Source organism: Micromonospora sp. NPDC048930 (assembly GCF_043197935.1).
In the GTDB taxonomy this organism is placed as follows: Bacteria; Actinomycetota; Actinomycetes; order Mycobacteriales; family Micromonosporaceae; genus Micromonospora.
On sequence record NZ_JBICUB010000003.1, the window covers coordinates 1 to 115,343 of the forward strand.

Sequence of the window (115,343 nt, forward strand, 5' to 3'; positions counted from 1 at the left end):
ACTTGGTCGTCTCGAAGGATCACGCGATGGCCGCCTCCTATCTACGCAACACGCCCATCACGGGCAAGTCGTACACCACTCCAGTGGACGCAACCGGGGTGGTTCGAGGGCCAGATGCCCTGGGTGGCCTTCGGGCCACTGGTCTTCGCGCTGTTCGTCGGGCTTCTAACCCTGAGGTGGCAGGGTAGGGATCCGCGTCGGCGTGGGTCTGTACTTGGCCTACTCGTGCTTGGGGCGGTGTTGAGCGGCGGAGCCGGATGCTCGGCCACCTCCGGCTATCGATCCGGTGACGGGCCGGCGACGGTGGTGGCCTTTGATGTGGGGACCGGCCGGCCGGTGTGGACCGCCGAGCTCGAGGCGGCGAACGGGGCGAGCACGCCGGCTTTCGGAGCCGGTCTGGTGTTCATCCAGACCGGTCGGTCGTACAAGTCGCCGGCGGGGAGGTTGGTGGCCCTCGACCCCCGCAGCGGCCGGCAATTGTGGTACGTGGTGACCGAGGGTGGGGTCTGCGGCGGCGCGGACGCCTTGGGCGACCCACCGGTGATCGCTGACGGAGTGGCCGTCGTACCAGCCCCAGATGGCTACATCCAGGGGATAGGCGCCCGCGACGGCAGCGAGCGGTGGCGTACACGGTTGGCTGGGGCGCCGGCCGCCATCGCCGACGGCGTGGTGCTCGTCGGGACGCAAACCGCCTATACCGGCCTGGATCTGGCGACCGGCCGGCAGCGGTGGAGCCGCTCGGTCCCAGAGGCAGCTTGGAGTGATTGGCGGCCGGGCGGGCGGGCGTTCGTCCTCGGCGTGGGATCAACGTTTGTTGTCGAGCTTGCGACCGCGGACGGCTTCAGCGTCGCGGCGCTGGATGCCGGCAGTGGGCGGGAGTTGTGGCGCGATGCGGTCGGATCGGTGGATTCGACCGCGCGGCGGTATGTCACCGCCGGTGTGAGCACACTCGCCGCGCTGCAGGGCGGACCAATGGACAGCCCACATGGCCAGGCAACACGTCTGGTCGGGCGGGACCTCCGTAGCGGAAAGCCGCTGTGGACGACAGAAGACCTGCCGCCAAACCAAGACGGTCTGCCGCAGACCGGGATCGCCGCAGACGGCGGCGAAGTGTTCTATGCGTCCGCCACTGGCCGCCTCGTGGCCCTCGACGCACGCTCCGGTGCCGAACGTTGGACGGCGTCGTACGGCAGTGGAAAGGACCTCTTCGTGCCCCGCCTGACGGTCGGCGAGGATGCGGTGGTGGTACGGCGAGGTACTCAGCTGTCGATGTTTGAGGCGGCGACTGGCGCTCAGCGCTGGAGCACCCGGCTGGACTCTAGCGACCCCGAAACCACGGCCGCCACCGGCGAAGGGCTTGTGTTGGTGCCACGGTCCAGCCGGCCCTGTATGCCCCCGGTCGTTGGCGGGATGGGTCCGGGCTGAACGGCCTGCTGCAATATCGCGTGGATCGCCTGATCTGCCCGCTCGAGTCGGCATCGGCTACCTGGCGAGCCGATGGCGGACGGTGGCACCCGTCGTAGCACCCCGCTCTCGACACCCCAGCGGCCGGCATGCGGTGGTGGCCGCGATCCCGCCGGCCGCGAAGGACGCCATCTGAGACCACCTCGTTAGCCGAGTAGTGTACGGGCGCTGGCTCGGCTTCAGGGTCGTGACCTTGAAGGGACAGTTCTTGTCCGTCAGCAGGGTGTATGCATGGCGGCTGAACGCCAACGCCTCTTCGAACGCAGCTCCGCCCAGACCTGATCTTTCGCTCGGGCAGCCCCACCGCGTGCAGCATCCCTCGTAGGCAGTCTCGCTTTGCGCCTGAAGACTACTGCACGTTACGCCGCTCGTATTCAGTCCTCGAGGCGTAATGGGCGGTGTGGCTCTGCGTCCGCTCAACCAGGCCGTACTTGTGCAACGCCCCGAGCGTGTAGTCCAACGAGCTGTCGTCGACCGGTCCGTACCGGCCGACGTGGGGCGGTCCGGCGAGGATCGTCGAAGGTCAGCGCGACGACCAGCCGCTCGTGGGCGTCACCGAAGACCTGGATGACCGCGGTGTGCAGGTCGGCTCGGTCGGTGGTGGTGAAGGGAACATGTCCGCCGGGATCTGCGGGAACGCCAGCCGCGAGCGCGATCGTGTATCGCGTGCCCCTCTGCTGATGCTCGCGCCTCCGGACGTATCACCGTACGGGCCGGCACCGACACGGCGGATCGCCGGTCGGGCACGGCGTGAGCCGGTCGGCCTGGCCTACAGCAGGAGGTGGTGTGTACCTGAGGTGCTGCTGACACAACGGCCGTGGTTATCGTGCGTGGCGAGGTGACGTGGCCAGAGGTGTCCGCGCTTGCCACCGTTTTGCCCGACGCACAGGTCGGCGGTGAGTTGCAGTGCCGGCGGCAATGGATGGGTGCCGTGGTGGGGAGCGAGCATCAGCGCGTAGTGGGCTGCGTGAAGCTCGGTGTTCGCCAGCCAGGACAGGATTGGGGTGCCGGCGTCACCGAACACGATGAGCCGGCCCGGTTCGGCGTCTTCGAAGACCAGTGACATGTCGTTGTTGGCGCGGCGCATCGCATTCCACACGCCGCGAAAATTCTCATGCAGGTCATCCGGGACGTTCAGCCGGGTTACGTCCAGGGCGCTGCCCGCGTCGTCGTCGTTTTCGTAGATGTTCTCACCGAGATACTCGCCGTCAACCAGCCGCGCCTTGCTCATCTCCCCCGTCTGCAAATTGTCTTGTCCAGGCTGCAGCCAGCCGCCCTTTCGGGCTGCCTCGAAGTTGTCCCGCAGTGCGCTGTTGCCCCGAGCTGCAAGCTTTTCAGCGAGTTCTTCGAACGCGAGCACAGCTTTCCGCACCTGGCGGGCGACGTGGTCGGGCAGCGTGGCAGGGGGCCACAACACGTCGTAGCCACGTTCCCCGGCGAGGAAGCCGTTGCCTCGAGCCAGGGGCGTGTACCGAAAGCGACCTTCCTTGGTTACTTGCCTCAGGTCGAGCGAGAGGTCGAGGCTGCGGAATCCGGTTACCGTGAGGTCCATGGCCAGGTAGGCGGCGGTGAACGGCGGTGCTACGTCCGGCGGTCGTGGTGAGATCAGACGGAGGGACGCGAAGCGCTGCCCGCGGGCCCGCATACGCTCCGCCAGGCGCATGAAACCGCGGTAGTGGTCTGCGTCGAAGTGACTTACCACGATTGTGTCGATGACCTCCGGTCGCCCGTCGAGTGCGTCCAGCAAACGGTTACACGCGTCGTCGGCGGAGATGCTGTCGCTGCCGCAGTCGATCACTGTCACGGACTCACGGCCGTCGTGTTGCGTTTTGATGATCGAGCAGGCCCCGTCACCGACGTCGACCACGCTCACCCGGTCGCGGATGCGCGGTGACATCGCGAATGTCTTCCTCGGGGGGTTCGGTCCAGGGTCTTTCTCTCTACGCGCCAGTTCGGCGAGGCGTCGCCCACCCGGGTCGGCATGCAGGTGAGAGACCTTCGTGGTCGGTGGCAGGTGGCGGTTATATAGGTCAGCCCGTGCGGCGGCACGCGGCACGGACTTGTTGATCCATTCCACTGCGCGTGTGTGCCGCCAGCCAGGTGGCGCCTCTGGGGCGGTATCGGTAGCGACCGGCGATGCGACCAACGGCCATGTACTTGGGTCGACTTGTCAAGGGCATGACGATGTAGTCGCCTGGGCTCATCTCCGCCAGGAAGCGCCACAGCTGCCCCGCGTAGTTGCCGAGCCCTTTTATGGACTTCGTTGGGTAGACGCCGGCGAGGCTCTCTCTTACCTCGATCCGGCTGCGGCAGCCCGAGATATCCCCCACCTCGGACCACTGCGCGACGACGATGCCTTGGCGCAGTGCATCCTCATCCGCTCCAAGCGGATCGGGTACGCGTACCATCCAGGTACCTGCCATCGAGCCCTCCCGGCAGTCGACCAATGCCCTGCCGAAGCGCGGTCGCGCCAGCTCACCGTCCGCCGGCCGCCCGCTTGCAGCCACCTAAGGTGTTCAGGCATACGCAGCGGTATGCGTCGAAGCAATATTCATGTCTGAATACCGACAGATCGCGGCCAGGATGGGGACTGACAGCGCGACGGCGGCTCCGCGACAGCCGACCTGCCCTCTTTCTGCCGAACGGCTCACCTGTACTGGCGATGCTGGGCGGCCAGAATCTCGGACCTCACCTCGGGTGCCAACTCGACCACTTCGACCTCCACCTCGAACGCGCGCAGCGCTGCGGCGGCCCAGGAACGCGCGGTCGTGAAATGGTGAGCTGCCTCGGGGTCGGAGAGGCAGAGCACGAGGCGCGGCGGGCTGGGCAGGGTCGACGCCACGAACATCAGGCGGCATGCGTCGGCAAGCACCTTGTGCTTCTGCGCAGGCTTCGGCGGGCCCTGGTGCGCCCAAACCTCAACGAGGACGGTCAGGTCTTCGTCCGCTCCATCGACCTCGACCCTGACGCCATCCTCGAGCACGAATCGCCGCGGGCTGAGCCCAAGGCCCAGCCGGTCGGCCAGCCGCTCGAGCATGACGCCCTCGGCGTACCGTTGCACCGCGCTGTCGCCAGCGGCCAGGGCGGGCAGCCTCTCCTGCTGCACGATCGGTGTCGACGTCTCGCCGTTTCCCGGGAGCTCGTTCACGATCTTTCCGTCAGGACCGATGTACCGCCGGAGGCGACGGCTCTGTTCCAACCGGCGGCACACCTGATTGATCGTTTGTCGGGGCTGCACATCGAGCAGGCGGGCGAGTTCGTCATCGTCGAGTGGCGTTTTGCTGCGCAGCAACTCCTGCACGACGCGCTCCGCGATCGTGAGGCCTCTCATCGACCTCTGGCTCCCTTCGGGACAATCGGATCAGCTGCCGGGGGTGAGACTCCGAAACGCCTCGTCCGGCCCGGATGCCGTCCAGCGCCGATCCGGTGGGCGCAACGGTGTGCCACGCGAGTAGGTCGCGATGCCGGTCATGAGGTGCGACCAGACCTCGGCCCGCCAGGTGGCACCGAACCGGGTCACCAGCAGCAGGCGCCGCCCGTTCCACCAGCCGTGCACAGCAGGCTCGCCGTCGGACGTCACGTGCACGTCGGAGAAGTCACGGAGGGCGTCCAGGGCGGCGATGACGGCCTGCCGGGTGCTGCGGCCGCCCTTCACGTGGACAACGGAGCCGCTGTCGAGCCGGGCGTTGGTGAGCCGGTCCACCGCGTCGTGCAGCGCCGTGCGTCCGAGGATCCAGCCGAGTTCGGCCACGAAGTTGGTCTGCTCGAACAGTATGCCGAACACGTGCCCGTTCAGGCCGGCGGCGTACCGCCGGACCGTGTCCGTCGGCACGGCGGCCAGCCAGCCGGTTCGTCCCGCGTACGCCTGCCGCAGCTCCTCGAACTGCTCGACGAGGTTGCCGGCCGGCTCAGGCTGGCGGTCGAGACCGTTTCGCAGCGCCACGAGCCCGATGGTGGCGAGCGCGGCGTGTTCGTCGTCCAGGGTCTCCTCATGTTCGGCGATCCAGAGGTGCACCATCACCCAGTAGAGGACCTCGGACCAGTCGGTCGCATCGGTCCACAGTCCGCCGGCCACGAGGGTCAGGATCAGACGGCTGACGGCGAGCTTCGCCGGTAGCGGCCACTCCTCGGCGGCGTCCACCAGTGCTTCGACCTCGCGTCGCATTCTGGTGCGCTGGCCTGGCGTGAGCGCGTCGAGGACTGTCCCAACCGTTTCCGTCCGAGTCGTCGAAGCATTCCGGGGCGCTCTTTCCTCACGCCGCTCCGCTGGCGATGCCTCACCGGTCTCCTCGTCCGGGCCGTCGAAGATCTCCTCGTCGGTCGGTGTCGCGCGGCTCTCGACGTCCACCCCGAGCGCGAAACGAAGCAACGCCGGCCCGACGGCCGCAGCGACCCGACCTTCCACCTGGCGCCGGCGGTTCGTTCCGGGTGGGGTGACCATGCGATCCGGGCGGACCGAGGCCAGGTGGGCGAGCGCTTCGAAGAGCGCGGCCAGGTGCGCCTGGTCGGCAATGACGAGCGGCAGGGGCGTGTGCTCCAACGGGGACGGGCGGTCGATGCGCGACAGCGCCGCCGGCACGTCGGTCACCACCACATCCCGGATCTCGGCTCCGGTGTCGGTCACCACGTGCACGGTGGCCGCCCCGCGGGACACGAGGGACCAATCGGGCGCCGGGATGCCGGCGTACACGTACAGTCGGCCGTCGTTCCGATCGTGGTCGAGTCGAAGCCCGTCGACCAGCAGCCACATCGGGGCCTGGTTTCCGTCGGCCAGAACGGTGGCCTCGACCCGCTCGGCACTGACCCGGATGCCGAGGACGCGCAGGATCGGGTCAGAGTCGCGCCGCTCGCCCGGCACGCGCACGTGCAGGCGGGCCGGATGCGCCAGGTCCACCTCCTCAGACGGCACAGCGTCGATCAACAGGCCCGGTGTTCCGGTCACCAGGCCGAGCTCGCAGTTCCCGCCCGTGGCCATGGTTCTGACGAGGGCGGCGACGCTGCAGTTGGCACTACCGGTCAGCGCCCAACTCTGATCGGCCGTCCGCCACTCTACGATCTTCGCGTGGTGGTAGCGGCTGCCCTTCGGGGTTGCCACCAGGCCCGTCTGGGCACGCTTGACCACGCCGGCGAGGGCGTCGGGATCGCACTGGACGTCCCGGGTGAGCAGGAGTCGCAGCTCGGCGGGGTCGAACCGGCCGGTGAGCCGGCGCAGCGCCTCGGCCTCCGCGTCGAAGAACGGGGCGGCGACGGCGAGTGCGGTGACCGGCGCCTTCGGCACTGGAAGCTGCTCGATGATCGGACGCGCGGCCGTCGTCACCAGTACCGGCTGGCCGGGCGCCGGGTCCGCGGGACGCGCGATGAGCAGTTCGGCGACCCGGTCGAGGCGTTCCCGGCCGAGGCTGTCCATCCACACGGCAGCGGGAAGTCGGCGCAGCCAGGCCGCCAGATCGTGGAACAGGTGCGGCACTGTCGGGCCGGTGCCGCGCAACAGGGTCCAGACCTCGGCGTTGTGGTGCCACCCGGACGGGGTGGCGTTGCCGGATCCGATGGCCACCACGGCGTCCGTCTCGGAGGCGATCACCACGAGCTTCGGATGGAAGGCGCCACCCGCCTTGCAGACGACCGGCACGGCCAGGTAGTCGGTCCGGCGGGGTCCCTGAGTGAGCTGGCCCGCGTCGTAGAGGACGGTGGTGCGGGCCCGGACGGCCTGTGCCTCACGCAGGCAGACGTCCTCGAAGAAGGACAGGTCACAGGTGTAGGTGAGGACGAGAACCTCCTCGGCGTCGGCCAGCGGCCGGCCGCGCAGCAGCGCCGGCGGCGCGGCTCCCCGGAGTTCCTCCCATGGCGTCACGACGTCACCTCCGCGGCGTGAGGGCCCGGGCGCCAGGTGTCGCCGTCGTGTGCCACCACACCGAGTTGCTGCATGACGTTGGTGAACGTCGGGAGCCGGAGAGACACGGCGCCCCTGCCCTCCCGGCCCTCCAGCCGCCACTGGTCACCGACGCGGCGCAGCCGGGTGGGCATTCGCAAGCCGTGGCGGGTCCACTGCATCTTCTGCCGGCTCACCGACTCGGCACGATGGAACAACGCGGTCGCGAGGTCGGACACGGCTTCGGTCAGGGGACGTTCGGCGTCGCGGGCCAGCCACGCGGCGACGTGGCCCGGTCCCAGGTCGTCGGAGAACGCGCCGACGAACGCCTCCCGGGTGACCGGGTCGAGGTGTTCCAGACGTCGGGCTCCGACGGCGAGCAGCCGGAGCATGCCAAGCACGGTCCAGTCGTCCGCGGCGAGCCGCTCGTCGTTCAGGTCGTGCTCGACGGGCAGCGGGGTGCCGGCGTCGTCGACGAGCGGGGGCAAATCGTCGACGAGCGCCTGTCGGACCGTCGCGTCCGGCAGGTCACGGACGAACTCGGCGGTCGCCTGCTCGAGGGTGCCCGTGCTGGACAGTGGTGACACCAGGCGGGCCCAGATCAGCCGCCACGCCCAGACCGACCAGTTGCGCAGCAGCGCACCGCGCCAGACGAGAGCGTGGGTGTGCAGGTCCGCGCCGACCGACTCGCGCAGCCCGGGGCGGAAACAGCACCACCGATCCATGGACATGTCAATCGACCCGCCGACCTGCTCGCCCGCCAGCGCCCCGACGAGCAGCGCTGCGCTGCGTCGATGGGTTTCGGTGTGGCCCGGCTGGCCGCGTTCGCCAAAGTAGGCGCGCCGCACGCACGTACCGTCGGGAGCGTCGGCGATGGCGCATACGCACAGGTGGCGAAGGGCGTCGAGGTCCGCCGTGGAGAGGGGCTTCTCCCGCTCCGCCACACCCAGCACCTCGTCGAGGGCGGACAGGTCGTGTGCATCGGCCGCCGGCCCCGGCCGGGGAAGCCGGCCCCCGTCGGTGAGGCCGAGGATCTCCTCGATCCCCGCGTACGTCTGCAGATAGCCGCCCGGCACCCGGCTGTACCGGTCAGCTATCCGGCCGACGTCGACCGCGTCATGCCGGTCCAACTCCGGGCCGATCGTGTTGACGCCATGCACCCCGAAGTTGCCGGCCCGCAGGTGGTGATCCTCGTCCGCCGCGCCGTGCGCCACGGACACCGCCCCCATGACGGCCTCGGCACGGCGGACCAGCGCGCGGAACGCCGTCAGGTCCGTCTCGTCGGTCCACCCGCGCCGCTGTGCCTCCATCGCGAGACGGGCGTGCAGCGAGAGGTAGCGGGCATGAGGGGTGGTGGTGATGACGCCGGGGATCAGCGCCGCCGCGTGGGTGCCGATCACCGTCTCGACCGCGAGCGGCTGCCGGCCCGTGTCCTCAGGGGTATCATCCGTCGTTGTCCAGGCCGGACCCAGCATCATGGTCACCAGCAATCCCCCACGTTCGTCGGCTGGTCGACTTGATCCACGGCGTTACCGAAGCAGACCCGCCGGGCGCCGCCAGCAAAGTGACGGAAAGTCGACAGCGCCGGGTCAGCGACGCAGCCGGCGGGCGCAGGGGCCGTCGTGGTCGGTGCGAAGCAGGCACCGAAGGCCGCCGGGCACCAGCGCCTCACGGAAGACCGCAGTGGCGTACGTTCTGGTCGTCCTCGGCGGAGCGGGTGGTTGCGCCCGGCTCGGCCTGTGGCAGGACCAGCAGCCAGCGACCCACTACCCGGGCCAGGCGCTGCGCGGCGAGCCAATCTTTGGCGACGGTCGGCAAGTGAATGACGAACCGCTGGTGCCCCCGCCCGAGCCGGGCCTGGTCGGACTGTCAGCGGCGCAGCGTGTCGCTGGCCGGTCTTGAAAGTCATCCCTGCCCATCGTCTGACTGGCCGCAAGAATGATCAAAACAACCTGGGGATGCGACTCTCGTCTGAGACAGTGAGCTTCGCGGGCCCGCGCACCGGCAGGACACCGCTAGCGGTCAGCTCCTCGACCGAGACCAACGGACCGGTGCAGATGCGGTCAAGCAAGGCTGACTGCCGGGGTTCGAGAGCCACGCACCCGCCGAGGACTGCCAGGATCTCGAGCAACTCGTCAGTGAAGTCGCTGCTCCATTGGAGCGGTTCCACGTCGTCAAGCGGAGAGGATCGACGCCGGTGGCGCTGGTTCGCGCAACGATAGTTGAACCAGTGGCGGATTACTTTCATCCCACCAACGTTGTACTCCCAGACCCGACGGTCGACAGGCCCAATCCGCCCCGTCCCGACCAGCAACGTTCGGCTTTCCTCATCCCAACCGATGTCGTCCGGCAGTGCGTCCGGCTCGTCCGGGATCGTCGCGAGGACCTTCGGCCCCGTCCGGTCGAGGAAGTCGCGGAAGCGCTGCTCGCCAGCATCAACCTGGCCGAACGTGTGTAGCCACAACACCTCTCGGCCAATCGACACGGCGGTCGCCCAGTGGTCGGCGTCGGCGGTCAGCGGAACGCGAATGCCGGGGTGTTGAAGCTCCTCCCGGAACCGCTTGGTGTAGTGGGGATGAGCCGCGACTCCGGCGACGTAGGCCATGAGGTCGGCGGCGGTCACTTCTCGTCCAAGGATTTCCCTGAGCTTGCTGCAGAGCCGGGGCGTGACGTTGGGTCGGCCTGTCGAGGTGTCGCAATAGAGCGGGAACACCCGACCGCTTCGCCCGTTGTAGTGGTGAAGGTCAGGAATGAGGTGGGTGAAAGTGATCCCTGGCCCGCTGCCGATGGGGTGGTTGTTCTGCTCTGTCAGATAGATCTGGTGCGGCGAGCGAACAGCCCACAGCGGCGGCCGCGGCATCACCATCAGCCGACTGTCCGGCAACACCCACTGCCGGTCGAAGGATCGATAGGCGACCCTCACCGGCGCTGGTGCCGGACCTGTTTCGGCGGCGAGTGGCCCATCTGGCGCCGCAAAGCCGGGCAACGGACGGACGATGCTGTCAACCGTGCGGTCCCGCGACTCCGGGAGCATCCGCCGGCGACCGGCCTTGTCGGCCCGTAGAAATCTGCGCCAACGACGCTGAAGGGTGCCGACATCGGGGGCATATACCCATGTACGCCCTGCCGTCACGCCGCGTGATGACTCCGGGAAGAGTTGCTTGAGGTCGGGGTAGCGAGACCAGTCGCTGTCGAAGTCGGGCAGGAACGCTGCCCGCCAGTCCTTGCGGCAGCGCCTCCACGCAGGGTCAGTATGGCGGAGATCCTGCAGCCGCCGAAGCTTCTCCCCGCTGGATCCGGTCACGGCGAGGGTCCAGACGGTAGCCGGAATCGCTGCCTCGCCTCGGCCATAGCGTGCGAACACCGCGATGCAGAGCTGCCGGCCGACATCAGGGCCAAAAAGGCGGGTCTGCTGCTGTGGCCGATTCCCCTCAGGGGACAGGTCGATGATCCAACCTTCGTCACAGGTACGCCGCAGAAATTCCCGCATGCCCTCGAACGACTTGCCCTTGACGAAGCTGGCCGGCGTAACGAAGGCGACGATTCCTTGCGGCTCGTCCGGATGCGCCTCGAACGCCTTCCACAGAGCCCAGCGCCAAAAGCACCACGGGAGGCCGTACAGGTCCGACTCGTAGCGTCCTCCTCCCGGGACACGGAACTCGTCCAGGGATGGCCGATCGGGACGACTGCCGGCCAACAAGGGCGTTTTGCGCCGCTCCTCGATCCAGGGCGCGCGGCCCATGGTGTTCTCGACGTGCGGCGGGTTGCCCAGTACAACCATGACAGGCACTTCCCGCTTGATGCGGTTTGCCTCGGAACGTGAGCGTTCAATCACCCGGTAGGCCGCGCGAAGCCGCCCTTGCTGAATGACGGGGTCCTCCAATGCGTCGGTGAGGAATCGAACCTCAGAGGGAGGAAGCTCGGTATTGAACTGGGTCTTCATTGCCTGATGGAGCCGCAACTCGGCCACGGCATAGGGCGCAGCCTGGATTTCGAAGCCGACCAGCCGCTGCTGAAAGAACTGCCGCAACCGTGGACCGCGCGCCCCTGCTCCCTGCTTGGCGTCGATCGTGGCCGACACCGCCCGCAGCACCTCAACGAGGAAGGTGCCAGTCCCCATTGCCGGATCAACGACCGTGACGTCATGGGCTGCCAGGCCCCAAGATCGTTCGAAGCGGTCACGAAGGATGGCGTCCACGAAGTCGACCACGGCGCCAGCCAACCTCTGGGGCGTGTAGAAGGAACCGCTGCGCCGACGCAGCGCAGGGTCATATGCGCTCAAGAAGCGTTCGTACAGGTCGGCGTGGGGATCGCCGCTGCCGGTGTCGATGGCGCCCCAGTCGACGCACCCAATGACCCTCGAGAGAGTGTCGATCATCCGGAGCTCGTAGGCGGCGTCGTTGTCGGTGAGGACCGCCAAGGCCCGCCCCATGAGGGAGTGCTTCTTGCCGAGCAGTCGGGCGATTTCGTGCAGTGGCGTCTCCTCGAAGACAATGCCGTCGACCCGCGCCAACAGTAGCGCGAAGGTAACCGTTTGCGCGTAGGCGTCCGCGAAGCCGGCGTCGTCCAGGCCGGGGAACAGCATGTCCCGCCAGTCCGCAGCGAGCAGCGACAATTCCTCGTGGGTCACGTCACGTGCGGGATCCGCGAGGATCGCGGCTACCTCGTCACGCAGCAAGCGGCAGAGTCCGGCGACAATCCGGATGAGCTGGGCAAGCGTCCGTGGCTGCTCGGGCTGCCACAGCAGGAAGTCGTGGATCAGGGTCTCAAACTCCGGACCAGCGGGACGCGGTGGGCGCCGATGGCTGGAGAAGTCACCGTCCAGATAAACGACCGCGCCCGCGAGTTCCCCGTAGCTGTACCTCGCCCACATGACGCCGTCCGAGTAGAGGACATTGGGCAACGCCTTGAGCTTCTCCCACTGCAGGCGCTCTCGTTTGGTCGGTCGACGCCAGGTCGAGGGAACGCCATGCCCTGGTGCTTTCAGCTCAACGTAACCGACACGGGCGCCCCCGACATCGACGGCGAAGTCAGGGCGCGCACGGACGGAACTGAGCCGGACTTCTCCATATGGGATCGCGTCAACGCCAGCATGCTGGCCGAGCCTGCGAAGCAACTCCTCCAACGGGCCTCGTAGTTGGTCCTCCGGATCACCACCGCGATCAATCTTTTCCCCGACTCGGGCGGTGAAGGCCGCGACCGCCTCGGCCACCGGGTCCGGCACTAGACGCAGATGTCGAGGGCTCGAGGACCGATTACGGCGGGGTTCGGGACTACCCATGGATCCCCCTGCAGCCGCGGGCTGGTCCTTCAGGATTACGGAACGGGGACCTGAACACATCCTGCGATCGATCGATAGCCATGTGTAGTACTGGCACCTAGAATCGGAGCTTGCGTGCCCAACCGCATGGCGCATGGAACCGCTCGCTCCCGAAACGACAGGGATCCGCCAGTCAGCGGCGCAGCCGGCGGGCGCAGGGACCGTCGTGGTCGGCGCGGAGCAGGCAGCGTCGACCACTTGGCATCAGCGCGTCGCAAAAGACCCAGTGGCGTACGTTCTGGTCGTCCTCGGCGGAGACGGTGGTTCCGCCCGGCTCGGTCTGCGGCAGGACGAGCAGCCAGCGACCGACCACCCGGGCCAGGCGCTGCGCGGCGGGCAGGTCGTTGGCGACGACCGGCAGGTGGATGACGTACCGCTGGGTCACCGCTCGTGTCCCCGGGCGTCGCGGGCGCGGGCCTGGTCGGACTGCCAGCGGCGCAGCGCGTCCTTGATGACGGCGGTCTCCCGCCGGCTGGCGGCCAGGGCGGCGTAGACGGCGGCCAGATCGCCGGCGACCCGGTCGAGGAAGGCGTACACGTCGTCGGGGTCGAGGCCGCGGCGTCCGAGCCCGACCGGCTTGAAGCGACGCTCCCGCACCTGCCACGGCAGCAAACTGGTGTACGCGCCGGAGCGGTAGGTCGCTCCGCTCCCCCGGGCCGGTCGCTGGTTGCGGACAATCACGCCGCTGGCCTCCTCTGCGTCGAAGGTGGATGGGTGGGGCCACCCGCCCTCCCCGCACGAGCGGACCCACCCGGCCCTGCCGCCGCAGCTCCCATCAGCGGTACGGCAGCACGGCTCTTGTAGCCAGCTTGTGGCAGCGAGCGGCGCGACGCAACGTTCCACTGCGGATTTCTCGCCAGATGTATTGACTTTCTTTACTGCAACCTGCAAAGGTTGCAAGGCGGCGTCACGCAGTGTTGCAGGACGGAATCAGGAGTGCTCGGATGGCGGAAGACATCGGATCGACCGTGCCGCGCCGGCAGCTCGGCCGGCTACTGCGCCAATACCGCACCGAGGCCGGCGTGACCCTCGACGCCGCCGCCGAGGCCCTCGAATACAGCCGGCAGAAAATCTGGCGCATCGAGAGCGGCCTGGGGGCGGTTCGGGTGCTCGACGTCAAGGCGATGTGCGAGCTGTACGGGGTCTCGGCGGAGCTGACCGAGGCATTGAAAGGGCTGGCCGCGGAGACCAAGTCGAAGGGCTGGTGGCACGCCTACGGGGACGCGGTGCCGAACTGGTTCGAACTGTACGTCGGCCTGGAATCCGCGGCCGCCAAGCTTCGCCAGTACCAGGAGACGGTCATCCCGGGCCTATTGCAGACCCGCGAGTACATCCAGGCACTGGCACGGATCGACCAGCCCGCAGCGACCGACGAGGACCGTGACCACGCCATCCAGGTACGCCTGCAACGGCAGAACCTGCTGAGCCGACGGTTGCCCCAGCCGCCTCGGTTGGACGCGGTCATCTCGGAGGCCGTGCTGCGGCGCCGAGTCGGCGGACGGACCGTCATGATCGGACAGCTCACCGGCCTCCTCGAAGCTTCCGAAAGGCCCAATGTGTCGGTACGGGTGGTGCCACTCGCGGCCGGGCCGCACCTTGGTGCGGTCGCGGGCTCCTTCGTCATCCTGGACTTCCCCGCCACCAAAGGCGGCCGAGCGGCACCGGAGCCGTCGGTCGTCTACAGCGAATCTCTCACCGGCGCGCTCTACCTCGACAAGCCCACGGAGCTGCGGGCCTATGAAGAGGCGTTTGCGAGCGTCGCTCAGCTCGCGCAAAGTGAGGCAGAATCGAGGGACGCGATCAAGGGGATCATCGGGGAGCTGCGGCATGACTGACCTGACCGGCGCCATCTGGCGCAAGAGCACCCGCAGCGGCGGCAACGGCGGAGAGTGCGTCGAGGTCGCCACCAACCTCCCCGGCATCGTCGCCGTACGCGATTCCAAGGACCCCGGCGGACCCGTCCTCACCTTCACTCCTGGCAGTTGGGCTGCCTTCGTCAGCACGGCCAGGGGCGGTCAGTCCACCTGCTGATCGCCATGCGTCCGGGTCGGCGGGGTTCGGTGATCATCACGCCGAGGTCAGCCGCTGGACCCGCTCGCGCCAGCGCGCGATGGTCCGCTTGTACGGCTGCGGCATGTGCAGTTGAGGCACCTCGTCGTACGTGAAGACGCCGAGTTCCTTGTGCTCGGCGGAGTACACGAGTTCCTCATTGTTCGTGTACACGGCACCGTAGCTGACAATGAACACATGCCGATGAGGCGTGATCTCGTAAACCCACGAGTCGATGATGTCGACGTCGGTGATGGTCAGACCGAGCTCTTCGGCGACCTCCCGGCACACCCCGTCCTCGGGTGTCTCGCCGACTTCGAGCTTGCCGCCGGGCAGCTCCCACTCGTTGCGCTCGTTCTTCAGCAGTGGCACCCGGCCATGGTGGTCGACGACCAGCTTGACCGAGACCGGCAGCTGATATTCGAAGTATCCGGGGTTCCGTTCGACGAGGTACGGCGGTCGATCGGTCATATGCTCAGCCCTCCGCGTTGGAATCAGTCTCGGGTGATCAGCACAGCGGCAACGTCATCGGCCCGCTTGAACCGGCCGCTCACATTACGGGCATCGGCCTCGACGTCGCGGATCAGCTTCTCCAGATAGTGCAGCCCTCGATCACGCGCGTCGGCGATGACCTCCGCCCACCCCCGGTAGAGCCCGTAGTCGGTGACCAACCGGGCGAAGCCGTCGGTGCACAGCAGAATGTGATCGGTGTCCGCCCACGAGCCCACCACACTGTGCGGCCGCAACACCCGCTGCGGGTGCCCTGAGAAGATCGACTCGGTGTCGCCGGAGGTCATGGTGTACAGCCGCCGCTCATGCATCGCCGCCGCGATCCGCTGAGCGTCCACCTCGCCGGACCCGACCGCCGCGGCCTCCCGCCGGTCGAAGAAGCCGGTGGCCAGCACGGACTGCTCCCGCCCGCTGACCACCGCGGTGGCGTCACCGACCCGGCTGATCGCAAAGCCGGCGCCCTGGTCGACACAGACCGCGACCGAGCATGCCGGCGGCACCCGATCAGACGGGAATTCGTACGCTGCCTGTTGTTGGGCCACCTCTGCGGCAACCGTTTCGAGCAAGACGGCCGGGTCACCACGGTAACCATCCGCGCCGGCTTTCGTCAGTCGATCCCCGATGGTGTCGACGAGCCACTGCACATCGCTGTCGGCGGGAAGCGCCGCCGTGTCGTACAGGTCGGTGGCACCGTCGATCACCCAGCCGAGCGTGCCGCAATGGCCGACGCGGTCCTCATTGGCCCGCGTACCACCGGCTGTGCTGATCATCTCCTGCACCTTCATCGGCTGGTCCTTCTCATGACATCCACGAGGTCGGCACGAACATCCCCGCCCCGATCAGCGCGCATCCGAAAATGATGGCGGCAGTCACCCGCCGGATGCTGCTGTTGTTGACCAGTGAAAAGGTACCGAACACAATGCCGATCGCGCCCGAGGCCACCAACATCAGACGGATGGCGTCGGTTCCCTTGCTCTGGCTCGCGATGTTGCTCGCAGTGGCAATGAACGCCACCACCGCCGCCAACAGCCCAAGAAGTTGCAGCTGCTGCGCCTTGAACTCGGTCAACTCCGTGCGGAACCGGCCGTGAGCCCGGGCCCAGCGGCTCCGTTCCTGCATGAGATCGATGCGTACCCGGGTGGCTTGGTACTGAGTCAGCCGGCGTAGGTAGTCGCGGGAAGCGCGCGGCTCCAGCTCGATCGCCTGCGCGACGGCGGCGCGCGCGGCTTCGAACTCACCGCGCAGGGCCAGCACTCGACCTTTGGTCTCGTAGTAGTGGGCGACACGGCCATGGGTGAGGGTGATCGCACGATCGACGTGTCGCTCGACCTCGTCAAGGTCCGCAGCTGATCCAGCCTCTTCCAACCGTTCGAGGTATTCCACCCAGAAGGCGGCCAGTTGATGGACCACCGCCGGCACGTCCGGCATCGCTTCGACGGCCTGCCGCGAGTACTCGACGGAGCTGCGAAGGGAGGCGAGGTCGCCGCGCATCCGGGCCACGATGGCGCGGAAGGTGTGGAAGTACGGCTCGGTGCCGAACTCGCCCTCATGTTCACGCACGATCGCGCCGTACTCGGCGTGCCGCTCCTCGCGCCGCAACCGCAGCAGCAACGCGTAGAGGGCCGCGAACCGGGCTCGGGACCGGAGAGTACGGTCATCGATGATCGCCCGCAGCGTCGACTCCGGGTCAGGGTGGTCTTCGATGATCTCTCGAATCGCCTGCGGGAAGGCCAGGTCGCGGGCCGAGGGCGCCGAGGACAGGGCGCTGATCAGGCGGGACCGGTCCACGGCCCGGGTCCCGCCCGACCTCGATCTAGGAATTCGCAACCGAAAACCCCCTGTTGAGCCAGGCGTACGGATGATCGGGGTTGACCCTGGCAAGGAACCGCACCAGGCGTCGACTGCCGGCGAAGGCTGCCCGGCCATGGAGGAGACGGTGGTTGTGTACGAGATACCCCTCGCCGGCGGCGAGTGACAGGGAAATTGCCGTCCCGGAGATCAGGCGACGTAGTTCCGCGAGGACATCGGCGCTCCCGGCGCCACCGTGCGGGGCAGCGACCTGATCGTCGCGGTATCGGAAGCGGGCAAGACCCTCTGCCATCTCGATCACGGGACGGCCTGCAGATCCATCTGCCGGAACCAGTCGCACGCCGGCTATCGCGGCATCGTCGAAGGTGTGGCGCAGCAGCGCCAGTACGCGGGCACCGTCGACCAGGGCCGCGGCTCCGCCGGATCGGGCCGGCGCGACCATCAGCGCGGCGAGCACGCTGGGAGGGTGCGCCTGCAGACTGCGGTCGGTGTGCGGGTGCAGCGCCGCACAGGTGAAGCCGGCCTCAGTCTCGATGTCCTCCGACCGGCTACGTGGCGTAATGACCGTCAACCCTTCGGCCGACTGGTGTGGGTGGCTGACCGGTTCTGTCCACCGGGATAGCAGGGCTTCGACCTCGCCGACACTCCCCTGACGAATCAGAACCGCGCCGTCGCGGGCGAGGGTGGCGGGCAGATGGTCGCTGTCCACTTCGGCAAGGTTCTTCACCTCCAGCAACTGCATGGTTCCTCCTGTGCCGCCCGGGCCTCCTCATGCCTCGCGATATGCCACGCCAATCACCGTATCCATCGGGGATCGGCATCACCTCTACCGTTCGTCCACTTCGGACGGGCAGGTCAATCGGCGATCCTGCCGCGCGCCCTCGTCGAGGCGGACGAGGTGGTCGAGCAGCCCTTCGATCTCTGCCACATCTGGTGAGGCCGCCCCGCGCATGCGCCGAACGTGGACGAGCAGGCCCTGCAGCTCCTGGCGGGCCAGCGCTGTGTCGCCCACGCCGGCGGCGAGGAGCGCGATCTGATGACGAATGCCGAAGAGCTCCGGCGCATCGGCGCCGAGGACGGCCTGCTGATCCGCCAACAGAGCACGCAGCGCCCGCAACGCCTCCGGGGCCTCGCCCAGCTCGGCCTGGCAGGTGGCCGCCTGCTGCCGACAGTGCCAGATCAGCTCCTGGTCGGGTACCGGACGTTCAGCGAGGTCGGAGACGAGACGCTGGAATTCGGGCAGGGCCTGCCGGAACGCGCCGGCGAGGACGTACAGATTGGCCAGGTTGAGCCGCAGCTCCAGGATCCTGGGCTGCTTGGCCCCATGCCCGCCCCGGACCGGCCGCAAGGCCGATTCCAGCAGCTCCGCCGCCTGCGTGAACCGCTCCTCCTCGGCAAGCTCCCAGGCCCGCTCCTCCACCTCGGCCAGCTCGTCGAGAGACGGCGGTGCGACGATCTCCGCCGCGGCTCGTGGCCGGACGACATCGACGCGCGTCGGCGGCAGTGGCGCCTGGGGCGGCAGCGGACCGAACGGATACCGGTACGGCATGGTCGGGTCGACCCGCTGCCCGTCGGCGACGGTCACCGCAAGATCGTCAGCCAGGTCCGGCTCCACCGCGCCGAACGGGGCAAGGATCTCGTACACCTCGGCGGCCGATCCGGGACGGTGCTGCGGGTCCTTGGCAAGCAACCGGACGACAAGCTGCACCAGGACGTCAGGCACGCCGGCGCGATGGTCCGCGATCGACGGGACCGGATCGTTCATGTGCCGGTGCAGCATGCCGAGCGGGTTGTCGGCCCGGAACGGCGGATCGCCGGTCAGCAGCTCGAACAGCACACACCCGAGGGCGTACAGGTCCGCGCGCGGCCCGACCGCGCTGTTGAGCGCCTGCTCCGGCGCCATGTAGGTGGGCGTACCGAGGGTGTGGCTGGTGGCGGTCAGCCGAGGTACGTCCGCGCCAAGCAGCGCCGCGACACCGAAATCGAGCACCTTCACCGCACCCGCCGGGGTGACCATCACGTTCTGCGGTTTCAGGTCACGGTGCACCAGGGAAGCGGCGTGCGCGGCCGCGAGCACCGAGCAGATCTGCGCGCCGATCGCGGCAGCCCACGGTACGGCGAGCCAGCCGCGCTCGGCGATCAGCTCCGACAGGAGCACGCCCGGCACGAGCTGCATGACGAGGTACAGGTCCTCGCCGTGGTGACCGACGTCGTGAACGCTCGGCACGCCCGGATGGTCGAGCCGGGCGGTGACCCGCGCCTCCCGCATGAACCGCTCGATCGCGTTCTCCCGCTCGCTCTCGGGGACGGTGAGCTTGCGGAGGAACTTGATGGCTACCGGCCGGTCGAGCTTCTCGTCGAAGCCGGCCCACACCTCCCCCATGCCGCCGTGGCCGAGCGCATACGTCAGCTCGTACCGCTCGGCCACACGTTCCTGTGCCTGCACTGCCGTCGCCTCCCCGACGCGATCCAGCAGGTGCCAGCCTGGGCTGGCCCCTGAGGTTAAGCGATCCCCTTGCGGCGGCGGATCATCTGGTACGCCTGGCGGCGCGCGAACTGGTTGAGCTGCGAGCGCAGGTTCTCGTCGTCGAGGTAGCGCTGCATCAACTTGCCGTTGTCGTCGTGTCGGGACAGGATCACGTCCTCGATCCGCTTGTCGCAGACCACGCCGAAGTTGCTCTCGTCGTTGACCATCGCGGCGGCTTCGAGGGTGCCGTCCTCGGCCAGGGCGACGATCTGCTGCTCGACCCATACCTTGTCGGCCTCGCCCAGCCCGATGCCGAACCTGTCGTTGAACGCGTCGATCAGCTCGGACAGCGCGACCTTCTCCGGATCGTGCTGGCGGCCCGCTCCCCCGCCGACGAAACCGGGCAACATCTGCTCCCCCTCCGGGGACAGCGACGCATCGTGCTCGCCGGTCTTGCTGACCCGCAGGTGGGTCAGCTGCACCTCGCCGATGTCCACGGACGGGTCCTGCCGGCGCGGCAGCCGGTTGAGCAGCGCCCGCCCGTACAGGTAGAGCCGTTCCAGGTCCGGGTCCTGGTAGGGCACGATCTGGCTGAGGAACGCGTACATCCGGGTGTAGTCGCGCAGCGCGGACCGGAAGCCGTCCGCGGCCTCCTGGTCGTCGGCAGCCAGGGCCTTGAAGCGGTCGACCGCCGGGTCGGTGAAGCGGTAGAGGGAGGCGTGGGCCCGCTGGAGCGCCGTGTCGCTGGTCGCCTTCTGCTCCGCCGCGAGCAACGCCTCGGCGTACGCCTGCATCTCGGAGTCAACCAGAATCGGATAGCCGGTCACCGCGTTCTGGGCGGTGTAGAGAAGGTTCGGATCGGTGGGGGTGGTGGCGGCGGTTTCAAAGTACGGCTTGAACTGCTCGGCGATGTCGCCGGCCTCGTTGACGAAGTCGAGGACGAAGACATCACCCTGGGCCTTGAGCGGGTGGGTGCGGTTGAGCCGGGACAGGGTCTGCACCGCGGCGACACTCTTGAGCAGCTTGTCGACGTACATCGTGGTGAGCAGGGGCTGGTCGAAGCCGGTCTGGTACTTCTCGGCGACGACCAGGATCTTGTACTCGGTGTCCTGCTTCGCCCTCGGCGTGCCGGCGTACTTGTCGTCGGCGGCGGTGTAGGCGAACTTCTCGGGCAGCTCACCCTCGCTGAACCCGTTGATCCGCGCCTCGGTGTGCTCGACGCCGTCGACCTCCAGGTCGCCGGAGAAGGCGACCAGGGAGTCGCAGCCGACGTAGCCCTGCATCTCGACGTACTTCTTGATGGCGGTGTGCAGGCGAACGGCGGCCTCGCGGGAGCCGGTGACCACCATGGCCTTGGCGCGACCGCCGAGGCGCGGCGCGGTGTGCTTGCGGAAGTGCTCGACGATGATCTCGGCTTTCTGCGCCTGCATAGTGGGATGCAGGCTGGCGAAGCGGGCGAGCTGCGCGCCGGCCTTCTTCGGGTCGACCTCCGGGTCGTCGGGGTTGGCGTTGGCCAGCTTCCAGTACGCCTTGTAGGTCAGGTAGTTGCGCAGCACGTCGAGGATGAAGCCCTCCTCGATGGCTTGCCGCATCGAGTACGTGTGGAACGGCTGCGGGTTGCCGGTGACCGGGTGCGGCGTGCCGAAGAGCTCGAGGGTCTTCGGCTTCGGCGTGGCGGTGAACGCGAAGTACGACAGCGTCTCGTGCCGGCCGCGGGCCAGCGCCGACGCGGTGAGCAGGTCACCCGACTCGTCCACGTCGTCACTGCCGAGCTTGAGCAGCACCTTCTTCAACGCGGCGGCCGAGTCGCCGGACTGCGACGAGTGCGCCTCGTCGACGATGACCGCGAAGCGCTTGCCCTTGAGCCCCTGCACCTTGTCGAGGATGAAGGGAAACTTCTGCATGGTGGTGATGATGATCTTCGCGGTCTCGCCCTGGAGGGCGGCGGCGAGCTGGGCGGAGTCCTTGTCGATCCGCTGCACCACGCCGGGCACGTGCTCGAACTGGAAGACCGTGTCCTGCAACTGCCGGTCGAGCACCACCCGGTCGGTGATGATGATGACCTTGTCGAAGACCGGCTCGTTGGGGCGCAGGCCCTTGACGCGGGCCTCCTCGCAGATAATGGGTGCGGTGTGCAGGCTGGAGAGCCGGTGCGCCAGCCAGGCGATGGTGTTCGACTTGCCCGACCCGGCCGAGTGCATGACCAGGTAGTTGTGGCCGGAGCCGTTGCGGGCGGCGTGGTCGGTGAGCTGCCTGACCGCGTGCCACTGGTGGTAGCGCGGGAAGATCAGGGCCCGCGACTCCTTGTCGGTGTGCAGGAACCGCCGGACCAGGTCCATCCAGGTGTCCGGGTGCCAGATCTGCTCCCAGAGGTAGGAGCTGCGGTAACCGGAGGCGCCCGCCGGCGGGTTGCCGGCGCCACCGGAGACGCCCGGCCCCTCGGAGCCGGTGTTGAAGGGCAGGAACCGGGTCTTGTCGCCGGCCAGCTTCGTCGTGACGAAGACCAGGTCGGGATCCACGGCGAAGTGCACGAGGGTACGCCGCGCGAAGAGCAGTTCCTTCGGGTCGCGGGTCTTGCGGTACTGCTCCTTGGCTTCCTCGACCGTCTGGCCGGTGAGCGGGTTCTTCAGCTCAGCCGTGGCAAGCGGGATGCCGTTGACGAAGAGGACCAGGTCGAGGGTGTTGTTGTTGCTCGTCGAGTAGGCGAGCTGGCGGGTGACGGTGAGGCGGTTGGCGCGGTAGAGCTTGAGCGCGTCATCGGTGATCGCGTGGGCGGGCTTGAAGTAGGCGAGCCGGATGAGGACGCCCTTGTCCTTGACGCCAAGGCGGAGGACGTCGAGAGGGCCACGCTCGTCGATCTGCTTGGCGAGGTACTGGGCGAAATGCCGCTGCGCCTCGTCGGGGTTGTTCCCGTGGTAGGCAAGCAGCTTCACCCACGCATCAGGCTGGGAGGCCCTGATGAACGCGAGCAGCTCGGCGCTGTCCAGGCCGAGTTGTCGGTCATAGTTACACGGCAAGCCCTGTCGCCACATCGAAGCAACCAACGCCGCCTCTACTGAGCTCTCGAACACGGCTTCATTCCTCGCGCGCATACCAACCTCAGTTTCTTCGCTGGCGACATGCTCGGCTATCCGAGCCAACGAACCCACTCAGCCCTGTGGCCCTTCGGATGGCTCCGATTAGGGTTGAAGGCGACAGGGGTACCCTCGCTGATGTACTCCCATTCAGCGGGTTCCACCAAGTCCCTCAGGTGGTAGAAATAATCCCTGTTACCGTAGGTTAGGAATCCGTAGTATTTGTCCGACACTATGTTCTTCACAACACCAATCCGACGGTCAAGCCAACTCGGTTCGACAGTTCTAACCCGTTCCTGAAGCTCGGCCTGAAACTCGCGGGCCTTGCGGACCACGAAGTTCTCATCCGACGCATTGGAAAGATCGCTGGCCGCCAGCGCAAGCTGCATAATGCGGTCTCTCGATTCCTCCATCAAGAGCTCAACAGGAGCCGCCTTTGCCACGTCCTTCCCCGCCTCCACGGCATGCAATGACCCCTCTAGATCGCCTCGATCGCGGTCGGTAGTGGCCCAATAGACGGCTGCTCTGAGTGCGGTAGTTACGGCGGGAGCAAGCTCGGGCTGATACGGGGAGGCGGTCTCCAGCGCATGCATCGTCACTTCAAGCGCTGAATGGTAATCTTCAACGCGCAAGAGGGCCCAAGCCAGCGGCGGCATCACCACAGCGTTCGGCGCGCCAAAACGGGCAGCCGATTGGAGAAATTCAAGGCCGCGAGCCGGATCGTCTCCCTCGTCGAGCAGAAAGCTGCCGTAGAAATAGTTCAGGGTTGGCGAACCAGGTGCCAATTCGTGGGCCCGCTCGTATGCTGCGCGGGCAGCGCCGTAGTCACTACGAATCACCTGTATGTGGGCTTCCACGCGCCACGCCTCGTGATACGTAGGCGCAAGAGTCTGGGCTTCGCGGCAGTTCGATAGCCCTTCGTCACTGTCGCCACGATTCGCAGCAAGTAGGGCATCACGGAGCAAGCGAGCAACGTTGAAATCGCCAGTTCCGCGGACATCTACAGTTTCCGGAGAATACGGGCTGGCCGAACTTTCTGCTCGAAGATCCGCGCCTACGCTGTGCAATCGCTGGTGTCGCCGCACCAACTCACTACGGTCTTTGGAAGAAACTGGGTGCCTTTTGTCTAGATATTGCTTACCGAAATCGGTTAGCTGATATGTCGTATCAACAATTTCAGAGGCACTGGTACTTTGGCTTCTCATTTGGACAAAGTTCGTCGTAATGAGTTCGAGGAGTGCCGCCTGTATGCGACTTGCGGTAAAGTCGTTCAGGAATGCAAGTTCCGCCTGATTCCTGGCGCCCGGTAACACCTGCATGCATCGGAGAACATCTTGGGCATCCGTACTCAGATACCCGTATACGTTGGACATGCAGAAGTCGAGAAGCAGCGCATTGTCAGAAACGAGCTCTTCAGGTCTCCTGCCTGCCTGCACGCCAGCTACGAACCACTTGATATACGCAGGATGGCCACCCATCTTCTGGACGTAGGCCCGAATTATGTCGTTCGACATCTGCTTCAATACACCGGCGCCTCGGATCCCTGCCACGGCCCGAAGGAGGCGCATTCCGTCGTCCTCCGACAGCGGCTCAAGACTGACCGGATTCTCAATGCCGAGTCCGATTCGACTGGTAATGATTACTTTACTGCCGAGCGGAAGCTCCAACAGAAAGTTGCGGAGCCGCTGGTCCAGCACAGTCTCAAGGTTGTCAAGAATGAGCAAGACTTTAAAATTCGCAAGGTAGCTTAATACCTCTTCGACGGGATCGGCGCCGGCGTCCGGTACCCCCAGCTCAGCCGCAGCCTTCGTAAAAAGCCCCAGTGAATCCTTGATCGCGCCGCTGATTCTCTGAATCTCGTTTGGAGTTAGCACAGTCGCCTTGGCACTAACCCAGACAAAAGCGTCGAAGCCAATTCCCGGCTCATCGAGGAGGTCGTAGGCGGCCTTCAGTGCGATGGAGGTCTTGCCGATGCCACCTTCTCCAAGAACAGAGACAACCGGGTAGGCTCCTTTTATGGCACGCTTAATCCTTGTCAACTGCTGCTGCCTACCAAAGAATCCCGTCTCATCGAAATCAGGGACGGGCAGATTGTGTTGAGGGCTACGTGTAGGATCCGTAGGCAGGTTGATCTTCAGGCCGAGAACGTACGCAGGGTTTGAATCCAACTTTCTGCGAGTTTCGGCAATATTTCTCCAATGCTTTCCGCCTCTATCGGCCAGTTGCCCGACAAAATCCAGGAGCTCGGATAGATCGTCAATCTCCATCGGGCGCGTGTGTGCAACTCTATTTCTGATTGCACTAATTCGCCCCAACCGCGGGCCCAAGAGTGACAGTTGTTCCGAGACCAACGGGGGCAGGTGGGCCTTGTGTGATAGCAGAACCTCGTAGCTATCGGCGAAGTCTAAGTACGGAAGGAGCGCAACCTCCGACCGAGGCGGCTTTGACCCATGGTCCTTCGCCCTCCTCTCCTGCGCTTTCGAGGCAGTCGCTTCAGGCAGAAGTGCCCTGATTGCTCCAAGACCATGGAGTGCCTCGATCTCTAGGCGCAGGTCCTCCTCAAGCGCAGAGATAAGCGCAAAGCAAGTCAGTCGAGTGGCGCTGAAACTCACGGCTTCCTCCCCCACTAGGAACGTGTCCACTGTCAAAGTAGCGACCGATTACGCTGCATCTGTTGTTGCTGGCTGCAGCGATGACACGTCGTGCGACGGCTAAGATCCATAGCGCGAAATGTTCGGACTCGATGGCAGTCACGCCCATCCGCCTTGTCGCCAGCGCCCTAGACGGGGCGCACGAAGTTCCTAGGTCATACCTCCGATCCGCGAGTCGTCGTCACGTCAATCTGCCCGGTCACCGCTGCGGTAATCAATGAGTGTCGCCGCTCCGCCAAAAGGCCTTCTTGACGCGAAACTGCCCTGGCAACTTTACGCTGCAACTCGTCAGCTTTATACATCGCCATGGCGATGTTGACCTGGTCATTAAGGTCCGGCAGCGGCACAATTGCCGATTTCACTACTTCTAGATTAATCATCGCCCTCGTTGAACCACGGCTATCCATCGCCTGTTCTCCGATCGGCGAGGACAGAAGCAGCGACAAAAATTTGGGGTCGGCCACTCGCTTACTAACTCGCGCACAGAAGCATTTCCCCTTTACAATGGCGGGTCCTAGATCCGGCGCGACGCAGGCTCTCCCGGCATGGTTGCGCGCGTCTCCCAGTCCCGCTATAAGCAGGTCCCCTGATATCACTTTGTGGCGAATAAGCCTTCGATACAGGTCAAGTGGGATGAAGGCCTGCTCGTGGCTTCGGTACTCGCCGAAGCCGATGTTGCCGAGCCTTACAACAGCGGCACCGGTCTCAGAATAGTTCGAGCTACTAAAAGCGCTACCAAACGGACCGTCAGTAATGAACTCGAGGACGCGCCTTAAGGGAGTTGGCGATGCCTCCACGTTCCGTAGGAGGCGCTGAAAGAGAGACCATCGCCTACTGACGAGGGCTTCGTGCAGACGTACGTGGGCGGCGACAATCCTCGCAGACCGCTTCGTCTCGGCGTCGAGGAAATCGGCGATGCGCCGCTGCTCGTCTAGCGGAGGTAGTGGCAATTCGAGATTGCCGACCTGCTCAGCATTCAGGTTCTGTTGGGTGTTACTTCGTGCAAGTGATGGCAACTCCTTTCGCAGAGACAAAAGGCAGTACTCCAGGAAGCGGGAATCAACACGACTTGTCGGGATTATGCCCAAGATGGCCTGGTTCCACACTCCATCGCGACCCAGTCGCGCCGTGTGGCCAAGACTTGCATACATGCTAAACAAGATCGTTCCAGGCGGCGACGGCCGCAAGCGCGCGGCACGCAGGCCGCCTGTTGTGAGAGCCCTGCTCGTAGCCTGCACGACAGGCTGACTGGACATATCTCCGATAGTCACCCATGGCACACCCTCGGTAGGGGGAGCCCAGTAGCTGCTATTACCGACGTCCGGCGTCCCTCCGGCATTGAGATACGCAATGTGCTTAAGGCGGGTCACCGTCCAGCCGTGGGGCTGTGGAGTCATTGCGTTACCTCGCTCAGCAGCATCTGAATCTCTACCGCAAGCGCCTTGATGTCGGAATCAATCTCGGCCAGCGGCCTCGGCGGTTGGTAAACGTAGAATTGGCGAGTGAACGGGATTTCATAACCAATCTTGGTCTTGGATTCGTCGATCCAGGCGTCTGGGACGTGCGTCAACACCTCGCGCTTGAAGTAGTCGTGGATGTCCTCGTCCAGCGGCACGTTCTCGTTGTCGCGCAGGTCAGCGTCAGGCAGCGGCTTGCCCTTGCGGTCGGTCTGCACCTCCCCCTCTGGGTCGCTCACCGAGAACGCCTCCCACACCGCCTTCTCCACCGCCGCCGGCAGCTTCCCCAGCCCGTTGAGCTTGATCGAGAAGTCAGCCCGCCTCGTGGACCTCGTACCGATCAGCGACTTCGCCGCCGCCAGCAGTGACTCCCTCTCGGCGTACTTGAGCACCGCCCGTGCCTCAGCGAGCAGCGCGACCGTCTCCTCGGTGACCTCGAAGCGCAGCCGAAGCGGGCGCTCGACGGTGATCCGCTGGTAGCCGAAGTCGGTGGTCTTGAAGACCTTCACCTTGGCGTGCTGCGGGTGCTCCGGATCATCCGCGATGGACAGGGCCTGAACATAGGCGCGAGTCAGCTCGGCGATGTGCTCGTCGGTAAGCATCTTGCGCTTGTCGCCGAGGCTCTTGCGCATCTTGGTCCAGTAGTCGCGCCCGTCGAGCAGCACGACCTTGCGCCGGCGAGCCGGCTCCTTGCGGTTGGTGAGGATCCAGAAGTAGGTGGAGATACCGGTGTTGTAGAAGAGCTGGTCGGGCAGCGCGACGATGCCTTCGAGCAGGTCGTTCTCCAGGATCCAGCGGCGGATCTCCGACTCGCCCGACCCGGCCGCACCGGTGAACAGCGGCGAGCCGTTGAAGACGATCGCCAGCCGGCTGCCGCCGTCCTCGGGGCGCTTCATCTTCGAGATCATGTGCTGGAGGAAGAGCAGCGACCCGTCGTTGATCCGGGGCAGGCCGGCGCCGAACCGGCCGGCGTGCCCGCGGGCCGCCTCGTCCTTGATGAACTTCTCGACCTTCTTCCACTCCACGCCGAACGGCGGGTTGGCGAGCATGTAGTCGAAGCGCTCGCCCTCGTGGCCGTCCTGACTGAACGAGTTACCGAAGGCGATTTTGGTCGGGTCGCCGCCCTTGAGCATCATGTCGGAGCGGCAGATCGCGTACGTCTCGCCGTTGAGCTCCTGCCCGTAGACCTCGACGGTGGCGTGCGGGTTGTGCGCCTGGATGTGCTCCTGGGCCTCGGTGAGCATGCCGCCGGTGCCGCAGGCGGGGTCATACACCTTCCGGACGATGCCCGGGGTGACCAGGTCGTCCTCGTCTGGGGCGAGCAGCAGGTTCACCATCAGCTTGATGACCTCGCGCGGGGTGAAGTGCTCACCGGCGGTCTCGTTGCTGATTTCGGAGAAGCGGCGGATCAACTCCTCGAAGACGTAGCCCATCTGATGGTTGGAGACCACGTCCGGGTGCAGGTCGATGTCGGCGAACTTGGCGACCACCTGGTAGAGCAGTCCGGCCTCGGCGAGCCGGCTGATCTGGGTGTCGAAGCCGTACTTGTCGAGCACGTCGACCGCGCCGGGTGAGAAGCCGCCGATGTAGGCGCGCAGGTTGAGCGCGACGTGGTCCTGGTCGCCGAGCAGCTTGCGGAAGGACATCTCGCTGGTGTTGTAGAAGGAAAGCCCGGCGGTCTTGCGCAGCACCGGGTCCATGTTCTGCACGCCCATGTCCTTGAGCTGCTTGTGCCGGGCGAGCACAGCGTCCTTCGTCGGTTCGAGCACGCAGTCGAGGCGGCGCAGCACGGTCAACGGGAGGATCACCCGGCCGTACTCGGACTGCTTGTAGTCGCCGCGCAGCAGGTCGGCCACCGACCAGATGAAGTTCGCCAGCTCTTGGTGCTTGGTGCTCACCAGGTTCCTTTCGATTGCCTTAAGTCAAGCAGTATGGCTGCTGTCCTGCATCGTTGTAGTCCCCCACCCGGGGCGGATCGTCGTCCGATCCGTCAGCGGGGAAGGCTTCTGTGGTCCTTACCTGGCTGATCGCTTGCGGGCTGACCGCTGATCAGGGCGAAGCGCCCCGCGTGCGAGGCCGTCGGCGGTGAGGCGAACCAGATCAGCACCGAGCGATGCGGCCTGTCGGATTGCCGACTCAAACGCCTCCAGCCGCTGGAACGCCTCGCCATGCGCCCGCTGCTCCTCCAGCGGCAGCCGCCGCACCTGCGCCCGCCGGATGTCGAAGCGCAGCGTCCCCGACAGGCTCGACGCCTGCTTCTCGTTCGTCGACGTGCGTAGCTGCCCGGCGAGGAACCACGGGTCGAGCACCGCCAGGTTCGACCGGAGCAGGTAGAGGTTGCGTCCGAGTAACCAGCCGTCGGAGGTCACCACCCGCGCGGTGAGCTGCCGCGCGATCATCGGCACCACGACATCGCCGATCGCCAGCTGGACTTCCTGACCGAGCCGGCCGTCATCCCGGCCGGAGGGGTGTGCGCCGTTCAGCACGTCCTGCACGGTCAGCACGGGTCGGCCGTCACCGGGCGGTTCGCCAGCCTCGGCGGAGGCTGCCCGGATCGGGCCGATGAGCTGCAGTGCACCGGCCCGAACCAGCTCCCCCACCGACAGGAACTCCCCGTCCGGTGCCTCTGGCGCCGACGTGACCTGCGGCATCAGCCCCGGCAAGTCGCTGACGATGGCGGCCAGCCGCTCTCTGGTGCGTACCAGATGCTCTCCGGTGGCCTTGCCCTCGACGGCGGGTTGGCGGCGCGCGGGGGTGAGGTCGACCTCCTCGTCGAGCAGCTCGATCACCGGGACCGCGCGGGCGAAGCCGGCCTCCTGGACCTCGGCGTCGGGGGCGGCGGTGAAGGCCCGCCACGCGGCGAGGATGCGCGGGCCGTTCTCGGTCAGGTCGCCGCCGGCGGCGTCGACCAGCAGCGTCCGCGCCGGTGGCGGCGCGTCGGGCGCGGGCCGCCGCAGCACCCACAGGTGCAGTGGTACGCCGTGCGGCGCGGCCGCCCCGGGCGGGAGGGCGATGACGGCGCGCAGGGCGCCGCGGCGCAGCAGCTCGGCGCGGATTCGCCGGCCGGCGCGGCGGCTGGCCACGGTGGGTGGCATCAGCAGTACGGCGTGCCCGCCGATGCGCAGGTGGGCCAGGGCGTGCTGCGCCCAGGCCAGCTCCGGCTCGGTACGCGGTGTGGTGCCGACGATCCAGCGTGGGTCGTGGCCGAGCTCCTCGTCACCCCAGTTGGTGGCCCCGAACGGCGGGTGGCAGACGACGGTGTCGAACGAGCGGCCGGCGAAGGCGTCGGCGCGCAGTGAATCGCCGGTGTTGACCTCCCCTGGCACGTCGCGTAGGGCCAGCCACAGTCCGGCGAGCCGGGCGAGGTCCTCGTCGAGTTCCTGCCCGTAGGCGGAGGTGCAGCCGGCGCGGACGGCGGCGCGCAGGATGGCGCCGGAGCCGGCGGCCGGGTCGAGGACAGACCCGCCGCCGACGCCGGCGAGCTCGACCATGAGGTCAGCGAGGTCGTCGGGGGTAGCGAACGGGCGGCCCGGTCCAGGTGCGGAGAAGCGCTGCCACAGCTCGTCGAAGGCGCCCTGCGGGCCGAGTTCGTCGACGAGCGCGTCGACGTCGGGTAGCAGCGGTTTCAGGTGCGGATCCCCTGGTCGGTGGGGGCGCTGGCCGCGTTGCCGGGCGAGCAGCAGTGCGCCGACGGCGGCGAGGCCGGCGGCCGGGGATTCGCTGGCGGCAGCGAGGTGCCGCCACAGGCGTTCGGCGGTGGCGAGCTCGGGGAGCTTCCCCTGGGCGCGCAGCCACTGTTCGACCTGCGTCAGGTCGAACTCGGGACTGGCCGCCGTGCCGGCCACCGGGGTGGGGAAGTCGGCGTAGCGCTTGCGCCAGTTGCTGACCGCGGCACGGCCGACCCCGGCGAGCCGGGCGATCTCCGCCGCCGTGATGGTCGGTGTCTCCTGCACCTCCGCAGTGTGTCACACCTGTCAAGCATCATGTCTGTTGACAGCGTTCACGGATGATGCTCTCATTGACGCCGCAACGTTCACAGCAGGAGGAAAACGATGCGAAAGATCACCACTCTCGCTCTGCTCGCCACCGGCCTCGTCGCCCTGGGCTGCGGCGCCGGCTCCACCGACGACACCACCAGCAAGGCCGACGCCGGCGGCGCCAAGGGCGACGACAAGCCGAAGACCGCGAAGATCGGCCAGCCGGCCCGGGACGGGAAGTTCGAGTTCACGGTGAAGTCCGCCAAGTGCGGCGTCGCCAAGCTCGGCTCCAGCCTGGTCGGCGCCAAGGCGCAGGGCCAGTTCTGCCTGGTCACCATCAACGTCAAGAACATCGGCAAGGAGTCGCAGATGTTCGACGGCAGCAGCCAGAAGGCGTACGCCGCCAACGGCACCGAGTACTCCTCGGACAGCGGCGCCGCGATCTACGCCAACCAGAACGCCGAGACGTTCCTGAACGACATCAACCCCGGCAACCAGGTCACCGGCGTGGTCGTCTTCGACATCCCGAAGAACGTCAAGCTCGCCAAGCTCGAGCTGCACGACTCGCCGTTCTCCGGCGGCGTAACCGTCGCCCTGAGCTGACCCTCGTTCCCCGCCGGGGGCGGGTCCCGCGAAGCCCTCCCCCGGCGCAGTCCGCACCGCACCTCCGCCAGCACGAAGCTCTACGCGAGGAGATCGACATGCGCAGTGCGACGAACCGTGCCAGCACCACCCGCAAGGGCCGCCGGCGGCGCACGTCCCAGCAGCCCGCCCTCTTCGAGTGCCCGCTGCCGCCGGCTCCCCCGGGCACCCACCCGACCACCGTCTACCGACTCAACGTGCCCCCTACCGCTGAAGGGCTCGCGGGTGCGCTTAACGAGGATTACCTGCGGGAGAACGGCTTCGAGGCGGCACCTCGTCGAGTCGCCGACGCACCGGCGTTCCTGGTGTACGGCACCGTGCCGTGCCTCCGCGCCGAGTGGTGCGACGTGCTGGCCGGGCTCACCGGCGAGGACGTGGACTTGGGCTACACCAGCGGCGGCGGTGCTCTGCTCCTGGCCGTCGACGAGGAGACGTACGCCCTGGCTTACGGCACGCTGGGCCGATTCATGATCGAGAGGGAGAAGATCGACCTGACCTTCGGCGTGTCCTTCGCCGTCCGGGCCCTGCTGCCGAGCCAGATCCGTCAGGTCCGCCGCCGGGTGGTCGGCGCGAGCGGCCGGGTGGACCGGAGTCTCGTGCCCGGGGGCCAGCCCATCTGGAAGTACAGCATCGACAAGTGGGGCGAAATCGTCGGCCAAGTGTGCGGCCGCACGGACAACCCGAACCTGACGGCCTGCCGCCGTACCGGCAAGCCGGTGAAGGTCGACGGCGGCGAAGCGCTGCACATCCCTCTCTGCGTCGAGCCCGAAGGACTCCTCGCCGACCTGCGCGAGATCAACCGGGTGTGCCAGCAGGAGTCTCCCCTGGCCGACCTGGAGTTCATCACCCAGATCCGTCCCGTGCCGGCGTCCGACCCTCGGATCCGGGAACTCGACGACACCCTGGACCAACGGCTGGCGCTGCCCGAGCCGCCCGACCTCGGCGTCGCCGTGCCAGGCGAGCTGGTCAGCGACATTGAGCACGTTGGGTCGTACCGGATTTACGTTCCGAAGTCCGGAAGTGCGGCAACCCATACCGCAGACCTGGACCTGCCCGCGATCCTCGCCCATACCAACGGCGCGCTGGACGGGGACCGGTGGGCGGGCCTTTGCACTGGCAAGCTCACCCTCTTCGCTGATGGGAGCGGCAGGGAACCGATGACGTCGACGCCGATCTCCCGCTGGATCACCGCGGAGGTGGCCGTCGGCACCAGCCACCTGCTGCTGCATGAGGACAGGTGGTACGAGATCGGTGACCGGCACCGCGAGTTCCTGCACCAGGAGATCGCTCAGATCCTGGACCGGCCCTCCGGGATCGTCCTGCCGCCTTGGACTGGCAACCTGTCGCGGGAGGACGCCTACAACCGTTCGGCCGCCGAGCGGGACCAACGGCTGGTCCTGCTTGACAAGAAGCTTCTCTACACGGCGCAGCATCCGCGGGGAATCGAGGCCTGTGACCTGCTGGGCCCTGCCGGCGAGCTGATCCACGTCAAGCGAGCCTCCGGTAGTTCCCCGCTGAGCCATCTCTTCACGCAGGGCGTCACCTCCTTCTACGCGCTCCGCTACGACGCCGAGGCTCGGGCCAGGTTCCTCGAACTGGTCCGCCAGCAGCCCAACGCGCCCGACCTTACCGAAGACTTCCGGCCGCGCAAGGTCGTCTACGCCATCGCCCTCAAGTCAGGCCGGACGGTCACCGTCGACACCCTCTTCACCTTCGCCCAGGTCGCGCTCTATCAGGCGATGAAGACGCTGCGCACCGAAGGCGTCGAGGTCGAGGTCATTGCCATCCCGTCCGCCTGATCGGACCCGGACTCCGCCGCCCAACCGCCCGCACGTTTGAACCCCACTCGCCCGGCTGGACCGCTGACAGCCGAGCCGATCACCCCTGCCCACTCACAGGAGAGACCAATGACCCAGCCCGAGTTCCAGCCGCCGTCCGACGCCCAGTCCGGCACGGCGGAGACCACGAACCCGCAGCCCGTCGCCCCTCGCAAGAAGCCGCTCATCGGATGGATCGTCGCCGGGGTGGTCCTGGTGCTGCTGCTCTGCTTCGGCGGCTGCGGCGCGCTGCTGGCCACGGCCAACAGCGGCGACAAGCCTGAGAAGGGGGCGGCCGCCACCTCGACTGCTCCGACCCCGCCGGCCACGACCTCCGCCCCGACCACCGCCGTCGCCGCGCCGGCGACCACCGAACCTCCGCTCAGCTACGACGCGCCGACGAAGAACGACTTCAAGCTCAGGGTCAAGATCCTGAGCAAGGAGTGCTTCGGCAGCGCCGGCTGCAACGTCACCTACCGGATCAACGTGACGTACACCGGCACCGGTCTCGACCCGTCCAAGACGTACGAGGTGACCTACCAGGTCAAGGGCGCCGAGGACCCGATCATCAACACCTTCGAGGTGACCGGTGACTCCGCCTCCGTGCAGGAGGAGGAGATGGCCAGCACCAGGCGCTCCGGCGACAAGCTGACTGCCGTCGTCACCGAAGTCTCCGAGTTCTGAGGGGGCGTCGTGCGTCCCGATGAGTTCCTCCGCGCCCTGCACCTGCTTCCCGCGCCCCTGCACGCCCGCGCCCTGCCGCTGCGCCGCTACGTCCGGCACACGACCTGCGCGGACTGTCAGCGGATCGGCGACGCGGTGACGCTCGCGCTCACCGCCGTCCACTACGACGAGCTCGGCTCGGCCGAGCAACTCCTCGACACCGCCGAGCGGCTCGCCACCACGCACGGCACGGCCTGCCGGCCGAAGCCCGACCAGCAGCGCGGTCGCGGCCGGGTCGGGCGTTGGGCGGCGGCGTCCGCGCCGGTCGTCGCCGCGACCGACGCCAGCTGGAAGGGCCGCGCCGGCGGCATCGCGTACGTGGTCAGCGACGGCCACTACGGCCTGCGCGGCCGGGGCACCGGCCGGCTCGACCCGACCGGGGCGTCCCGGGTGCTAATCAACGAGCTACGTGCGGTCGACTTCCTGCTGACGGTGTACGAGGAGCCGCCGGCGGGGATGACAGTGCTGCTGGACAGCATGGTCGCCTTGCGGTGGCTACGCCGCTGGCAGGCCGGTGATGTGACCACGATGCCGGCCGGTTACAGCCTGCGCGAGCGCCGGTGGGCCGACCAGCCGACGCTGGGCCGGCTCGCCGACGCGGTGAGCCACCGGCCGGACCTGTCCTTCCAGCACGTCAAGGGGCACAGCGGGCACGCCCTCAACGAGGCTGCCGACGGCCTGTCCCACATGGCCCGCCGCCGTCTCGATGAGACCTTCGACGTACGCCCGCGGGCGCACTCCCTGGTCGACGCGTTCCTGCGGGACTGGCACGGCAGCCTCGCCCGCTGACCTGATGCCGTCGTCGGCTGATCGATCGCCGGCACCAACTCGAGGGCGAACCGAGGGTCGCCCCGCGGATTCCAGCGCCGAACAGCGGATCGACGGGTCGTCGACCCGCGGACGGCACACGCCTGGAGACGCCGATGACCTTCCCGCATTCCGCCCGGAACCGGTGGGCCGGCCCCGGGCTGCGCCCACGGCGAGCCACCTGCCCGCAGCCCTCCGCCACGCAGGCGGATCCGCACGCTCCTTTCAGTACGGAGGTAGCTTCATGAGCCAGACCGCACCGCTGGTCGAGCTGATCTTCGATCGGCTCGCCGCCGACCGCGTACCCGATGACACCGCCGACCTCGTCCTCGCCGCGCTCGGTGACGAGACCGACCTGGACGCGGCGCTCACCGGCCGGCCGACCACCCTTGAGCCGCAGCGTCCGACGGCGAACGAGCCGCCGGAGCGGATCTGGCTCTCGTCCGTCACCGTTGCCGGCTTCCGAGGCGTCGGTCCGGAGCGCACCCTCGACATCGAGCCCGGCCCGGGGCTGACCGTGGTGGTCGGCCGCAACGGCTCCGGCAAGTCCAGCTTCGCCGAGGCGGTGGAACTGGCACTGACCGGGGACAGCGCCCGCTGGGCGGACCGCAACAGCGTGTGGCGTACCGGGTGGCGCAACCTGCACACCGGCGACGCCTGCCGGATCGTGGTCGAGCTTCGGATCGACGGCGTCGCCACGCCCACCACGGTGACCCGTTCCTGGGCGCCGGACGCGGACCTGACCGCGGCGCAGGTGCGGGTGGCCAGCGCCCGCGGCAGCCACCACGGGCTCGACGAACTCGGGCTGGACCGGCCGCTGGCGCTCTACCGGCCGTTCCTCACCGCCGCCGAGCTGGGCCGGCTCACCGCCGGCACGCAGAGCCAGCTGTTCGACGCGCTGTCCGCGATCCTCGGCCTGGAAGCGATCACCGACGCCGACCGCCGGCTGATGAACGCCGCCCGGCCCGTCGAGGGCACGGTCAAGGAGGTACGCGCCCGGCGGGCAGCCCTCGCCGCCACGCTCGCCGAACTGCCGCACGACCGGGCGGCCCGAGCGGCGAAGCTGCTCCATGCCAGCCGACCGGACCTGGACGCGCTGGCCGCCATCCTCGACGAACCCGACGAGCCGACCGCAGACGAACAGGTGCTGCTGTGCCGCCGCCTCGCGGCGATGCAGCTGCCCGACGTCGACGGGGTGACCCGGCTCGCCGAGCAGCTGCGCGCGGCCGGTGCCGAGGCGCGCCGTCAGGACGGTGGACGGTCCCGGGCGTCCCTGCGGACGGCGGAGTTGCTCCGGCTCGCCCTGGAACACCACGACGACCGGGGCGACGGTCCCTGCCCGGTCTGCGCCACCGGCACCCTCGACGGCGGCTGGCGGGCCAACGCGGCGGCGTCGCTGGACGAGCTACGGGACCGTACGCTCGCGGCCCAGGCCGCCGCCGCGCGGTTGAACGCGGCCATGCAGCGGGCACACCACCTGATCGACGACCTGGCCGTCCCCGAGGGCACGGCCGACGGCGTACCGGTGGACGCCCTGCACGACGCCGCGACGGCGCTGCGCCAGGCACCCGGCAGCCCGGAGGAGCTCGCCGACCACCTGACCGCCCGCTACCCGGCGGTGCTCGAGACGGCCGAGCGCGCCCGCAGGTACGCGACGCGCTTCCTCCGTCAGCGCGACATCGGCTGGCAGACCGCGGCCGGTGAGCTGCGGGCCTGGGTCGACGCCGCCCGTACGCTGCCGGAACACGAGCGGACCCTTGCGCGGATCAAGGCCGCCCGCACGTGGCTGAAGGCGACCGGCGCGGACCTGCGCAACCAGCGCCTCGCCCCGTTCGCGGCGCACTCGCAGCGGATCTGGGCGCAGCTGCGCCAAGAGAGCAACGTCGAACTCGGGGCGATGACTCTCGAAGGCACCAACACCCGTCGGCGGGTGGTGATCCCGGTCAGCGTGGACGGCGCGGACAACGGCACCGCGCTCGGGGTGATGAGCCAGGGCGAGATGCACGCCCTCGGGCTGGCGACGTTCCTGCCGCGCGGCTGCGCGCCGGAGAGCCCGTTCCGGTTCATCGTCGTTGACGACCCGGTGCAGAGCATGGACCCGGCCAAGGTGGACGGCCTGGCCCGGGTGCTCGCCGAGCTGGCCGAGCAGCGGCAGGTGGTGGTCTTCACCCACGATACCCGGCTGCCCGACGCCCTGTCCCGCCTCGACCTGGGCCAGTCCCGCATCGTGGAGGTGACCCGCGCCGAGCGGTCGGTGGTGACCCTCCGGCCGGGCTCCGACCCGGTGACGCGCTACCTCGACGACGCGTACGCGCTGGCCCGCACCGAGGAAGTCGCCGCGGAGGTGCGCGGGCCGGTGGTGGCGGAGCTGTGCCGCTCGGCGATCGAGGCGGCCTGCCACCGGATCGTGTGGCGGCGGCAGGTCGCGCGGGGTGTCCCGCACGACGACATCGAGGCGGCGATCGTGGCCGCGTCCCGCAGGTTGACCACCACGGTCGCGTTGGCGCTGTTCGACGATGCCGACCGGGGCGGTGACGTGCTCGGGTACCTGAGCCGCCGGCACGGGTCGCGGGCGGTGGCCGCGTACAAGGCGTGCAAGGAGGGGGTGCACGGGGCGTACCTGTTCGACTTGCCCGAGCTGGTCGCGGACGCCCGCCACCTCGCGGGGGCGCTGCGGGGTCACGTCGCCGCCGTGCCCGCGCCTCGCAACGGGACGGAGGTCCGGTCGTGACCGGGCCGACGCCGCAGCGCTGCCTGGCGGCGGCCGACCAGATGCTGCGCGCCGCCGGCGAACTCGGCGCGGCCGCGGTCACCGCCGGCTGGTGGCCACGGGCGTGCGCCTGCCTGATCCGGCTCGCCCTTGAGGGTGGCATCGACGCCTACTGGCGGCGGACCCGGCCGGTGGTGGCCGCGTGCTGGCAGGGCCGCGCGAAGCAGCTGATGCTGCGCGGCCGCCTCGGACCCGGCGCCGCCGTCGCCCGACGCGTCGCGTTCACCTGGGCGGCCCTGTCGGCCGCCGCCCACCACCACTGCTACGAACTGGCGCCGACGGCCGCCGAGCTACGTCGCCTGCACACCGAGGTGAGCACCCTGCTCACCCACCTCGACCGAACGGAACGATGACCTACCCGGCAGCCCGCGCCCGACCCACCCGCCCGCAGCCAGCACTCCCCGCCGCCTCGGTGCCGTACCGCCCGTGTCCGCCGCGCCTGGCCGGCTCGCGGAAAGCACGGCTCAACCACGATGAACGGAAAGCAATGCATCCCCTCCACCTGTACCGCCACAACAAATCCGGCGAAACCATCTGGCTCGTTGACCGAAAGGACGAGGACAATCAACTACAGGGCCGGACTCGCAGGGGCCGTTTGACGGCGAGTCTCGTCGTTCACCTTTCGGTAACGTTCCCGCCCATACACGTTCAGGTTCCACCGCGCGAAATGGATATGACGATGGCCCAGCGGGTGACTCTGCAGGAGGTCCGCGACCGGACGTACAAGGACCGGGACGCGTGGTGGACGGTGTGGCTGGTCGACCCCGTCGCCTCCCGCCTCGTCCGACTCGTGGCGCCCTACCGGTGGATCACCCCGAACCGGCTGACGGTGGCGGCCTTCCTGCTCGGGTTGGCCGCGGCGGCCTGTTTCGCGCTGCAGGACTACCCCTGGCTGGCCGCCGGGGCGGTGCTCTTCCACCTCAGCTTCGTGATCGACTGCATGGACGGCAAGGTCGCCAGGCTCAACGGAACGGGTTCCATCTTCGGAGCCTGGCTCGACTACGTCTTTGACCGGCTGCGTGTCGTCGTCTGCACGATCGCCTTGATGGGCGGGCAGTTTGAGCGGACCGGCGACCTGACGTACCTCTGGGTAGGCGGTGCCGTCGTCTTCCTCGACATGTTCCGCTACCTGAACGCGCTGCAGATCGGCAAGGTGAAGAACCAGATGCGTGACGAACTCGCCGCGCTTCGGGGCGAGGGCGTACGGCCGGCGTTCGTCGAGGAGACGCTGCAGCAGCAACCGGTCGGCGCGGCGACGGCGGAGCAACTGGCCGCCGGCGGGCGGCCGGTCGTCGACGTCTACGGCGACTTCCGGAGGCGCTTCGGCCTCTTCGTGCGGTTCCGCAACGCGCTGGTCCGCCAGCGCATCCGGGCCCATGTGGTCAGCGGCATCGAGTTCCAGATGGCGGTGTTCATCATCGGGCCGCTGACCGGGTTCGTCATCGGTTCCGCCGTGATCGCAGGCATTCTGCTCGTCGCGTTCGAGCTGCTGCTCATCTACAAGCTCTGGGCGGCGACGCGCAGCTTCACCCGCCATGTCGCCGAGGCCAAGGCGACGGCGGCGACCGTGCCAGTCCAGACGGCCGGCGCTGAGCCCGGCGTCGTGCCGGTGTGAGGTTCTCGCTGGTCCGGTGCCACTCGTCGGGCGGGACCTCCCCCGCCCGACTGCCCTTACCGACCACATCCGTCGGTAGGTGAGATGGCGAGGTTTGCGCTGTCCCCACTGATACGACCTGTGCGATCACATCGGCACGTTTCTCGGCAGAGTCGGGCAGCAGCAGCTCACGGTCGGGCGGTGGGCACGCCTGGCCCGGCCGCCACTCGGCGCTCAGCATTCTGCCGTTCACCCTGTCATGTCCGCCGCCGGCACCAGCTTCGTCGGCGCCAACTCCGACGACGTTGACGCGGGCCTTGTCATCGTCGAGGCGGTGGACGCCAACCGTCGGCATACCGACGGGCCCTCACGGCAAGGGTCGAGGGATTCTGCGGCCAGTCAAACCCCGAGGTCTGCCCCCTTGACGACAACCACGAGGGCGCGCCGGTGGGGGCGATCTTCTCCGCCCGGCCGGAGCGGATCGGTTGGAGATCAAGCCAACTGCCGGTGGAATCCCTACGCCGAGGGCGCGGCCGACGGGACTCCAACATCCGCTTGTGTTGCCATGTCGGCAAGCAGGGAGTCCACCACTACTTCCTCGAGCAGCGCGACTCCGTGTGTGCGCAGTGCTGCGGCCAAGGGTGGGTCCCATGGCGTCTCGTCGACTCGGCCGACGGGTGGTCCGGCGGTTGGAACGGCATTCAGGTAGTCCTTCGCGTGGAGCAGCCACGGTTGCGCGTTCGTCTTGCTCAGCACGTGCGCGGCGATCCGCAGGCCGTCCCCGTCGAAGTCTCCGTGATACCGCAGTTGCCCGCCGTTGGCGGCGATGTCGCGTAGCAGCATGATCGCGGCCGTGCTGGGCCAGCCTGCGGTACAGACTAGGGGTGGGCAGGCGACGCCGAAGCGACGTAAGGCAACCGCCACGACCGCCGGGTTCTCAACAACAAAAACCGGTCCGGGTAGCTGACCGACGGGATGGTGGCGGAGCTGGGCAAGGGTGACCAGGGCTGCTTGGCCGGCTTCGGCCCAGGTGCGTAGGCCTCGCACGAGTGGGCCGTCCCCGACTGGTCGCAGCCCGGCGACCAAGACGGTGGTCGACAACTCGTCGCACGCGATGCCGGAGCGTTCCCACAGCCGGCGGCGGCCTTCGGCGTCGGTGGGTGGCTCTTCGTCGTGCAGGGTCGCGAGGGCCCGCAGGACGAGTTTGCCGAGTCGGCTGTCTTCGTCGAGCGCGTGAGAGTCGGTGGTGAGCCGGGCGGCCAGCACCGGGAGCGGCTCTCCGGCGGCGGGCAGTGCGGCGAGGATCTTGAGTGCCTGCTGCAGCAGGAGGCGGGCGGCGGATGTGTCACCGGCGGCGAGGCCGCTGGAGCGGATGCGGTCGAGCCAGGTGAGCAGGGCCGGTTCTGCGGCAACGGTGGGGTGTTCCCGTGCCCACTGCCACAGGTCGGCGCGTGCGGTGGCACGTCGGTGGCGCTCTTGTGCCCGACTGGTGATCGGGCCGCCGATCGCCTCCACCACACCTCGGGTGTCCAGCCCGGTGGCGGCACGCAGGAGCGCGTCGAGCGCGCGAAGAGGGACGGTCATTTCCGGCTCGGGGGTATAGGCGAGGCCGAGAAGATCTGCCAGTGCCTCCCGCTCGTCGGGTTGGAGGCTGTGCAGCCGTATCCGGGTGACCGGGCCGTCGGTGGCTTCGAACCGGCGCCGCGCCTCGGCCCAGAGTGGCGCGAGTTCCGGGCGGTCGAATCGGGCGGCGCTCATCGGTCGTCGACCAGGATGTCGCGGCCGGTCCAGACGAAACGGGCGGTGGTGACGGCGTCGTCGCCGTCTTCTGTGCCGGCGATCAGTTGGTGGATGGCGATGCCGTCGACTTCGGCGTAGGTGCACCATTCTTGGTCGGAGGTGAGAAGCAGGTCGAGGTCGAGGGCTTTCAGTACGCCCATCAGCTGTCCGCGGTTGATCTGGTCGACGCCGACGAAGACCTCGTCGAGGAGGATCAGCCGGGGCGCGGAGGGTGCGGCCCGGTAGTGGGCGCCGGCGGCGGCGAAAAGCGGCAGGTGCAGCACGATGGCTTTCTCTCCGCCGGATTTGGCACCGTGTTGGCGGCGGGTGACAGGTGACCAGTCGCCGGTGGCGGAGCGGATCTGCACGACGAACCGGTGCCATCGTCGGTAGTCGAGGGCTTCGCTGAGCTGCTGTTCCCAGCCGTCAGTGGAGCCGGCGTTGCGAATGTCGTCGATGCGGGCGCGGAAGAAGTCGTGCAGGGCGGCGCGTTGGGTGTCGGTCAGGAGCGCCGGATCCTGCAGGAGGAGTTCGCGGGCGTGTCGTAGGCGTGGGTCGAGGTCGCTGTTGACTTCCCAGTTCAGCCGGACGCCGAGGCCGGACACGGTGCGGACCTGTTCGAGCTGGGCGCTGGTCTCGCGCACGAGGTCAGCGGCTTGGCGGATGCGCAGGGCGACGTGGCGGCGGGTGTCGCCGGTGAGGGTGCGGTCGAACAGCTGCCGTTCCTCTTCGGTGAGGTGGGCTCGCATGCCATCGCGTTCGGACACGAGCCGGTGTACCAGTGCGGTGGGGGTGGTCGGCAGGCCGTCGACGGTGGCGGTGACGACCTGCACGTCGCACTGCTCGTCGGGGGTCATCGCCAGGTCGGCGTATCCGGCCAGCGAGGCGGTAATGAGGTGCAGGACGTTGCCCAGTTCGCCTTCGTCTTGGCGGAGATGGCGGGGGCCGTGGGCGAGGCTGCCGATTTCCTCGGCGAGCTGTCGCGCGACGTGCAGCGTCGCGGTGACCGCGCCGACGCCGGACAGGTCGGTGGTGAGGGCAGCGTCGGGGCCGAGGAGGTCGACGAGTCGGGTCAGCTGGGCGGTTGCGGTGTCGCGGACAGCGCTGGCCTCGTCGCGGTCCTGTTCGGCCCGTTCGGCGCGGGCGTTGAGGTCGTGCAGCTGGCCGATGAGGGTGTCGTGGCGCGGGCGCAACGCTCGCAGATCGCGTTTCAGGTTTTCCATGTGGTTGCGCAGCTGGTGCACCTGATCGAGGACGGCCCGATACTCGACACCGACGGTGCGTTCCACCGCCTCGAGCCGGGCCGCGAGACCGGCGGCGATCTCCTCGGCGGTCTCGGCGCGGGCTGCTTCTTCCTCGGCGAGGGTGGCAGCGCGATCGGCCGTGTCGCGGGCGTCATCGCGCCGCGCGGCGATATTTTCCTCACGGTCGCGGTCAGTCAACCAACCGTCGGCTGCCTGCCGCAGGGTTCGCAGCGCGTCGGTGAGGTGGTCAAGGTCCGCGGCAGCGGTGGGGAGGCCGTGGCGGGAGCCGACGAGGGTCAGTTCCCGCAGCGCCGCGCGAGCTGCGTCGTCCGCGGAGGCTACTTCGCGGCCTGCCTCGTCGAGGAGGTCTTGTGCGCTGGCGAGTTTCAGCTCGGCGCGGCTGACCTGTTCGGCCGCGCGCGCGACCAGGCGGTGGTCGGGCCGCGCCGCGAGCTCCGTCTGCAGCGTGTCACGCCGCTGGGTCAGGTGTCGGATGGTCTCGCTGATCCGGGCGCGTTCGCCGTCGAGGTCCGCGATCTGGTTGGTCAGCTCATCGATCTGCCGGCGTCGGGTACGTTCTCGGGCTGCTGCGCCCAGGAACTCCACGTCTGGCTTGCTGGCGTTGCCGTAGAGCGGGCCGAGTCGCCAGCTCCCGTCGGCGCCGACCGCGGCGACGTGGTGGGGTGGGGTCGGTCCGAACGCCACGCTGGCGAGCGCGGCGGCGACCAGCGGTGCCGGTACGGGCGCCCGCTGGTCGGGGGCGAGAACTGCGAGCAGGGATTCGTCGGGTGCGGGCAGGGCGGTGGCGGCAGCCAGGTAGGTGTCGTGGCCGCGGCGGTCCGAGGTCACCGACCCGTCGGGCCAGATCCAGGCGTCGAGCAGGCCGGATGCTTCGAGGGCGGCTTCCACGGCGGTCTGCACTGGGGCCGGTACGTCGCCGCGCCAGTCGACCAGCCGCCATAGCGGGCCGCCGGGCCGCTCCTGACGGGGCGCGGTGCGCCGCCGCGGCGGTGTCGGCTCGGGGTTTGCGGTGGTGGACAGCTCTGTCAGCCGCAGCGCGAGGGGTTGTCGCCGTTGGCGCAGTTCGGTGTCGCGGGTCTGCTGTGCGGCTTGGGCTGCAGCGAGCTGTTCGCGGACAGTGGCTGCCAGTTCGCTGAGCAGCGTACCGAGAGTGATTTCGTCGCCTGCCAGGTCCGCGAGTTCGCCTGCCCGGTCGGTGACGGGCAACACCTCACACGCCGACGCCCATCCGGCGATGCGGTCGCGCAGGGCGGCCACCTCGTCGTCGTGTGTGCGGGTGAGCTGCCGCAGGGTGCTGGTGGCGGCGTCGCGTTCGCGGGTTCGCCGTTCTCGCCTGACCTGGGTCCGGTCGCGGTCGGTGACCGCCCGCTGGTGGATGGCTATCGCTGCGCTGACCGCGGCGATCTGTTCCTCGCGACCGCGGATGATGCCCCGCAGGAGGTGCCGGGCCCGCTCGGTGGTGTCGGCGGCGAGGGGTTCGACCAGCGTGGCCATTCCGGCGGCGAGGGCCGCGGAGGTGGTGTCCCGCCAGGATCTGCTGGTTTGCGCGGCGGTGGTGGCGACCTCGTCGCAGAGGCGGGCGGCTTGTTCGGCGGCGCGGGCCGCGTCGGCGCGTCGGTTGTCCGCCGCCCTGCGGGCATCGGCGGCGATTCGCTGGGCGGCGGCCGCCTCCCGCCGTAGGTCGTCGAGCTGGCGGCCCTCACGGTAGGCGTCGCTGTCGCGAAGCCCGCCGATGCTTTCCTCAGTGACGGTCTGCTCGCGTTCGTTGGCGGTGATGGCCGCGCTCACCTGGGCCAGCTCGTCGGCGGCGACGGCATGCTCGTGGCGGCGCTGGCGGGCGTCGCGGGTGACGTTGTCCAGCTGGGTGGTGGCGGCGATGACGTCGGCCGCGCCGCGCCGCAGGGCACGGCGGGCATAGCGCTGCTGGCGTTCGGCCAGTCGCCGGGCGGCGGTGACTTCCTCGTCGAGCCGGGCGAGGCGTTCGCGCCGCCGGTCAAGCTGCTCGAAGCCTTCGGCGATTTCGGCCAGGTCGGCGGCGTCCAGCGGCGGCAGGGCTTTCGACAGCACTTCCGACAGGGCGTCGGGGTTGAGGTGCTCGGACAGCTTCGGGGTGCGCAGTTGCAGCAGCGTCGCGATGAGTGCCTCGTACTGCGTCTCGCTGAGTCCGCGGAAGAGGGTTTCCCGCACGGCCCGCCGGTAGGACTCGGCGCCAGCGTGCACCGTGCCGTCGTCGCCGAGTGCCTGGGTCAGGTCTTGGCGGGTCAGCGGGACGTTGCCGTCCTTGACGAGGGAGAGGCCGTCGGGCTCGCCCACGCGCAGTGTGGTGGTGAAGTAGGTGGCGTCGACGGTGCGGGTGTTGGTCGACGCCGCCAGCCGCGCGCCGCAGGTGAACCAGTGCGTCTGATCGTCGCCGCCGTGCCCGAACTCCAGCCACACGTAGCCCACCCGGGTGGTGTGCGGGTAGCCGTCGCCCATGAGGTTCCAGTGCATGGTGCGCTCGGACCCGCCGAACGTGGACAGCCGCGTTGGGCGCAGGTTCGCATCCAGAAGGTATGGCAGCAGCAGCTCTAAAGCCTTGGACTTGCCGGTGCCGTTGGGTCCGCGCAGCAGCAGTCGGCCGTGGTGGAAGGTGAACACTTCGTCGTAGTAACGCCAGATGTTGAGGACACCGGCGCGGGTGGGCTGCCACCGGTCGGCGCGCAGGTCGGGGGTGGGGGCGCCGACGGCGGGCAGGGTCAGGAGGGTCACCGGCGGCTCCTTTGTGCGGGTGTGACGACGGTGGGTTGGCTGACCGCGTAGCGGGCGGCGGCGGGCAGTGCGCGGACAACCCCGTCCTCGTGGTCGATGAGCCCGAACCGGGCAAGCAGCGCAAGGGCTTCACCTGTCAAACGGTCGGGTCCGCCGTCGGAGCGGTAGGTTCGCGCCCACCCGGGTACGGCCGTGAACCGGTCGGCGAGCTGCCGGATCAGCTGCTCCTCGCCAACGGGGTCGGGGCGGGCGGCGAGGATGGTGTCGAGCAGTAGCAGCGCCGCCTGCCCGGCGACGCTGCCGCCGGCGGGGAACTTCTCGTCCGTCGCGAGGGCGTCCGGGTCGGCGGCCAAAAGGCCTTCGGCGCGTTCTTCGAGGATCATGCCGGCGTCGGCGACCGCGGTGCGCAGCATCCGCCGGCCGGTGATGCTGTTTGCGTAGGCGCGTTGCGCGTCGGACAGGTCAGCGAAGTAGACCACCGGGTCGTCGAGGAGCCTGCGGACGATGGAGTGCCGCAGCCACCGGTTGCGCTGCTCGTCGGACACCTCAGTAGTGGGGTCGTCAGCGCCGCCGTAGCGCGGCTCGTGGACCAAGGCGTCGATGTCGCCATCGGGCAGCCGCGACGGGGCCTGCCGGGCGGCGAGGAGCCGGACGAGTCTGCCGCTGTCGACCCGGTAGAGCACCTTGGCGTCGGTCTGCTGCAGGTAGGTGTCGGTGCTGCCGTCCACGGCGGTTAGCACACCCAACTCCTCCAACACGAGCAGCGCATCGACGTAGGCTCGGCGGTCGTCGTGCCGGGAGCTGTCGAACCCGACGATGTCCGGCTCGGCGGCGCAGGCGTGGGCGAGCCGCTCCGCGATGATGCCGATCGTGGTCACCGGGCCGCCGAGCAGCTCGGCGGCCACCAGACAGAGCAGGGTGTAGCGGCGTCGGTCGAATGGGGTACGCGCGCCGCGGGGGCGGCGCGCGGGCCGGTCGACCGGTGGGCGGGGTGACGTCTTCATCAGCCGGGCGTACCCGGCGCGGGGTTCGACGATCAGCCGCCAGCCGGTATGGGTGTCGAACCAGGTGACAAGGTCGGCGCGGTGCCGCACTACGAGGGCGAAATCGGGGCCGGTGTCGCGGGTGAGCAGGGGGCTGGCCAGGAGCGCGCGGATCGCTTGGGCCCGCTCCGTCGCCCGCTCCCGGTCGAGTTCGCTGCGCAGGTCACTCACGCACAAACCCTCCGACCGCCGCCCGCGTCGCCTCGCCGAGCCCGCTCATGCGCTCGCCTCCGCACCCGCCCGGCCGACGGTGGATGATCCTGGCGAGCGAGCTTCGCTGATCGACACCAGCAGGTCCGGGGCGGACAGCACACCGTGCGGTGTACGCAGCACGGCTCGTTGGGCGGTGTCGGCGTCGGCGAGGGTCACGACAAGGCGGCCGTCAGCGGTCGCCGCCTGTCGAACGCCGTCGCGGTGCGGGGCGGACAGCGCCCGTGACAGCAGCTCCAGCAAACGGGCGAAGCTACCGGGATCAAGCTGCGCGAACGCTGACAGCCGCACCGGCCCGGCGGTGGCCAGCTGCGCCCACGCCCGCTCCAGCTCCACCCGTTCAGCAACCACCCGCTCGCGGCGCAGCCGACGCACCTGTGCGGTGTCACGGACCCGGGCCGTGCGGGCGACCTTGTCCACCTGGCCGCTGGTGCGCAGCAGCGGCGACACCGGCACCGCCGGGGCGTCCCACCATGAGGTGGTGGCCGACACGGCGGTCGGGTCATCGGGGGTGAGGTGGGTATGCCGGGCGGGCCACAGCCCGAACGCGGCCGACCACAGCTCGTGAGCGGCATCGTCGGAGTCGCTGGCGGCGAACCAGCGAGCCAGGGCACGGAAGTCAGCGGCGGTGCTGGTGCCCCGCCGCCGGCTGTCGGTCAGCCGCTCCAAGGCCCGCATCAGCGTGACGATCGCGCGTCGTGCCACGTCGGCGAGCTGATCGATACGGGGGCTGGTGCCATCGGCGGGTTGGAACCACGCGCACAGGCCGTCCCATCGGGCGGCCCGCTGCTCCAGCCAGCGGGGTGCGGGGTCGTCGCCGCCGGGCAGCGCCGGCAGGTCGGCGCCGTGCAGCGCCCGATGGTGCAGGACGGTGACGCCGCGCTGGTGGAGGCGGGTCACCGCGTCGCCGATCGCGTGCCGCCGTGAGTCAAGGTTCGTGACGAACTCCGACAGATAGGCGATGGTGGCCTGCTTGACCTCGGCGAACGTGGCCGGATCGGCGCCTTCGGCCCGCAGCAGCCGCTGCAACTGCCCGTTGAACTGCTTGGTGCTGGCCCGCAGGCCGGCGAGGTGCCCCTCCAACTCCATCAGCGCCGCATAGATACGCCGGTCAGGGCTGGCGTCGGCGGTGAGCAGGTCGAGCAGCTCACCGAGCCGGTCAAGGATCGCGTCCAGGACCGCCGTCTGCAGCGCACCAGTCGAGGACAGGTGCTGCACCGCATGCAGCACCCCCTCGTAGGCAGCTTCCCCCTTGCGGCTGAGCGAGTAGTGCAGGTTACGGCGCTCGTACTCGGCCGCCGACGCGTAGTGGGCGGTGTGGTTCTGCGTCCGCTCGATCAGCCCGTACTTGTGCAACGCCCCGAGCGTGTAGTCCAAAGAGCTGTCGGCGACCGGCTCGTACCAGCCGATACCTGGCAACGCGGCGAGGATCTCGTCGAAGGTCAGCGCGGCGACCAGCCGCTCGTGTGCGTCACCGAAGACCTGCATCACCGCGGTGTGCAGGTCCGCCCGATCGGTGGTGGTGAAGGCGAACATGTCCGCCGGTATCTGGCGGAACGCCGGCCGCGAGCGCGGATCGTCAACCACGTGCCCTCCCGTGCTGCTCGCGACTGGGACGCCTCAGGCTACCGGGCGGCACCGACACCTCATGGCGGCAGCTACATACGGCCGTCGGCAGGTTGGGCGCGGCAGTCTACAGCACCAGGTGGCTTTCGCTGAGTGCTGCTGACACAGCCGCCGTGGTTGTGGTGCGGTGCCGTGGCCAACGGTGGCCGCGCATGGTGCCGTTATAGACACCGCAGCCTGCGGAGGCCGAATGCGACATCGAAGCGTACGCGGCGTCCTGGGGTCAGCGGCGGGGCGGTATGGACTTCGTGGTCGGCGCGGAGCAGGCACGGCCGGCATGCGAGAGTGTGGGCCGGGTAGAGGTCGACGGCTGACCGCACCACCCCTTGAGCAGGGAGGCACTCGGCCGATGTTCAACCGACCGGCGGTCCCGGGCAATGTCGTCGCGACAATGTCGACGCCGCCGAGCTGCGGAACGCGCTGAACCGCGTGGGTCTGGTCGACCATGTCGTGCGGCCCGCGCGGTCCGACGACATCACCGAGGGCGGGGTGCTCGTGTTCGCCGCGCGGGTTGAAGGCGCCTGCGTGCTCGGCTACGTGCTTCCCTCAAGAGCGGCGGCCGGCGTAGCTGGGACGCTGCCCGATGGCACGTGCTTGTCCGTCTGAGCAGTCTCGACGCCGATGGGCCGCAACTGTCATGTGTCAGTGCGATCGGATGAGAGGTGTCCTGAGATAAGGCCGGCCACGGCCAATAGCTCCGAGAACCGCAGAGGGAGTTGCTCGTTTGCGACTGACACTTGGCGTTTAACTGTCGCCGCTGTGGCAGGTGGCCTGGTTCGGCGACCGGAAGGGTGATTATGGCGGGTGCAGATCGTGCGAGGGTCGCGGCGGCCGCGATAGGTCGCATCGACACGTGGCTTCGACAGCACGCGCCTCGGGCCCGCGCGGCTCTACGACCGCCGGCGTCTGAGCCCGACCTCGTGGCGGCGCAGGAGGCGGTCGACCAGCCACTGCCGCCGGGCCTGCGGGCCTGGTGGTTGTACGCCGACGGGGCGCATTTTGGCCTTCGGGCCGACGGCGGGTGGCTTATCCCGCCAGGCTTCGTGCCTTACCCGATCGCTGAAGCGTTGAAGAGTCGCCACTTGTGGATGGACGTCGCTCGGAAGGTCGCACCGCTCGACCAGTGGGACGACTTCCTGGATTCGGAGAACAACCGTCCAGCCGGAACGGTTTGCGAGACCTGGCTGCCTGCCTGGTTGCCCCTCGCCACGAACCACGGCGGCGGGAATCTATTCGTGGACCTGCGGAGCGGCCCAAAGCACGGCTGCGTGATGGAGTTTTATCGGGACAGTGGCGCATTGGCCCAGCCAGCATGGGCAGACGTGGCGGACATGCTTGACGACATTTCCGACCGACTGGAAGAAAACGAGGCGGAACTCGATGACTTAGGTCGGATCGACTGGCCGTGATGCCACCATCGCCCAGCTGCGATCTCGCAGCCCCGAGATGCCTCCCTGGACCCGGAGAGCCCCCGCAGGAGGCGCAGTAGCCGCAACCCGCGACCGCCGCCAGCTCGCCGACGCGGCCGGCGTCCGCTCCCCTACGTCGCGCGGGCTCGGGGCCACGCGACCCGGCCGGATGCCGGCCCACCACCCACCGGTCAACGGTCTGTCGTTCTGCGGCGGCCCACCGGGCTTCCCCGCTCTCCGCGCCAGTCGCCGGGCATAGGCGTGACGGCCGCAGAGCGACAGCGGCAGCGGGCGGCGCGGCCCAGGCGGCGGCGCGTGCGGCCCGTCATCCGACCTCGGGCGGCCCGGCGGACTCGGTAAGACCCTGGCTGGCCCCGACTGCTGCGGTTACTGTCGGCGTTGCTGTCGAACGGCCGATGCTCTCGCCGGGTTATGCGGAGACCACGCCGCATGTCGGAAGTGAACACGTACGCGGCGGGGCCATACTCCGTCGAGTTCGCGATCGCCAGCGCCTCCTGTTCGTTCGAGAACGAATTCGGTCGTATCGCGGGCGGCGGGCGTGACACAGTCGGCGCCATGTCTGTGGAACTGATCCGCGCCAGCCGCCTGACCGATGCTGTCCCCTATGCCTACGCCTCGGTGGTCTCCGCCGGTGCCCGGCTTGTGCACACCGCCGGCGCGTGTCCGATCGACGAGCACGACCGGGTTGTGGCGCTCGGTGACGTCGCCGGGCAGGCCCGACAGGTCATGGACAATCTTGAAGTGGCGCTGCAGGCGGCAGGGGCTGCGCTGACAGACGTCGTGCGCACGACCGTCTACGTCGCGAGCACCGAACAGGCGGATCTCGTCACAGCCTGGGACGTAGTGCGCGCCCGGTTCGGCGACCACGACGCGCCGAGCACACTGCTCGGCGTCACGGTGCTCGGCTACAGGGGCCAGCTCGTCGAGGTCGACGCCGTTGCCGTCGTCCCGTGAGGTCCGCCCCAACCGCGCGGCGGTGCGACGGCCGCCGCGCCCCGGCCGGCTGCCGGCCCGCGAACCTCAACCATCCTCGGGCGCTGCCGTCTGCGACGGACGCACCGCGTACGCCGGCACCGAGTGGACCTGGCGGCCAGAAGGGTGCCGATCCTCACCTGAGGCTGCGGCATGTGCGCCTGCGTCGACTGCCGCAATGACAAGAAGCCGTGCTCCTCATCGAGTCCAACCTCGACGACCCCGGATCGACAAACAGTCAGCCGGCGGGCAGGATAGCGTCTCCGCTGACAAAGGCCAGCCGCGGCTGGCTGCCCGTCCCCTCGTAGGGTGGGAGACTGCCACCATGCGGTCGCCAGAGCACCGCCACCCGTGGTCGGAGGCCTTCCGCCGCGGCCGCATCTGACCCCACGTGTTCCTCGTCGCCGACGCCGCCGCAGGACAGGTCGGCCAGGTGATGGCCGCCCTCGGCCTGGCGCAGGCAAACGGTGCCGTTCAGCGCCACTGGCAGCCTGCCGGGGCGGAGGGCGACGTCGAAGCACATGCGGCCTCCTGCCGGTCCAGCGGCCGGGCTTATGGGCCGTCGTGGCTGGCGCGGAGCTGACACGGCCGGCATGCGAGAGTGTGGGCCGGGTGGAGGTCGACGGCTGACCACCCGTGAGCAGGGAGGCAGTCCGCCGATGTTCAACACCGCACGCCTGCAGGTCGTCCTGGAGATCGCCCGGCACGGCACGATTGTCGCCGCCGCGGAGCGGCTTCAGCTGACCCCGTCCGCGGTCTCCCACCAGCTCGCCACGCTGGAGCAGGAGGCCGGGGTGGCGCTGGTGGATCGGGGGCCGCGCAGTCTGCGGCTCACGGTCGCGGGCCAGCGCCTAGCGGACTACGCGCAGCAGATCGTCGATCTGATGTCGGCGGCCCGCGACGAGCTGTCCGCACACGGCGAGGGCCGCCGGGGACTGCTGCGGATCGGGTTCTTCGCCACCGCCGGCACGGAGCTGCTGCCGCGTGCGCTGTCGAGCTTCAGCCGGGACCATCCGCAGGTCGAGCTGGCGCTGATCCTGGGGCAGCCGCACGAACTGCTACCCCGCCTCCATCAGGGTGAGCTGGACCTGGTGGTGGTGTTCGACCATCCGCTGAGTCCGGCGCAGGCGTCGCCGTACGCGAAGGTCGAGCCACTGATGGTGGACCCGCAGCTGGTGGTGCTTCCCGCCGATCATCCACTCGCCCGGCGGCGGCGGCTTCGGCTCGCGGACCTCGCTGCCGAGCCGTGGATCACCACCCTCGGCGTGCAGGGCGAGGTGTCGGTGTTGGAGCTGGCAGCGCGAGCGGAGGGCTTTCCGCCGCGGATCCGCTGCCGCAGTGACCACTACGAGGTGGTGCTGGGCCTGGTTCGGGCCGGTGTCGGGGTGGCGCTGGTGCCGTCGCTCGGCCTGCGCAACCCGGGCGGGGTGGCGGTGCGGCAGCTCGCCCACGCCAGTCTGTACCGGGAGATCGGCGTGGCGCTGCGTCCCGGCAACCCCAATCCGGTGGTTGGCAGGTTCGTCGAGCGGCTGACCGACGCGGCGGCGACGCTCAGTCAGGAGCTGTCGGAGCGGTGGGGTCCGGCGAGCCGGTCGACCGCGGCGCCCCAGCGCCGCAGCTCGGCCACGGCGGCTCGCTCGGCGCCGGGCGCGAACGCGGAGATCACGGCGTAGACGACGGTGTGCCGGCCGGACACGATGCCGGTGTCGGCGCGTACCCCGGTGTCGGTGCCGGTCTTGTTCTCCACCCGGACTCCGTCGCTCGACCAGGGGTCGTGGCCGATGGAGTCGGCGACCATGGTGCGGTCGGTGTTGCCGGCGAGCCAGCCGCGCAGCAGCTGGCACGCCCGCGGGCTCTGCCAGGTCCCCTGCGCCACCTCGGTGAGGAAGGCGCACAGTTCGCGGGCGGTGCCGGTGGCGAAGGTCGCAGGTAGGCCGGGGCCGCGCTCGGCTCGAATCCGGTCGTGCACGGTGGTGTCCCGCAGCCCGGCCCGGCGGGCCAGGTCCCGTACGGCGTCCAGGGTCACCAGCCGCAGCAGGGCGTTGGTAGCGGCGTTGTCGCTGACCGCGGCGACGGCCGTGGCCAGGTCGGCGACCGTCCACCGCTGGGGCGACAGCTGGCCGATCAGGCCGGTGCCGCCGACCTCCCGGTCTGCGTCGAGCAACTCGACCGGCTGGCCCGCGGCGAGCGTCCCGTCGGCGAGTCGGCGGGCGACCTCGCCGAGGAGCAGCACCTTGCCGACGCTGGCCAGCGGCAGGACCAGGTCGGGGTCGGTCGAGAGGGTGCGGCCGTCGTCCAGCCGCCGCACCATCGCCCCGACCCGCACCGCCGGGCTCATCGCCGCCCTGGCACGGCGGGCCGCCGATCCGGTACGGCCAGCACCCGGCCCGGCCGCGCGTCGGTGACCGCACCGCCGTCCACGACGACCCGGCCGCCGACCAGCACGCACCGCACTCCATGTGGCGGGGCCAGCGGGTCGTCGTAGGTGGCGCCGTCGGCGACCCGCTGCGGGTCGAGGACCACCAGGTCCGCGGCGTACCCGTCAGCGAGCAGCCCGCGGTCGCGGAGGCCGAAGCGGTGGGCGGGCATCGCCGTCATCTTGTGCACCGCCTGCGCCAGATCCAGCAGTCCCATGTCGCGGACGTAGTGGCCGAGCACGCGGGCGAAGCTGCCCGCCCACCGCGGGTGGGGTCGGCCCCCCTTCGGTACGCCGTCTGAGCAGATCATGGTCAGCGGGCTGGCAAGCACGCGGCGTACGTCGTCCTCGTGCATGGAGTGGCTGAGGATGGTGACGTCGCCGTGTTCGGCGGTGAGCAGGTCGCAGGCGTAGTCGACGGGGTCGACGCCGCGTGTGGCGGCCAGGTCGGCGATGGTGTGCCCCTGGGCGTCGGGGTTGTTCGGGGCGGAGGCGACGCGGATCAGGTCCCAGCCGCCGTTGCCGACGGTGTTCTCCCAGCCTGGCAGGCCGGCGACCAGGTCGTGGCGGATCTGGTCGCGGGTCTTCGGGTCGGTGGCGGCGGTGAGCATCGCCGGTACCCCGTCGGCGATCAGCCATGGCGGCAGCATCGCGTGCAGGGCGGTGCTGCCGGCCGTGTACGGGTAGACGTCGCAGGTGACGTCCAGCCCGTCGGCGCGCGCCCGTTCGAGCCGGGCGAGGGTGCGGACGGTCGCGCCCCAGGCGCGCCGCCCGGCGGTCTTGTGGTGGGAGACCTGCAGCGCCGCCCCTGCCGCGGTGGCGATCTCGATGGCCTCCTCGAGCGCCGATTCGACCTGGGACATCTCGTCGCGCAGGTGTGTCACGTACGGCTTGCCGTGTGCGGCCGCCACCCGTGCGAGGGCGATCACCTCGTCGGTGCCCGCGTTGACGCCCGGGGAGTAGATCAGGCCGGTCGACAGCCCGGCCGCGCCCGCGGTGAGTGCCTCGTCGAGCAGGTGGCACATCTGCCGGGTTTCCGCAGGGGTGGCCCGCCGCTGGCCGAAGCCGACCACCGCGGCTCGCAGTGTGCCGTGGCCGACGAGGGCGGCGAGATGGTTGCGCCGGGCGGCGCCCTGCGCGTCGGCGAACTCGGCGAACGACGCGTAGGCCGACGCGGGTGGGCCGAAGGTCGCGGCGATCAACTCCCGCACCGGTTCGGTGCGCTGGGGCGGGACCGGGAAGGGGCTGATGCCGCAGTTGCCGCAGATCTCCGTGGTGACGCCTTGCAGCAGCGGCGCACGGCGCAGCACCTCCCGCTGCTCGTCGTCGCCGGCGAGCAGGTCGGAGTGGGTGTGCACATCGATGAAGCCCGGCGCGACGACCAGCCCGGCCGCGTCGATGACCTCGGCGGCGGGAGTGCGACCGCCCGGTGGCAGCAGCACAAGCCGCCCGTCGCGGGCGCCCACGTCGCCCGGGCGGGCCGGCGAGCCGGTGCCGTCGATCACCTCGCCGCCGGTGATCAGCACGTCGAGCCGCGCCATCAGAGCACCTTGGACAGGAACGCGCGGGTACGGTCGTGCCGCGGTGCGGCGAGCACCTGCCGGGGCGGCCCCTGCTCGACGATCAGGCCCTCGTCCATGAAGACGAGGTGGTCGCCGACCTCCCGGGCGAAGCCCATCTCGTGGGTCACCACGATCATGGTCATCCCGCTCGACGCGAGGTCCTTCATCACCTCCAGCACCTCGCCGACCAGTTCCGGGTCGAGCGCCGAGGTCGGCTCGTCGAAGAGCATCAGCTTCGGCGACATGGCCAGCGAGCGGGCGATGGCGACCCGCTGTTGCTGGCCGCCGGACAGGTGCGCCGGGTAGTGGTGGGCGCGGTCGGCCAGTCCGACCCGGTCGAGCAGGTCAGCGGCGCGCCGCCGCGCGTCGGCTGCCGGGACGCCCTTCACCGCGACCAGGCCCTCCATCACGTTCTCCAGCGCGGTGCGGTGCGGGAACAGATGGAAACGCTGGAAGACCATGCCGATCGACTCGCGCTGGCGGCGCAGTCGCGTGTCCGGCAGCGGCCGCAGCCGGCCGCCGCGCTCCTCGTATCCGATCAGCTCGCCGTCGACGTAGACCCGACCCGCCTGCGGCTCCTCAAGGTGGTTGAGGCAACGCAGCAGGGTCGACTTGCCGGAGCCGGAAGGGCCGACCACGCAGACCACCCGTCCGCGCTCGATGGTCAGGTCGATGCCGCGCAGCACCTCCAGCCGCCCGAAGCTCTTGCGCAGGGAGCGGCACTCCACCATCGGCGGGGTCATCGCGCGCTCCCGGTGAAGCGCAGGTTGCGGGCGATCCGCCCGCGCAGGGCCCCCGGCGCGGTGGCGCCGAAGCCGCGGCTGAACCGGCGTTCCAGGTAGTACTGGCCGATGCTGGCGACGGTGGTCAGAACCAGGTACCACAGGGACGCGACGATCAGCAGGGCGATCACCTCGAAGTTGGTCAGGTAGAGCCGCTGGGTGACGGTGAGCAGGTCGGCGCCGGCGATCACCGACACGAGCGAGGTGGTCTTGAGCATGGAGATGAACTGGTTGCCGGTCGGCGGGACGATGATCCGCATCGCCTGGGGCAGCACCACCCGCCTCATGATCTTCATGCGGGACATGCCCAACGCCGCCGCAGCCTCCTGCTGGCCAGGGTCGACCGAGCGCAGGCCGGCCCGAACGATCTCACTCATGTAGGCGCCCTCGTTGATGCTGAGCCCGAGCAGCGCCGCGACGAATCCAGTGACCAGGGTGTTCGTCTCCCAGGTCACCAGCTTCGGGCCACCGAACGGCACGCCCAGCCCGATCTCCGGGAAGATCAGCGCGATGTTGAACCAGAAGATCAGCTGCACCAGCAGCGGCGTGCCACGGAAGAACCAGACGTACGCCATGGCGCCCGCCCGCAGGATACGACTGTCGGAGACCTGCATCAGCGCCACGACTACGCCGAGCACCACCCCGATCGCCATGGACACGACCGTGAGCTGGACGGTGACCCAGAGCCCTTCCACGATGACCCGGTCGAACTGGTACTTGACGACGATGTCCCAGTGCAGGTTCGGGTTGATCGCGACGGTCCAGACCAACCAGGCCAGGACCAGGGCGGTCGCCCCGGCGGCCACCCAGCGCCCCGGTCGCAGCGGATGGCTGATCCGGTTCACCTCCGGCGTCACCGGGCCGGCGGGCCCGGCCGAAGCCGGGCCCGGGACGGTCGCATCCACCGGTGTACTCACTTCTGGTCGTTGACCGTCGCGGTCTTCACACCGCTGCCCTGCACGCCCCACTTCTCCAGGATCTTGGCGTACTCGCCCGCCTCGATCAGCTCCTGCAGGGCCCGCTGGACGGCGTCACGCAGCTGGCTGTCCTTCTTGTCGATCGCGATGCCCCACGGACCGGCCTCATACTGGGCCTCCAGCACCTCGTACTTGCCGCTCTGCTGGGCCAGCATCTTGGCCACCGGGTAGTCCACGATGGTGGCCACCGCGCGCCCGGCGTCGATCTGCAGCAGGCCGGTCGGGGCGTCCTCGCTCTGCGAGATGGTCATCTTCTTGGCGCACGAAGCGTTCTGCTTCTCGCCGATGGCGAGGTTGGAACTCCCCTTCGCGAGCACCACGGCCCGGCCGCACAGGTCCGCCAGGTCCTTCACCCCGGCCGGGTTGCCCTTCGCCACCATGATCGCACCGCCGGCCTGGAAGTAGTCGACGAAGTCGACGGCCTTACGGCGCTCCTCGGTGTCGCTCATCGAGGACATCGCCAGGTCCCAGCGGTCGGCCTGCAGACCCGGGATCAGGCCCGGGAAGCTCGCATTGGTCATCTCCAGCTTCAGGCCGAGCCGCCCGGCGATCGCCGCCGCCAACTCCGGGTCGACGCCGATCAGCTCTTGGGTCCCCTCCTTGTACATCTCCATCGGCGGGTAGCCCTCAGCGGTGGCGACCCGCAGGACGCCCTTCTCCTTGATGGCCGCCGGAACCATGTCGGCGGCCTTGGCGCCGGCCGCGACTGAGGCGGGGGCACCGGCCTGCGGCGTCTGACCGCTGGTCGAGCGTCCGCAGCCAGCGACGGCGAGCGAGAGTGCGGCGAGACCGACGACAATGCGAAGCGCACGCTTCCTGACCACCGGAAACCTCCTGCCTGAGACGATGGCGGGGACCCTATCCGGGATCGGTCAGCATGAACAGCCCGAATGCTTTGCGGGGTGAGCATCGAAATCATCGATGCTCAACCGGAAGCCCTTCCAGCGCTCCTGGCAGACCAAGTGCGAAAAGGCAAGGGTCACGCCGATCACCGTCGACGACGCCAGGCGCACCTGCGCGACACTCCTAGCCGACCTCGACGTCCATCCGAGAGTCGCCATGCAGGTCCTCCGGCACGCCCGCTTCTCCGTGACCATGGAGATCTACACCCAGGTGTCGTCCAAGGCCACGCGCGAAGCGCTCAAGCGCCTCGGGTGCCGGGCAGCCTCATAGCGCGAGCTGACCGTAGCGAGCGGTTGCATCATCACCCTTCGAAGACGTCCCGCGGCGGCCGCCGCCGGTTCCTGCACCAAGCCTTGGTGCTGGAGATGGTCTTCGAGCTAATCTTCCGCCTCGCCCCGCGCCGCCGGGTCGTGAGATCGAAGCATCTGCAACAGCCTTGGCACGTCCGAGGCCAGTCCGTATGGCCCTTGCAGCGATTCCCAGCCGACGGCGCGCAGGTAGTCATTCACGGCCGGCAAAGTAGCAGCAGGGACCGACCGCCAGGCTGGTCGAGAACCGCCAGCCGTGCCCGCGCCGGTGGGTCGTCACTCCCCCGCTGACCGTTGCTGCAAAAAACCTGCCCTACGCCAGCAGAAAGGCCACCTCCCGAACCCGGGAAGTGGCCTTTGACCTGCGTGGGCGATACTGGATCGAACCAGTGACCTCTTCGGTGTGAAACGGGACGCCGCGCCCCACGGTGGCCTGCGGAAACGCAGGACTGCAGGTGAGCCCGGGTGCCGTTGAGTGCTGTTCAGTACCGTTGGGTGCAGTTGCTTGCCGTCCAGCGTGCCCGGCTGCTCGCCACCTGCCATCGGAAAGTGGGGCGGACGCGGCAGTGGCTGCGTCAATGCGATCGCATCAACGCAGCCACCGTTGCAAGTGACGCCTAGCGAGGGACGAGCTCCTACAGATCGCGAAGTTGTTCCTCCACAGGGGTGGCGGAGCTCGCCAAGAACGGCTCACCGCCGCTCTTCGGAACCACGACGGGTCCGTTACCGACAAGCGAAGCCATGAAGTCCCCTTGCCAAAAGCGGCGAGTGTTATAGCCGAAAACCCAGGCGTTAGGGTACTCCGAGCATGAGCCGATTACAATCTCGAGCGCGTGGTTTTTGCGCATACTCGAGTCCAAGTAGTTCTGGGCCGCCTCATAGGCGTCTTGAAAGATCATCGCTAGTTCGTCCTCACAAAACCATAGAAGTTGAACCCATTCCAGTTGGCGCCCTTGCCGGTCTGAAAGTCGGGGAAGTTGACGCGCCCACGCTGTACGACCGCGTTCCAGACATGCGCCGTTCCGTCCGAGCGCGCTCCGTACACAATTCCTCTGGCGCCATTACCTGCCCTAAGCAATTGCCTCTCGATAGCACTCCGACCGCTGACTTGGTACATCGTCCGACCAGCGTAGTTGGCGATCGTCTGAAGCCCGTCCTTGAAGGGTTCATCGGGGTTCAACTTGATCGCAGAGGAAGGTGCGCCGCCAAGCGTTCTGTCTCCGGCAATGGCGCACGAGACGCAGTTGTTCTTGCCGCCCACAGCGTTGACTGCCGATCCGGGGTTTGCGGCTCCACCGCCGCCTGCCGCAGCGCCGGCGAGGCTGGAGCGCATCCCCGCCATGGCCATCTGGCCGGCGGCCTTCAAACCCATCCCGGATGTGATGGCTACCCCGGCGCCGAAAGCGGCGGCACCCAGAAGGGCGCCACCAGCCCCCATCGCCGCGCCTACCAGCCCGTCCATCAGGGCTTCACCGGCCAGTTGCCCCCAGCTCTCCTCGTCGGCGTCGAGGCCGTTGGTGACGAGGGAGCCGACGGCGCCGCCGACGAATCCGCCGATCGCCGCACAGCCGACGGCGCCGACGCCCCAGCTGGCCGCCGTGCAGGCGCCGCCCACGATGACGCCTGCGGCGATGCCGGCGACGGCGCCGACCGCACCGGCGTGGCGGCACCAGAAGCTGGCCTGGCACTCGCGCTGCTTCCGCTCGGCCTCCTGGCGCTGTCTGGCCGCGGCCTCCTGACGCTGGCGTGCCTGCTCGGCGGCCACGATGTCCTCGCGCGTCGGCGGCCGGTCGGACCGGTTGTACTCCGGCGACCCGTAGGCGTTCTCCATGTTCTGCTGGGAGTGCTTCGACGGCGGCGGCCCGTCCCACTGCGCGTCGAACGGGTTACGACCGGTGGGGTCGCTCAGCGTGATGGGCGAGTTGTTGGCGTACGAGTAGGCGTTCCACTGCTGCGGGTCGGACAGGTCCATCACCGGGTCCACCGAGATGAACCGCCCGAGCATTTGGTCGTACTGCCGGGCACCGATGTTGACCAGGTTGGTCGGATCGACGTCGCCGCCGACGAAGCCCTTGCCGTTGACCCAGACGGTGTTCGGGTCACGGGACACGCCGTAGGGCGTCTGGCGACGGATGGTCAGGTTCTGCGTGCCGGCATTGATGGCGATCTGCTGCGTGCCCTGGTGATCGTCGAACAGCCAGGTCAGGTCGGTGATCGCCGAGCCGCCCTTGCGGCTGGCGCAGGTGACGCCGCCGAAGTTGTAGTAGCGGGTACCGGTGTTCACACTGCCTTCGCGGCGGATCTCCTGCCCGGGGAGGTACAGGGTGGTACCGGTGGCGTCCCGGCGGATGAGCCGGACGCCGTCGGCGTCGTAGATGTTGGTCTCGATGGTGTTTCCCGCGCTGCTGACGCCGGTGAGCTTGCCCTCGGCGTCCCAGGTCAGGGTCTGGCTGCCCGTCTTCGCGGTGCCGCAGTCGTTCGCGGCGGTACCCGACGGCCGGCAGGTCGTGTTGCCGGTCGCGTCGTAGTCGTACTTGGCGACCACCGTCGACTGCCCGGGGGCGTCCGTGGTCAGCTGGGTGACGGCGTGCGGCCGGGTGACGTTCTGGCCACCGTCCGGCACCAGGTAACTGCGGGTGGTGTCCCCGGCGCCGGCGTGACTGGTCTCGACACGTCGGCTACCGGTGTCGTCAAGGGTCCAGTCCTGCCAGTACGGCGCCGGCCCGCCCAGGTTGCCGACGACCGGGTCCGTGTCGCAGGAAACGTCGGCCGTCGGGGTCCAGGCGCTCTTCAGCCGTCCCAGGGCGTCGTCGCGGAAGCACTGGACGTCCGCCTGGCCCACCTGCGGGGTGTCGGCGATCGACGTGATGTTGCCGGCCGCCTTGTAGGAGTAGCTGCGGTCGGAGACCGTGCCCGCGACGGTTTCCCGCTCGACGGTGGTGCGGGTGACACGCCGGGTGGCGTCGTCCCGCCAGACCACATCCTGCGTGTAGACCCCGCCGGGCATCTTGTAGATCGACCCCTTGCGCTCACCGTAGGCGGTGAAGGTCGAGGTCGCCATGGTGCCCGCGAAGCCGGTCAGGCTGGTGTCGAGACGGGTCGGCATACCGGTCGTGGCGTCGTAGTCGGTGGTCAACTGCTCGGTGACCAGCCCGCCGCCGGCCGGGTAGGAGATCGATGTGGGCGCGCCGGTGAACTGGGAGTAGCCGTAGGCGTAGACATAGGTCGCGTTGAGACCGGTCTCGACCGGGGGGATGACGTAGTTGACGCCGGTGGGTTGGTAGCGATCGTTGAAGTTGCGGACCTGCCACTTGTAGGCGCTCGCCGTGCCGGCCGAGTCGTATTCGTAGCGGATGCTCTGGGTCAGCTGACCTCGGAACCCGCCCTGCCCGCTGTAGAGGGTGTCGTACTTCCACTCGGCGCGCAGGCGTCCGGTTGCCGAGTCGTCGCGGAGCTGGGTCTTGCGGCCCAGCTGGTCGTAGACGTACCACAGCGTCTCGCCGCGCGCGTCGACGGTCTTCTGGAGCGTGTCGTCCTCGTAGAAGGTGCTGGTGGTGGTGCCCTTGTCCGGGTCGGTGGTCCGCCACAGGCGGCCCTTGACGTCGTACTCGTTGACCCACTCGTTGCCGGCCGAGTCGATGGTCTTCGTCGCCTGCCCCTTGCGGTTGAAGGCGTACGTCGTCTCCAGGTAGGCGCCGTTGACCCCGGCGGTCGTGGTGTGCTGCCGCAGCGCAACGGTGCGGCCCTCGATGTCGGTCACCGTGGTGATGGGCGTGCCGCCGTCCGGCGGCGTGACCTTGGTCAGGTCACCCTCGTAACTGGTGACCGTGCGCCACTTCTCGACCAGGTTGGTGACGTTGTCGCCGGCGAGGAAGATGCCGTTCGTGGGGCGGGACGCCTGGTCGAAGACGACCTTGGACACCGCAGGCAGGGACCATTCCGGTTCCCACCACAGCGTCCCCGAGGGCGCCCCGGTCTCGGCGTGGGCGGCGTAATTCGCCGCCGCGCGTCCGTACTCGTCGTAGATGGTGTCGGTGACCACCCGGTCGCCGCTGCCGCCCAGCGACAGCGACTGGGTCTGCCGCGGGCGCAGCAGCCCGTCGAGGATCTGGTACGAGGTCAGGTAGTTGCCGTCGGGGTTCAGGCTGCGAGAAGTCACGTACGGGTAGTTGTTCCGGCCCGACGCGAAGGTGTAGGTGTAGTCGGCCGATGGCTGGGTCGGGTTCGTCGCTCGGGTCCAGCCCTGCGTCCACACCTTCGCGACCCGGCCGAGGGCGTCGTACTCCGCCTCGGAGGTGATCTTGTTGTTCGGGTCGGTGGCCTTGGTGGTGGCACCCCAGTACGGGTTCATGTCCACCGTCGACTGCCAGTTCAGGGGGTTGGTGGTGGTGACCTTGGTGACCGGCCCGCCCACCGCCGGCGTGAACGCGGTCGTGGTGACGTTGCCGTTGACGTCGGTCGTGCTCAGCTGGCGGCCGGCGCTGTCGTAGCTGGCCTGGGAGGTCGTCTGCCACACCGTTCCGGTGCTGGGCGTCCAGTCCTTGAGCTGCTCGGTCTTGGTGCTGGCGCCGAACGTCGGCGTCGCGTCGACGCTGGTCGCGCTGTCGTAGTAGGTGCGGGCGTCGGAGATGACGTCATCGACGCTGGTCGGGCTGGTGCCGCAGGCCAGGGCGGTGGTGGTGGTCTGCTTGACCAGTTGGGTGAGGTTCTTGGCCAGGTTGCGGTTGTAGGTGTAGGTGATGCACTTCTCGTCACCGGTCTTCGAGACGTCGCCGTCGTCCTGCGACCAGTTGAGCGTGCCGTACGTGTTGTCGAAGCTGGTCCGACCGCGGGAGGTGCGCCAACCGCGGGAGCCGTCCACGCCCAGGGCGGTGGCGGCGTAGGTGGCCTGGGTGTTGACGTATCGCGCCTCCACCGTGTCGCCGTTGATGGTGCGGCTGGCGGTGGCGCTGGAGCGCCACGGCACGTTCACCGTCTTCGACACCGGCTTGGACTCGACGCCGTTGTAGACGACCTGCTCGCGGACCTGGCCGGCGAACTGGTCCTCGTCGTAGACGGTCTCGGAGCCCAGCGACGCGGGCACCGTCACGTTGCGGGTGCCGCCCGTCGGGCTCAGCTTGTCTCCGTGCATGCCGCGCATGAAGGTGGTGACGGCGAGCGTCTGCGGGTTCCCGTCGTCACCCACCCGTGTCTGCACTTCGGCGTAGCCGCGCCACTGTCCCCACGTCTTGCGGTCCGGCCTGGTGAGGCCGTCGTCGTCGTCGAAGTGCCAGGCCGGGGAGCCGACGTAGTCGTACCAGGTGTGCTTGCTCGGCGACTGGTGCCCGTCGGCCAGCTGGACGTCGTCCTCGGCGACGTGCGTGACGACGTACTTGTGCCACCACTCGGTGACCAGCTTCTGGCCGGTCGGGTCGGCCGGGTCCGGCACCTTGACCGGATAGCAGCGCCTCGTGTTCGACTCCGGGGCCAACGCGTCTACGATCGCCGCCGTGCACTCGGGCAGCGAGTAGTCCACCTTGATCTGGGCGCCGGTCTCGGTGACGATGCTGGACATCCGCAGCCAGTTGTCGGTGGTGCCGTGCTCGGTGTAGACGCGGTTCGGCAGCGACTCCGCCCCGAACGTCACCGGCGGCAGGTTGATCGTCCCGCCCACCAGACCGGCGTGGTCGATCCGGTCCAGCCACAGCCCGGCATAGGTGGAGTCAGCCGTCGCCGAGAACGTGTGCGTCAGCGTCCACGACTCGACCGGCTGCCATGCGGCTGTCGGCTTGGTGGTGTCCCACACCTGCGTGGTGATGGTCTTCAGCCGCTTGGTCGTCCAGAAAGTCGGCGAGTACTGCTGCGGACAGGTCGTGCCCTTGCACTCCTGGTCCCACGGGGTGTCCACCCAGCTGGCCTTCACCGGGGCGGCCTCGGTGCCGCAGTTGGAGAAGCAGCGCATGTCGGTGTCGAAGACCACCTGCGCGTACGGGTTGACGTTGCGCTCGGTGACACCGTGCGTCGCCGACGTCCGGTCGTACGTGCCGTAGTCGATGCGCTTCAGGTAGCCGGCCCGGTCATACGTGACGACGTCGGAGTCGGTGCTGTTGCGGGCGTACTTGTTGGTCTCTTTGCCGTACCAGAACGACATCGTGTTGCCGCGCACGTCCACGACGTAGTCGAGATTCCACCGCCACGCCTGCACACAGTCCGACCCGGCGAACGTGCTCTTGTGGCACGGCTCGCTGGTGTGGTTGCCGAACACCGGCACCGTGAGAGTGGAATTGGTCCCGGTCGTCTCGCCCGGCAGATTGTGCAGACCGAAGAAGTACTGCGTGCCGTCGGTCGTGGTGACCTTCCAGTACTCGCCCACGTCACCGTAGGCGGGATCGCCGGAGTCGCCGTTGGTGGCACCGGTCAGCTTCTCGATCTTCGAGCCGTCCTCGGCGCGCGAGTGCCAACCCTTCCCCGCCTGGAATACCAGCTCACCGCCCCGCCCGTTGAGGCTCATGGTGGCGTTGTCGGAGCGCCAGCACTGGTCACCGCTGCTCGCGGTGTTCGTCGCCCCGTTCTTCAGGTCGTCCGCGCAGGGCACGTAGCGGCGCTCGATGTAACCGGGCGTGTAGTCGAAGCCCTCGCCGATCCACGACGGCTGGTTGTTGGTGGCCTCCGAGCGGCCGTCCACGGCGGAGGACGAATAGTTCAGGGCGATCGTCGGGGCCGGGCCGGTCGCCGGCGGCATCCGCAGCGGGTAGTTCCACGAGAAGTCACCGGCACTGCCGCCGCTCGACCAGGTGGACGAGGGAGCGAGGCTGGTCGCCCCGAAGTCACCGTCGGACCCGGAGGACGCGGCGGTCAGCATCAGCAGGGAGCGCGACCCCACCGCGGTGTCGGACGTGACGCTCACCTCGGCGGTGGCGACCCCGGCGCCGGTGTCGTTGGCGGTGCGCAGCGGGACCGACCGGCAGGCCGGGCCGGCCGGGGTGGTCAGGGCACACTCCGGCACCTGCCACAGCCGCAGGCGCGACGCCCACGATCCGCCGGCCGCGTACCGGAAGGCGTCGTAGTCGACCGACACCTTCGCCGCTCCGGTCGGTGCGCCCTGCGGCACGGTCAGCTTCAGGACCAGGCCGTCGCGCCACGCCTGCGGCAGGCTCGCGCGGTCCACGACCTTCACGTCGAGCTGGGAGAGCCGCTCACCGGCCTTGCCGGCGCCACGGTCCACCCACACCGGCAGCGAGCCAGCCTTCACGCCTCGACTCTTCGCCGCACGGGCGCCGGCCGGCGCGAGGTCGACGCGGGCGGTCGCCGCCGCGGGCCACTCGGGGGCCGGCGTGGGCGAGGGCTTCACCCGGTTCTGCTTCCAGGCCTTACCCCCGGCCACCGGACCGCCGTCGTGGTCCAACTTCTCCACCGGTGGCTTCGACGGCCGGCGAGCGGGGGCCGCCTGCGCCGGCACGTAGGGCACCAGTGACAGCACCAGGGACGCGACCACCGAGCCGACCAACGTCAACCGCCGACGATTCGTACCGAGAAGACTTCGGCGTGCCCGCCGTAAGCCGCGCACAGACCGTGCCGACATGAGCTGTTCCTCTCCGACAAACCACTACAAAAAGGGTGAAGTTCGGCAGGAGTTACCGGTCGTAGCCGGACCGGGCCCTGCAGGGGTGGCTCCTGCTCGGCCCGGTGGGAGCCGGACCGAGCAGGAGCAAGAAGGGGCTAGCGCCGCGTCACCGGCGCCACAGGACGGTGCCGCCCGGGTCGAGCAGCACCAGGTCGCCGTTGTCGCGCAGCACCAGTTGGCTCGCCGCTGTGCCCCAGGTCTTCGTGTCCCAGAGCGGCGTGCCGTCGCTGGTGTAGACGACCAGGTTGCCGTCGGTCTGCAGGATCGCGTAGGCACCGGGGTTGCCCGAGGTGCCGGTGTCCCAGATCGGGAAGCCCGCCTGGCTGAGCACGAGGTTGCCATCGTCCTGCATCAGCAGCTGGTAGTTACCAACATCCGACCGCAGATACTGACCAGCAGTGAGGCTCTCGCCCTCGGCCAGGGTGTTCGTGCCCGGCGTGGTCGGGACTTGCGAGTTGTAGAACTCGAAAACGGCGGTGTCGGTCATCGCGCCCTGGAACAAGGCGACGTTGTCGATGCCGCCGACCCACTGGTCCACCACCTGGTCGTGCCACAGCGTGCGGCCCACGAGCAGCGGCCCGGTCGATGCCATCGGCGTGAACGAGACGGCCTGAGTGCCCTCAAGGACGCCGTTGACGTAGAGGCGAATCTCCTTGCGGCCGGCGTCGTACACCCCGGCAAGATGGGTCCAGACCCCACTGGTGGCAGGGTTCTCGGACCGCACACTCGCCGTGGACGTCGTCGTGACATCCTCGTCACTGACAGCGAACTGCCATTTGCCCACATCGGACTGGTACTTCAACCAGGCGGCACTCTCGTGCACACCCCGCTGGGACACCGCGGTCCGCATCCCGTCCAGACCCAGCATTACCCACGCCGACATCGTGAACGAATCGTCCGTCCGCAGCACCGGCGTGTCCTGCCACACGTTCAGTTCGTTGCCGTCGGCATCGGTGGTGGGAGCGAGCTTGTTGGCGCTCCGGCCGTACTCCTCCGTGCTCTCGTTATAGCCATCGTCCGGGAAGTACTGGTAGTCGAGCCACAGGCCCTGGCCGCCGCCGTACCCGGCGGCCACCTCGGAGCCCCGGCTCAGCGCCAGCCACCGATCCCAGGCGGTCACCGAGTCGGGTGCCTCGCAGGTGTCCTTCCAGTCCGTCGCGTAGCAGGAAATCGCGGCCTCGAAGTCCCAGTCGCCCACCCGCATCGGGGCCACGATGCCGGGCTCGTTGAACCCGCTCGATCCGGGATCGGTGGCGAGCTGGCCGGTGAAGTCATGCGGCACCAGCACCCGGTCGAAGACCTGCACATCGGCGATGGAGCCGTTCCACCACTTGTCCGCAGCCCCGCCGACGAAGCCACGCCCCACGGCGAAGACACCGTTGGCCTGCCACGGCGTGCTCGGCCCGGCCGACTCCATGGCGAGTTCACCGTTGACGTAGAGGCGGATCTTCCCGGCCGGCTTGTCGTAGACGCCCGCCAGGTGCATCCATTGGCCGAGTTCGGTAGACGCGATGCTCTGGGTCGCGGCCCGCGTGGTGCTGGACTGAGCCGAGTTGTCCTTCATCGAGAACGACCACTTGGCGACAGCCGGCGAGCCGACCATCCGGGTACCCAGCAGGAACCCGGCGGCGTCGGTGCCGTCCTGGGTCATCGCGACCGTGTCGGCGGTCGGCATCGCCGTCAGCCGCACCCAGGCGGAAACGCTGAACGATTCGGAGGTGGACACCAGGCTGGGCGTGGTCGCCGCCGACGAGGTGCCGTTGAAGGTGGCGGTCTGCCCACCGACCATACGTACGTTGCTGGGCCAGCTGACGTTCGTCGCGGTCAGCGGCGAATCGACCGGGGCAGGTTGACCGTCGGCCAACGCGGCCGCCTGGTTGATGCCCGGGTACGTCTCCAGGCCCCACTTGGCGATCGGTCCGGAGGGATGCCGGACACTGAACTCGACGGATCCGTTGCCCTCGTTCAATGTGGCGTCGATGGCCTTCACGTAGAGCACGTTGGTGCCGAAGCTCAGTGCGGTCAGGTCGACCTCGACGTACTTCGGGCTGGTGCCCTGGGCCGCCACCTCCTTCGTCGCGGCGTCCCAGCCGTACCGGAACTTGGTGACGTCGGTCGCCGTCGACTCGATCCGGACCCGACCCTTCATGCCCGGCCCGGCCGGCACGGTGACCATCCGGGCCGTCACCGGCGGCCTGGTGGTGTCGGCGGCGAACTGGCACCACCCCGACCAGGAGCCGGTGATGTTGTACGGGCTCTTGTCGGTGCCCCTCGCACGGAAGGCGTAGGTCTTGCCGCTGACGACCGACACCGCCGCGCTGGTCGTCCGGGTGCCCGGACTGATGCCGCTCTTGGCCGGCGGTGCGGTCTTCCGGGTCGGGTACGTGTCGGTGACGGTGCCGATGCCGCCGCTGGGGACCTCGATCCACTCCCAGGAGGCCGTCAGCGAGTCCGACGGATCGCCGTCCGGGAACACCGCCGAGAAGGTCGGGCTCAACGTGCCGACGGTCAGGATGCCTGAAGTGGGGCAGGCCACCTGGGCCACCTGGAGGCCGTTGGGCGCGCCCGGCTTGGTGTCGTAGTCGACGATCAGCTTCGCGTCACCCGGGAAGAACTTCTTCCACCGGTCCTGCGTCGACTCGCCCGATCCGTCGGAGGCACGGGCCGTGAAGCCGACAGTGATCGTGTTCCAGTTGCCGTTCGCGGCCGCCTGCACCTGCCCGGTCACCGTCGAACCGGAGAAATTCATGATCATGTCGGGCTGGATCGACGAGCAGCCGCCGGCCTCGTTCGCGTGGCCGTACGCCGCGTCCAGGAACTTGGACAGGCTCATGGACGACCAGCTGGCCTTCATCGTCGCGTTGATCACCGGGGTGAGGTACATGGAGGCGACCGTGTCGCCGCACGACCAGGAGTGGTCGAGCTTCATCTGCACGTACGCCGACTCGATGTGCTTGCCCTTCAGCGACACCCCGTTGGCCGTCGTCGAGAACTCGAAGAACGACCGGTACAACGCTCCGGTGTCCGGGTTCAACCCCACCCGCGCCACCGAGTAGTCGGTGTTCGAGGAGCCGTTGTTGGTCGCGTACGCCCACTTCGTCTTGTACACCGACCAGGCCGGGTCAACGAAGAGCGGGAACACGGCGTCCGGCGCGTTCAGCAGCTTCGCGTCCGGGCGCAGCACCAGATCGCGGCCGGCGACCTCCACGGCCACCGGGGCGACCCGCGCCGCGTCACCGGCGGCCGCGGCGGTGGACCGTGACGCGGCCTCCCCCGCCCGCAGGGCCGCCGACCCGGCGCCTCCCGTCCTCGTCCGCGAGTCCCACATCACGGCCGACTCCGACGAGGCGAGCACGTTCCTGCCGACCGTCGCGCGCAGCCGGCCATCCGGGCCGGCGCTCACCGCGGCGTCGCCGCCGAGACCGAACCGCACCTCGCGCACCGCCGGGTTCGCCGCCGCCTTCGCCGACTTGACCTTCAGCGCGTGGGTGAACCCGGTCGGCGTGGCGCGCACTACCAGGTCGACGTCGGCGAGCACGTCCGCGTAGGTGGCCGAGTCGCCCGAGACGGTGGGAACCGGCAGCGGTCCACCCGGCCACGACATCGTCATCGTCCTGCCGCTGCGGCGCAGCGTCACCAGCGGACCCGTCCCGCCGCCTGAGAACGTCACGTCGGCCACCGACACCGACGGCCGCCAGGACCCGTCCCCGTCGCGGGCGAGATCAAGGTCGACGTCGGCCCAGCGACCGGCCTTGCGGGTCCGCTGCGGGACCACCGCCGCCTCGTACCGCAGGCGGCCGTCCGGCTGCGCGACCACCTGCGCCAGTTCGGTACGCGTGCCGTCCACCACCACGGGCTCACCGCAGGAGGCGGCCAGCGCCAACGCCCCCGCTTCCGAACCCGCCGCACCGGTACACGCCGGGGCTGCCGCAGCAGGACCCGACGCCGGTACCGCAATCGCTGTGACGGCCACGGAAGCCGCCACCCATCCAGCTAGCCCACGACGCCATCGACGGCTCACGGCCCACCCAATCGATCTTCCGAGAAGTAGTGGCAGGGACGATAGGGAGTGCGCCGGTTCCACCGCTGTCCCTTACAGAAACCTTCACCGAACACCAGATCTCGTTACATCGAGCAATCGAGATGTTTTAAGCCGGGCGAGCTGGGCGCATTACGGAAGGTGAAGCGCCGAGCAGCGGGTGTGACTTGGATCACAGGCAGCTCCCTTGTGTACCGGAACGCCGAAAGGTGCCAATTCTGTCAATCGCCCGCTTACAACTGATCAAGCCACAACGGTCCCAGATGCCACCGGGATATCCGGCGTCCACCCTGCGCAGGCCCGTCAGACCGCGCCCCACCACCACCCGGGCCGAGCCGGGCCCGGCCGGGCCGGGCCGGGCCATATCATTCAGCTTCCGCTACCGCTCGACGACCAGAAGGGATGTCGATGACCAGCGACGACAAGGTGGTACTCCGAGCCATGGCGAACATCTGGCGCGGAGCGGAGTCCGTGGGTGCCGACTTCCGCGGCCGGTGCGTGCAGCCTCGGTCACGATGCTCTTGGCGATGGTGTGGTTGATGTCCGCGGCGTGCCGCGTTTCCTTCCGGCGGCGGCGGGCCAGGAGCCGTTTCGCCGACTTGGTGCCTTTCTCCTGCAACCGCTTCCTGAGCCGCTGCTGGCGGCGCCGGTAGCCGTTGAGCTTGGTTCCGGCGTAACGGGTGTCGTCGGAGTCGTAGGCGATGTTCGCGATCCCCATGTCGACACCGAGGAATCCGTCCGGCTCATAGACCTGCGGCTCGTCCACCTCAACCGTGGCGTACAGGAACCACATGCCGTCCCGGTGCACCAGGTCGGACTCGCCGACCGGATGGGTTTCGACGGCCTTGATCTGGTCGGGGGAACCGGTGAACGCGACCTGTTTGAGCCGCCCTTGCACGGTCCAGATGGAGACGACGCGGGCGTCGTGCTGCCACGACAGCATTCTTGCGTCGTAGGGCTGGGCGGCGTCCCAGCGGAACATGATGGGGTTGGTCTCGACCTTGCGTCGGCGCGTCGATCCGGGCTTGCCATAGTTGCCGGCCTTGAGGTTGCCCGCGAGCGTCTTGTAGACGTCGGCGACCTTCTTGATGACGTGCTGGGCGGCCTGCGCGCCGAGCCCGTAGTCGTCCTTGATGCCGTGGTAGGCGTGCCGGCGCAGGTCGTAGTTGCGGTAGCAGTCGATCTCCCGTGCCATCACTGCGACGTCGGATGCTGCGGCGTTGCAGGCGCGCAGGGTCGCCTCCAGCGCCGCAGCCTCGTCGGGCGTCGGCAGGAGCTTCACCTGCACCACCAACTTCACACCATCATCATTCGTTTGGTCTATGTCACCACGATGGACCCCAGACCCGGACGTTCGCCGGGGACGCTCGGTTGTCTACAACCTTCACGCGCACTTGGTCTTCACCACGAAGTACCGGCGCGGGGCGCTCACGGATCCGATCCTCACCCGCTGCCAGCAGGTCATGGCCGAGGTGTGCCGGGACTTCGGCGCCGAACTGCGGGAGTTCAACGGCGAGGACGACCACGTGCATCTGCTCGTCCACTACCCGCCGAGCGTCGCCCTGTCGCGGCTGGTCAACAGTCTCAAGGGCGTCTCATCTCGATACCTGCGCCGCGAGTTCGCCGGACACCTGCGCAAGTACCTGTGGGGCGAGCATCTGTGGTCACCCTCGTACTTCGCCGGGTCATGCGCCGGCGCGCCCCTCACGATGGTCAAGGAGTACATCGAGAACCAGAAACGCCCCGGTCCGTGACGGCCTTCCTCCCGACCGTAAACGGCCAGGGTTCCCGCCTTCTCAACCGCTGAATCGTTAGTCGAAGTGTTGGGGAACAAGTCCAGCGCTGGGTGGAAGAAGGCTCTCGTGGTGCCGGCGCTGCTGCACGGTGCACACGGGTGACAGCAGCGCCGGCATCGCTCAGCTGACCCGTTGGCTCACCAGATGATCACGGCGACCACGGCGCTGACGACCAGTCCCGTGACCACGGGCAGGAACAGCTTGCGGGCGAGGTCGACCACCGACACCCCGCAGAAGGTGGCAACCGCGATCAGCGAGGACCAGATGACCAGCGTGCCGCCTCCGGTCCACGAGGCGCCGTTCTGCGCGATGGCGGCGAGCGTGGCGGTGTCGACTCCGGCGTGCGGGCTGAGGGCCTCCGACAGGGAGCCGGTGAGCGGCAGCCCTGCCCAGCCTGATCCGTCGAGTCCGACGGTCATGCCGGCGAGCAGGACGGCGAAGATGATGACGAACGGGTTGTTCGGGATGTGCTGTTCGACGCTGCGGATCGCGTCGAACAGGAATCCCGGCGCGGTCGTGTTTTCTGCCAGCCCCATGATGCGGCCGGAGAAGTCTGAGATGCCGATGAAGACGAACCCGGCGATGGGGATGACGACGCCCATCGCTTTGAACGCGAAGGAGAGGCCGTCGACGATGTGCTCGGCGCAGCTTTCCAGGGAGCGGACCCGGTCGCTGGTCACGGCCACGGCTAGGAGCAGCAGCGCCGCCAAGCCCCCGACGAGCGGGGCGCCGGCTCCGTCGTCGACTGTCACGAGGTGCGTGAACCGGCCGAGCAGCATGTAGACCAGCAGCGCGGCGAAGGCGACGGGGACCAGGACGGCGAACAGCTTGGCCCGGCGGTCGTGTCCGCGCTGGTCGGAAGCATCGTCGTCGAGTGCGGCGTCGGTGGCTGCCGGTCCCCCGTCGTCCAGGACCTCCCGCGGTGGTTGCTTCGTGGCCAGGCCGTGGCGCAGTTGCTCGGAAGTGTCGCCCGTACCGGCGCCTGCCGCCACCCCCGCGGGGACGAGTTCGGCGGGCTGCGCCACGCTCGCCGATATGTCGGCGCCGGACTCGGCCGCCGCCACGCGCGGCCGGCGGCGACGCACCGTCATCACGTAGCTCATCGACAGCGCGACAATCCCGACGACCCATGACAGGACCAGGGCGCGGTCGGCGATCAGGTCGGCCGACACCTTGGCTCCGCTGGCGGACAGGGCGGGCGCGACACCGATGACGTAGTCGGAAGCCAGCGCCATGCCCTGCCCGGCGATGGCGATCGCGATCGCGCCGGCCATCGGGGACAGGCCGGCTCGGATGGCGGCTGGGAGCAGGATCGCCGCGATCAATGCGAGGGTCGGCGTGGGCCAGAAGAACAGCGCGAAAACGTACGTGACGACGAACAGGACGACATAGGCGACCGGCCCGTTCACCATCAGCCGACGGAACGGCGCGACCATGCGGTGTTCGGCGCCGATGGCTCTCAACGCCGCGAGCATCGCGGTGACGAGCGCGATGATGAGGAAGATGTTGAACAGCTCCGAGGCGGCCACCAGGCTGGCGCGGAACACCGACGCCACCCCTGCGGGCACGCTCCCGGTGAAGGTCACGGCGGTGAGGAACGTGGCGGCGATGGCCGGGACCACGACGTTCTTCCGCGCGACCATGACGATGATCAGTGAAGCCAGACCGGCCAGATACACCCAGTGCGCTGGTGTCATTTCCATGGTTGTCTCCTAGCTTTCTTGCTCGGAGTAGCTGAGGGGTGTGGCGGTGACCGTGGTCGCGGCGGCGCGAGCGCGTGCGGCTTCGGCCAGTGGCAGCAGGTGGTCGTGCGCCATCGTGCGCCCGTATTCGCGCAGCGGGCCGGTGCCGACGCTGTTGATCGGGATGGAGACGACGCGGTCGCGGAACAGGACCACGTCGACGTCGGGCAGCAGCGCGGACAGTCCGAACGCCAACGGGAGTCCGTTCTCGAAGATCTCTGAGGCATGGCTGGTGCCCACCAGGACGTTGAGTCCGCGCGCTGCCGCGCTCGCCACCACGGCAGAGTCGGGGGCGGCCGCGCTGATGCTGAAGATGACCGTGGAGATGGTCGGGTGTTCGGCGAGCAACTGGGCGAGGTGTTTCTCGCCGAACCCGGTGTGCGGGAAGGCGTGCAGGACAACGTCGCCGAGCGGATCGTCGAGAGCGCCCGCGAGCACCCGCAGTCCCGGGGCGGTGGCGCTGTCGACCAGGTCGGCGCACTGCCGGGCGGCCCGTTCGCCTTCCAGGATGCGCATGTCCAGGGACCGCTCCAGGCCGGTGTTGAGCCGGGAGAGCACGTCACCAACGGTGATGACGCCTGGCAGCGGCCGGCCGACCATGACGACCAGCCCGTGCACGCCGTCGTATGCGGCGTTGACGTAGAAGGGACGGTGGCCGTGGAGATACGCCATGCCGGGGTGCAGACCGTGGAAGGCCTCGTGGCACTCCAGCACTGCGACTCCGTAGAGCGACAGGTAGTCGGCGAGCGCCACCCCGCCGGAACTCGCCGCGTCCGCGATCGGGTGGTGCGCCACGATCGCGTCCACGCCGCTGGCGTTGGCGAGCTCGATGTGATGTTCGGTGATGGTCATGGCGACCGCGAGCCGCCGTACGGGCCTGTCGGAGACCCCCCAGACCAGGCCGGGTCGCTCGGTGACCGCCTTGCCGGGTATTCCCGAGTCCTTGCTGATCACCCACGGGTTACGGCCCCCGTCGCAGCTCGTGATCCGGCCGCCGGTCAACCCGTCGAGAGCCGCAACCACGTCGGCCACGGTCGGACCGGTCTGCGTCATCGCCTCATTCGTCACGCGTTTCGTCCGCCTTTCCGTTGACGCCAGCGCGACACGCACTGGATCTGGTGCGGCGGAAGCAAAAACAGCTGCCACCGCTCGGATTCGGCGGTGTGCGCGGATACGCGCAGACCGCCAACCGCCATCGGCGACAGCTGTCGGGCTCTTCGGGGCGGAAGCTCCCTCGACCGTTCGTCGGTTCTGTATCACGACGTCCTCGTCGGCCCGTACCCGCAGGAACAGCGCCTCAGAGGTGTGTGATATATAACGATGCTCGTCGCCGGCTGTCAAGGTCTCGACCAGCCGCTACGACGCTCACTAAGGTCGCGCCATGGATCACTCGGGCAGCACACCGCGTCGAACCCCCGGAGAGCTCAAGCAGGAGATTCTGCGCGTCTACAACGCCGTGAACCAGGGCATCGCGGGCGTCGGTGTGAGCCGGCAGCGGGTGGACCTGTTGGATGATCGGATTCTCATCCTCGCCCAGCACCAGCGCGTCAAGGCGCTCGCGGCGTTGGACCCGATGCATCGGGACATCACCCGCGAGGTGGACGTGGCGCTGCTCGACGAGGGCAAGCGCCGGCTGGCCCAGGAGTTCCGGGACAAGGTCGGGCTCGCGGTACGCGTCATCCTGAAGGACTACGACCCGGACACGGAGATCGCCGCGACGGTGGTGGTCCTCGACGCCCCGCTGGCCCTCGACGAGCCCCGGCGCCACCAGTAGGCGGCCACGCCGGATCGGCGGCGCCGCCGATGCGCCGTCGGCGGCGGCACATCAGCGACGGCGTGATGGCTGGCCGGCTACCCGCCCAACCCGAGTTCCGCAACGTGCTTCGCGAACGCCTCCAGCGCGGCAGCGCCGACCGCCTTGTCCTGCGCGCCGTTGCCGCCGCTGACCCCGACCGCGCCGACGATCTGGCCGTCGTACTCGATCGGGAACCCACCGACGAAGATGGCGAACTTACCGGGATGCATGTGGCTGATCCCGAACGCTTCGTTGCCGGGCAGCGCCGGGCCGTTCGGCGGCTCATTGAACAGGTGGGTCGCCCGCTCATGACCGGCCGCGGTGAAGGCCTTCGCCATCGCGATCTCGACTCCGGTGAGACGTGCGCCGGGCATCCGATGCAGCGCGAGCGCGTGGCCTCCGTCGTCGCAGACGCAGATCGTCTGTTTCACTCCGATCTCCTCGGCCTTGGCGCGAGCTGCGGCGAGCATGGGGAGCGCGTCGTCGAGCGTGATTCGGTAGATCCTGTGCACGTTGCCTCCTCTGCCCCACTACCGGGCGGTCCGTGCGACCAGCCTGCCCGGGCGTGGAGAGCACCAACAATGGCTAGACTGCCGCGTTACGACGGGGGAAGCTTGTGCAACCTGTCCAAGGAGTTGTCATGGCTGACCCAGCGGGAGTGCTTGCTCAGGACGGTCCGCCCGACGACGCGGAGCCGCAGCAGCTGACGGTGGGTCGGCTCCTGCAGGAACGTCTGCTGCGCCCCGCGCGGCTGGCGGCCTCGGCCGAGGCGCTCGACACCGCGGTCACTTGGTGCCTGCCGTGGGACGAGGTCCAGGCCGGTGTCGGCCCCCTGCCCGGGGTTGTCGTGCATGCCCGGGTCGGCCAGGTGCAGCTGGCGGCGCTGCGGGACCTCGAGCACCGCGGGGCCGCCGCCGTCGTCATCGCCGGCGGGGCGGATGATCTCCCGGATCCCCCGGCCGGCCTGCCGATGATCCACGTTGGCGCGCATGTCAGCTTCCGGCAGCTCAGTGAGCTGGTGGCGGAGCTCGTCCTGGCCCGGGACACCCACGTGCTGCGCTACGGCCTGAGAGTGCACCGCGCTCTGGTGGAGTTGCTCTACCGCGGCGCCGGGTTGTCCGCGCTCGGACACCAGATGGCCCGGCTGTCCGGCTGCGCGGCGGCGATCCTCGACGCGCAGTACCGCGTCCTGGCGTTCGAACCCAACCGGGACCGCGTGTTCGATGCAACGGCGGTCGCGGACGCACTCCGCGAGGACGCGTCCAGCATGGCAGCGGACGGCTTGCCCGCCGGCACCGCGGCGGCGGGTCCAGGGCCGTCGGTTTCAGAGCAGCCGCACGCCGGGCCCCAGGTCCGCACGCTGCTGATCGGCGGGGCCAGCGCGACGTGCGTACTGAATCCGATCCTGCTCAGCGGTCGCCACGACGGCTGGGTGGTCATCGTCGAGTCAGCCGATCCACCCAGCCCGCACGACATCGCGCAGCACCGGGTGGTCGTCGAGCAGGCCGCCACCATCGTCGGTACCGAAATGCTGCGCCTGCGCAGCATCGAGCAGGCCGAGGAGCGGGCGCGGGGCGACTTCGTCCACGCGCTGCTGCACGGCCGCTTCTCCAACCAGCACGAGCTGGACGCCCGGGCGGCACACTACGACTTCCCGGTCGCGGCAACCTACGGCGTGATCGTCGCCAACCAGCTCGGCTCGGTCGGCAGCCCCGATTCGCCGGCGGCCCTGTTCCAGCTGGCTCAGCACGCCGTCCGCATCGACGTCCGGGCGGGCGCGCACACCCTGGCCACGGTCGTCGGTGACGTGCTCGCCGTGGTCCGGCACGTCGACCCGGCCGGTCACCGCGACTCGCCGGACGCGGCGGATCGGGCGCTGGCCGACTTCGCGCGCACCCTGCAGGCGGAGTTGGAGCGCCGCACCCACCGCAAGGTCGCCGTGGCGTACGGGCGCTGCGTCGACGGCGCCGGCCGCATCCTCGACAGCTACCGGGAGGCGCGCATCGCGCTCGGGATCCGCAACCGGCTCGGCGTAGACCGGGTCTGCGGCTTCCAGGATCTACGGGTCTTCGCCACGCTGGTGGAGCTTGCCGAAAGCCCGCAGGGGCAAGCCTTCGCTCGGGACATGCTGGCGCCGCTGCGCGGCTCCCGCGCCGGCGGCAACGACCTGGAGCAGGCAGTCATCGCCTACGTCGCGTCCGGCGGGAACCTCAACGCCGCCGCGCGGGAACTGCACATCCACCGCAACACGATGCTCTACAAGCTCGACCGCGCCTCACGGCTGCTTCAACTGGACCTGCGGGAGGCCGAACACCAGTTCGCGGTGTGGCTGGCGCACAAGCTCAGCCTGCTCGCCGAGACGGTGGCGGCCGTCGACCGCGATCTCAACCCGACGTAGGCAATGCCGGGTCGGTGTCGAGCGGGGACGGGTCGGGGCCGACGAAGCTGACCACCAACCCGACGACGGCAACCGCCGCGCATCCGGCGAAGAGCAGCAGCAGGCTTCCGGAGGGGTAGACCACCGCCACCCAGGCCGCGCCGAGCGCGGACCCCCCGAACCGCATCATGTTGAACAGCCCGAGGGCGGCGCCCGACCTGCCGGCGGGTGACCGGGTCGCCCCGGCGGCCGACGGTGTCTGGACGAGGGCCACGCCCACACCCACCGTGAGCAGCAGCGCGACGAGCACCGCGATGCTCCGGCCGGCGGCACCTGCGTACAGCCCGAGCAGCAGCTCCACCGCAGCGAGCAGAACCAGACCGGTGCGCAGGATCCAGCGGGGCCGGCCGCGTTCGCTGAGCAGCCCGACGACCGGTGCCAGCACCGCCATCGCGGCGGGCAGGGCGAGCACCAGCAGCCCGGTGACGGCGGTGGTCCGCCCGAGGGTCCCCGTGGCATACAGCGGAACCGCGACGAGCGTGGCGGCGAGGCAGAACATCTGCGCGGACGCGGCGACCGTGCTGCGCAGAAACCGCGACTCGACGATGAGACGCGGCCGGATGATCGGTGCCTCCGCCTTCGCGGAGGTGTTGGCGAAGACCGCCAGCAGTCCGACGCCCGCCACGGCGAGGGTGACGATCAGCCAGGCCGGCACCGCGTGCTGCGGAACCGCGGTGGCGGCCGTCATCAGCAACGCGGAGCCGAGCGTCAGCGACACCGCCCCGGGCCAGTGCAGCGCGGTGGCGTGCCCGCGGTCGTTCGGCACCAACACGACGGTGGCGACCAGCAGGATCACAGCGACCGGAGCAAGGCACCAGAAGATCGCCCGCCAGCCAGCGAGGTCGGCCAGCAGTCCGCCCAGCGGCGGGCCGATCGCCTGTCCGATCCCGTTGGCGGCCGCCCAGGCGCTCATCGTGCGGGCCCGCTGGCTGGGCCCGTAGATGGTGGCGAGCATGCCCATGACCGCCGGTGGGTAGGCCGCGCATGCCAGGCCCTGCAGGGCGCGCATCGCGACGAGGACGGGCAGCGACGGGGCCAGCGCCGCCCCCACCATGGCGACCGCCATGAGGGCCAGGGACGCGATGATCGTGCGGCGTCGTCCGAACCGGTCACCCACCCAGCCGCTCAATGCCATGCCGGCGGCCAGCACCAGGACGAAGCTGCTCACCACGAGCACGCCGGCCGAGAGTGAGACGCCGAGATCGGCGGTGATGTCCCGCAACGGCACGTTCAACACGTTGTTGATGACGGTGCCGAGCAGCGTCGCGCCGAGCAGGGTCAGCAGTACGGCGAGTCCCGCCCGCTTCGGCTGCGCCGGGGCCTCCGGGCCGGCCGGGGTGGCGAATGACTGCGCGGCGCCCATGCGCGGCCGGGTGTCCCGCACGTCCCGTCCTTCCGATCTATGCGCAGCTCACATACCGCTTGAGACTGCTCCGTGACCGTCGTGGGATGCTACGTCACCCTGCACAATCTTTGGCCTGCGACCTGTGCACATCGGTGATAGCGCTGACCTTGGAAGACGCGGAGTCTGACGGGCAATCCACTGCAAGAGTCCGTGAGGTGACAGATGCAGTTAACGGCGGCCCACTGGGTCTATCTCGTCGGCGTTGTCGTCATCATCGCGACGATGATCGCCCGGAAGAACATCGTAGTCCCGGCCGTGGTCGCGACGTTCGCGACCGCGCTCGTCTTCTCGCACAGCATCATCCGCGGGCTCTCCGCGGTGTTCAACGCCAGCCTCGTGGCGGCCACGAACCTGTTCAACATCTTCCTGATCATCGCGCTCGTGACCGCGATGCTGCACTCGTTGCAGGCCATGGGCGCGGACCGGAAGATGGTCGCCCCGTTCCGGGGGGTGATGCGCAACGGCCACCTCGCCTTCTGGACGCTGGTGGTCGTCACGTACTTCATCTCCCTGTTCTTCTGGCCAACCCCGGCGGTGCCGCTGATCGGCGCGGTGCTCATCCCGGTGGCGATCCGCGCGGGTCTGCGCCCGATGGCCGTCGGCCTGGTCGTGGCGATCGCCGGCCAGGGCATGGCCCTGTCCTCCGACTACGTCATCCGGGTGGCCCCGGGGCTGTCGGCGAAGGCGGCAGGGGCGGACCCGAATGTCGTCGCCGACCGGGCCATGGTGCTGTCACTCGTCGTCGGTGGGGTCGCCCTCGCGGTCGCCTACCTGATGGAGTTCCGCACGATGCGCCGGCCCGACCCGGCCCTGCTCGCCGAGTGGGAGGCCACGGCGGACGGCACCGGTGAACGCGTGAAGGACCTGGCGGTCACCGAGCGGGAGCGCGAGCTGGTCGGCGCGGGCGACCGGCCGGCCGGTGGCGGCGACGTGCCGTCCCTGCGGGGTGGGCCGCCGACGGTCGGCCATGGCGTCGCGCTGCGGGAGGAGTACGACGAGGAGATGCGAGACGCTGCCGAGGAGCCGGCCGACGGCTACCGCGGCAACCCTCTGGTACCGACCTTCTTCGCCATCTTCGTGCCGGTGGCCTACCTGGCGCTGATCGTGTACATGGTGGTCGCGAAGTTCTCCGAGAGCGTGCCCGACCTGCGAGGCGGCGACGCGGCCGCCCTGGTCGGCGGCATCGCGGCGCTCATCGTCTTCCTGGCGGCGCTCGCCGGCGACGGCAAGGGCTTCCTGGAGAGCTCCGCGGAGCACGTGGTCAACGGGCTGGTGTTCGCGTTCAAGGCCATGGGGGTCGTCCTGCCGATCGCCGGGTTCTTCTTCATCGGCAACGGCGACTTCTCCGGCCAGATCCTCGGCACCGCCGACCCGACGAAGGGGCCGGCGCTCCTGTACGACCTGGTCACGGCCGCGCAGAGCCACATCCCCCACAGCGGCTTCATCGCGGCCTTCGGCATCCTGCTCATCGGCATGATCGCAGGCCTGGAGGGGTCGGGCTTCTCCGGTCTGCCGCTGACCGGATCGCTGGCGGGCAGCCTGGGCCCGGCCGCCGGAATCAGCGCCGGGACGCTCGCCGCCGTCGGTCAGATGGGAAACATCTGGTCCGGTGGCGGCACCCTCGTCGCCTGGTCCTCGCTCATCGCCGTCGCCGGCTTCGCCCGCGTGCCGGTGATCGCCCTGGCCCGCAGGTGTTTCATCCCGGTGGTCAGCGGACTCATCGTCGGCACCATCGTCGCAGTGGTCTTCTTCCCGTAGGGCCGGCAACGAACTGCGGAGGCGGCGGCCAAGGATGTCCGCCGCCTCCGTGCCGTCACCGCGTCAACCTCGGCGTCAGGATCGACGGCAGCGGTCCTGAAGCTCAGCAATCACTTCTTTCTCACGTGCGGTGATGTCGCCGTCTACCGTGGCCACCCGGCTGGCGACATCGAGAAGTTCGGTCAGGTCCCCTGGCTCGGCGTCCAGACGCTTCCATACGTCGTCGGGATCGATGTCGACAACGTTGGCTAGTTGATCATCGACCACCTGGTGCTGATCGCGGACGACCCGCGCCAGGTGCTTCATGAGCAGCGTCTCATCGTCGCTGATCTTCTTGTCCGCTGTGATGACGAGCCATGCGACCCACAGCATCAGCTGCGGATACCGACTCTGGCTGCTCAGCCTCTCAGCGAGCTCAGTCACCCGCGCCTCGTTACGGAATACGGCTCGCGCGTGCCGGCCGCGACCAGCGTCGTGTAGCGGTTCAGTACGACGGCGAGGGGAATACCGACCAGGGGGATACCGGCCTTGATGACGTTGCGCTGCAGGAGGTGCTTGCCGACGACGGGGAACGCTTTCGCCGCGCTCAGGGCGCCCTTGGAATAGAACTTTTTGATCAACGGGCGCACCACGAGCGGGACCGACTTGGTGACACCCTCGCTCGCCAGTCCCCCACCCTTGATCGTGAAGGCCACACGAATGAGCTTCCACATGTCGTCCGGGTCGGACAGGTCCAGCGGGACCCGATACAGCACGGAGATGTCGTAGGCCAGGCGCAGCTGAAGCTGGGTGATGTAGGTGAGGTCGACCATGAGGGTCACGGCAGCGGCGGGCAGAGTAAGCGGTGAGGAGCCACCGGCGCTGCCGAGGGTGGCGGCAATGGCCGCCGAGTAGGCCCCAGGCGAAAGTCCGCCTTCGAGCGCGGCGTACCGCGATGCCATCGTGATCCGCTGTTCGACGATGCCATCCGCCGGCACGCCCTTGTACTTCTCCTGGAAGTACCGCCAGTCGACCTTGTCGGTGTAGGAACTCAGGGCCTGCGCGACCAGTTTCGTGAACCAGTCGCCTGACTTGACGTCGTCCGGGTTCAGCCCCTTGATGAACTCCCGCAGCTCGGCCCGCTCTCGCTCGACAGCCTTCCGGGCGGCATCGTCGTCGGAGTCGCCCGCGTCAATCGGAGCTTCGGTCATGGCGAGTTCTCCCAGGGGGGTCAGCGGGTAGCCAGCTCGTTGGGTTCGGTCGAGCCCGCTGGCGTCTCAACACGACGGCGCAGTATCGAGAACATCTGTCGACGGATGTCGAGTTGAGCCGCCATTTAGGCTGATCATGCAACTGGTTCCACCCCGTCCGTCTGTGGCGGCTAAGGCGTTTCGCGGGGCGGCCAGGCCGGGGTACGAGGATCGCTTTGGGCACGACGCCGAGCAGCAGCCCACCGAGGACGGTGCCGGCGATCGTGTCGGCGGCGAGGACGCCGGCGAGGCGGGCGTATCGGCGCAGGAGAGCGAAGCCGGGTTCGCAGGCGGACGTCACCGAGATATGCGGTCACCGCCACACGCCTGCGCCGCGGCTCCCGGCTCGCCCAGGGTCACACCGCTACCCAGAACACGCTCAATCGGCGACGGCGACGGTGAGCTCCACCTCGACCGGCGCGCCGGACGGCAGGCTCGACACCCCGACGGCCGAACGCGCGACGCTGCCGCGCTCCCCCAGCCAGTCCCGCAGCACCTCGGACGCCCCGTCGGCGACCATCGAGTGCTGCGTGAAGTCGGGACGGCAGGCGACGTACACGGTCAGCCGCAGGCAGCGTCGTACCCGGTCCAATCCCCCGACCGCCTCGGCCACCGCGGCGACGGCGTTGCCGGCCGCGAGACCGGCTGCGGCTCGCGCCTCGACCACGTTCAGATCCTCGCCCACCCGGCCGCACACGGCGAGCCGGCCGTCCACGCGTGGGGTCATGCCTGCGGTGTACGCGGTGCCCGCGTGCACCACGACCGGTACGTAGTGGCCCTGCGGGGCCGGGGCCGCCGGTAGGCTCCGCCGGCCGGTTGGTTCAGCCACCGAGCGCCACCCCGTCCTGGCGGGGGTCGGCGCCTGCGGTGAGGCAGCCGAGCCGCTCGTCCACCGAGACGACCAGGGCGCTCCCGCCGGCATCCCACGGCCCTATCGTGCGGACCGGGTGCCCGGCGGCGCGCAGCTCCGCGATGGTCTGCTCGCCCAGCCGCGACTCGCAGATCAGCTCGTCGGGCGCTCCCACCACGTCCGCGTCGCTGCCGGGAAACACGGTGAACCGCGGCGCCGAGACCGCCTGTTGCGGGTCCAGGCCGTGGTCGATCAGGTGCGACAGCACCTGCATGTTCCACTGCACCTGCCCGTCGCCGCCGGGGGTGTTGCCGACGTGCCGCAGGGCTCCGCCGGCGTCGGTCACCAGCCAGGCGAGGCAGGTGTGCAGCGGACGGCGCCGCGGTCGTACCTGGTTCGGGTGGCCCTCGACCAGGTACGCGCCGCGTCCGAGCCGGTTGTTGAGCATGATGCCGGTGCCCGGGATGGTGATCCGGGCGCCGAAGGTGAAGGCGAGCGAGTGGATGAAGCTGACCGCGCGTCCGTCGCCGTCGACCGCGACGGTCGTCGTGGTGTCCCCGTCCGGCGTCAGGCCGGCGGTGGCGAGCGGATGCCGTCCGGCGGCCAGCTTCGCCCGCACGTCCGCTACCGCTTCGGGCCGCAGCAACGACCGCCACGCGTCGGTGTCGGCGCCGCACCGGTCCCAACGGTCCCGGAAGGCCTGTCGGGCGGCTCCGGCCAGCCAGCCGACGGCGTCGGCGCTCAGCCACGGCAGCTCGGAGAGCATCCCGTCGCAGACGGCCGCCTGCTGCAGCACCATCCAGCCCGGTGTGGGCAGTGGTGTGGTGTGCACGACCAGGTTGCCGTACCGCTGGCTGATCGCGTCGCCCTGCAGCGGGACGCCGGAGGCCGCCCACTCGTCGCCGGTGAACGGAGCTCCCGCCGCGGCCAGTGCGGCCACCGCCCGCTCGGCCAGCTCGCCGCTGTAGAGGGCGTGAGGGTCGGCCGCCAGCAGCCGCAGCGAGTCGGCGAGCTCCGGCTGGGGCAGCCGTTCGCCGACCTGTGGCGCCCGGCCGTTGCGCAGGAACGTCCGCCGCGCACCCTCGTCGGCGCGCAGCTGCGCCTCGTGTTCGCGGATGTCGGTACGTGTCTTGCGGGTGCAGGGCAGACCCTGTTCGGCGGCGGCGATGGCCGGCGCCCACAACTCGGGCAGGGCGCGGGTGGCCCCGCGGGCGTGCAGCGCGGCGATCGCGGCCACCGCACCGGGAGCGGCCACGGCGAGCGCCCCGGTGAGTGGGATCCCGGTCCGGCGCTGCGCCTGGTAGAAGTTCAGGTCGCCGCCGTCGGGCCCGTATCCGCTGCCGTTGATGGTCCACACTGATCCGTCCGGTTCCCGGACCACGGCGAAGGCGTCGCCGCCGACGCCGCACTGGCCGGGCAGCGCCAGCCACGACATCGCCGCCATGGCCACCGTCGCGTCGATCGCGGTGCCACCTTCCGCGAGCACCCGGTGACCGGCGGCGCTGACCGCCGGGTGGCTCGAGATCGCCATGTGTTCGCCGGCGAGCACCGGGTTACGCGTCGGCGCCGGCCAGTCCATGCCCACGCCGGTCATGTCACGGGCTTGCGTCGCCGCGGCCCACCGGTCGCGATGTCCTCGGGTGTCACGCCCACGTAGATCTGCCCGTCCTCTTCCCGCACGGGGAACGTTTTGATCGGTTCGGTGGCGGGCGGGCAGACCGGCTCGCCGGTCTCGAGGTCGAAGACGCTGCCGTGGCAGGAGCAGCCGATGCCGTCGTCGACCAGCTTGCCTGAGGACAGCAGGCAGTCCAGGTGCGTGCAGTAGTTCGACGTCGCGTACGCCCTGCCCGCGCAGCGCGCGACGCACAGTTCCAGGGTGTCGGCGTAGAAGCGGCGGACGTAACCGTCCGGCACCTGACCGGAGCGGGCCACCCGGACGAATCGGACGGCGCCTGGCTCCGCTGCCGCGTCTGCGGTGCCGGTGACCTCGGGCGTGCTCATGAGGCCACGTACACGGTCTTGTCGACGGTGTAGAAGTGCATCATCGTCTCCCCTGCCTGTTCCTTGAACGTCTGGGTGCTGGAGTTCTTCAGCCCGCCGAAGGGGGCGTTCATCGCCATGCCGGTGGTGGGCTGGTTGACCTTCACCAGGCCGCTGTCGACCCGACGGGCGAAGTCGAGCGCACGGCCCAGGTCGCGGGTGACGATGCCGGCCGACAAACCGTACGCGGTGTCGTTGGCGACGCTGATCGCGTCGTCGAAGGAGCCGACGCGCAGCACGCTCAGGACCGGCCCGAAGATCTCCTCCTGGGCCAGCGGCGACGACCGGTCGACGTCGGTGACCACGGCCGGACGGACGAAGTTGCCGTGTTCCAGACCCGGGCCGAGCGGCTCGTCGCCGGCCCGCAGACGGGCGTTGGCGGCCGCCGCGAGGGCGAGGTAGTTGCGGGTCTTCTCCAGTTGGGCGCGGGTCGCGAGGGGTCCCATCTGCACGCCGTCGCGCAGCCCGTCACCAACCCGGCGGGCGCGGGCGAGGGCTGCCACCCGATCGACCAGCGCATCGTGCACCGCGTCGTGGACGATCAATCGGCTGGTGCCGGTGCACGCCTGGCCGCTGAGGCCGAACGCCCCGCGGACCACGATGTCCGCCGCCCGGTCCAGGTCGGCGTCCTCCAGCACGATCACCGGATTCTTGCCGCCCATCTCCAGTTGGCAACGCTGAGCGGGGCTTACCGCGCGGTGGATGGCCGCGCCGACGTCGTACGAGCCGGTGAACGTCACCGCGCCCACCCGCGGATCCGCGACCAGTGCCGCGCCGGCCTCCCCGCCGCCCTGCACGAGGGCCAGCGCACCGGCCGGGACACCCGCCTCAATCAGCGCCTCCACCAGCCGCTGCCCCATCAGCGGGGTCACCTCGCTGGGCTTGAACACCACTCCGTTGCCCGCCGCGAGCGCCGGGCCGAGCTTGCGGGACGGGATGTTCAGTGGGAAGTTCCACGGCGTGATGGCGACGACGACCCCGACGGGTTCCCGGGAGGTGTAGACGAGGCTGCCGTCGCCCGTGGCGTACGTGCGGCCCGCGACGCGCAGCGCCTCACCGGCGTAGAACCGCAGGTTCGACGGGGTCCGGCGGGTCTCGGTGAGCGCCTCGGCGAGCGTCTTGCCTTCCTCACGAACCAGGTCCCGGGCGAGGTCGTCGGCGCGGGCGGCGAGAATGTCCGCCGCCCGGTGCAGGACAGCGGCGCGCGCTTCCGGGCCGCGCTCGGCCCACTCCCGGTAGCCCGCCGCCACCGCCGTCACCGCGTCGTGGGCGTCCTTCGCGTCGGAATCCGGGAAGACCGCCACGACCTCGCGCTCGTCGGCCGGGTTCCGGCGCTCGCGGGTACGCCCGCTGGCCGACCCCACCCACTCGCCACCGATGAAGTTGCCCTTCACAGTTGCTCCTCCAACGCCGTCAGCTCGGCCAGATCGACGTCTTCGTCGGCGAGGACCCGCGGATCCACGCTGATCCGGCCGGCGATCAACTCCTTGGCGACGAGGACGTCCCCGCCGCGGTCGACGGCGAACGCCGCGCGCACCAGCCCGTCGCGCAGGTAGAACGCCGAAAAGTCGCACTCCTCCACCGAGCCGCGCACGACCAGCTCGTCCCAGACCGGCGCGTGGCCGGTGTACTGCAGGTTGTGGTCGTACTGATCCGACCAGAACCAGTGCGGGTCGGCGTACGGCGTTGTCCGGCCGATCATGTTGTTGGCGGCGGCGGTCGCCTGCTTGCTGGCGTTGTCGAAGTGTTCGACCCGGATCCGCTCCGCAAACAGCGGATGCCAGTGGTTGGCGACGTCACCGGCGGCGTACACGTTCGGCGCACTGGTGCGGCAGTATTCGTCCACCAGGATGCCGTTGTCGACGGCAAGGCCGGACCGTTCGGCCATGGCAGTGTTCGGGGTGATGCCGATACCGACCACCACCAGGTCACCCTCGATGCGACCGCCGCTGGTGGTGACGACGACGCCGGCGGGTGTCTCGACGACGGACTCGACGGACTCGCCCAGCCGCAACGTGACGCCCTGCCGGCGGTGAATCGCCGCGCAGGTGGCCCCGATCTCGCGCCCGAGCACACGCTGCAGCGGCACCTGTAGCGCCTCCACCACGGTGACGTCGGCACCCTTGCCGCGGCTGGTGGCGGCGACCTCGGCGCCGATGAAACCGGCCCCGATGACGATCACGTGTACGCCTGGACGAAGCTTGGCGCGCAGCTGGTCGGCGTCCCGCCGGGTGCGCAGGTAGTGGATGCGCTCACCGGTGACACCCGGGAGGCGGCGTGGGCTGCCGCCGGTGGCGAGGAGGATCATGTCTGCGGCGACCTCCGTGCCGTCGGCCAACTCGACCCGTCCGCGCTCCGGCCGGATCCGGACGGCCGGTTGGCCGAGCCGCAGGTGCACGTCGTTCCCTGCGCACCACTGCTCCGACAGCAGATTCAGGCCGCAGTCGTCGTCGCCGGCGAGGTACTCCTTCGACAGCGGCGGCCGCTGGTACGGCGCCTCCGGTTCCGCGCCGAGCAGCTCGATCCGGCCGTCGAAACCGCGCCGGCGCAGCGCGCGGGCGGCGACGGCGGCGGCCTGACCGGCCCCGACGGTGACAATTGTCCTGGTCATCGGTGTCTCACCCGGCTGCCGTGGTCGTGTAGGGGGCGGCGTCAGCGCCGTCGGGGCGGGGGCGCGAGCTGATGTAGATCTTGTCGTTTTCCACCCGGACGTCATACGTCGGCTGGCACTCGACCTGGTCGGCCGCCTGTCCGGTGGCGGGGTCGAAGGACCACTGGTGGCCGGGGCAGATGATCCGCCCGTGCAGCACCGTCCCCTTGCTCAGCGAGCGCTGCTTGTGGACGCATACGTCGTGCAAGGCGAAGACGCGGCCGCCGACGAGGAACAGCGCGATCGGTGTGCCGTCGACGAGCACCTGCTTCTTCTTGCGGCGCGCGAGCTCGGGCAGCTCGGCGACGAGCACCCACTCGACGGGGTTAGGCTCGCTCACTCCCGACTCCCTCCGTGTCTGAAGCGGTTGCGGTTCTCCGCTCACAGATGCCGGAAGGGTGGGCCAACCAGTGGACCCACCCGTCCGGCTGCTTTGATCAGGCGCTGATCAGGTCCGGCGCCACGTAGGTGTCGTAGAGCGCCTTGGTGTAGGAGAAGCGCATCTCCGCGCCCCAGCGGACGAACTGCAGCGAGCGCTGCTGCAGTTCGGGCGTGTTGGCGTGGTCCAGGACGATCTGGTAGCCACGCTCGCCGTGCACCTCGTCCGAGGTGATGTGCAGATCGAAGAACTCGATCTCGTCCTCGGTGAAGCCGTACACCTCGCGCAGCGGGACGATCTGCTTCTTGTAGATGCTCGGCACCTGGGACTCGAGGCCCACGACCAGCGCCGCGGTCGCCACCGCGAAGTGCTCACGGATGGCGGTCGCGTAGCACCAGGCCTGAAGCCCGCGGGTCACCGCGTTCATGTTGTTCGGGTCCTCGATCCGCTCCCGGGTCGTCCCGCACGCCTCGGCGAAGCGGATCAGCAGGTCCGTGTGGCGGATGTCGGCCAGTTCCTCCTCGTACATGTTCTGCAGGAGGAAGTCCTTGGCGTCCGTGCAGGAGTCGGGGGTGTTGGCGTAGACGTAGCTCAGGTAGTCGGCGAACGGGCCCACGTAGTGGTAGTGGTTCTCCGCCCAGCGCGCGAAGTGGTGCCGCTGCAGCTTGCCATCGGCCCATGCCTGGCTGAACGACGCGTTCTTGGCCTCTCTGCCCTTGATCGCGTCCTCGAGGGCAGCACGGAACTTGTCGCGGGAGAGCAGCTCGGTCATCTGGTCGCCTCTCTCTGTGGTGCGTCGGTGCGTCCCGGCAGCTCGGCGCATCGCCTTGGGGAGTCTCTGGGATGCCACCAACGCTAAGGAGACCGACGACCACCACCCCACGGTCAAGCTGCACATCATTCGCCGCAGCCTTCTGTGCAGACAGCCCACAGCGCCAACGGTGGCCGGTTTGCCATCGTGGGCCGGTGCCCACGATCAACAGCACGCAGCCGCGCCGATTCCGGTGGATGCCGACCAGAGCACCGCACAGCAGCGGCCGGCAGCGCCGATGGCGGGAGGCGATGGCCGTCGTCCTGGCGGTCAACAGCGGAGCCACCGACGCCATCGGGTTCCTGGCCCTGGGCGGAGCCTTCACCAGCGTCATGACCGGGAACATGGTCCTGCTCGGGGTAGCCCTCGCCGGGACCGACCGTGCGCTGGCCCTGCACACCGGGGCGGCGATCCTCTGCTTCATCCTCGGCTGCTCCCTCGGAACGCGCATCGCCGGCACCCCGAGGCCGGACGACCCGGTCTGGCCTCCGGCGGTGACCCGGGCACTGGCCGTCGAGGGCGTGGTGCTCGTCGGGTACGCGGTGGGCTGGTGGTGGAATGGCGCCCACCCATCGGGACAGCTGCAACTGTCGTTGCTCGTTCTCAACGCACTCGCGCTCGGCATCCAGAGCAGCACCGTCCAGCGGTTCGGCGTGGCGGGCCTGTCCACCACTTATCTCACCGGGACGCTGACCACCTTGATCGCGCGACTCACCTCCGGGCACCGACTACGCGACGTCACGCCGAGCGCCCTGACCCTCCTCGGGCTGATCACCGGCGCAGCGCTCGGCGCGTTGCTCGCGACACGGGCACCCATGTGGGCACCCCTGGTGCAACTGGGCAGCCTCGGCATCGTCCTTGCTGCGGCCGTCACATCGATCCAGTCGGCACCCGACCGCGACCTCATTCGTCGGTGACTTCCCGTTCAACAAATACGCCCGCGACGATGCAGGTCGGCTTCGCACCGACGGAGAGGAACGCGTGGCAGATCACACCGCGCGCAGCCAGCCGAGTTCGGCGTGGTGGAGAGGCCGCTCGCCTTGAGGCCGGCGCCGGAAACGCACCACGTCATCGCGCCCGCCTACCCAGGGTTCGAGGTGGAGGTCGAGGCACTCAACGCCGACCCGACGCCGATCGAGGAGGTGACGGCCCGGCGATGGTCTCGCACCTGGAGTCGGTGGTCGGCGCCCTCGACGAGCCGCCGATCATCATCGGCCACTCCGCGGGTGTTGCGTTCACGCAGGTCCTGCTGGACCACGGATTCGGCGCCGCGGGCGTGGCGATCAACTCCGCGGCGAGCGAGAGCGTGCTCGTCACCCCACCGTCCCAGATCAAGTCGACGTTCCCGGTGCTGAAGAACCCGGCGAACCGGCACAAGGCCGTCGGCCTGACGCCCGAGCAGTGGAAGTACAGGTTCGCCAACACCTTCACTGAGGAAGAGTCCCTCGAGCTCTACCAGCGGTACCACATCCCGGCATCCGGGCGGATCCTCTGGAACAGCGTGCTGGCGAACTTCCAGCCCGGCCCGCAGGACATCCACGTCGACTACCACAACGACAACCGGGCACCGCTGCTGTTCGTCTCCGGCAGCAAGGACCACCTCATGCCGCCGAGCGTGCAGCGGTCCAACGCCAAGCACTACAAGTCGTCGAAGACCTTCACCGAGATCAAGGAATACGAAGGCATGGCGCACCTGCTGCCCGCACAGAAGGGGTGGGAGGAGGTCGCCGACCACGTCCTGGCCTGGGCCGTGGAGCACGCCGGCCGGCCGGCCACGACCGGCGCCTGAAGAACGTCCACGTCACGCACATCGGCGGGCCGACGGTCGTGATCGAGGTACACGGGTGGTCCCTGCTCGCTGATCCGACGTCCGACGCCTCTGGCCAGAGTTGACGCGGCTCGTGGAGTCCCCCCTGCCTTCGCCCGATCCGGGCCCATGGTTTACGCACTGCCGTCTAATATCGGGTAAAGCCGACATCGCGGGCGCGAGCTGCTGCACCCTCTCTCGCAACATTTCGTCGGTTCCGCGGTACCGGCCTGTCCGGCCGGCATGCCGCCCATGACGAATCGGAAGGACAGCGGCATGAGCTACATCACCGCTAAGGACGGCACCGAGATCTACTACAAGGACTGGGGTGCGGGCCCCGTTGTCACCTTCTCCCACGGCTGGCCGCTGAACGCGGACGCGTGGGACGGGCAGATGCTCTTCCTCGTGCAGAACGGTTTCCGGGTCGTCGCACACGACCGCCGGGGTCACGGCCGGTCGAGCCAGGCCTCCGGCGGCAACGACATGAACGGCTACGCCGACGACCTCGCGGCGCTCATCGAGGCGCTCGACCTCACCGACGCCACGCTGATCGGGCACTCGACCGGCGGTGGTGAGGTGGCGCGCTACATCGGCCGTCACGGGACGGGACGCGTCGCCAAAGCCGTCCTCATCTCCGCCGTGCCGCCGATCATGGTGCAGACGCCGGACAACCCCGAGGGCCTGCCCATCGCCGTCTTCGACGAGATGCGCGCCAACCTGATGAAGGACCGGTCGCAGTTCTACCAGGACCTGGCCCAGATGTTCTACGGCGCCAACCGGCAGGGGGCGAAGGTCTCGAAGGGGATCCTCGACCAGTTCTGGCTGTGGAGCATGCAGGCAGGCCTGTTGAACGCGTATGAGAGCATCAAGGCCTTCTCCGAGACGGACTTCCGCGACGACCTCGCCAAGTTCGACATCCCCACCCTGGTGCTACATGGCGAGGACGACCAGATCGTCCCGGTCAAGGACTCGGCAAGGAAGACCGCCCAGCTCATCGCGAACGCCAAGGACATCTACTACCCGGGCGCGCCGCACGGCATCACGTCCACGCTCCAGGACCAGGTCAACAATGATCTGCTCGCGTTCCTGAGGAGTTGACCTGAGGCGATATAACCTTTGGGGGTTCCCGAGTTGGCCAGACCCCACCCCGACCCCAGCCTTGACGACTCGCGTCCAAGGCGCTTTCGGCAAAACTTGCAGCGTCCGACGCTGACGTCCAGGGCGTCCGGCCCGGCGGCGAGATCCGTACGCCCATGTCCGGGCACAGCCGCCGCCGTTGATGTCAGCCGCGGATGTCAAGTCGGGCCCTCAGGCTGTCCCCGGCGGTCCGGGGTAGCCCAGATGGCTGCCGGCCCAACCGATGCTCCCAGGCGGTTGCTTCCACTCGCCGGTGCGCCTCTTCGAGATCGATAGGTGAGGCCATCGCTTACGTGCTGCTTGCCGGCTGACGCCTACCGCCGCACCAAGCTCGGGATACCCGGCGCCGTACTTCACCGCCTCCTCGGCGCTAGCGGATACGAGATCAGCCAGAAGAGTGCTCATCTGCTCACCTGCCGCCATCCGCGCGAGGTGAGTCCGCATCCCCTCTACGTAGCTCGGCTCCTGAGCACCCCCGCCCCGACCATCCAAATCGGAGTCGCTCAGCCGCTGCGCCCATTCGGCGGCAACAGCGCCCAGCTGCCGCCGCAGGTCCTGCCGCTCATCCTGGGTTAGATCCCGCATCACCGACCCCCTCGCTAGATCCTTGGGTTCGAGAATCTGAACACGTGGGTCAGGTTTTCAGGCTGCGGTTTTGAGTCGTGCTCGGGCGATGTAGTCGTCGACGTGGTGGTCGATGGTGGTGAGGGCGTGGCGGAGGGCGGGTGGTGCTTGGGGTTGGTCGGCGGCGAGGAGTGGGCGGAGGAGACGGTCGTTGAGTTTGGTGTAGAAGATCGCGAGGCGTTGGCCGTCGGGGGTCAGGACGTAGGTGTGGGTGTGTTCGATGCGTCGGATCAGGCCGTTGAACCGCAGGCGTCGCAGGTCGTAGGTCATTTGGCTGGTGGTGTAGCCGGTGCCGAGCAGCCGGGCGGTCAAGGCGCGAAGGCTCTTGTTGGTGACGCCGGTGACGGCGAACAGGCTCAGGCATAGGGCGCCGGTCAGGGCCATGACCCGAGGGTCGGCGAAGCGTAGCGCTGGGGCCCTCCTGCCATCCTCGGTGAGGGTGGGCTGCGCGACCCGTTCGATGACTGGGTTCGCAAGGACGCAGCTCTGACCGGCACGGATAGTGTCCAGCAGCCGGCGGTTGGCGTCACGGGCTTTGGCGATGACCTCGTCGAGGTGTTCCAGACGGCGCAGCACGCCGATGTCGTAGGTGTCGTTGATGACGGTTTCGATGCGTAGCGCCCGCCGGTCTTTGAGGTAGTACTTGATCCGTGAGTGCCGGTAGAAGGCGTTGACTACGACGCCGTCGTTGTCGCGGTCGATGGCGGTGCGGAACACGCCTTTGGTGGTGGAGCGGATCTGCCGGTTGAAGATGATCTCCATGTTGTCAGGGCGGCCGATGTCGAGGTTGTCCGCGGCGAGGGCTTCGAAGAAGGCGCGGGCGTGGCGGGGTGCGGTGAACACGATGGTCTTGGCGACCTCGATCTGCCGCATGGAGATGTCCCACCAGTAGCCGGCGGCCCGATCGGCGGGCGTGAACGGTAGTGGTAGGCGGGCCCACCAGCGTTCGGCGAACACGGTGATGGTGCCGGGTCCGAGCCGGTCACAGATGTCCTGCAGGCCGGTGTGGTGATCGCTGGCGGCGAAGCCGTTGGACAGCTCACGGAAGCTGATGCCGGCCTTGGTGGCTTGGCGTTTGGCCCACTCGTGCCCGTTGAACCAGATCTTTCCCGGGTAGGGGAAGTAGGCGCAGATCTTGATGAACGCCGGCCCGAAGTCGGTGTCCCACAGGTAGAAGTAGTAGCAGGTGACCCGCCGGTCAACGCGCTGGTACGAGAACCACACGGCCCCCGTATCGGTGGCGGACTTCGACCCGGTGAAAACGCGCTGGTACTCCTGCGCCATGCCGATCGCGACGACCTGGGACCGGCCGGTAGCCGCGGCTGTGCGCATCAACGGCATCACCTGGTCGATCTTGCGTTCCGGCCACGGGCTGTCCGCCAGCACACCCGGGCGGGTCTTCTCCTTCTTGCCGGTGAAGCTGATGACCGGGATGCCATTGGCTTCGGCGAAGGACATCACCGCCCGACGGAAGGTCTGCCCCCGGCGTTCCAACAGCGCAGGCGAGGGCACCGGCATGCCCTCGTGCTGGTTGAGGAAGCTGACCACCTGCCCACCCACGACCAGGTTCGGCACGGACATGGTCAGATAGACCCGGTCCAGGCAGTCGATCTCCAGCAGCTTCTGCCCGTCGAGCACATCGTTAACGGTGACCGCATTCGTTCTCGTCAGACGTGAGGCCATGACCAACCTCCGCATCCACGTCTACGAATGCCAGGATGCGCCCACCGACACCGGCCCGACCAGCCCAGCCACCCACCTCGGCGGTCCGAGGCGAAGCCTCACTGGTGCGGTGTCCACTAACGTTCGCCGGGTTGGTGGCCGTGGGGTTTTGTCGTACCGGTGGTGTTGGGTCGGGTTGTGGCTCGTCGTCGGGATCCGTCTGCGCCTCGGGTGGTTTATCGCACGGGGCGGGTGGCGTTGCGGGTGACGGCGGGGCAGCGGCGGCGGTGTTTCGGGTTGCTGCGTTCGGCTGGTGACGTGTGGGCGTGCGTGTTGGAGGTCAACACGTGGCGGCGCCACCGCCGTGACGCCCCGCTGAGTGGCTATCAGGAGTTGTGCCGGGAGCTGTCCGTGGCCGGGGCGGGGACTTTCGGCGAGCTGGATACCACGGGTGCCCGGTCGGTGTTGCGGCGCTTCTCCGACGCGTGGTTCGCGGCGGCGAAACGCCGTAAGGACGGCGACGTGTCGGCCCGGTTCCCGCGTCGGCGGCGCGGGTTGATGCCGGTGCGCTGGTATCACGGCACGTTCACCCTCGACGGGCGTCGGGTGCGGATCCCGGTGGCCAAGGGCGGACCGCCGTTGTGGGTCAGGCTGGCGCGGGAGGTGCCGTATCCGGTCGAGCAGGTCCGGTCGGTCACCCTGCTGTGTGAGGGTGGCCGCCTGTTTTTGGACGTGACCGCCGAGGTCCCGGTTACGACCTACCCGCCCGGTGAGGGGCCAGCCCCGGATCGGGTGGCCGGCGTCGATCTGGGGATCATCCACCCGTACGCGGTGGCCGGCCCGGACGGTGCCGGGTTGCTGGTGTCGGGGCGGGCGATCCGCGCCGAGCACCGGATGCACCTGAAGGACACGAAGGGCCGCCGCCGGGCCACGTCACGGCGTGCGCCCAAGCCGGGGCAGCGGGGGTCGCGGCGGTGGCGCAAATACCGCCGCCGCGCCCGGCTGGTGGAGGGCCGGCATCGGCGCCGGGTCCGCCAGGCCCAGCACGAAGCCGCCCGCACGGTGGTGTCCTGGGCGGTGGCGCAGCGGGTGGGTGTGCTGCACGTCGGTGACCCCCGCGGGGTGCTCGGCATTGACGCGGGGCGGCGGCACAACCTGCGGCTGCGGCAGTGGCAGATCGGCCGGCTCCTGCAGGTCCTCACCGACAAGGCCGTCCTGGCGGGCATCACCGTCCACCTCGTCGACGAGCGCGGCACCTCCTCCACGTGCCCCGCCTGTCGGCGGCGCATCCCGAAACCGCGCGGCAGGACCATGTCCTGCCCGCACTGCCAGTTTTCTGGGCACCGTGACCTGGTCGCGGCCGCCACCATCGCCACCCGCAGCCCGGGCGGCGGACCCACCACCCCCACACCTGTCGTAGTGCCCGGGGTGGTCACGCACCGTCGAGCCGGACGGCACCTCCCCGGAGCCGGCCAGTCCCGACGTGACCCCCGCCGCCCCCAACCAGCGGCGCGAGGATCAGCTGGCCCGCGGAGGCCCGCCCCACCAACCGGAGGGGAGTCGCTCGCCACACGGCGAGGATCCACAACGCTGCACCGGAAACCCGGTGAACGTTAGTGGACACCGCACTAGCCACCTCGCACTTCCCGCCTGACAACCAGAGTTGTCAACGATGGAGCGGCGGGTAGTACCCCCGATGGGGCTACGACCCCGCCGGGGAGTCTGGTCGTGCCTGTCAGCCGTTGTCATCGCGAATCGTTCGCTTCGCTCGGGCACGGCGGCTGTCGTTCCTTCCGCCCGTCATCGTCGTGCGGCAGGCCGTCTGGCGACTTCCTGCTGACTCGGACTGGCGGGGCCCACGGCTTGGAGTGGGCCGCCGCCGAGGACGACAAACGAGGGCAAGCGTGAAACGCTCCGAATCATGAGCGGCGGATGTGGGCGCCTGACAGCCACATCGGTCGGCAGCAGTTCGGCCCGGCCCCCGCTGGTGGCCGCTCCTTCTCGGCGGCCGGGGTGCAGCTTGCCCGGGGCACGGACCGCGAGGGTGATCTGCTTCTTGTGGACATCGATCCCTGCAACCCGCGTTTTGTCGCTACCGACGCACTCTCATCCAGGAACGCACGCAAGATCACCAGCCGACGGCAGCGGCGTACCCGCGTCCGACACGGGCACACCTACTCCTGCCTTGGCTGGGTGTGTTACTGGCCGGGGCGCCGCCCGCCACCGGCACCCACCGGTTCGATCGCCTGCGCGAACTCCTTCGGCAGTTGGGCCACCGCGTTCTCGAACTCGTCTCGGGTAACAGCCTCACGTAGCGTGGTGAGCACCGCGCGCACCCCGGCATCGGCGAGCGCACGGTCGACATCGGGGCGATCCGCCACCCGCTGCACGAAATCATCGAACCCGAGCGACGACTTGACCTGCTCCTGCCTGAGCGGTTTGAGCAGGCAGGCGTCAAGCCCACCGGGAAGCTGATAGGCAAGCGCGTCCGCCTGGCCGGCACTGATCCGATCTGCCAATGCCTCCAACGTCGCCCCGGTGATCGTCGCCGCCTGATCGGTCGACACCTTTGCCCGCGTGGCCACTGCGTTGATGAAATCCTCGTATTCCACAGGATTCTCCTCTCCGGCCGGATCCCCGTCGAACCGCCAGCTACGCCGCGGTTCGGTCCGGTGCGCCTTGCCCACAGCCTCCTGCGACGGGGGGTGACCCTGCCTCATCCCGATCGGGCGATCCAAGACGCTTTACGGGACATCCTCAACACCGCCTCGACGGGGATTTCCTTGAGCTTCCGCAGGAGTGCGGTGCCGAGCTGTGCCAGCGCGACCACGAGGTGAGCCGCGACGGCGGGCTGATCAATGTGCTCGACGGTCGACGGTTGCAGCTTCGGCCCCCTTCGCTAGCTGAGTGCCGTGAGTAGGGCGGCCCGGCGCCTCGTCCTGGCAGCCTGGGCAGGGTCGTCGCCGGCGTCAGGGCGCCGCTTCGATGATGCGCACGTCGCGTTCGGCTCCTTCGGCCAGCGCACGCAGCGCCTCCTGGTAGGCGGGGCTGTGGTAGGCGGCAACCGCAGCGTCTACGCTGTCGAACTCGATAAGCGTCGTACGCTCCAGCAGGCCGGACTCGAACGCGCGCGACGGCACGCCACGCGCCAGAAACGTGCCGCCGGCGGCGCGCAACGCCGGCCCGGCCAGCTCGATGTAGGCAGCGAGCTTCTCCTCGTCGCTGATGGACCGGAAGGTGCTGATCCAGTAGGCCTTCGGCACCGTCTCTCCCGCTCATCCGGAGGGGCGTTCTCCTGCTGAATTTTCTAGGAAGCGTAGGGGTCACCTGACCGGCAGCTCGGTCATGCTTCGTCGCCCCAAGTCCACCTGTGACCGTCCCACATCCCGCACGATCAGCAGATACGCGAGCACCAGCCCGCCTTCGGGCTGGAAGTAGTCCGGCGCCTCGTTCGCCGTTCACGCCTCCCCGGTCCCATCGGCTGGGGCCCACCCGCTCGCGGCGCCGGCACACGTGCCTCGCGGGCGGGTTCTTTGGTCGGTCACGTTCCTGTGACGGACGATCGACCCCTGCGGGAGTCGATCAGCACCTTTTGCCAGTAGCTGTGGCGTTGCAAGGATGGCACAACCCGTATGGCCAGCCTACGAGCTCCACAGCAGGATGTAGGCAACGCCCTGGTGGGTGGTTCCCGTGGTCAGTACGACAATTCGCAATCTTCGCCACGTTTTCGGCCGATCGCCGACAGCCGCCGCGGTGGCGACGAGTTTCTGGGCATCTCTTACACCGGTGGGACCACCGGCCGGCCCAAGGGCGTCAAGCTCACCCACGCCGTTCGCTTCATCCACCAGCCCGGGGGGCCGCGCCGCTCCCCGTCGATCGGCACGCCGCGCACCTCCTCGATGAGCGAACGACTATGGCTAATCGACGGCTTATTGGCGGATTAAATCCGCCATAACCGGCACCCGGGTGCCAGTGGGCGCCGATACTCTTCACCGCGCGGAAGACCGGGGTCCGAAGGACTTCTGCACCGGGCCGCCCCAGGCAGTGAACCGCCGAGGGCAACGACCCCGGCCTTCCGTCCAAACCTCGGTCCGGGACACGGCCCGGTGCCGGGCGTCGCTCGAGTCCCCCATAACGGGCGGCGCCCGGCGTTTACCGGATCCGCTTCGCGGCCTACGCCTTGCGCCTGCGCGGCTTCACCCCGGCGGCGACCGCGTCACCGGCGGCCTCGAACGCGAGCACTGACCTGCATCTTCCCCGCGTCCGAGCCTCGGCGGCCGACCACCGGACGGCTTTCCTGGAAGGCCTCGTGGTCCACCTCCCTCCGTGTCAGCGGACGTCGTCGGTGAGCCGGGTGGCGAGGGCTCGGATGTGTGCGATCAGTTCGGGTGGTTCGTGGATCTGGAAGCGGAAGCCGAACGATGCGACGTAGATGGCGAGTTCGTCGAGGGAGTTGGATCCGGTGTGCAGGAGGCAGGTGTGCGGGTCGACGGCTTCGATGACACCGACGGTGGGCGGGATCCGTTCGGCGGCGGTAGCGGCTGGCGCGTGCAGGGTGATCCGGGCACGGTAGCGGTAGGGGGCGGTGGAGACGCCGTGGGTGAGGTAGCCGGCGAGGTTGACGTCGGGTGCCGGTCGGGGTGTGAAGCGAGGGCCGGTCGGGATGCGAGGACGGATCCGGTCGACCCGGTAGGTGCGCCAGTCGCGCCGGTCGGTGTCCCAGCCGACCAGGTACCAGCGCCGGCCGGTGTGGACCAGCCGGTGAGGTTCGGTGTCGCGTACCGAGTCGGTGCCGTCGTGGCTGCGGTAGTCGAAGCGGAGCCGCTGGTGGTCGCGGCAGACGGCGGCGAGGACGGTCAGCACGTCCGGGTCCACGGAAGGGCCGGCGGCGGGGACCGTGACGGTGACCGAGTGCAGCAGGTTGACCCGGTGGCGTACACGCGACGGTAGTACCTGTTCGAGCTTGGCCAGTGCGCGTAGCGAGGTTTCCTCGATGCCGGTGACGGTGCCGCTGGCGGCGGTACGTAGCCCGATGGCGACGGCGACGGCCTCCTCATCGTCGAGCAGCAGCGGCGGGAGCTTCGTTCCGGCACCGAGCCGGTAGCCGGCCGCGCCGGGGATGGCGTGCACGGGGTAACCGAGGTCGCGCAGTTTCTGGATGTCACGCCGCACGGTCCGCACGTCGACCTCAAGGCGTGACGCAAGCTCTGCGCCGGCCCAATCACGCGGGGTTTGCAGCAGTCCGAGAAGCCGCAGCAGTCGGGCGGAGGTTTCCAACATTCGCAGAAGTGTGCCATTCACCTAGGGCGGAAGCTGTCCTAGGTGCCTCATAGTGTGACTGCCATGAGCGAAGAGATCACCCCGTTCCAGATCAACATCCCGCAGGACCACCTAGACGACCTGCGTCAGCGGCTCTCCCACACCCGCTGGCCGAGCGAGGTGCCCGGCGCCGGCTGGGCGGCCGGGGTGCCGCTGAACTACCTGAAAGACCTGGCCGACTACTGGCAAACCACGTACGACTGGCGCGCCCACGAGGCACGGCTGAACGAATTTCCCCAGTTCACCACCGTCATCGACGGGCAGAAGATGCACTTCCTGCACGTGCGGTCACCCGAGCCGGAAGCACTGCCGCTCATCCTCACCCACGGCTGGCCCGGCTCGATCGTGGAGTTCATGAAGATCATCGGCCCGCTGACCGATCCCGCCCGACACGGCGGCGACGCCGCCGACGCCTTCCACGTCGTGGCCCCGTCACTACCCGGCTTCGGCTTTTCCAGCCCGCTCGCCGCCCCGGCCTGGGACACCAGCCGGGTGGCCCGCGCCTGGGCCGAACTGATGAGACGCCTCGACTACCACCGCTACGGCGCGCAGGGCGGCGACACCGGAGCGATCGTCTCCCCCGAACTCGGCCGCATCGACCCCGATCACGTCATCGGCGTGCACGTCAACAACCTGGGCACCTTCCCCTCCGGCGATCCGGCCGAGCTGGTCGGCCTCACCGAGGCCGACCAGGCCCGCCTCGCGCTGATGACGACCTGGGGCCGGGACATGAGTGGGTACGCCATCGTCCAGTCGACCCGGCCGCAGACAATCTCCTACGCCCTCACCGACTCACCCGTCGGCCAGCTGGCGTGGATCGTCGAGAAGTTCAAGGAATGGACCGACCCGAGCGCCGCCCTACCCGAGGACGCTGTCGACCGCGACCTGATCCTCACCGACGTCTCGGTTTACTGGCTGACCGGCACAGCCGGATCCGCCGCCCGCATCTACTACGAAGACGCCCGCACCTGGGGCCAGGCCCAGCCACGCTCCTCGGTACCGACCGGGGTGGCGGTGTTCCCCAACGACATCACCATCCAGCCCCTCGCCGAACGCGACCACAACGTGGTGCATTGGACCGAGTTCAGCCGCGGCGGCCACTTCGCCGCCATGGAAGCACCCGACCTCTTGGTCGGCGACGTGCGCGAGTTCTTCCGTAAGCTCCGCTGACCGCACCCATCCAGGCCTGCGCTGCCCATACGGTCACCACGGCCGGCGTTCCGCGCCCACCATCCTGAATCATCGCGGCGAGCGCGGTGACGGCCCGCCCGCGGCGCTCTGCCGAAGTGGGCCGTGGATGCAAGGGCCCGGGCCCACGCCGGATGGTGACGGCGGGACCCGGGCCTGTGGCACCGGTGCCTCAGGCTGGCCCGACGATGTGTGGTGGATCCACCAATCGAGCGGTGTCGCCGCAGCTCAGGGCCAGTCGTGACGGTTTCACCGGCAGCCAGGCGGGTCGTCTGACGGGGGCCGGCCGGCAGGTCCAGCAGGAAGATCGATGGCAGGGTTGTCTGCCGTCGAACACGTCCTCGAGGACGAGTGTCGCCGGGCCCGGCACCTCGTCCTCTGGGAAGACCTCCGCGCAGAGGTTGAGGGCGTGCCCGGTGGTGGTCAGCCCGAGGTGCTCGACCAGGAAGCGGATGTCGCCGGGGTCCCGGCGTGGCGCGGCCGAGCACCTTCATGGCCAGGAGCTGTTCCGGGGACGCTGCCGCCACTCGCAGGCCAGGATGGTCAAAGACGCCAGCTTTGATTTTTGATCTTTGCTTTGGCGAAGGGGGCGTGCCGGGTCGGGCATTGGCCCGGCCCGGCATCGGTCGGTCCATCAGCCCCGGAAACGACGGAGGCGGTAGTACGCGAACCCGCAGAGAAGCGCCGTGACGAACCCGAACAGTGCCAACTCCCACCACTGGAACGTCCAGTAGCGGTCGCCGGGTTGATAGGTGACGACCTCGTGGTAGTCCTGGCCGATCCGGACGATGCAGTCGTGCATCTGCTGCCGAACGGCTTCCGGAACTGGGCCGGCCGGACCTCCGGGCCCCTGGCCGAGCGTCGGGCAGGTCGCTCGCAGCACCTGATCGGTGAGCGGCTCTCCGGCGGCGTCGACGATGCGGACGGACTGGATCCAGGCGTTCGGGATGTCCGGCGTGGTCGGTTGTAGTGTGCTCGGTCCGCTGCCAAGCAGGATGTTCCCGCCCGAGCCGTACCCGGTGGTGTCGGGGTCGAGCGGCATGGAGACCACCCGCGGAGCGACCGCGAGCGGCCGGATCCACTCGGTCACCAGGATCCGGACTGTCATCAGGCCGGCCAGGGTGAGGGCCATGGCCGGCAGTGTCCGGCGAGTGACCAGGCCCGCGGTCACGCCGAAGGCGAAAGCGAACAGCGCGTACCCGATGGGCACGATGTCGCGCTGGTCGAATGTGCCGTAGATGGCCGCCGCCGCGTGGTCCAGCGGTGCAGCCCACCACGTGACGAGTGCGCTGAGCAGTGCGGTCGCCACGACGGTCGCGGTGCCGGCGACCGCCAGCTTCACCGCCAGCCAGTGGCTCCGGCTGATGCTCTGCGCCCAGACCAGTCGATGGGTGCCGGCTTCGAACTCCCGGGTGATCAGCGGCGCACCCCAGAACGCGCCGATCAGCGCGGGCGCCACGATCACGACGAGACCGAAGGCGGTTCGCGTGGCCGTGTTGTCGAGTGCGAACGTGGTGAGGGCGGGGCAGTGGGGGTCCGATCCGCAGGCGCGCTGCGCGGCTGCGGCGGCGTCGGCGAGATGCGGCCGGGTCGCCAGGACCACTGCGGCGACCGCGACGAGTCCGACCACGGCAGTCCAGGCCGAGGTCCGGAACTGGCGGAGCGCGAGCCGGATCATGCGACCTCCCAGGTCGTCGTGGCGATGGTGCTCGACCGGTTCATTGGGGGTGCCCTTCGTCGGTCGCCCGGCCGAGCTCGTCAAGGACCACGCGCTCCAGCTCGGCGGGGGTGGCGCACAGGCCCGCGATCGCGGCGGCGAGCCGGATCCGACCCCCGGCAACGACCACCACGTGGGTACAGGTGTGGGCCAGATCGGCGACCAGGTGCGTGGAGAGCACCACCGCGGTGCCTGTGGCCGTCGCGGCCGCCACCGTCTCGTCCAGGAACGCGCGGCGCGCGAGCGGGTCAAGGCTGGCCACCGGTTCATCGAGGACCAGCAGATCGGGGCTTTTCGACAGGGCGAGCGTGAGCGCCAGCTGGGCGCGCTGGCCGCCGGAGAGCCGGCCGGCTCGCTGCTCGGGCGGCAGCCCCAGCCGTTCCGCCCGCTCCTTCGCCGCGGCTGCGTCCCAGCGGTGCGGGTTGAGCCCCGCACCCAGGCTCAGGTGGTCGGCGACGGTCAGGCCGGCGTACGTCGGGGCGTCCTGCGCGACGAACCCGACCCGACCGGACCGCATCGCCGCGTCAGGGGTGCCGCCGAGCACCCGGACGGCACCCGCCGTCGGGGATAGCAGGCCCACGATCAGCTGCAGCAGGGTGGTTTTGCCGGCGCCGTTCGGTCCGACCAGGCCGACGATCGCGCCCTCGGGCACGGCCAGTGTGCAGTCGCGTAACGCCCACCGTCGCCGGTACCTCTTGGCGAGCGCTTCGGTCTCCAGGATCATGCTGCCGATTTCTACGCCGGCACCGGTGACAGCCCGGTCACAAGCGGCCGTCACCGTACTGTCACCAGCCGGCTGGCATGCTCGGCCCATGCGGGTGCTAGTCGTCGAGGATCACGAGCTGCTCGCCCGGACGATCGGCGCCGGGCTGCGCCGCGAAGGAATGGCCGTGGACGTCGTCACCGACGGAGGCCAGGCACTGGAACGCCTGGACCTCGCGCCGTACGACGTGCTGGTGCTCGACCGCGACCTGCCGACCGTCTCCGGCGACGACGTGTGCCGGCGCGTCGGCGAGCTCGGCCTGCCCGCCAGAGTCCTCATGCTCACCGCCGCAGCCACGCTCGCCGAGCGGGTACACGGTCTCGATCTCGGTGCCGACGACTACCTGACCAAGCCGTTCGACTTCCCCGAACTGGTCGCCCGGGTCCGGGCGCTCGGCCGCCGATCCGGCCCGCCCGTGCCACCGGTGCTGCGCTTCGCCGACGTGGAACTGGACCCGGCCCGCCGGACCGTCACCCGTGCGGGTCGGCCGGTGGCCCTCAGCCCGAAGGAGTTCGCGGTGCTTGCGCACCTGCTGGCTCGCCCTGGCCAGGTGGTGTCCGCCGAGGATCTGCTCGACCACGTCTGGGACGAGGCCGCCAACCCGTTCACCACCACGGTCAAGACCACGCTCGGCCGGCTCCGGGCCAAACTTGGCGAGCCGTCGATCATCACGACGGTCCGCGAGGGCGGGTACCGTGCCGGCGACTGAACGGCCGCGGCTGCGTACCCGGCTCGCGGTTCTGTACGCCGCGACAGCGGTCATCCTGGGCGCCGTGCCGGTGGCCGTCGTCGGCCTCGGCGCGTGGACCGGCCGATCCACCCAAGCGGTCGGTGCCGTAGCTGGCGGAGGCACTGTGAGCAACACCGGGCCGGTGCTGGTGGCAGTCGTCGCGGGGTTGATCGTGGTCGCGCTCGTGGCAGCTCCGATCGGGTGGGCGCTCGCCGGACGGGCGGTGCGACCGCTCCGCGAACTCACTTCCACAGCCGAGAGCGCCACCGCCGACCGGTTACCCGAACACGGCGAACTTGGCCGATACGAGGAGTTCGCCCACCTGTCCGCCACGCTAGCCGGGCTCTACACCCGGCTCGACGCCGCCTACGCCGCACAACGCCGCTTCGTCGCCGACGCCTCGCACGAACTGCGGACCCCGCTGACCGTTCACCGGACGCTGATCCAGGTCACGCTCGCCGATCCGGACGCCGACGCGACGTCGTTGCGCGCCGTGTGCGAGGAGCTGCTGCGCATCGGGGACCAACAGGAGCGGCTGGTCGCTGCCCTGCTGACGCTTGCGCAGGGCCAGCAGGGCCCGGTGGCCACCCAACCGGTCGACCTGGCCACACTCGCCGTCGAGGCGGTGACGGCACGCGGGTCCGCAGCCGCGGGCCTCACCATTCGCACCGACCTCCAGCGGGCCGTCGTGGCGTGCTCCGATCCGACGCTGCTAGCCAGCCTGATCGGCAATCTGCTGGACAACGCGATCCGCTACAACCTCGACGGCGGGCGGGTCGATGTCGAGACGCGCTGTCATGGGACGCGGGCGGTACTCGCGATCAGCAACACGGGTCCGTTTGTGCCGGAGGATGCGGTCGACCGGATCCTGCAGCCGTTCCAGCGCCTCGCCGGGCCCCGTATGCACAGCGGGAGTAGCGGGCTGGGGTTGGCGATCGTGCGTGCCATCGCTGACAGCCACGGGGCGGACCTGCGGGTGGTGCCGAACCCGGAGGGCGGTCTTACCATCACGGTCGGCTTCGCCGCCGCGTGACAGCGCTCGTCCATGCGAAGTGAGGAACGGCCGGCGCGAGCATCGTTCTCGGGACCATTTGAGCCGGGCTGAATCCGGTTAGGGTCAGGCAGGAGCCGGAGACGTCGCCCCCTTCCCCACGGAGTTGTTGGATGAGCACGAGTTCGTCATCGAGGCCCGCCGTCAATGCGGGGCCGACAGTGGCGCCGGTTCCCCGGGCAGGCATGACACCGCGTGTCAGCCGTAACGGCAGGGGCGCCGCGACGTACGCGCACCGCGGATCGTCCGGGATGGCGCCGGAGAACACCGCGGCCGCCTTCGAGGTTGCGATCGCCGAGGGCGCCGACTACATCGAGACCGACGTGCAGCTCAGCGCCGACGGGGAGCTGGTGATCATCCACGATGTGACACTCGGCCGCACCACCGACGCCAGGCTGGCATACCCAGACCACGCACCCTGGAATGTGCACAACTTCACCCTCGCCGAGCTGAAAAAACTCGACGCCGGGGGGTGGTACGACGCCGAATTCACCGGCCAGCACCTCCTCACCTTCGACGAACTGCTTGACCTGGTCGAGGGCCGGGTCGGCCTGAACCTCGAGCTGAAGTCGCCCGCGGTGAATCCGGGGCTGGCGCAAGCGGTCGTCGCTCGGCTGCGCCGGCGTCGCGACTGGATCGAGCCGAATGCCCGGTCGCAGCCGCTGATCGTCGGGTCCTTCGATGAGCAGGCCCTCCGGGACTTTCACGCACAGCTGCCCGATGTCCCTGTCTCGCTGATCACCTACGACGTGCCGACGGGCGGAAAGCTGACGGACCTCGCCGAGTGGATCTTTTCGATCAACCCCGACATTCGCCGGCTGCGGCCCGAGGACGCGGCCCACGTCATCGAGGCGGGCATGGCCCTCGTGCCATGGACGGTTGACTCGCCGGAGCTCTGGCAATGGTCCCTGGACCTCGGCGTCGACGGCATGATCACCAACTACCCGTCCGAGCTGAAGAACATGCTGCACGGCCACGACCGGCTGCCCGGTGCGGCCGGCGTGGTCATCGAGGACATCAGCTACCACTCGCCCGGCGACGAAGCACGGCCGGCCGGCGAGCACGTCGTACTGCGCAACATCTCCGACGAGCCGGTGGACGTCAGCGGCTGGTACCTGCGTAACCAGGCGTCCGACAGGATCGTGGTGGGCGACGGCTACGTCATCCCGCCGGGCGGGCGGCTGCGGGTGCACACCGGTCCGGGCAACGACGACGCGGCCACCTACCACAACGGGCGCACCACCACCGTCTGGAACAGCACGAACGGCGACTCCGCCGGGTTGCACCGCGCCGACGGCACCGTCGTCGACCTGTACGCCTACATCGTCTGAGCCGACGGACACCCCGAGCATCGACGAGGAGGGGCCGGCTCGATGGAGCCGGCCCCTCCGTCCGAGGTGCCCACTCGGCGGTGACCCGCTGGTCAGCTCACCGATTTGTTGTAACTGTCGATTGCGGCCTGCACGCTCGCCGCGGCGTCCTTCATGGCCTGGTCGGCCGGCTTGCTACCGACGATCGCCGCCTCCAGGCCGTCCTCGGACGCCTTGCGGGCCTGCGGCATCACCCCGAGCAGGCAGCCGGCCGACGCGACCGACGGCGGCAGCGCGTGCAGCTGGTCCACGGCGGTCTTGAACTGCGGGTACTGCGCCACCCAGTCCTTGTCGATCTGCTCGTCGAGCGCCTTGGCGTTGACCGGCACGTACCCGGTGCCGGTGTGCCACTTGGCCTGCTGGGCCGGGCTCACGGCGAACTTCACGAACTCCCAGGCGGCCCGCTTCTCCTTGTCGCTGTGCCCGACGCCGTTGATCCACAGCGAGGCGCCACCGATGATCGGTCCGCCCGTCGCCGAGCTGCTCGCCTTCGGGTACGGCGCGGTGAGCACGCTGAACTTGCCCTTGGCCGCCTCGACGTAGCCGCGCATGGCGCCGGTGGACTCCAGGTGCATCGCCACGGTGCCGGCCTTGAATGCGGCCTGGGCGTCGTCGGTCTTGCGGCCGGTGTTCGTCGCGTAGCCGCCCTTGACCAGGTCCGCCCACCACTGCGCCACGCGCACGCCGGTCTCCTGGTCGAACTGCACCTTCGTGGCGAGGCCCTTGCGGCCGTTGCCGTTGTCGCAGTACTCCTTGCCGTCGGTGGCGATCAGCTGTTCCAGCAGCCAGCCGTAGATGGCGGCGCCGAAGCCGTACTGGACGGTCTTGCCGCTGGTGTCCTTGACGGTCAGCTTCTTCGCCATCTCCCCGATCTCGTCGAGGTTCTGCGGCGGCTTCGTCGGATCGAGGCCGGCCTTTACGAAGGCCTCCTTGTTCAGGTACAGCAGCGGGGTGGAGGTGTTGAACGGCATCGACTGGAGCTTGCCGTCGATCGAGTAGTAGTTGGCGATGTTCGGTTCGATGTCGCCCGCGTTGAACTTGTCCTTGTCGATGAACTTGTACATCGGTACGGCCTGTTTGGAGTCGACCATGAAGCGGGAGCCGATGTCGTAGATCTGCACCAGCGCGGGCGTGTTCTTCTGCTGCACGGAGGCCTTGTACTTGGCGATCGTCTCGTCGTAGTTGCCCTGGTAGATGGGCTTGACCTCGACCTTGCCACCGCTCTGGGCGTTGAAGTCGGCGACCAGCTTGTCGATCGCCTCGGCGTTGGCGCCCTTCATCCCGTGCCAGAACTCGATGGTGGTCTTGCCGGTGGCCTTCTCGAGCACCTCCGCGCCGGGCGCTTCCAGCGCGTCCTTGCCGGAATCGGTGCCGGACCCGGAACCACCGCACGCCGTCAGGGCGGCGGCGGCTACCAGGGCGACGAATGCCGTCATGGTCCGGCGGAGCCTAGGTTGTCTCACGGGGGTTCTCCTCTTCGAGAGTTAACGCAGCGCGCCGGCGGTGAGGCCGCGGACGATGTAGCGCTGGCCGAAGAGCACGACGGCCAGCGTGGGAAGCAGGGACAGCGCGACGCCGGCGAGGACGAGCCCCGGTTGCGCCACCTCGGCGTCGTTGAGCTGGGAGATGCCGATCTGCAGCGTCTGGTACTCGGAGTCGCGGATCAGGATCAGCGGCCAGAAGTACTGGTTCCACGCCGAGAGGAAGACGTAGACCCCGACCGCCGCGATCGAGGGCTTGGACAGGGGCACGATGACCCGCCACAGCAGGCGCCAGTGGCCGCACCCGTCGATCACCGCGGCGTCGCGCAACTCGGTGGGGAACTGCAGGAAGGCCTGACGCAGCAGGAACGTGCCGAACGCCGAGGCGAGGAAGGGCAGCACGAGACCGAGGTAGGTCAACCCGCCCCGCGCCAGTCCCCAGCCGGAGATGGCCAGGTAGTTGGGGATGATGATCGCTTCCCACGGCACCATGAGGGTCGCGAGGAACAGCGCGAACGTCACCGCCTTCGCCGGCAGGCGAAGGAACGCGAAGGCGTACGCGGCCAGGATGCTGGTGACGATCTGGGCCAGCGTGATGACCCCGGCCTGGATGGCGGAGTTGACGTAGAAGCGACCGAGCGGCACCGAGCGGAAGACGTCGCTGATGTTCTGCCAGTAGAGCTCGTGCGGCACCAGCGCGGGCGGGTAGGTGGCCAGGTCACCGGGGCCCATCACGGCACCGACGAAGCCGTAGTAGATGGGGAACAGGACCGGGATCGCGGCCAGGCCGAGCACGGCGTAGACGGCGGCCTTGCCGAAACTGAGCTTTTTCATCGGTAGTGGACCCGCCGCTCGAGGATGCCGAACTGGACAGCCGTACAGCCGAGCATGACGATCAGCAGCACGACGGCCTGAGCACTGGCTGAGCCGAAGTCGGAGGACCCGAAGGCGAAGGCCTTCTCGTAGATCGAGTAGACCAGCGTCGTCGTGGCCTGGTCCGGGCCGCCCTTGGTCAGGATGTGGATCTGCCCGAAGCTCTGCAACGCGTGGATGGTGGACACCACGACGAGGAAGAACAGCTGCGGAGAGAGCAGCGGCACGGTGATCCGGGACGCCAACCTCCAGCCGGTCGCGCCGTCCAGCCGCGCCGCCTCGACCACCTCGGGTGAGATCGCCGCGACGCCGGCGGAGAGCACGAGGATGTTGTAACCGAGGTTCATCCACACCGTCGCGGCACAGACGGCGGGCAGCGCGATCGACGGGTCGGTGAGCCAGTTGACCCGGTCGATCCCGAGGGATCCAAGCACGCCGTTGGCCACGCCGATCGCCGGGTTGTAGATGACGGCGAAGACGACCGACGCGGTCGCCACCGAGAACGCGAACGGCAGCGCGAACGCGGTGCGCAACACCCGTACGCCGCGGATTCGCGCCTCCAGCAGCAGCACCACGAACAGCGCGCCCAGGACGGCCGGCACCACGGACATCAGCGTGAACAGGCCCGTCGTGGCCAGCACCTTGCCGAACTCGGCGGACAGCATCTCCCGGTAGTGCTCCGCGCCGACGTACACCGACGGGGCGCCGAAGAGGTCGTTGCCGTGCACGGACAGGTACAGGGTCCGCCCCAGCGGCCAGAACACGAACAGCGCGAAGACCACGACCGACGGCAGCAGCAGCAGCCACCCGAGACCGGATTCGGTGAAGCGCGCCCACTCCCCTCGTCGGACGGTGGAGCGTGGGGACTCTTCGGTCGGCGCGCGGTCATCCCGTGGGGCGCTGACGGTGCGAGGGGGTGGCACGGCAGCACAGTACCAACGGCATGGACCGAAATAAATCCTCCGCGCGGGACCCGGAGCTGGAAGTTCTTTTCAGGAGTGGACGGCCTCCCCCGCTCTCCTCCGGGGCGGCTCGAGTCGGCACCGGTCGCGGCCTCTGGGCTCACATCCCTTGTAGAGGGCGATTTGGTGCGCCCGGGAGGCGTGGCGAGCAGGCGGGGTGCCCGGACACCGGCCCGGACCGGGATGAACTCGGCCGTCTCCGCACGGCGACCCCACCGGGCGGTTCGACCCGCAGACGCGCGTCAGCCCGTGGTCCAGGGCCGGAGCTTCTCGGGGTTGCGGACCGCCCAGATCTGCGTGATCCGGTCGCCGGCGATGTCGAACGCGATCACCGTCACGGTGACGCCATCCAGCTGAGCCACCAGACCGGGCTGGCCGTTGACCGTACGCTCCAGGATTGCCAGCTGCGGAGCCCTGCCGACGACGTCGACGAGCACCCGCGCGACCTGCTCGCCGCCTTCGATCGGGCGCAGCTCGGCACTGACCAGGCCGCCGCTGTCGCCGACCGCCGTGACATTGGGGTCGAGGAGGCCGACGAGGGCGGCGATGTCCTTGGCCTCCCACGCCTGCTTGAAGTTCCGGACGATCTCGGCCTGCCGGGCTGCCGGAGTCGCGGGAGCCTTCGACGCGCGAATGCGACGGCGGGCCGACGAGGCGAGCTGGCGGCAGGCCGCCGGGGTACGGCCGACGATCTCGGCCACTTCGGTGAAGGAGTAGCGGAAGACGTCGTGCAGGATGAACGCGACGCGCTCGGCCGGGGTCATCGATTCGAGCACGACGAGGAACGCCATGTTGATCGACTCGTCCAGGGTGACCCGGTCGGCCGGGTCGGCGGCGGCGCCCTCCGGCCGACCGGTGATCCACTCCCTGCGTTCGGGCAGCGGCTCCGGGATCCACTCGCCCACGTAGCGCTCCCGCCGGGCCCGTGCCGAGCCGAGCAGGTCGAGGCAGATGCGACTGGCGACCGTGGTCAGCCAGGCGCCGGGGGTTTCGATGGCGTCGTGCTGCTGCGGGGACAGGGCGTACCAGCGGGCGTACGTCTCCTGGACGACATCCTCGGCATCGGCGAGCGAGCCGAGGAGCCGGTACGCCAGGTTGATCAGCCGACGCCGCTCGCTCACGATCGCGCGGAAACCCGGATCGGGCCGGCCGGGTCCTGGCCCGGATCGGGTGGTCATGGTGTCGCCGGCTCCCTCGGTCGCAGCTGCCGTCGTCAGTTAGACGAAACACCGCACCGAACTGTGAGGTCGGGACGTCGCCTCACATTCGGCGGGGTCGGATCGTCGTTACTGCTGAGCCCAATCAGCGGGGCCGGCACTCACATCCTGCAGGTACGCATTGCCCCGCTGCAGACCGGGCTCCGGCGGCACCCGCCGCCATCACCAGACCGAACCTGCGAGGCGAGGAAAACGATCATGGAAGCCGTGAAGGTCGCAATCATCTACTACAGCTCCACCGGCACGGTGCACGCCTTGGCGCGGGCGGTGGCCGAGGGCGCGGAGAAGGCCGGCGCCCAGGTGCGACTGCGCAAGGTCGCCGAACTGGCTCCGCCGGAGGCGATCAACGCCCGGCCGGAGTGGGCCCAGCACATCCGGGACACCGCCGACGTGGTCGAGGCGAGCGTCGACGACCTGGCCTGGGCCGACGCGGTGCTGTTCGGCGCCCCCACCCGCTTCGGCAACCCGGCCAGCCAGCTCCGGGCGTTCATCGACACCACCGGCCCCCTGTGGTTCCAGGGCAAGCTCGCCGACAAGGTCTACTCGGCGTTCACCGCCTCCAACACCGCGCACGGCGGGCAGGAGTCCACCATCCTGGCGTTGGCGAACACGTTCTACCACTGGGGCGGCATCATCGTGCCGCCCGGCTACACCGATCCCGTCCAGTTCCAGACCGGCAATCCCTACGGCACCTCGCACGTGGTCGGCGACGGGGCACCCGGCGACGTGGTCCTGGAAGCGGCCCGTTACCAGGCCCGGCGCGTCGTCGACATCGCGTCGGCGCTCAAGGCCGGCCGCGCCGCCTGACCCGGCCCGGCCGCGACAGGAAACCGTGGGAGCGGCGGCCCCGGCTCGGGTGGGCCGGGGTCGTCGCCGCAACGCCTGGCACGTGCCTCGATGCCTCGGCCAAGCGCGCCCGGCGTCGTGCGGTTCGCGTCCTGGATCCCCGGATGTCGTGTCCCGGCTGACGCTTTACACCTGCGTCCCACCAGATGTTTGACAAGATCCGGAAATTGAGGGGTCAAGGGCCTGGATGAGGTCGACTACGCTCCTGGCATGTTGACCACGGTCATCGCCGTCACGGTCCGCCACCGGCGACTGATCCTCGCCATTTCGCTTGTCTTGGCCGTGGTCCTGGCCTGGGGCCGTCGCCTGTCAGTCTGGCTGGACTTGATCCTGCTTATCGCGACCTTCCTCGCCGGTGTGCTGGCGTTTTCGCTGGGCCTGCTCGGCCTGCGGCGACCACGTCCGGCGGCCTTTCTAGTCAAGCCTGAGGTTCGGGCGTTCGCCACTGAACCGAGCGCGTTCCAGATCTTCCTGGCCGTGGGGATCACGTTCCTGGCCTCGCAGTTCCTGGGCACTGGCCACCTGGCGGGCGTCGGCCTGTTCAATGTGTTGCCGTTCCTGCTCCTCGTCGCCGTCGCTCTAACCGTTGCCGGCGGCTGGCGCGGCATTTCGGTCCAGCTGCGACCGGATGGTGTCTTTCAACGCGACTTCGCCGGCTCCTTGATGGTGCCGTGGGAGGCCCTGGCACCCGCCCGCCCTTCCCGACCCGCGGTCAACGCCGCCACCCTGGCCCTGACCTATGCACAACCGGACCTGGTACGCCGCCGGGGCATCCTTCCCCTGGGCCGGCGACTGCGCATCGACAACGTCCACCCATGGTTCATCGCCGACACGATCCGGCACTACGTCGACCACCCGCAGCAGCGGGCCGCGATCGGCGAACCGGCCGAATACCAACGGCTCTGGCATGCGTTGATGTCTCCGCCCACTGGCCCCGACCAAGAGCACGCTTCCTAGTACTCCAACGTCACTTCGCCTGTCTGCGCTGGTAGTGGAATCGTCGGACTCGGGCTTGGGGCATTCGCCGCCAGTCTCACCGACGAGTCGGCCGGCCCGAAGTCCTCTCCGCGCGCACGGTGCGTCGGGTGGTGGCCCGAGCTTTACCGACCGGCTCAAGGTGAGCAGCCGTTTCCGGGCGTGTGCCGAGGTGGTCCGCCAAGGCTGGCTCTGATCAGATTGGCTCTTCGTAGTTCTGCCGCATGGAGATGCTCACCTCAGCACAGACCGGGTGACCCGCCGGGCAGGTGGTGCTCGCGAGCGCTGTCTGCGTGATGGTCAGGCCGCCCCGGTCGTACATCCAGCACGCCACTCCCGAACTGTTCAGGCAGGATTCCTTGGGCCTACGCTTCCACCCGGCCGCCGCGATCTGCTTGTCCAGTTCGCGAACCGCCGCGTCCGGACTGGTGTTGACCCGGTAGTCACGGTTCCAGTGGAACTTGCCCCGCGATCTGTCTGCCGCCTTGCCGCCCCAGAGTTGCCAGCCTGCCGGAATGGCAATCTCGTCGAGGCGGGCTTGCCCGATGGCGAGCAGCTCCTCGGTCGACCGCTTCTCAGGCGGCGGGCCGCCGCAAGCCGACACGAGCGTGACGCCCCCCAGAGTCAGGATCACCAGCCAACCGCCGTTGAACCGCATGGCATACCTCTCTCCGTTGTCGCATCCGGACCGGTACTCCACCGTCACTTGGCTTTGGCGTTGGGCGTGGCATGGGTATGAGGGCGGCCACCGAGTTGATCATCGATGGTTTGTGAGGACACCCGAAGATCGTGCGGTGGCGGCGGGCCACAGCCTAGACCTTGACCGGTGGCGGGTCATCCTGGACGAGGCGGTGACGCGTGTCGCTGACCGGTTCGTCCGCGCGGAGCCACGCCGGACCACCCCGCGGGCTGATTGCGATCGGCACGTTGCACGGCGGACGCGACCGCCGATCAACAGATAGAGCAGTCACCCAGCGTCGCGGCACCACCACCGGCAGCCCCGCCCGGGGCGGAACCGCGACCAGGCACCCCGCCCTCCCCATCTGCTCGAAGTGGAGGTCTGATGACGCGCAGCGAATCCCTCGTCGAGCTGATCGCGAACCGGCTCGCCGCCGACCGCGTACCCGATGACGCCGGCGACCTCGTCCTCGCCGCACTGACCGGCGAGGCCGACCTGGACGCGGCGCTCGCCGGCGAGCCGCCGCTGCTGGCGCCACCGGACACCAGCTCCGACGAGCCGACGGAACCGGTCTGGCTGTCGTCGGTCACCGTCGCCGGGTTCCGCGGCGTCGGCCCCGAGCGGACCCTCGCCGTCGAGCCCGGCCCGGGGCTGACCGTGGTGGTCGGCCGCAACGGCTCCGGCAAGTCCAGCTTCGCCGAGGCCATCGAGCTGGCCCTGACCGGCGACAGCGCCCGCCGGGCCGACCGCGACACCGGCTGGCGCAACCTGCACGCCGGCGACCCGTGCCGGATCGCCGTCGAGCTGCGGGTCGACGGGATGGCCACGCCCACCCGGGTGGTCCGCTCCTGGCCGTCGGACACCGCGCCGGGTGCCGCCGAGGTGACCGTCACCAGCGCACACGGCAGCCACCCGGATCTCGCCGAGCTCGGGTTGGCCCGGCCGCTGGCGCTCTACCGGCCGTTCCTCACCGCCGAGCTGGGCAGGCCCGCCGCCGGCACGCCGCGCCAGCTCGTCGACGCGATCCTCGGCCTGGGAGCGATCACCGACGCCGACCGCCGCCTGACGGCCGCCGCGCACCGCATCGACGCCGCCATCGAGGAGGTACGCGGACAGCGCGCCACCCTGGCCGACACCCTCGACGGGATCGACGACGACCGGGCCCGGCGGGCCGTCGCGCTGCTGCACGCCCCGGGTGCGGCCGACCTGGCGGCGCTGACCGCGATCCTCGACGAGCCGTCGGAGCCGAGCACCGACGAGGCCGTACTGCTGTCCCGGCGGCTGGCGGCGATGCGGCTGCCCGACGCCGACGAGGTGACCCGGCTCGCCACGCAGCTGCGGGAGGCCGCCGCCGAGGCGCGACGGCACGACGCCGGCCGCTCGCGGGCGTCGCTGCGCAGTGCCGAGCTGCTCCGGCTGGCCATCGAGCACCACGACGACCGGGGTAGCGGGCCGTGCCCGGTCTGCGGGACGGGCGACCTCGACGGCGACTGGCGGAGCCACGCGGCCGCGTCCCTGGCGGAGCTGCGCGACCGTACGCTCGCCGCCCAGACCGCCGCCGCCCGGCTGGCCGCGCTGCTGAAGCGGGCGCACTACCTGATCGAGGACCTGACCGCGCCAGACGGCCACACCGCCGGGGTGCCGGTGGACGAGCTGCGGGCGGCCGCGGCGGCGCTGCGGCTGGCACCCGGCGGGCCCGACGAGCTGGCCGAGCATCTGACCACGCGGTATCCGGCGGTGCTCGCGGCGGCGCGGGCCGCGCGGGCGTACGCGACGGATCTGCTCCGCCGGCGCGACGCCAGCTGGCCGGCGGCGGCCGACCAGGTGCGGGCCTGGATCGCGGCGGCCGGGACGCTGCCGGAGCGGGAACGGGCCGTCGCCCGGTTGCAGTCCGCGCGGGCGTGGCTCACGACGACCGGGGCGCAGCTGCGCGACCAGCGCCTCGCGCCGATGGCGGCGCACGCGCAGCGGGTCTGGACGCAGCTGCGCCAGGAGAGGACCGTCCAGGTGGGCGCGATGACCCTGGCGGGCACGGACCACGGGCGGCGGGTGGTGGTCCCGGTCAACGCCGACGGCGGCACCGCGCTCGGGGTGCTGAGCCGAGGTGAGCTGCACGCCCTCGGGCTGGCGACGTTCCTGCCGCGCGGCTGCGCGCCGGAGAGCCCGTTCCGGTTCGTCGTCGTCGACGACCCGGTGCAGAGCATGGACCCGACCAAGGTGGACGGGCTCGCCCGGGTGCTCGCCGAGCTGGCCGAGCAGCGGCAGGTGCTGGTCTTCACCCACGACGCGCGGCTGCCCGACGCGCTGGCCGGGTTGGAGCCGGGTCGGTGCCGCATCGTCGAGGTGACCCGCGCCGAGCGGTCGGTGGTCACCCTGCGGCCAGCCGCCGACCCGGTGACCCGCTACCTGGACGAGGCGTACGCGCTGGCGCGCGCCGAGGAGATGCCCGCCGAGGTGCGCGGGCCGGTGGTCGCGGAGTTGTGCCGCTCGGCGATCGAGGCGGCCTGCCACCGGACCGTGTGGCGGCGACGGGTGGCCCGGGGTGTGCCGCACGAGGAGATCACGGCAGCGGTCGTGGCCGCGTCGGGGCGACTGCCCGCGACGGTCGCGTTGGCGCTCTTCGACGATCCCGACCGGGGCCGGGAGGTGCTCGGGTATCTGAGTCGCCGGCACGGGCCGCGGGCGGCGACCGCGTACAAGGTGTGCAGCGCGGGGGTGCACGGGGCGTACCTGTTCGACCTGCCCGGCCTGGTCGCGGACGCCCGCCACCTCGCGACGGCGCTGCGGCCTCCCGACGCCGCGATACCCGCGCCCCGTAGCGGCGCGGAGGTCCGGTCGTGACCGCGCCGACGCCACGGGCCTGCCTGGCGGCGGCCGACCAGTTGCTGCGCGGCGCCGACGAAGTCGACCCGGACGGGACGGCCGGTTGGTGGCCGCGAACGTGCGCCTACCTGATCCAGTTGGCGCTCGAGGGCGGCGTCGACGCCTACTGGCGGCGGACCCGGCCGGTGGTGGCGGCGTTGCGGCCGGGCGGGCCGAAGCGGCTGATGCTGCACGGCCGGCTCGGGCCGGGTCCCGCCGTCGCGCGGCGGGTCGCCGTCACCTGGGCGGCGCTGTCGGCCGCCACCCACCACCACTGCTACGAGCCGGCGCCGGCGGCAGCGGAGTTGCGTCGCCTGCACACCGAGGTGAGCGATCTGCTCACCCACCTCGACCCCAGGAGAACGGAAGCCGGACGATGACGCGCCCGCAGCCCGGAGAAAGGCACGAGCCGGCCTTGGTGGTCGTCTGCTGATCGGCGGTCATCGTGCCGGGCTTGTGGGACTGAACGCGCGCAGGGCGTGTGTGATGAGCGTCTGGAGTTGCGTGGGGTCGGGCATGCCGAGG

General features: G+C 69.1%; 91 protein-coding genes and 1 pseudogene (1 of these 92 running past the window's edge). 33 read left to right on the plus strand and 59 right to left on the minus strand.

What is annotated here, in order from left to right; genetic code table 11:
• Nucleotides 1-225 precede the first annotated feature (225 nt).
• Nucleotides 226-1,425, plus strand: coding sequence for a PQQ-binding-like beta-propeller repeat protein (locus ACGFI9_RS09110; RefSeq protein WP_393176695.1), 1,200 nt, complete (start codon nucleotides 226-228; stop codon nucleotides 1,423-1,425).
• An 808-nt stretch (nucleotides 1,426-2,233) separates the two neighbouring features.
• On the opposite strand, the gene ACGFI9_RS09115 is transcribed toward ACGFI9_RS09110, so the two are convergent.
• The 9 genes and pseudogenes from ACGFI9_RS09115 to ACGFI9_RS09155 form a co-directional block, all read right to left on the minus strand.
• Nucleotides 2,234-3,361: an MBL fold metallo-hydrolase gene (locus ACGFI9_RS09115; RefSeq protein ID WP_393176697.1), complete on the minus strand. Its 1,128-nt coding sequence runs from the start codon at nucleotides 3,359-3,361 to the stop codon at nucleotides 2,234-2,236.
• A gap of 133 nt (nucleotides 3,362-3,494) precedes the next feature.
• The gene (locus ACGFI9_RS09120) at nucleotides 3,495-3,887 is read right to left on the minus strand and encodes a hypothetical protein (RefSeq protein WP_393176699.1); all 393 of its coding nucleotides are present in this window, start codon (nucleotides 3,885-3,887) and stop codon (nucleotides 3,495-3,497) included.
• A gap of 224 nt (nucleotides 3,888-4,111) precedes the next feature.
• Nucleotides 4,112-4,765, minus strand: coding sequence for a hypothetical protein (locus ACGFI9_RS09125; protein WP_393176701.1), 654 nt, complete (start codon nucleotides 4,763-4,765; stop codon nucleotides 4,112-4,114).
• 60 nt (nucleotides 4,766-4,825) lie between these two features.
• The gene (locus ACGFI9_RS09130; RefSeq protein WP_393176703.1) at nucleotides 4,826-7,315 is read right to left on the minus strand and encodes a hypothetical protein; all 2,490 of its coding nucleotides are present in this window, start codon (nucleotides 7,313-7,315) and stop codon (nucleotides 4,826-4,828) included.
• On the minus strand, nucleotides 7,312-8,817 hold the full coding sequence (locus ACGFI9_RS09135; RefSeq protein ID WP_393176705.1) for a hypothetical protein: 1,506 nt from the start codon (nucleotides 8,815-8,817) through the stop codon (nucleotides 7,312-7,314). The genes ACGFI9_RS09130 and ACGFI9_RS09135 overlap by 4 nt, the downstream gene beginning before the upstream one ends.
• Before the next feature lie 105 nt (nucleotides 8,818-8,922).
• Nucleotides 8,923-9,157 (minus strand): annotated as a pseudogene (locus ACGFI9_RS09140) (hypothetical protein).
• A gap of 118 nt (nucleotides 9,158-9,275) precedes the next feature.
• Complete coding sequence (locus tag ACGFI9_RS09145) at nucleotides 9,276-12,545, minus strand: type ISP restriction/modification enzyme (RefSeq protein ID WP_393176707.1); 3,270 nt, start codon at nucleotides 12,543-12,545, stop codon at nucleotides 9,276-9,278.
• A gap of 241 nt (nucleotides 12,546-12,786) precedes the next feature.
• Nucleotides 12,787-13,038, minus strand: a complete 252-nt coding sequence (locus tag ACGFI9_RS09150; protein ID WP_393176709.1) for a hypothetical protein — start codon at nucleotides 13,036-13,038, stop codon at nucleotides 12,787-12,789.
• Nucleotides 13,035-13,334, minus strand: a complete 300-nt coding sequence (locus ACGFI9_RS09155; protein WP_393176711.1) for a DivIVA domain-containing protein — start codon at nucleotides 13,332-13,334, stop codon at nucleotides 13,035-13,037. The genes ACGFI9_RS09150 and ACGFI9_RS09155 overlap by 4 nt, the downstream gene beginning before the upstream one ends.
• 263 nt (nucleotides 13,335-13,597) lie before the next feature.
• Here ACGFI9_RS09155 and ACGFI9_RS09160 point away from each other — a divergent pair, with 263 nt between their 5' ends.
• The gene (locus tag ACGFI9_RS09160) at nucleotides 13,598-14,488 is read left to right on the plus strand and encodes a helix-turn-helix domain-containing protein (RefSeq protein ID WP_393176713.1); all 891 of its coding nucleotides are present in this window, start codon (nucleotides 13,598-13,600) and stop codon (nucleotides 14,486-14,488) included.
• Nucleotides 14,481-14,684, plus strand: a complete 204-nt coding sequence (locus ACGFI9_RS09165; RefSeq protein WP_393176715.1) for a DUF397 domain-containing protein — start codon at nucleotides 14,481-14,483, stop codon at nucleotides 14,682-14,684. Before ACGFI9_RS09160 ends, ACGFI9_RS09165 begins: the two co-directional genes overlap by 8 nt.
• A 36-nt stretch (nucleotides 14,685-14,720) precedes the next feature.
• Here the strand turns inward: ACGFI9_RS09165 and ACGFI9_RS09170 are convergent, their stop codons facing one another.
• The 10 genes from ACGFI9_RS09170 to ACGFI9_RS09215 all read right to left on the minus strand — a co-directional run bounded on the left by ACGFI9_RS09170 (nucleotide 14,721) and on the right by ACGFI9_RS09215 (nucleotide 30,623).
• Nucleotides 14,721-15,173, minus strand: a complete 453-nt coding sequence (locus ACGFI9_RS09170) for an NUDIX domain-containing protein (RefSeq protein ID WP_393176717.1) — start codon at nucleotides 15,171-15,173, stop codon at nucleotides 14,721-14,723.
• Between the two features lie 23 nt (nucleotides 15,174-15,196).
• Nucleotides 15,197-15,997 (minus strand): protein phosphatase 2C domain-containing protein, encoded by an 801-nt coding sequence (locus ACGFI9_RS09175; RefSeq protein ID WP_393176719.1) that lies wholly within the window; start codon nucleotides 15,995-15,997, stop codon nucleotides 15,197-15,199.
• A 13-nt stretch (nucleotides 15,998-16,010) separates the two neighbouring features.
• On the minus strand, nucleotides 16,011-17,000 hold the full coding sequence (locus ACGFI9_RS09180; protein ID WP_393176721.1) for a hypothetical protein: 990 nt from the start codon (nucleotides 16,998-17,000) through the stop codon (nucleotides 16,011-16,013).
• Nucleotides 17,001-17,025: 25 nt separating this feature from the next.
• Nucleotides 17,026-17,763 carry a TauD/TfdA family dioxygenase gene (locus tag ACGFI9_RS09185; protein WP_393176723.1) on the minus strand — a complete coding sequence of 246 codons (738 nt, stop codon included), beginning with the start codon at nucleotides 17,761-17,763 and terminating at the stop codon, nucleotides 17,026-17,028.
• A gap of 84 nt (nucleotides 17,764-17,847) precedes the next feature.
• On the minus strand, nucleotides 17,848-19,467 hold the full coding sequence (locus tag ACGFI9_RS09190; RefSeq protein ID WP_393176725.1) for a protein kinase: 1,620 nt from the start codon (nucleotides 19,465-19,467) through the stop codon (nucleotides 17,848-17,850).
• A 56-nt stretch (nucleotides 19,468-19,523) separates the two neighbouring features.
• Nucleotides 19,524-22,421 carry a type I restriction endonuclease subunit R gene (locus ACGFI9_RS09195; RefSeq protein ID WP_393176727.1) on the minus strand — a complete coding sequence of 966 codons (2,898 nt, stop codon included), beginning with the start codon at nucleotides 22,419-22,421 and terminating at the stop codon, nucleotides 19,524-19,526.
• 194 nt (nucleotides 22,422-22,615) lie between these two features.
• Nucleotides 22,616-24,829, minus strand: coding sequence for an NB-ARC domain-containing protein (locus ACGFI9_RS09200; protein ID WP_393176729.1), 2,214 nt, complete (start codon nucleotides 24,827-24,829; stop codon nucleotides 22,616-22,618).
• A 539-nt stretch (nucleotides 24,830-25,368) separates the two neighbouring features.
• A complete protein-coding gene (locus tag ACGFI9_RS09205) occupies nucleotides 25,369-26,610 on the minus strand; it encodes a restriction endonuclease subunit S (protein WP_393176731.1) in 1,242 nt (413 codons plus the stop codon).
• Entirely contained in the window at nucleotides 26,607-28,568 is a 1,962-nt protein-coding gene (locus tag ACGFI9_RS09210; RefSeq protein WP_393176733.1) for an N-6 DNA methylase, read from the minus strand. The genes ACGFI9_RS09205 and ACGFI9_RS09210 overlap by 4 nt, the downstream gene beginning before the upstream one ends.
• A 117-nt stretch (nucleotides 28,569-28,685) precedes the next feature.
• Nucleotides 28,686-30,623 carry an N-6 DNA methylase gene (locus tag ACGFI9_RS09215; protein ID WP_393176735.1) on the minus strand — a complete coding sequence of 646 codons (1,938 nt, stop codon included), beginning with the start codon at nucleotides 30,621-30,623 and terminating at the stop codon, nucleotides 28,686-28,688.
• Nucleotides 30,624-30,722: 99 nt separating this feature from the next.
• On the opposite strand from ACGFI9_RS09215, the gene ACGFI9_RS09220 reads away from it, so the two are divergent.
• The 7 genes from ACGFI9_RS09220 to ACGFI9_RS09250 all read left to right on the plus strand — a co-directional run bounded on the left by ACGFI9_RS09220 (nucleotide 30,723) and on the right by ACGFI9_RS09250 (nucleotide 39,021).
• Nucleotides 30,723-31,250, plus strand: a complete 528-nt coding sequence (locus ACGFI9_RS09220; protein ID WP_393176737.1) for a DUF4352 domain-containing protein — start codon at nucleotides 30,723-30,725, stop codon at nucleotides 31,248-31,250.
• A 98-nt stretch (nucleotides 31,251-31,348) separates the two neighbouring features.
• Nucleotides 31,349-33,088: a DUF6119 family protein gene (locus tag ACGFI9_RS09225; protein ID WP_393176739.1), complete on the plus strand. Its 1,740-nt coding sequence runs from the start codon at nucleotides 31,349-31,351 to the stop codon at nucleotides 33,086-33,088.
• A gap of 108 nt (nucleotides 33,089-33,196) precedes the next feature.
• On the plus strand, nucleotides 33,197-33,790 hold the full coding sequence (locus ACGFI9_RS09230) for a hypothetical protein (RefSeq protein ID WP_393176741.1): 594 nt from the start codon (nucleotides 33,197-33,199) through the stop codon (nucleotides 33,788-33,790).
• A gap of 9 nt (nucleotides 33,791-33,799) precedes the next feature.
• A complete protein-coding gene (locus ACGFI9_RS09235; RefSeq protein ID WP_393176743.1) occupies nucleotides 33,800-34,618 on the plus strand; it encodes a ribonuclease HI in 819 nt (272 codons plus the stop codon).
• A gap of 262 nt (nucleotides 34,619-34,880) precedes the next feature.
• The gene (locus tag ACGFI9_RS09240; protein WP_393176745.1) at nucleotides 34,881-37,367 is read left to right on the plus strand and encodes an AAA family ATPase; all 2,487 of its coding nucleotides are present in this window, start codon (nucleotides 34,881-34,883) and stop codon (nucleotides 37,365-37,367) included.
• Entirely contained in the window at nucleotides 37,364-37,759 is a 396-nt protein-coding gene (locus tag ACGFI9_RS09245; protein WP_393176747.1) for a hypothetical protein, read from the plus strand. The genes ACGFI9_RS09240 and ACGFI9_RS09245 overlap by 4 nt, the downstream gene beginning before the upstream one ends.
• Nucleotides 37,760-38,085: 326 nt before the next feature.
• Nucleotides 38,086-39,021, plus strand: a complete 936-nt coding sequence (locus ACGFI9_RS09250) for a CDP-alcohol phosphatidyltransferase family protein (RefSeq protein ID WP_393177852.1) — start codon at nucleotides 38,086-38,088, stop codon at nucleotides 39,019-39,021.
• A gap of 495 nt (nucleotides 39,022-39,516) precedes the next feature.
• Here ACGFI9_RS09250 and ACGFI9_RS09255 read toward each other — a convergent pair whose 3' ends face one another.
• Genes ACGFI9_RS09255 through ACGFI9_RS09270 form a run of 4 tightly spaced genes read right to left on the minus strand, consistent with a single transcriptional unit; the run spans nucleotide 39,517 to nucleotide 47,632 of the window.
• A complete protein-coding gene (locus ACGFI9_RS09255; protein WP_393176749.1) occupies nucleotides 39,517-40,758 on the minus strand; it encodes a TIGR02679 family protein in 1,242 nt (413 codons plus the stop codon).
• Nucleotides 40,755-44,792, minus strand: coding sequence for a TIGR02680 family protein (locus ACGFI9_RS09260; protein WP_393176751.1), 4,038 nt, complete (start codon nucleotides 44,790-44,792; stop codon nucleotides 40,755-40,757). Before ACGFI9_RS09260 ends, ACGFI9_RS09255 begins: the two co-directional genes overlap by 4 nt.
• Complete coding sequence (locus ACGFI9_RS09265) at nucleotides 44,789-46,006, minus strand: TIGR02678 family protein (protein WP_393176753.1); 1,218 nt, start codon at nucleotides 46,004-46,006, stop codon at nucleotides 44,789-44,791. The genes ACGFI9_RS09260 and ACGFI9_RS09265 overlap by 4 nt, the downstream gene beginning before the upstream one ends.
• A 45-nt stretch (nucleotides 46,007-46,051) precedes the next feature.
• Entirely contained in the window at nucleotides 46,052-47,632 is a 1,581-nt protein-coding gene (locus ACGFI9_RS09270) for a TIGR02677 family protein (RefSeq protein WP_393176755.1), read from the minus strand.
• Nucleotides 47,633-48,100: 468 nt separating this feature from the next.
• On the opposite strand from ACGFI9_RS09270, the gene ACGFI9_RS09275 reads away from it, so the two are divergent.
• Together ACGFI9_RS09275 and ACGFI9_RS09280 are read left to right on the plus strand one after the other, a co-directional pair.
• On the plus strand, nucleotides 48,101-48,277 hold the full coding sequence (locus ACGFI9_RS09275; RefSeq protein WP_393176757.1) for a hypothetical protein: 177 nt from the start codon (nucleotides 48,101-48,103) through the stop codon (nucleotides 48,275-48,277).
• 191 nt (nucleotides 48,278-48,468) lie between these two features.
• The gene (locus ACGFI9_RS09280) at nucleotides 48,469-49,080 is read left to right on the plus strand and encodes an SMI1/KNR4 family protein (RefSeq protein WP_393176759.1); all 612 of its coding nucleotides are present in this window, start codon (nucleotides 48,469-48,471) and stop codon (nucleotides 49,078-49,080) included.
• 191 nt (nucleotides 49,081-49,271) lie between these two features.
• On the opposite strand, the gene ACGFI9_RS09285 is transcribed toward ACGFI9_RS09280, so the two are convergent.
• Nucleotides 49,272-49,658, minus strand: coding sequence for an aldehyde dehydrogenase family protein (locus tag ACGFI9_RS09285; protein ID WP_393176762.1), 387 nt, complete (start codon nucleotides 49,656-49,658; stop codon nucleotides 49,272-49,274).
• On the opposite strand from ACGFI9_RS09285, the gene ACGFI9_RS09290 reads away from it, so the two are divergent.
• Nucleotides 49,657-50,055, plus strand: coding sequence for a RidA family protein (locus tag ACGFI9_RS09290; RefSeq protein WP_393176765.1), 399 nt, complete (start codon nucleotides 49,657-49,659; stop codon nucleotides 50,053-50,055). The genes ACGFI9_RS09285 and ACGFI9_RS09290 overlap by 2 nt on opposite strands.
• 256 nt (nucleotides 50,056-50,311) lie before the next feature.
• Here ACGFI9_RS09290 and ACGFI9_RS09295 read toward each other — a convergent pair whose 3' ends face one another.
• Entirely contained in the window at nucleotides 50,312-50,596 is a 285-nt protein-coding gene (locus ACGFI9_RS09295) for a hypothetical protein (protein ID WP_393176767.1), read from the minus strand.
• A gap of 136 nt (nucleotides 50,597-50,732) precedes the next feature.
• Here ACGFI9_RS09295 and ACGFI9_RS09300 point away from each other — a divergent pair, with 136 nt between their 5' ends.
• Nucleotides 50,733-51,746, plus strand: a complete 1,014-nt coding sequence (locus ACGFI9_RS09300; protein ID WP_393176770.1) for a LysR family transcriptional regulator — start codon at nucleotides 50,733-50,735, stop codon at nucleotides 51,744-51,746.
• Here ACGFI9_RS09300 and ACGFI9_RS09305 read toward each other — a convergent pair.
• The 5 genes from ACGFI9_RS09305 to ACGFI9_RS09325 are packed head-to-tail and all read right to left on the minus strand — an operon-like array spanning nucleotide 51,629 to nucleotide 56,634.
• Nucleotides 51,629-52,411: a serine hydrolase gene (locus ACGFI9_RS09305; RefSeq protein WP_393176772.1), complete on the minus strand. Its 783-nt coding sequence runs from the start codon at nucleotides 52,409-52,411 to the stop codon at nucleotides 51,629-51,631. The two genes, ACGFI9_RS09300 and ACGFI9_RS09305, sit on opposite strands and share 118 nt — an antisense overlap.
• Entirely contained in the window at nucleotides 52,408-54,030 is a 1,623-nt protein-coding gene (locus tag ACGFI9_RS09310; protein ID WP_393176775.1) for an amidohydrolase family protein, read from the minus strand. Before ACGFI9_RS09310 ends, ACGFI9_RS09305 begins: the two co-directional genes overlap by 4 nt.
• On the minus strand, nucleotides 54,030-54,794 hold the full coding sequence (locus ACGFI9_RS09315; RefSeq protein ID WP_393176777.1) for an amino acid ABC transporter ATP-binding protein: 765 nt from the start codon (nucleotides 54,792-54,794) through the stop codon (nucleotides 54,030-54,032). Before ACGFI9_RS09315 ends, ACGFI9_RS09310 begins: the two co-directional genes overlap by 1 nt.
• Nucleotides 54,791-55,738, minus strand: coding sequence for an amino acid ABC transporter permease (locus ACGFI9_RS09320; RefSeq protein WP_393176779.1), 948 nt, complete (start codon nucleotides 55,736-55,738; stop codon nucleotides 54,791-54,793). The genes ACGFI9_RS09315 and ACGFI9_RS09320 overlap by 4 nt, the downstream gene beginning before the upstream one ends.
• Before the next feature lie 8 nt (nucleotides 55,739-55,746).
• Complete coding sequence (locus ACGFI9_RS09325; protein ID WP_393176781.1) at nucleotides 55,747-56,634, minus strand: ABC transporter substrate-binding protein; 888 nt, start codon at nucleotides 56,632-56,634, stop codon at nucleotides 55,747-55,749.
• A 97-nt stretch (nucleotides 56,635-56,731) separates the two neighbouring features.
• Between ACGFI9_RS09325 and ACGFI9_RS09330 the strand changes: the two genes are divergently transcribed.
• Nucleotides 56,732-56,983: a hypothetical protein gene (locus tag ACGFI9_RS09330; protein ID WP_393176784.1), complete on the plus strand. Its 252-nt coding sequence runs from the start codon at nucleotides 56,732-56,734 to the stop codon at nucleotides 56,981-56,983.
• Between the two features lie 673 nt (nucleotides 56,984-57,656).
• Here the strand turns inward: ACGFI9_RS09330 and ACGFI9_RS09335 are convergent.
• From ACGFI9_RS09335 to ACGFI9_RS09350, 4 genes are all read right to left on the minus strand, one after another.
• A complete protein-coding gene (locus ACGFI9_RS09335; RefSeq protein WP_393176786.1) occupies nucleotides 57,657-57,920 on the minus strand; it encodes a YrhB domain-containing protein in 264 nt (87 codons plus the stop codon).
• A gap of 2 nt (nucleotides 57,921-57,922) precedes the next feature.
• Nucleotides 57,923-64,513 (minus strand): RHS repeat-associated core domain-containing protein, encoded by a 6,591-nt coding sequence (locus tag ACGFI9_RS09340; RefSeq protein ID WP_393176789.1) that lies wholly within the window; start codon nucleotides 64,511-64,513, stop codon nucleotides 57,923-57,925.
• Between the two features lie 217 nt (nucleotides 64,514-64,730).
• Nucleotides 64,731-68,645: a LamG-like jellyroll fold domain-containing protein gene (locus tag ACGFI9_RS09345; RefSeq protein WP_393176792.1), complete on the minus strand. Its 3,915-nt coding sequence runs from the start codon at nucleotides 68,643-68,645 to the stop codon at nucleotides 64,731-64,733.
• 397 nt (nucleotides 68,646-69,042) lie between these two features.
• Nucleotides 69,043-69,963, minus strand: coding sequence for a hypothetical protein (locus tag ACGFI9_RS09350; RefSeq protein ID WP_393176795.1), 921 nt, complete (start codon nucleotides 69,961-69,963; stop codon nucleotides 69,043-69,045).
• Nucleotides 69,964-69,985: 22 nt separating this feature from the next.
• On the opposite strand from ACGFI9_RS09350, the gene tnpA reads away from it, so the two are divergent.
• On the plus strand, nucleotides 69,986-70,417 hold the full coding sequence (tnpA, locus tag ACGFI9_RS09355; protein WP_393176797.1) for an IS200/IS605 family transposase: 432 nt from the start codon (nucleotides 69,986-69,988) through the stop codon (nucleotides 70,415-70,417).
• Between the two features lie 179 nt (nucleotides 70,418-70,596).
• Here the strand turns inward: tnpA and ACGFI9_RS09360 are convergent, their stop codons facing one another.
• Nucleotides 70,597-71,988, minus strand: a complete 1,392-nt coding sequence (locus ACGFI9_RS09360; RefSeq protein WP_393176799.1) for a hypothetical protein — start codon at nucleotides 71,986-71,988, stop codon at nucleotides 70,597-70,599.
• Here ACGFI9_RS09360 and ACGFI9_RS09365 point away from each other — a divergent pair.
• Nucleotides 71,963-72,175, plus strand: coding sequence for a hypothetical protein (locus ACGFI9_RS09365; RefSeq protein WP_393176801.1), 213 nt, complete (start codon nucleotides 71,963-71,965; stop codon nucleotides 72,173-72,175). The two genes, ACGFI9_RS09360 and ACGFI9_RS09365, sit on opposite strands and share 26 nt — an antisense overlap.
• Here the strand turns inward: ACGFI9_RS09365 and ACGFI9_RS09370 are convergent.
• Nucleotides 72,172-73,254: a Nif3-like dinuclear metal center hexameric protein gene (locus ACGFI9_RS09370; RefSeq protein WP_393176803.1), complete on the minus strand. Its 1,083-nt coding sequence runs from the start codon at nucleotides 73,252-73,254 to the stop codon at nucleotides 72,172-72,174. The genes ACGFI9_RS09365 and ACGFI9_RS09370 overlap by 4 nt on opposite strands.
• A gap of 328 nt (nucleotides 73,255-73,582) precedes the next feature.
• Between ACGFI9_RS09370 and ACGFI9_RS09375 the strand changes: the two genes are divergently transcribed.
• Nucleotides 73,583-73,975, plus strand: a complete 393-nt coding sequence (locus ACGFI9_RS09375) for a hypothetical protein (RefSeq protein WP_393176806.1) — start codon at nucleotides 73,583-73,585, stop codon at nucleotides 73,973-73,975.
• A 77-nt stretch (nucleotides 73,976-74,052) separates the two neighbouring features.
• Here ACGFI9_RS09375 and ACGFI9_RS09380 read toward each other — a convergent pair whose 3' ends face one another.
• Nucleotides 74,053-74,508 (minus strand): heme-binding protein, encoded by a 456-nt coding sequence (locus tag ACGFI9_RS09380; RefSeq protein ID WP_393176809.1) that lies wholly within the window; start codon nucleotides 74,506-74,508, stop codon nucleotides 74,053-74,055.
• 128 nt (nucleotides 74,509-74,636) lie between these two features.
• Between ACGFI9_RS09380 and ACGFI9_RS09385 the strand changes: the two genes are divergently transcribed.
• Nucleotides 74,637-76,394 (plus strand): PucR family transcriptional regulator, encoded by a 1,758-nt coding sequence (locus ACGFI9_RS09385; protein WP_393176811.1) that lies wholly within the window; start codon nucleotides 74,637-74,639, stop codon nucleotides 76,392-76,394.
• On the opposite strand, the gene ACGFI9_RS09390 is transcribed toward ACGFI9_RS09385, so the two are convergent.
• Entirely contained in the window at nucleotides 76,381-77,817 is a 1,437-nt protein-coding gene (locus tag ACGFI9_RS09390; protein ID WP_393176813.1) for an MFS transporter, read from the minus strand. The genes ACGFI9_RS09385 and ACGFI9_RS09390 overlap by 14 nt on opposite strands.
• A 183-nt stretch (nucleotides 77,818-78,000) precedes the next feature.
• On the opposite strand from ACGFI9_RS09390, the gene ACGFI9_RS09395 reads away from it, so the two are divergent.
• Nucleotides 78,001-79,596 (plus strand): hypothetical protein, encoded by a 1,596-nt coding sequence (locus tag ACGFI9_RS09395; protein ID WP_393176815.1) that lies wholly within the window; start codon nucleotides 78,001-78,003, stop codon nucleotides 79,594-79,596.
• Between the two features lie 75 nt (nucleotides 79,597-79,671).
• Here the strand turns inward: ACGFI9_RS09395 and ACGFI9_RS09400 are convergent, their stop codons facing one another.
• The 9 genes from ACGFI9_RS09400 to ACGFI9_RS09440 form a co-directional block, all read right to left on the minus strand.
• On the minus strand, nucleotides 79,672-80,019 hold the full coding sequence (locus tag ACGFI9_RS09400) for a hypothetical protein (RefSeq protein ID WP_393176818.1): 348 nt from the start codon (nucleotides 80,017-80,019) through the stop codon (nucleotides 79,672-79,674).
• The gene (locus tag ACGFI9_RS09405; protein WP_393176821.1) at nucleotides 80,016-80,786 is read right to left on the minus strand and encodes a hypothetical protein; all 771 of its coding nucleotides are present in this window, start codon (nucleotides 80,784-80,786) and stop codon (nucleotides 80,016-80,018) included. Before ACGFI9_RS09405 ends, ACGFI9_RS09400 begins: the two co-directional genes overlap by 4 nt.
• Before the next feature lie 418 nt (nucleotides 80,787-81,204).
• Nucleotides 81,205-81,747 carry a RidA family protein gene (locus ACGFI9_RS09410; protein WP_393176824.1) on the minus strand — a complete coding sequence of 181 codons (543 nt, stop codon included), beginning with the start codon at nucleotides 81,745-81,747 and terminating at the stop codon, nucleotides 81,205-81,207.
• Nucleotides 81,647-83,269: a gamma-glutamyltransferase family protein gene (locus tag ACGFI9_RS09415; RefSeq protein WP_393176826.1), complete on the minus strand. Its 1,623-nt coding sequence runs from the start codon at nucleotides 83,267-83,269 to the stop codon at nucleotides 81,647-81,649. Before ACGFI9_RS09415 ends, ACGFI9_RS09410 begins: the two co-directional genes overlap by 101 nt.
• Nucleotides 83,266-83,676 carry a Rieske (2Fe-2S) protein gene (locus tag ACGFI9_RS09420; protein WP_393176828.1) on the minus strand — a complete coding sequence of 137 codons (411 nt, stop codon included), beginning with the start codon at nucleotides 83,674-83,676 and terminating at the stop codon, nucleotides 83,266-83,268. The genes ACGFI9_RS09415 and ACGFI9_RS09420 overlap by 4 nt, the downstream gene beginning before the upstream one ends.
• Nucleotides 83,673-85,109, minus strand: a complete 1,437-nt coding sequence (locus ACGFI9_RS09425; protein ID WP_393176830.1) for an aldehyde dehydrogenase family protein — start codon at nucleotides 85,107-85,109, stop codon at nucleotides 83,673-83,675. Before ACGFI9_RS09425 ends, ACGFI9_RS09420 begins: the two co-directional genes overlap by 4 nt.
• The gene (locus tag ACGFI9_RS09430; protein ID WP_393176833.1) at nucleotides 85,106-86,326 is read right to left on the minus strand and encodes an NAD(P)/FAD-dependent oxidoreductase; all 1,221 of its coding nucleotides are present in this window, start codon (nucleotides 86,324-86,326) and stop codon (nucleotides 85,106-85,108) included. Before ACGFI9_RS09430 ends, ACGFI9_RS09425 begins: the two co-directional genes overlap by 4 nt.
• 7 nt (nucleotides 86,327-86,333) lie before the next feature.
• Nucleotides 86,334-86,705: a Rieske (2Fe-2S) protein gene (locus ACGFI9_RS09435; protein WP_393176835.1), complete on the minus strand. Its 372-nt coding sequence runs from the start codon at nucleotides 86,703-86,705 to the stop codon at nucleotides 86,334-86,336.
• A 97-nt stretch (nucleotides 86,706-86,802) separates the two neighbouring features.
• Nucleotides 86,803-87,516, minus strand: a complete 714-nt coding sequence (locus ACGFI9_RS09440; protein ID WP_393176838.1) for a TenA family transcriptional regulator — start codon at nucleotides 87,514-87,516, stop codon at nucleotides 86,803-86,805.
• A 194-nt stretch (nucleotides 87,517-87,710) separates the two neighbouring features.
• On the opposite strand from ACGFI9_RS09440, the gene ACGFI9_RS09445 reads away from it, so the two are divergent.
• The 3 genes from ACGFI9_RS09445 to ACGFI9_RS09455 all read left to right on the plus strand — a co-directional run bounded on the left by ACGFI9_RS09445 (nucleotide 87,711) and on the right by ACGFI9_RS09455 (nucleotide 90,460).
• Nucleotides 87,711-88,472, plus strand: coding sequence for a YoaK family protein (locus ACGFI9_RS09445; RefSeq protein WP_393176840.1), 762 nt, complete (start codon nucleotides 87,711-87,713; stop codon nucleotides 88,470-88,472).
• Nucleotides 88,473-88,711: 239 nt separating this feature from the next.
• A complete protein-coding gene (locus ACGFI9_RS09450; protein WP_393176842.1) occupies nucleotides 88,712-89,344 on the plus strand; it encodes an alpha/beta hydrolase in 633 nt (210 codons plus the stop codon).
• A gap of 294 nt (nucleotides 89,345-89,638) precedes the next feature.
• A complete protein-coding gene (locus ACGFI9_RS09455) occupies nucleotides 89,639-90,460 on the plus strand; it encodes an alpha/beta fold hydrolase (RefSeq protein ID WP_393176844.1) in 822 nt (273 codons plus the stop codon).
• A gap of 681 nt (nucleotides 90,461-91,141) precedes the next feature.
• Here ACGFI9_RS09455 and ACGFI9_RS09460 read toward each other — a convergent pair.
• Complete coding sequence (locus tag ACGFI9_RS09460; protein WP_393176846.1) at nucleotides 91,142-92,812, minus strand: hypothetical protein; 1,671 nt, start codon at nucleotides 92,810-92,812, stop codon at nucleotides 91,142-91,144.
• A 237-nt stretch (nucleotides 92,813-93,049) separates the two neighbouring features.
• Between ACGFI9_RS09460 and ACGFI9_RS09465 the strand changes: the two genes are divergently transcribed.
• Nucleotides 93,050-94,402, plus strand: a complete 1,353-nt coding sequence (locus tag ACGFI9_RS09465; RefSeq protein WP_393177854.1) for an RNA-guided endonuclease InsQ/TnpB family protein — start codon at nucleotides 93,050-93,052, stop codon at nucleotides 94,400-94,402.
• A 581-nt stretch (nucleotides 94,403-94,983) separates the two neighbouring features.
• Here ACGFI9_RS09465 and ACGFI9_RS09470 read toward each other — a convergent pair.
• Nucleotides 94,984-95,397 (minus strand): DUF2267 domain-containing protein, encoded by a 414-nt coding sequence (locus tag ACGFI9_RS09470; protein ID WP_393176848.1) that lies wholly within the window; start codon nucleotides 95,395-95,397, stop codon nucleotides 94,984-94,986.
• Nucleotides 95,398-95,754: 357 nt separating this feature from the next.
• On the minus strand, nucleotides 95,755-96,048 hold the full coding sequence (locus ACGFI9_RS09475; protein WP_393176849.1) for a DUF1330 domain-containing protein: 294 nt from the start codon (nucleotides 96,046-96,048) through the stop codon (nucleotides 95,755-95,757).
• 369 nt (nucleotides 96,049-96,417) lie between these two features.
• On the opposite strand from ACGFI9_RS09475, the gene ACGFI9_RS09480 reads away from it, so the two are divergent.
• A complete protein-coding gene (locus ACGFI9_RS09480) occupies nucleotides 96,418-96,729 on the plus strand; it encodes an AMP-binding protein (RefSeq protein WP_393176851.1) in 312 nt (103 codons plus the stop codon).
• Nucleotides 96,730-97,114: 385 nt separating this feature from the next.
• Here ACGFI9_RS09480 and ACGFI9_RS09485 read toward each other — a convergent pair whose 3' ends face one another.
• On the minus strand, nucleotides 97,115-98,065 hold the full coding sequence (locus tag ACGFI9_RS09485; RefSeq protein WP_393176854.1) for a helix-turn-helix transcriptional regulator: 951 nt from the start codon (nucleotides 98,063-98,065) through the stop codon (nucleotides 97,115-97,117).
• 63 nt (nucleotides 98,066-98,128) lie between these two features.
• Here ACGFI9_RS09485 and ACGFI9_RS09490 point away from each other — a divergent pair, with 63 nt between their 5' ends.
• Nucleotides 98,129-99,274, plus strand: coding sequence for an epoxide hydrolase family protein (locus ACGFI9_RS09490; RefSeq protein WP_393176856.1), 1,146 nt, complete (start codon nucleotides 98,129-98,131; stop codon nucleotides 99,272-99,274).
• Nucleotides 99,275-99,926: 652 nt separating this feature from the next.
• Here the strand turns inward: ACGFI9_RS09490 and ACGFI9_RS09495 are convergent.
• Nucleotides 99,927-100,970: an ABC transporter permease gene (locus ACGFI9_RS09495; RefSeq protein ID WP_393176858.1), complete on the minus strand. Its 1,044-nt coding sequence runs from the start codon at nucleotides 100,968-100,970 to the stop codon at nucleotides 99,927-99,929.
• 40 nt (nucleotides 100,971-101,010) lie between these two features.
• Entirely contained in the window at nucleotides 101,011-101,733 is a 723-nt protein-coding gene (locus tag ACGFI9_RS09500) for an ABC transporter ATP-binding protein (protein ID WP_393176860.1), read from the minus strand.
• An 88-nt stretch (nucleotides 101,734-101,821) separates the two neighbouring features.
• Between ACGFI9_RS09500 and ACGFI9_RS09505 the strand changes: the two genes are divergently transcribed.
• The 3 genes from ACGFI9_RS09505 to ACGFI9_RS09515 all read left to right on the plus strand — a co-directional run bounded on the left by ACGFI9_RS09505 (nucleotide 101,822) and on the right by ACGFI9_RS09515 (nucleotide 104,884).
• Complete coding sequence (locus ACGFI9_RS09505) at nucleotides 101,822-102,481, plus strand: response regulator transcription factor (protein ID WP_393176863.1); 660 nt, start codon at nucleotides 101,822-101,824, stop codon at nucleotides 102,479-102,481.
• 145 nt (nucleotides 102,482-102,626) lie between these two features.
• The gene (locus tag ACGFI9_RS09510) at nucleotides 102,627-103,535 is read left to right on the plus strand and encodes a sensor histidine kinase (RefSeq protein WP_393176865.1); all 909 of its coding nucleotides are present in this window, start codon (nucleotides 102,627-102,629) and stop codon (nucleotides 103,533-103,535) included.
• 203 nt (nucleotides 103,536-103,738) lie between these two features.
• Nucleotides 103,739-104,884, plus strand: coding sequence for a glycerophosphodiester phosphodiesterase family protein (locus tag ACGFI9_RS09515; protein ID WP_393176867.1), 1,146 nt, complete (start codon nucleotides 103,739-103,741; stop codon nucleotides 104,882-104,884).
• A 92-nt stretch (nucleotides 104,885-104,976) separates the two neighbouring features.
• Here the strand turns inward: ACGFI9_RS09515 and ACGFI9_RS09520 are convergent, their stop codons facing one another.
• The 4 genes from ACGFI9_RS09520 to sigJ all read right to left on the minus strand — a co-directional run bounded on the left by ACGFI9_RS09520 (nucleotide 104,977) and on the right by sigJ (nucleotide 109,417).
• Nucleotides 104,977-106,359, minus strand: a complete 1,383-nt coding sequence (locus ACGFI9_RS09520) for an ABC transporter substrate-binding protein (protein WP_393176869.1) — start codon at nucleotides 106,357-106,359, stop codon at nucleotides 104,977-104,979.
• A 48-nt stretch (nucleotides 106,360-106,407) separates the two neighbouring features.
• Nucleotides 106,408-107,238, minus strand: a complete 831-nt coding sequence (locus ACGFI9_RS09525; RefSeq protein WP_393176872.1) for a carbohydrate ABC transporter permease — start codon at nucleotides 107,236-107,238, stop codon at nucleotides 106,408-106,410.
• Nucleotides 107,235-108,200: a carbohydrate ABC transporter permease gene (locus ACGFI9_RS09530; RefSeq protein WP_393176875.1), complete on the minus strand. Its 966-nt coding sequence runs from the start codon at nucleotides 108,198-108,200 to the stop codon at nucleotides 107,235-107,237. The genes ACGFI9_RS09525 and ACGFI9_RS09530 overlap by 4 nt, the downstream gene beginning before the upstream one ends.
• Nucleotides 108,201-108,481: 281 nt before the next feature.
• Nucleotides 108,482-109,417, minus strand: coding sequence for an RNA polymerase sigma factor SigJ (sigJ, locus tag ACGFI9_RS09535; protein ID WP_393176877.1), 936 nt, complete (start codon nucleotides 109,415-109,417; stop codon nucleotides 108,482-108,484).
• Between the two features lie 234 nt (nucleotides 109,418-109,651).
• Here sigJ and wrbA point away from each other — a divergent pair, with 234 nt between their 5' ends.
• Together wrbA and ACGFI9_RS09545 are read left to right on the plus strand one after the other, a co-directional pair.
• A complete protein-coding gene (wrbA, locus tag ACGFI9_RS09540) occupies nucleotides 109,652-110,263 on the plus strand; it encodes an NAD(P)H:quinone oxidoreductase (protein ID WP_393177856.1) in 612 nt (203 codons plus the stop codon).
• Nucleotides 110,264-110,512: 249 nt separating this feature from the next.
• Nucleotides 110,513-111,259: a hypothetical protein gene (locus ACGFI9_RS09545; protein WP_393176879.1), complete on the plus strand. Its 747-nt coding sequence runs from the start codon at nucleotides 110,513-110,515 to the stop codon at nucleotides 111,257-111,259.
• Nucleotides 111,260-111,473: 214 nt separating this feature from the next.
• Here ACGFI9_RS09545 and ACGFI9_RS09550 read toward each other — a convergent pair whose 3' ends face one another.
• Entirely contained in the window at nucleotides 111,474-111,935 is a 462-nt protein-coding gene (locus tag ACGFI9_RS09550) for a hypothetical protein (RefSeq protein ID WP_393176882.1), read from the minus strand.
• A gap of 405 nt (nucleotides 111,936-112,340) precedes the next feature.
• Between ACGFI9_RS09550 and ACGFI9_RS09555 the strand changes: the two genes are divergently transcribed.
• On the plus strand, nucleotides 112,341-114,797 hold the full coding sequence (locus ACGFI9_RS09555; RefSeq protein ID WP_393176885.1) for an AAA family ATPase: 2,457 nt from the start codon (nucleotides 112,341-112,343) through the stop codon (nucleotides 114,795-114,797).
• Nucleotides 114,794-115,198 carry a hypothetical protein gene (locus ACGFI9_RS09560; protein ID WP_393176888.1) on the plus strand — a complete coding sequence of 135 codons (405 nt, stop codon included), beginning with the start codon at nucleotides 114,794-114,796 and terminating at the stop codon, nucleotides 115,196-115,198. Before ACGFI9_RS09555 ends, ACGFI9_RS09560 begins: the two co-directional genes overlap by 4 nt.
• 60 nt (nucleotides 115,199-115,258) lie before the next feature.
• Here the strand turns inward: ACGFI9_RS09560 and ACGFI9_RS09565 are convergent, their stop codons facing one another.
• Nucleotides 115,259-115,343, minus strand: partial view of a TetR/AcrR family transcriptional regulator gene (locus ACGFI9_RS09565; protein WP_393176891.1) — the end only. It continues 506 nt past the right edge of the window; only the last 85 of its 591 coding nucleotides appear in the window; its start codon lies beyond the right edge, outside the window — the gene reads right to left on this strand; it ends in the stop codon at nucleotides 115,259-115,261.

Excerpts from the sequence above, each read along its gene's own strand:
- ACGFI9_RS09115 (WP_393176697.1), bottom strand. The coding sequence starts at position 3,361 with ATGTCACCGCGCATCCGCGACCGGGTGAGCGTGGTCGACGTCGGTGAC.
- ACGFI9_RS09120 (WP_393176699.1), bottom strand. The coding sequence starts at position 3,887 with ATGGCAGGTACCTGGATGGTACGCGTACCCGATCCGCTTGGAGCGGAT.
- ACGFI9_RS09160 (WP_393176713.1), top strand. The coding sequence starts at position 13,598 with ATGGCGGAAGACATCGGATCGACCGTGCCGCGCCGGCAGCTCGGCCGG.
- ACGFI9_RS09165 (WP_393176715.1), top strand. The coding sequence starts at position 14,481 with ATGACTGACCTGACCGGCGCCATCTGGCGCAAGAGCACCCGCAGCGGC.
- ACGFI9_RS09170 (WP_393176717.1), bottom strand. The coding sequence starts at position 15,173 with ATGACCGATCGACCGCCGTACCTCGTCGAACGGAACCCCGGATACTTC.
- ACGFI9_RS09175 (WP_393176719.1), bottom strand. The coding sequence starts at position 15,997 with ATGAAGGTGCAGGAGATGATCAGCACAGCCGGTGGTACGCGGGCCAAT.
- ACGFI9_RS09185 (WP_393176723.1), bottom strand. The coding sequence starts at position 17,763 with ATGCAGTTGCTGGAGGTGAAGAACCTTGCCGAAGTGGACAGCGACCAT.
- ACGFI9_RS09200 (WP_393176729.1), bottom strand. The coding sequence starts at position 24,829 with ATGGAGATTGACGATCTATCCGAGCTCCTGGATTTTGTCGGGCAACTG.
- ACGFI9_RS09205 (WP_393176731.1), bottom strand. The coding sequence starts at position 26,610 with ATGACTCCACAGCCCCACGGCTGGACGGTGACCCGCCTTAAGCACATT.
- ACGFI9_RS09220 (WP_393176737.1), top strand. The coding sequence starts at position 30,723 with ATGCGAAAGATCACCACTCTCGCTCTGCTCGCCACCGGCCTCGTCGCC.
- ACGFI9_RS09225 (WP_393176739.1), top strand. The coding sequence starts at position 31,349 with ATGCGCAGTGCGACGAACCGTGCCAGCACCACCCGCAAGGGCCGCCGG.
- ACGFI9_RS09230 (WP_393176741.1), top strand. The coding sequence starts at position 33,197 with ATGACCCAGCCCGAGTTCCAGCCGCCGTCCGACGCCCAGTCCGGCACG.
- ACGFI9_RS09240 (WP_393176745.1), top strand. The coding sequence starts at position 34,881 with ATGAGCCAGACCGCACCGCTGGTCGAGCTGATCTTCGATCGGCTCGCC.
- ACGFI9_RS09250 (WP_393177852.1), top strand. The coding sequence starts at position 38,086 with ATGGCCCAGCGGGTGACTCTGCAGGAGGTCCGCGACCGGACGTACAAG.
- ACGFI9_RS09255 (WP_393176749.1), bottom strand. The coding sequence starts at position 40,758 with ATGAGCGCCGCCCGATTCGACCGCCCGGAACTCGCGCCACTCTGGGCC.
- ACGFI9_RS09280 (WP_393176759.1), top strand. The coding sequence starts at position 48,469 with ATGGCGGGTGCAGATCGTGCGAGGGTCGCGGCGGCCGCGATAGGTCGC.
- ACGFI9_RS09290 (WP_393176765.1), top strand. The coding sequence starts at position 49,657 with ATGTCTGTGGAACTGATCCGCGCCAGCCGCCTGACCGATGCTGTCCCC.
- ACGFI9_RS09285 (WP_393176762.1), bottom strand. The coding sequence starts at position 49,658 with ATGGCGCCGACTGTGTCACGCCCGCCGCCCGCGATACGACCGAATTCG.
- ACGFI9_RS09295 (WP_393176767.1), bottom strand. The coding sequence starts at position 50,596 with ATGTGCTTCGACGTCGCCCTCCGCCCCGGCAGGCTGCCAGTGGCGCTG.
- ACGFI9_RS09300 (WP_393176770.1), top strand. The coding sequence starts at position 50,733 with ATGTTCAACACCGCACGCCTGCAGGTCGTCCTGGAGATCGCCCGGCAC.
- ACGFI9_RS09305 (WP_393176772.1), bottom strand. The coding sequence starts at position 52,411 with ATGAGCCCGGCGGTGCGGGTCGGGGCGATGGTGCGGCGGCTGGACGAC.
- ACGFI9_RS09310 (WP_393176775.1), bottom strand. The coding sequence starts at position 54,030 with ATGGCGCGGCTCGACGTGCTGATCACCGGCGGCGAGGTGATCGACGGC.
- ACGFI9_RS09315 (WP_393176777.1), bottom strand. The coding sequence starts at position 54,794 with ATGACCCCGCCGATGGTGGAGTGCCGCTCCCTGCGCAAGAGCTTCGGG.
- ACGFI9_RS09330 (WP_393176784.1), top strand. The coding sequence starts at position 56,732 with ATGCTCAACCGGAAGCCCTTCCAGCGCTCCTGGCAGACCAAGTGCGAA.
- ACGFI9_RS09335 (WP_393176786.1), bottom strand. The coding sequence starts at position 57,920 with ATGATCTTTCAAGACGCCTATGAGGCGGCCCAGAACTACTTGGACTCG.
- tnpA (WP_393176797.1), top strand. The coding sequence starts at position 69,986 with ATGTCACCACGATGGACCCCAGACCCGGACGTTCGCCGGGGACGCTCG.
- ACGFI9_RS09365 (WP_393176801.1), top strand. The coding sequence starts at position 71,963 with ATGTTGAACAGCTCCGAGGCGGCCACCAGGCTGGCGCGGAACACCGAC.
- ACGFI9_RS09370 (WP_393176803.1), bottom strand. The coding sequence starts at position 73,254 with ATGACGCAGACCGGTCCGACCGTGGCCGACGTGGTTGCGGCTCTCGAC.
- ACGFI9_RS09375 (WP_393176806.1), top strand. The coding sequence starts at position 73,583 with ATGGATCACTCGGGCAGCACACCGCGTCGAACCCCCGGAGAGCTCAAG.
- ACGFI9_RS09385 (WP_393176811.1), top strand. The coding sequence starts at position 74,637 with ATGGCTGACCCAGCGGGAGTGCTTGCTCAGGACGGTCCGCCCGACGAC.
- ACGFI9_RS09395 (WP_393176815.1), top strand. The coding sequence starts at position 78,001 with ATGCAGTTAACGGCGGCCCACTGGGTCTATCTCGTCGGCGTTGTCGTC.
- ACGFI9_RS09405 (WP_393176821.1), bottom strand. The coding sequence starts at position 80,786 with ATGACCGAAGCTCCGATTGACGCGGGCGACTCCGACGACGATGCCGCC.
- ACGFI9_RS09410 (WP_393176824.1), bottom strand. The coding sequence starts at position 81,747 with ATGCCGGCGGGAGCGCCCTGGTCGTCTCGGTGGACGAGCGGCTCGGCT.
- ACGFI9_RS09415 (WP_393176826.1), bottom strand. The coding sequence starts at position 83,269 with ATGACCGGCGTGGGCATGGACTGGCCGGCGCCGACGCGTAACCCGGTG.
- ACGFI9_RS09420 (WP_393176828.1), bottom strand. The coding sequence starts at position 83,676 with ATGAGCACGCCCGAGGTCACCGGCACCGCAGACGCGGCAGCGGAGCCA.
- ACGFI9_RS09430 (WP_393176833.1), bottom strand. The coding sequence starts at position 86,326 with ATGACCAGGACAATTGTCACCGTCGGGGCCGGTCAGGCCGCCGCCGTC.
- ACGFI9_RS09440 (WP_393176838.1), bottom strand. The coding sequence starts at position 87,516 with ATGACCGAGCTGCTCTCCCGCGACAAGTTCCGTGCTGCCCTCGAGGAC.
- ACGFI9_RS09450 (WP_393176842.1), top strand. The coding sequence starts at position 88,712 with ATGGTCTCGCACCTGGAGTCGGTGGTCGGCGCCCTCGACGAGCCGCCG.
- ACGFI9_RS09455 (WP_393176844.1), top strand. The coding sequence starts at position 89,639 with ATGAGCTACATCACCGCTAAGGACGGCACCGAGATCTACTACAAGGAC.
- ACGFI9_RS09480 (WP_393176851.1), top strand. The coding sequence starts at position 96,418 with ATGGCCAGCCTACGAGCTCCACAGCAGGATGTAGGCAACGCCCTGGTG.
- ACGFI9_RS09485 (WP_393176854.1), bottom strand. The coding sequence starts at position 98,065 with ATGTTGGAAACCTCCGCCCGACTGCTGCGGCTTCTCGGACTGCTGCAA.
- ACGFI9_RS09490 (WP_393176856.1), top strand. The coding sequence starts at position 98,129 with ATGAGCGAAGAGATCACCCCGTTCCAGATCAACATCCCGCAGGACCAC.
- ACGFI9_RS09495 (WP_393176858.1), bottom strand. The coding sequence starts at position 100,970 with ATGATCCGGCTCGCGCTCCGCCAGTTCCGGACCTCGGCCTGGACTGCC.
- ACGFI9_RS09500 (WP_393176860.1), bottom strand. The coding sequence starts at position 101,733 with ATGATCCTGGAGACCGAAGCGCTCGCCAAGAGGTACCGGCGACGGTGG.
- ACGFI9_RS09505 (WP_393176863.1), top strand. The coding sequence starts at position 101,822 with ATGCGGGTGCTAGTCGTCGAGGATCACGAGCTGCTCGCCCGGACGATC.
- ACGFI9_RS09515 (WP_393176867.1), top strand. The coding sequence starts at position 103,739 with ATGACACCGCGTGTCAGCCGTAACGGCAGGGGCGCCGCGACGTACGCG.
- ACGFI9_RS09520 (WP_393176869.1), bottom strand. The coding sequence starts at position 106,359 with ATGACGGCATTCGTCGCCCTGGTAGCCGCCGCCGCCCTGACGGCGTGC.
- ACGFI9_RS09525 (WP_393176872.1), bottom strand. The coding sequence starts at position 107,238 with ATGAAAAAGCTCAGTTTCGGCAAGGCCGCCGTCTACGCCGTGCTCGGC.
- sigJ (WP_393176877.1), bottom strand. The coding sequence starts at position 109,417 with ATGACCACCCGATCCGGGCCAGGACCCGGCCGGCCCGATCCGGGTTTC.
- ACGFI9_RS09545 (WP_393176879.1), top strand. The coding sequence starts at position 110,513 with ATGTTGACCACGGTCATCGCCGTCACGGTCCGCCACCGGCGACTGATC.
- ACGFI9_RS09550 (WP_393176882.1), bottom strand. The coding sequence starts at position 111,935 with ATGCGGTTCAACGGCGGTTGGCTGGTGATCCTGACTCTGGGGGGCGTC.
- ACGFI9_RS09555 (WP_393176885.1), top strand. The coding sequence starts at position 112,341 with ATGACGCGCAGCGAATCCCTCGTCGAGCTGATCGCGAACCGGCTCGCC.